92 protein-coding genes, 1 tRNA gene and 2 pseudogenes (1 of these 95 running past the window's edge) are annotated in these 115,343 nt (G+C 63.9%); 40 read left to right on the top strand and 55 right to left on the bottom strand.

Annotated elements, in window-relative coordinates; translation table 11 throughout:
• Positions 1-46: 46 nt before the first annotated feature.
• From fmdA to urtA, 6 genes are all read right to left on the bottom strand, one after another.
• Positions 47-1,285, bottom strand: coding sequence for a formamidase (gene fmdA, locus PTE31013_RS00955; protein WP_150610970.1), 1,239 nt, complete (start codon positions 1,283-1,285; stop codon positions 47-49).
• 68 nt (positions 1,286-1,353) lie between these two features.
• The gene (gene urtE, locus PTE31013_RS00950) at positions 1,354-2,043 is read right to left on the bottom strand and encodes an urea ABC transporter ATP-binding subunit UrtE (protein WP_150610969.1); all 690 of its coding nucleotides are present in this window, start codon (positions 2,041-2,043) and stop codon (positions 1,354-1,356) included.
• Between the two features lie 14 nt (positions 2,044-2,057).
• On the bottom strand, positions 2,058-2,801 hold the full coding sequence (gene urtD, locus PTE31013_RS00945; RefSeq protein ID WP_150610968.1) for an urea ABC transporter ATP-binding protein UrtD: 744 nt from the start codon (positions 2,799-2,801) through the stop codon (positions 2,058-2,060).
• A complete protein-coding gene (gene urtC / locus PTE31013_RS00940; RefSeq protein ID WP_150610967.1) occupies positions 2,798-3,982 on the bottom strand; it encodes an urea ABC transporter permease subunit UrtC in 1,185 nt (394 codons plus the stop codon). Before urtC ends, urtD begins: the two co-directional genes overlap by 4 nt.
• Before the next feature lie 58 nt (positions 3,983-4,040).
• The gene (urtB, locus tag PTE31013_RS00935; RefSeq protein WP_150610966.1) at positions 4,041-4,958 is read right to left on the bottom strand and encodes an urea ABC transporter permease subunit UrtB; all 918 of its coding nucleotides are present in this window, start codon (positions 4,956-4,958) and stop codon (positions 4,041-4,043) included.
• A 55-nt stretch (positions 4,959-5,013) separates the two neighbouring features.
• Positions 5,014-6,288, bottom strand: a complete 1,275-nt coding sequence (gene urtA / locus PTE31013_RS00930; protein ID WP_150610965.1) for an urea ABC transporter substrate-binding protein — start codon at positions 6,286-6,288, stop codon at positions 5,014-5,016.
• A 206-nt stretch (positions 6,289-6,494) separates the two neighbouring features.
• Between urtA and PTE31013_RS00925 the strand changes: the two genes are divergently transcribed.
• Positions 6,495-9,920, top strand: coding sequence for a hybrid sensor histidine kinase/response regulator (locus PTE31013_RS00925; protein ID WP_425495526.1), 3,426 nt, complete (start codon positions 6,495-6,497; stop codon positions 9,918-9,920).
• A gap of 49 nt (positions 9,921-9,969) precedes the next feature.
• The gene (locus PTE31013_RS00920) at positions 9,970-10,869 is read left to right on the top strand and encodes a response regulator (RefSeq protein WP_150611548.1); all 900 of its coding nucleotides are present in this window, start codon (positions 9,970-9,972) and stop codon (positions 10,867-10,869) included.
• Between the two features lie 64 nt (positions 10,870-10,933).
• Here the strand turns inward: PTE31013_RS00920 and PTE31013_RS00915 are convergent, their stop codons facing one another.
• On the bottom strand, positions 10,934-12,244 hold the full coding sequence (locus PTE31013_RS00915) for an MFS transporter (protein WP_246173849.1): 1,311 nt from the start codon (positions 12,242-12,244) through the stop codon (positions 10,934-10,936).
• The gene (locus tag PTE31013_RS00910; RefSeq protein WP_150610963.1) at positions 12,241-13,431 is read right to left on the bottom strand and encodes a M20 aminoacylase family protein; all 1,191 of its coding nucleotides are present in this window, start codon (positions 13,429-13,431) and stop codon (positions 12,241-12,243) included. The genes PTE31013_RS00915 and PTE31013_RS00910 overlap by 4 nt, the downstream gene beginning before the upstream one ends.
• Positions 13,432-13,696: 265 nt before the next feature.
• Between PTE31013_RS00910 and PTE31013_RS00905 the strand changes: the two genes are divergently transcribed.
• The 3 genes from PTE31013_RS00905 to PTE31013_RS00895 all read left to right on the top strand — a co-directional run bounded on the left by PTE31013_RS00905 (position 13,697) and on the right by PTE31013_RS00895 (position 16,865).
• On the top strand, positions 13,697-14,617 hold the full coding sequence (locus tag PTE31013_RS00905; RefSeq protein WP_150610962.1) for a LysR family transcriptional regulator: 921 nt from the start codon (positions 13,697-13,699) through the stop codon (positions 14,615-14,617).
• A gap of 84 nt (positions 14,618-14,701) precedes the next feature.
• On the top strand, positions 14,702-16,129 hold the full coding sequence (locus PTE31013_RS00900) for a TAXI family TRAP transporter solute-binding subunit (RefSeq protein ID WP_150610961.1): 1,428 nt from the start codon (positions 14,702-14,704) through the stop codon (positions 16,127-16,129).
• A gap of 133 nt (positions 16,130-16,262) precedes the next feature.
• On the top strand, positions 16,263-16,865 hold the full coding sequence (locus PTE31013_RS00895) for a GNAT family N-acetyltransferase (RefSeq protein WP_150610960.1): 603 nt from the start codon (positions 16,263-16,265) through the stop codon (positions 16,863-16,865).
• Positions 16,866-16,878: 13 nt separating this feature from the next.
• Here PTE31013_RS00895 and PTE31013_RS00890 read toward each other — a convergent pair whose 3' ends face one another.
• From PTE31013_RS00890 to PTE31013_RS00845, 10 genes are all read right to left on the bottom strand, one after another.
• A complete protein-coding gene (locus PTE31013_RS00890; protein ID WP_150610959.1) occupies positions 16,879-17,616 on the bottom strand; it encodes a glutathione S-transferase in 738 nt (245 codons plus the stop codon).
• A gap of 15 nt (positions 17,617-17,631) precedes the next feature.
• The gene (locus tag PTE31013_RS00885; RefSeq protein ID WP_174978419.1) at positions 17,632-18,597 is read right to left on the bottom strand and encodes a diguanylate cyclase; all 966 of its coding nucleotides are present in this window, start codon (positions 18,595-18,597) and stop codon (positions 17,632-17,634) included.
• A 91-nt stretch (positions 18,598-18,688) separates the two neighbouring features.
• A complete protein-coding gene (gene cheB / locus PTE31013_RS00880; protein WP_150610958.1) occupies positions 18,689-19,696 on the bottom strand; it encodes a chemotaxis-specific protein-glutamate methyltransferase CheB in 1,008 nt (335 codons plus the stop codon).
• Positions 19,693-22,092 carry a hybrid sensor histidine kinase/response regulator gene (locus tag PTE31013_RS00875; protein ID WP_150610957.1) on the bottom strand — a complete coding sequence of 800 codons (2,400 nt, stop codon included), beginning with the start codon at positions 22,090-22,092 and terminating at the stop codon, positions 19,693-19,695. The genes cheB and PTE31013_RS00875 overlap by 4 nt, the downstream gene beginning before the upstream one ends.
• Positions 22,089-22,742 carry a chemotaxis protein CheW gene (locus PTE31013_RS00870; protein WP_150610956.1) on the bottom strand — a complete coding sequence of 218 codons (654 nt, stop codon included), beginning with the start codon at positions 22,740-22,742 and terminating at the stop codon, positions 22,089-22,091. Before PTE31013_RS00870 ends, PTE31013_RS00875 begins: the two co-directional genes overlap by 4 nt.
• Positions 22,739-24,229: a CheR family methyltransferase gene (locus PTE31013_RS00865; RefSeq protein WP_150610955.1), complete on the bottom strand. Its 1,491-nt coding sequence runs from the start codon at positions 24,227-24,229 to the stop codon at positions 22,739-22,741. Before PTE31013_RS00865 ends, PTE31013_RS00870 begins: the two co-directional genes overlap by 4 nt.
• Positions 24,226-24,714, bottom strand: a complete 489-nt coding sequence (locus PTE31013_RS00860) for a chemotaxis protein CheW (protein WP_150610954.1) — start codon at positions 24,712-24,714, stop codon at positions 24,226-24,228. Before PTE31013_RS00860 ends, PTE31013_RS00865 begins: the two co-directional genes overlap by 4 nt.
• 38 nt (positions 24,715-24,752) lie before the next feature.
• Positions 24,753-26,402 carry a methyl-accepting chemotaxis protein gene (locus tag PTE31013_RS00855; RefSeq protein WP_150610953.1) on the bottom strand — a complete coding sequence of 550 codons (1,650 nt, stop codon included), beginning with the start codon at positions 26,400-26,402 and terminating at the stop codon, positions 24,753-24,755.
• Between the two features lie 179 nt (positions 26,403-26,581).
• On the bottom strand, positions 26,582-27,424 hold the full coding sequence (locus PTE31013_RS00850; protein ID WP_150610952.1) for a beta-keto acid cleavage family enzyme: 843 nt from the start codon (positions 27,422-27,424) through the stop codon (positions 26,582-26,584).
• An 8-nt stretch (positions 27,425-27,432) separates the two neighbouring features.
• Positions 27,433-28,773: an aspartate aminotransferase family protein gene (locus PTE31013_RS00845; RefSeq protein ID WP_150610951.1), complete on the bottom strand. Its 1,341-nt coding sequence runs from the start codon at positions 28,771-28,773 to the stop codon at positions 27,433-27,435.
• 265 nt (positions 28,774-29,038) lie between these two features.
• Here PTE31013_RS00845 and PTE31013_RS00840 point away from each other — a divergent pair, with 265 nt between their 5' ends.
• Both PTE31013_RS00840 and PTE31013_RS00835 read left to right on the top strand, forming a co-directional pair.
• The gene (locus PTE31013_RS00840; protein WP_150610950.1) at positions 29,039-29,944 is read left to right on the top strand and encodes a MurR/RpiR family transcriptional regulator; all 906 of its coding nucleotides are present in this window, start codon (positions 29,039-29,041) and stop codon (positions 29,942-29,944) included.
• 149 nt (positions 29,945-30,093) lie between these two features.
• Entirely contained in the window at positions 30,094-30,507 is a 414-nt protein-coding gene (locus tag PTE31013_RS00835; protein ID WP_150610949.1) for an RT0821/Lpp0805 family surface protein, read from the top strand.
• Positions 30,508-30,616: 109 nt separating this feature from the next.
• On the opposite strand, the gene PTE31013_RS00830 is transcribed toward PTE31013_RS00835, so the two are convergent.
• A complete protein-coding gene (locus tag PTE31013_RS00830) occupies positions 30,617-31,852 on the bottom strand; it encodes an MFS transporter (RefSeq protein WP_150610948.1) in 1,236 nt (411 codons plus the stop codon).
• Between the two features lie 414 nt (positions 31,853-32,266).
• On the opposite strand from PTE31013_RS00830, the gene PTE31013_RS00825 reads away from it, so the two are divergent.
• Positions 32,267-33,871: an EAL domain-containing protein gene (locus tag PTE31013_RS00825; RefSeq protein ID WP_150610947.1), complete on the top strand. Its 1,605-nt coding sequence runs from the start codon at positions 32,267-32,269 to the stop codon at positions 33,869-33,871.
• Positions 33,872-33,958: 87 nt separating this feature from the next.
• Here PTE31013_RS00825 and PTE31013_RS00820 read toward each other — a convergent pair whose 3' ends face one another.
• Positions 33,959-34,384 carry a hypothetical protein gene (locus PTE31013_RS00820; protein ID WP_150610946.1) on the bottom strand — a complete coding sequence of 142 codons (426 nt, stop codon included), beginning with the start codon at positions 34,382-34,384 and terminating at the stop codon, positions 33,959-33,961.
• Between the two features lie 103 nt (positions 34,385-34,487).
• On the opposite strand from PTE31013_RS00820, the gene PTE31013_RS00815 reads away from it, so the two are divergent.
• Positions 34,488-35,339, top strand: coding sequence for a TOBE domain-containing protein (locus PTE31013_RS00815; RefSeq protein ID WP_150610945.1), 852 nt, complete (start codon positions 34,488-34,490; stop codon positions 35,337-35,339).
• Positions 35,340-35,366: 27 nt separating this feature from the next.
• On the opposite strand, the gene PTE31013_RS00810 is transcribed toward PTE31013_RS00815, so the two are convergent.
• Positions 35,367-36,560, bottom strand: a complete 1,194-nt coding sequence (locus PTE31013_RS00810; protein WP_150610944.1) for an MFS transporter — start codon at positions 36,558-36,560, stop codon at positions 35,367-35,369.
• A 181-nt stretch (positions 36,561-36,741) separates the two neighbouring features.
• Between PTE31013_RS00810 and PTE31013_RS00805 the strand changes: the two genes are divergently transcribed.
• Positions 36,742-37,650, top strand: coding sequence for a LysR family transcriptional regulator (locus tag PTE31013_RS00805; protein WP_150610943.1), 909 nt, complete (start codon positions 36,742-36,744; stop codon positions 37,648-37,650).
• 105 nt (positions 37,651-37,755) lie between these two features.
• Here the strand turns inward: PTE31013_RS00805 and PTE31013_RS00800 are convergent, their stop codons facing one another.
• The gene (locus PTE31013_RS00800; RefSeq protein WP_174978418.1) at positions 37,756-39,060 is read right to left on the bottom strand and encodes an MFS transporter; all 1,305 of its coding nucleotides are present in this window, start codon (positions 39,058-39,060) and stop codon (positions 37,756-37,758) included.
• Between the two features lie 256 nt (positions 39,061-39,316).
• Between PTE31013_RS00800 and PTE31013_RS00795 the strand changes: the two genes are divergently transcribed.
• Together PTE31013_RS00795 and PTE31013_RS00790 are read left to right on the top strand one after the other, a co-directional pair.
• Complete coding sequence (locus PTE31013_RS00795) at positions 39,317-40,210, top strand: LysR family transcriptional regulator (RefSeq protein ID WP_150610942.1); 894 nt, start codon at positions 39,317-39,319, stop codon at positions 40,208-40,210.
• Positions 40,211-40,259: 49 nt separating this feature from the next.
• On the top strand, positions 40,260-40,634 hold the full coding sequence (locus tag PTE31013_RS00790; protein ID WP_150610941.1) for a hypothetical protein: 375 nt from the start codon (positions 40,260-40,262) through the stop codon (positions 40,632-40,634).
• 32 nt (positions 40,635-40,666) lie between these two features.
• On the opposite strand, the gene PTE31013_RS00785 is transcribed toward PTE31013_RS00790, so the two are convergent.
• On the bottom strand, positions 40,667-41,020 hold the full coding sequence (locus PTE31013_RS00785; RefSeq protein WP_150610940.1) for a DUF2288 domain-containing protein: 354 nt from the start codon (positions 41,018-41,020) through the stop codon (positions 40,667-40,669).
• A gap of 191 nt (positions 41,021-41,211) precedes the next feature.
• Between PTE31013_RS00785 and PTE31013_RS00780 the strand changes: the two genes are divergently transcribed.
• Positions 41,212-41,634, top strand: coding sequence for a hypothetical protein (locus tag PTE31013_RS00780; RefSeq protein ID WP_150610939.1), 423 nt, complete (start codon positions 41,212-41,214; stop codon positions 41,632-41,634).
• A gap of 691 nt (positions 41,635-42,325) precedes the next feature.
• Here PTE31013_RS00780 and PTE31013_RS00775 read toward each other — a convergent pair.
• The gene (locus PTE31013_RS00775) at positions 42,326-42,913 is read right to left on the bottom strand and encodes a fatty acid desaturase (protein WP_174978385.1); all 588 of its coding nucleotides are present in this window, start codon (positions 42,911-42,913) and stop codon (positions 42,326-42,328) included.
• A 148-nt stretch (positions 42,914-43,061) separates the two neighbouring features.
• Positions 43,062-43,775 carry a dipeptidase PepE gene (gene pepE, locus PTE31013_RS00770; RefSeq protein ID WP_150610937.1) on the bottom strand — a complete coding sequence of 238 codons (714 nt, stop codon included), beginning with the start codon at positions 43,773-43,775 and terminating at the stop codon, positions 43,062-43,064.
• A 461-nt stretch (positions 43,776-44,236) separates the two neighbouring features.
• Between pepE and PTE31013_RS00765 the strand changes: the two genes are divergently transcribed.
• The 4 genes from PTE31013_RS00765 (at position 44,237) to PTE31013_RS00750 (ending at position 48,776) form a co-directional block, all read left to right on the top strand.
• Positions 44,237-46,417: a malate synthase G gene (locus PTE31013_RS00765; protein ID WP_150610936.1), complete on the top strand. Its 2,181-nt coding sequence runs from the start codon at positions 44,237-44,239 to the stop codon at positions 46,415-46,417.
• 96 nt (positions 46,418-46,513) lie between these two features.
• Entirely contained in the window at positions 46,514-47,791 is a 1,278-nt protein-coding gene (locus tag PTE31013_RS00760; protein ID WP_150610935.1) for a DUF445 domain-containing protein, read from the top strand.
• A gap of 333 nt (positions 47,792-48,124) precedes the next feature.
• Positions 48,125-48,319 (top strand): hypothetical protein, encoded by a 195-nt coding sequence (locus tag PTE31013_RS00755; protein ID WP_150610934.1) that lies wholly within the window; start codon positions 48,125-48,127, stop codon positions 48,317-48,319.
• Between the two features lie 217 nt (positions 48,320-48,536).
• Positions 48,537-48,776 carry a hypothetical protein gene (locus PTE31013_RS00750; protein WP_150610933.1) on the top strand — a complete coding sequence of 80 codons (240 nt, stop codon included), beginning with the start codon at positions 48,537-48,539 and terminating at the stop codon, positions 48,774-48,776.
• Positions 48,777-48,976: 200 nt separating this feature from the next.
• On the opposite strand, the gene PTE31013_RS00745 is transcribed toward PTE31013_RS00750, so the two are convergent.
• From PTE31013_RS00745 to uvrA, 3 genes are all read right to left on the bottom strand, one after another.
• Complete coding sequence (locus PTE31013_RS00745; RefSeq protein ID WP_150610932.1) at positions 48,977-49,828, bottom strand: undecaprenyl-diphosphate phosphatase; 852 nt, start codon at positions 49,826-49,828, stop codon at positions 48,977-48,979.
• A gap of 435 nt (positions 49,829-50,263) precedes the next feature.
• Entirely contained in the window at positions 50,264-50,566 is a 303-nt protein-coding gene (locus PTE31013_RS00740) for a DUF4148 domain-containing protein (protein WP_150610931.1), read from the bottom strand.
• A 284-nt stretch (positions 50,567-50,850) separates the two neighbouring features.
• Positions 50,851-56,784: an excinuclease ABC subunit UvrA gene (gene uvrA / locus PTE31013_RS00735; RefSeq protein WP_150610930.1), complete on the bottom strand. Its 5,934-nt coding sequence runs from the start codon at positions 56,782-56,784 to the stop codon at positions 50,851-50,853.
• 395 nt (positions 56,785-57,179) lie between these two features.
• On the opposite strand from uvrA, the gene PTE31013_RS00730 reads away from it, so the two are divergent.
• A complete protein-coding gene (locus PTE31013_RS00730; protein ID WP_150610929.1) occupies positions 57,180-58,784 on the top strand; it encodes an SH3 domain-containing C40 family peptidase in 1,605 nt (534 codons plus the stop codon).
• Between the two features lie 24 nt (positions 58,785-58,808).
• Here the strand turns inward: PTE31013_RS00730 and PTE31013_RS00725 are convergent, their stop codons facing one another.
• Entirely contained in the window at positions 58,809-60,041 is a 1,233-nt protein-coding gene (locus tag PTE31013_RS00725) for an NAD(P)/FAD-dependent oxidoreductase (RefSeq protein ID WP_150610928.1), read from the bottom strand.
• A gap of 41 nt (positions 60,042-60,082) precedes the next feature.
• Entirely contained in the window at positions 60,083-60,742 is a 660-nt protein-coding gene (locus tag PTE31013_RS00720; protein WP_150610927.1) for a TetR/AcrR family transcriptional regulator, read from the bottom strand.
• Positions 60,743-60,909: 167 nt separating this feature from the next.
• Here PTE31013_RS00720 and PTE31013_RS00715 point away from each other — a divergent pair, with 167 nt between their 5' ends.
• The 6 genes and pseudogenes from PTE31013_RS00715 (at position 60,910) to blaPNC (ending at position 70,623) form a co-directional block, all read left to right on the top strand.
• On the top strand, positions 60,910-62,202 hold the full coding sequence (locus tag PTE31013_RS00715; RefSeq protein WP_150610926.1) for an NAD(P)/FAD-dependent oxidoreductase: 1,293 nt from the start codon (positions 60,910-60,912) through the stop codon (positions 62,200-62,202).
• A gap of 125 nt (positions 62,203-62,327) precedes the next feature.
• The gene (locus tag PTE31013_RS24690; RefSeq protein ID WP_174978384.1) at positions 62,328-62,681 is read left to right on the top strand and encodes a DUF3331 domain-containing protein; all 354 of its coding nucleotides are present in this window, start codon (positions 62,328-62,330) and stop codon (positions 62,679-62,681) included.
• Between the two features lie 607 nt (positions 62,682-63,288).
• A pseudogene (locus PTE31013_RS25415) lies at positions 63,289-64,245 on the top strand (ShlB/FhaC/HecB family hemolysin secretion/activation protein); the annotation flags it as partial.
• Positions 64,246-64,269: 24 nt separating this feature from the next.
• A complete protein-coding gene (locus PTE31013_RS00705; RefSeq protein ID WP_484555851.1) occupies positions 64,270-67,572 on the top strand; it encodes a hemagglutinin repeat-containing protein in 3,303 nt (1,100 codons plus the stop codon).
• A gap of 324 nt (positions 67,573-67,896) precedes the next feature.
• Positions 67,897-68,916 (top strand): IS30 family transposase, encoded by a 1,020-nt coding sequence (locus PTE31013_RS00700; protein WP_150610924.1) that lies wholly within the window; start codon positions 67,897-67,899, stop codon positions 68,914-68,916.
• A 480-nt stretch (positions 68,917-69,396) separates the two neighbouring features.
• Complete coding sequence (blaPNC, locus tag PTE31013_RS00695; RefSeq protein ID WP_150610923.1) at positions 69,397-70,623, top strand: PNC family class C beta-lactamase; 1,227 nt, start codon at positions 69,397-69,399, stop codon at positions 70,621-70,623.
• Positions 70,624-70,697: 74 nt separating this feature from the next.
• Here blaPNC and metC read toward each other — a convergent pair whose 3' ends face one another.
• The 7 genes from metC to PTE31013_RS00660 all read right to left on the bottom strand — a co-directional run bounded on the left by metC (position 70,698) and on the right by PTE31013_RS00660 (position 77,492).
• Positions 70,698-71,888 carry a cystathionine beta-lyase gene (gene metC, locus PTE31013_RS00690; protein ID WP_150610922.1) on the bottom strand — a complete coding sequence of 397 codons (1,191 nt, stop codon included), beginning with the start codon at positions 71,886-71,888 and terminating at the stop codon, positions 70,698-70,700.
• A gap of 99 nt (positions 71,889-71,987) precedes the next feature.
• Complete coding sequence (locus PTE31013_RS00685; protein ID WP_150610921.1) at positions 71,988-73,589, bottom strand: rhodanese-like domain-containing protein; 1,602 nt, start codon at positions 73,587-73,589, stop codon at positions 71,988-71,990.
• 168 nt (positions 73,590-73,757) lie between these two features.
• Entirely contained in the window at positions 73,758-74,354 is a 597-nt protein-coding gene (locus tag PTE31013_RS00680) for a cysteine dioxygenase family protein (RefSeq protein ID WP_150610920.1), read from the bottom strand.
• A 106-nt stretch (positions 74,355-74,460) separates the two neighbouring features.
• Positions 74,461-75,234: an amino acid ABC transporter ATP-binding protein gene (locus PTE31013_RS00675; protein WP_150610919.1), complete on the bottom strand. Its 774-nt coding sequence runs from the start codon at positions 75,232-75,234 to the stop codon at positions 74,461-74,463.
• Between the two features lie 29 nt (positions 75,235-75,263).
• Positions 75,264-75,956, bottom strand: coding sequence for an amino acid ABC transporter permease (locus PTE31013_RS00670; RefSeq protein WP_150610918.1), 693 nt, complete (start codon positions 75,954-75,956; stop codon positions 75,264-75,266).
• A gap of 3 nt (positions 75,957-75,959) precedes the next feature.
• Positions 75,960-76,652 carry an amino acid ABC transporter permease gene (locus tag PTE31013_RS00665; RefSeq protein WP_150610917.1) on the bottom strand — a complete coding sequence of 231 codons (693 nt, stop codon included), beginning with the start codon at positions 76,650-76,652 and terminating at the stop codon, positions 75,960-75,962.
• A 15-nt stretch (positions 76,653-76,667) separates the two neighbouring features.
• Positions 76,668-77,492: a transporter substrate-binding domain-containing protein gene (locus PTE31013_RS00660; protein WP_150610916.1), complete on the bottom strand. Its 825-nt coding sequence runs from the start codon at positions 77,490-77,492 to the stop codon at positions 76,668-76,670.
• A gap of 187 nt (positions 77,493-77,679) precedes the next feature.
• Between PTE31013_RS00660 and PTE31013_RS00655 the strand changes: the two genes are divergently transcribed.
• From PTE31013_RS00655 to PTE31013_RS00635, 5 genes are all read left to right on the top strand, one after another.
• The gene (locus tag PTE31013_RS00655) at positions 77,680-78,558 is read left to right on the top strand and encodes a LysR substrate-binding domain-containing protein (RefSeq protein WP_150591378.1); all 879 of its coding nucleotides are present in this window, start codon (positions 77,680-77,682) and stop codon (positions 78,556-78,558) included.
• Positions 78,559-78,750: 192 nt separating this feature from the next.
• Complete coding sequence (locus PTE31013_RS00650) at positions 78,751-79,020, top strand: metal/formaldehyde-sensitive transcriptional repressor (protein WP_150610915.1); 270 nt, start codon at positions 78,751-78,753, stop codon at positions 79,018-79,020.
• 13 nt (positions 79,021-79,033) lie between these two features.
• Positions 79,034-79,663, top strand: a complete 630-nt coding sequence (locus tag PTE31013_RS00645; protein ID WP_150610914.1) for an ABC transporter ATP-binding protein — start codon at positions 79,034-79,036, stop codon at positions 79,661-79,663.
• A gap of 291 nt (positions 79,664-79,954) precedes the next feature.
• A complete protein-coding gene (locus PTE31013_RS00640) occupies positions 79,955-81,841 on the top strand; it encodes a methyl-accepting chemotaxis protein (protein WP_150610913.1) in 1,887 nt (628 codons plus the stop codon).
• 73 nt (positions 81,842-81,914) lie between these two features.
• Positions 81,915-81,999, top strand: a tRNA-Leu gene (locus PTE31013_RS00635).
• A gap of 79 nt (positions 82,000-82,078) precedes the next feature.
• On the opposite strand, the gene PTE31013_RS00630 is transcribed toward PTE31013_RS00635, so the two are convergent.
• The 11 genes from PTE31013_RS00630 to PTE31013_RS00580 form a co-directional block, all read right to left on the bottom strand.
• Positions 82,079-82,597 (bottom strand): DUF2127 domain-containing protein, encoded by a 519-nt coding sequence (locus PTE31013_RS00630; protein ID WP_246173844.1) that lies wholly within the window; start codon positions 82,595-82,597, stop codon positions 82,079-82,081.
• Positions 82,594-83,991, bottom strand: coding sequence for an ATP-binding protein (locus PTE31013_RS00625; protein WP_150610911.1), 1,398 nt, complete (start codon positions 83,989-83,991; stop codon positions 82,594-82,596). The genes PTE31013_RS00630 and PTE31013_RS00625 overlap by 4 nt, the downstream gene beginning before the upstream one ends.
• Positions 83,967-84,632 carry a response regulator transcription factor gene (locus PTE31013_RS00620; protein ID WP_150610910.1) on the bottom strand — a complete coding sequence of 222 codons (666 nt, stop codon included), beginning with the start codon at positions 84,630-84,632 and terminating at the stop codon, positions 83,967-83,969. Before PTE31013_RS00620 ends, PTE31013_RS00625 begins: the two co-directional genes overlap by 25 nt.
• Before the next feature lie 23 nt (positions 84,633-84,655).
• On the bottom strand, positions 84,656-85,414 hold the full coding sequence (locus PTE31013_RS00615) for a COG4705 family protein (protein ID WP_150610909.1): 759 nt from the start codon (positions 85,412-85,414) through the stop codon (positions 84,656-84,658).
• Between the two features lie 23 nt (positions 85,415-85,437).
• A complete protein-coding gene (locus PTE31013_RS00610; RefSeq protein ID WP_150610908.1) occupies positions 85,438-86,034 on the bottom strand; it encodes an undecaprenyl-diphosphatase in 597 nt (198 codons plus the stop codon).
• 269 nt (positions 86,035-86,303) lie between these two features.
• A complete protein-coding gene (locus tag PTE31013_RS00605; RefSeq protein ID WP_150610907.1) occupies positions 86,304-86,864 on the bottom strand; it encodes a cytochrome b in 561 nt (186 codons plus the stop codon).
• 165 nt (positions 86,865-87,029) lie between these two features.
• The gene (locus PTE31013_RS00600; protein ID WP_150610906.1) at positions 87,030-87,440 is read right to left on the bottom strand and encodes a DUF4148 domain-containing protein; all 411 of its coding nucleotides are present in this window, start codon (positions 87,438-87,440) and stop codon (positions 87,030-87,032) included.
• A 177-nt stretch (positions 87,441-87,617) separates the two neighbouring features.
• Entirely contained in the window at positions 87,618-89,996 is a 2,379-nt protein-coding gene (locus PTE31013_RS00595) for a plasma-membrane proton-efflux P-type ATPase (RefSeq protein ID WP_150611543.1), read from the bottom strand.
• Positions 89,997-90,138: 142 nt separating this feature from the next.
• A complete protein-coding gene (locus PTE31013_RS00590; protein ID WP_150610905.1) occupies positions 90,139-91,578 on the bottom strand; it encodes an MFS transporter in 1,440 nt (479 codons plus the stop codon).
• A gap of 109 nt (positions 91,579-91,687) precedes the next feature.
• Positions 91,688-92,839, bottom strand: coding sequence for a CaiB/BaiF CoA transferase family protein (locus tag PTE31013_RS00585; protein WP_150610904.1), 1,152 nt, complete (start codon positions 92,837-92,839; stop codon positions 91,688-91,690).
• An 11-nt stretch (positions 92,840-92,850) separates the two neighbouring features.
• Complete coding sequence (locus PTE31013_RS00580) at positions 92,851-93,801, bottom strand: hydroxymethylglutaryl-CoA lyase (RefSeq protein ID WP_150610903.1); 951 nt, start codon at positions 93,799-93,801, stop codon at positions 92,851-92,853.
• A gap of 144 nt (positions 93,802-93,945) precedes the next feature.
• Here PTE31013_RS00580 and PTE31013_RS00575 point away from each other — a divergent pair, with 144 nt between their 5' ends.
• The 4 genes from PTE31013_RS00575 to PTE31013_RS00560 all read left to right on the top strand — a co-directional run bounded on the left by PTE31013_RS00575 (position 93,946) and on the right by PTE31013_RS00560 (position 97,678).
• On the top strand, positions 93,946-94,854 hold the full coding sequence (locus tag PTE31013_RS00575) for a LysR family transcriptional regulator (protein ID WP_150610902.1): 909 nt from the start codon (positions 93,946-93,948) through the stop codon (positions 94,852-94,854).
• Between the two features lie 380 nt (positions 94,855-95,234).
• Complete coding sequence (locus PTE31013_RS00570) at positions 95,235-96,233, top strand: methyltransferase (protein WP_150610901.1); 999 nt, start codon at positions 95,235-95,237, stop codon at positions 96,231-96,233.
• Between the two features lie 221 nt (positions 96,234-96,454).
• A complete protein-coding gene (locus tag PTE31013_RS00565; RefSeq protein WP_150610900.1) occupies positions 96,455-97,003 on the top strand; it encodes an aspartate carbamoyltransferase in 549 nt (182 codons plus the stop codon).
• Between the two features lie 24 nt (positions 97,004-97,027).
• Positions 97,028-97,678: a Crp/Fnr family transcriptional regulator gene (locus PTE31013_RS00560; RefSeq protein WP_150610899.1), complete on the top strand. Its 651-nt coding sequence runs from the start codon at positions 97,028-97,030 to the stop codon at positions 97,676-97,678.
• Between the two features lie 71 nt (positions 97,679-97,749).
• Here PTE31013_RS00560 and PTE31013_RS00555 read toward each other — a convergent pair whose 3' ends face one another.
• Positions 97,750-99,087 (bottom strand): DEAD/DEAH box helicase, encoded by a 1,338-nt coding sequence (locus tag PTE31013_RS00555; RefSeq protein ID WP_150610898.1) that lies wholly within the window; start codon positions 99,085-99,087, stop codon positions 97,750-97,752.
• Positions 99,088-99,389: 302 nt separating this feature from the next.
• On the opposite strand from PTE31013_RS00555, the gene acnB reads away from it, so the two are divergent.
• Complete coding sequence (gene acnB / locus PTE31013_RS00550; protein WP_150610897.1) at positions 99,390-101,975, top strand: bifunctional aconitate hydratase 2/2-methylisocitrate dehydratase; 2,586 nt, start codon at positions 99,390-99,392, stop codon at positions 101,973-101,975.
• A 305-nt stretch (positions 101,976-102,280) separates the two neighbouring features.
• Positions 102,281-102,409: pseudogene (locus PTE31013_RS00545) on the top strand (DUF2274 domain-containing protein); the annotation flags it as partial.
• A 6-nt stretch (positions 102,410-102,415) separates the two neighbouring features.
• Here PTE31013_RS00545 and PTE31013_RS00540 read toward each other — a convergent pair.
• The gene (locus tag PTE31013_RS00540) at positions 102,416-103,588 is read right to left on the bottom strand and encodes a multidrug effflux MFS transporter (RefSeq protein ID WP_150610896.1); all 1,173 of its coding nucleotides are present in this window, start codon (positions 103,586-103,588) and stop codon (positions 102,416-102,418) included.
• 139 nt (positions 103,589-103,727) lie between these two features.
• Here PTE31013_RS00540 and PTE31013_RS00535 point away from each other — a divergent pair, with 139 nt between their 5' ends.
• Entirely contained in the window at positions 103,728-104,597 is an 870-nt protein-coding gene (locus tag PTE31013_RS00535; protein ID WP_150610895.1) for a LysR family transcriptional regulator, read from the top strand.
• 384 nt (positions 104,598-104,981) lie between these two features.
• Here the strand turns inward: PTE31013_RS00535 and PTE31013_RS00530 are convergent, their stop codons facing one another.
• Complete coding sequence (locus tag PTE31013_RS00530) at positions 104,982-105,833, bottom strand: LysR substrate-binding domain-containing protein (RefSeq protein ID WP_174978383.1); 852 nt, start codon at positions 105,831-105,833, stop codon at positions 104,982-104,984.
• A 122-nt stretch (positions 105,834-105,955) separates the two neighbouring features.
• Between PTE31013_RS00530 and PTE31013_RS00525 the strand changes: the two genes are divergently transcribed.
• The 3 genes from PTE31013_RS00525 (at position 105,956) to PTE31013_RS00510 (ending at position 110,024) form a co-directional block, all read left to right on the top strand.
• Positions 105,956-106,819: an alpha/beta fold hydrolase gene (locus PTE31013_RS00525; RefSeq protein ID WP_150610893.1), complete on the top strand. Its 864-nt coding sequence runs from the start codon at positions 105,956-105,958 to the stop codon at positions 106,817-106,819.
• A gap of 681 nt (positions 106,820-107,500) precedes the next feature.
• Complete coding sequence (locus PTE31013_RS00515; protein WP_150610891.1) at positions 107,501-108,832, top strand: Rieske 2Fe-2S domain-containing protein; 1,332 nt, start codon at positions 107,501-107,503, stop codon at positions 108,830-108,832.
• Between the two features lie 16 nt (positions 108,833-108,848).
• The gene (locus PTE31013_RS00510) at positions 108,849-110,024 is read left to right on the top strand and encodes a Gfo/Idh/MocA family protein (protein WP_150610890.1); all 1,176 of its coding nucleotides are present in this window, start codon (positions 108,849-108,851) and stop codon (positions 110,022-110,024) included.
• Positions 110,025-110,200: 176 nt separating this feature from the next.
• On the opposite strand, the gene nadC is transcribed toward PTE31013_RS00510, so the two are convergent.
• The 4 genes from nadC to PTE31013_RS00490 form a co-directional block, all read right to left on the bottom strand.
• Complete coding sequence (gene nadC / locus PTE31013_RS00505; protein WP_150611542.1) at positions 110,201-111,046, bottom strand: carboxylating nicotinate-nucleotide diphosphorylase; 846 nt, start codon at positions 111,044-111,046, stop codon at positions 110,201-110,203.
• A 131-nt stretch (positions 111,047-111,177) separates the two neighbouring features.
• Positions 111,178-111,768 (bottom strand): MarR family winged helix-turn-helix transcriptional regulator, encoded by a 591-nt coding sequence (locus PTE31013_RS00500; RefSeq protein ID WP_150610889.1) that lies wholly within the window; start codon positions 111,766-111,768, stop codon positions 111,178-111,180.
• Between the two features lie 207 nt (positions 111,769-111,975).
• A complete protein-coding gene (locus PTE31013_RS00495) occupies positions 111,976-112,968 on the bottom strand; it encodes a PhnD/SsuA/transferrin family substrate-binding protein (protein WP_150610888.1) in 993 nt (330 codons plus the stop codon).
• Between the two features lie 53 nt (positions 112,969-113,021).
• Positions 113,022-114,356 (bottom strand): MFS transporter, encoded by a 1,335-nt coding sequence (locus tag PTE31013_RS00490; protein WP_150610887.1) that lies wholly within the window; start codon positions 114,354-114,356, stop codon positions 113,022-113,024.
• Between the two features lie 239 nt (positions 114,357-114,595).
• Between PTE31013_RS00490 and PTE31013_RS00485 the strand changes: the two genes are divergently transcribed.
• On the top strand, positions 114,596-115,343 hold the 5' portion of the coding sequence (locus PTE31013_RS00485) for a PDR/VanB family oxidoreductase (protein WP_150610886.1). The gene runs 218 nt beyond the window's last position; only the first 748 of its 966 coding nucleotides appear in the window; its start codon is at positions 114,596-114,598; the stop codon falls past the right edge of the window.

The following is a 115,343-nucleotide window of genomic DNA, read 5'->3' as shown; positions in this document are numbered from 1 at the left end:
CTCCTGTTGTCCTATCTCGTGAGTGATGCTCGTGACGCACGCCGCGTCAGCCCTTCACCAGATCTGGCGAACATGGCATGTCGACACTCCCCGTCACGTGACGAATCGGTCCGTCGGCATTCGGACGGATGTCGAAGTCGAAGATCTGCGTCGGCAACCACAGCGTCGCACACGCATTCGGAATGTCGACCACGCCGCTGATATGCCCCTGCACCGGCGCACAGCCGAGCAACGAGTACGCCTGCGACCCCGAGTACCCGAACTTCTTTAGATACTCGATGGCGTTCAAGCACGCCTGACGATAGGCGACCGCGACATCCAGATAGTGCTGCCCGCCCTGCTCGTCGACCGAGATACCCTCGAAGATCAGATAGTCGTTGTACGCCGGCGTGATGGGACTCGGCTGGAACACCGGATTGCGAATGCCGTACTTCGCCATGCCACCTTTGATCACGTTGACACGCATATGCACCCACCCCGCCATCTCGATGGCGCCGCAGAACGTGATCTCACCGTCCCCCTGACTGAAGTGAAGGTCGCCCACAGACAGCCCTGCGCCATCGACATACACCGGGAAGAAAACCTTCGAGCCACGCGAGAGATCCTTGATGTCGCAGTTCCCGCCATGCTCGCGCGGCGGCACCGTGCGTGCGCCTTCGGCGGCAGCCATGTTGCGCGCGTCGCCCGTCAGCTTGCCCATGTGCGCCGTCGCGGCGAACGGCGGGTTGGCCAGCGGCGGCACGCGGTCCGGCTCCGTCGCGATCAGGCCGACCTCGCGCTCGTTCCATGTCTGAAGCAATTTCGGATCCGGCAGACAGCCGATCAGTCCCGGGTGAATCAGTCCGGCGAAATTCACGCCCGGAATATGCCGCGAACTCGTGTAAAGCCCGTGGAAATCCCAGATCGACTTCTGCGCATGCGGAAAATGATCGGTCAGAAAGCCACCGCCGTTCGTCTTCGAGAAGAAGCCATTGAAGCCCCACTGACTGTCCTGCTTCGCGCCGATGTCGAGCAGATCGACGACCAGCAGATCGCCGGGCTGCGCGCCATGCACGCCCACCGGCCCCGAGAGAAAATGCACGATCGACAGGTCGATATCGCGAACATCGTCGGCGCTGTCGTTGTTCTTGATGAAGCCGCCGGTCCAGTCATACGTCTCAAGAATGAAGTCGTCGCCGGGATTCACCCAGCACGCCATCGGAATGTCCGGATGCCAACGGTTGTGCACCTGCTCGTTTTCGTACGCGGATTGGTTCAGGTCGACCTTGATGAGAGTTTCGGCCATTGCACTCGCTCCTGGTTTCAAATGCCGATGCCAGACACCGGCGATCAATGACGCCACGCGGCGTCGGATTACACGGAGAGGTATTCGCGTATGCGCCCGGCATCGCCGGCGCCCCGCGTGCTCTGATGAACGAAGCGCCCGCCCTCGATCACGAACAATCGGTCCGCCACGTCCATCGCGAAACTCAGCACCTGCTCGGAAACGACCACGGCGATGTTGCGCGTCGCGCGAATGTGATTGAGCGCCCGGGCAATGTCCTTGATGACGGACGGCTGAATCCCCTCGGTCGGCTCGTCGAGCAGCAGTACCTTGGGATTGGTCGCGAGCGCGCGCGCAATGGCGAGTTGTTGCTGCTGTCCGCCGGAGAGATTGCCGCCCTTGCGGCGGCGCATGTCGAACAGCACGGGAAACAACGCATAGAGATCGTCGGGAACGGACTGGCTCGCCGCATTCTCGAGCCCGGTCTGGATGTTCTCTTCGACGGTGAGCGATGCAAAGACCTGGCGACCCTGCGGAACGTAACCGATTCCCTTGGCCACGCGCCGGAAGCTCTCTTCCCTCGACACGTCGACACCGCCCACACGAACGGTGCCCCGATCCGCGGGCAACATGCCGATCAACGACTTGAACAACGTTGTTTTGCCCATCCCGTTGCGGCCCATCACCGCAACGCTTTCGCCACTGGCGACGGAAAAGCCGATGCCGTGCAGCACCTCGCTCTGGCCATAGCTGACGACAAGATCATCGACTTCCAACATGATGTGTCCTCCGATCAGTGTCCGAGATAAACATCGATCACGCGCGGGTCGGATTGCACCTTGGCCATCGGGCCCTCGGCGAGAATCTTTCCCTGATGCATCACGGTGACCTTGTGCGCGATCCGCTCGACGAAAGCCATGTCGTGCTCAATGACGATCATCGAGCGGTTGCGACAGATTCGATCGAGCAGCTCAGCCGTCAGTTCGCGCTCGCGCACGCTCATGCCGGCAATCGGCTCATCCAGCATCAACAGTTCGGGATCCTGCATAAGAAGCATACCAATTTCCAGCCACTGTTTCTGTCCGTGCGACAGCAAACCAGCTTCGAGATCGAGCGAGGCCGACAGACCGATGTCTTCGGCAACGGATCGGACACGGTCCGCAACCTCGCTATCGGTGCGGTAGAAAAGCGCGCCGAACACGCCGCGTCCACGCGGGAACGACACTTCGAGGTTCTGCGCGACGCTCAGGTTTTCGTAGATCGAAGGCGTCTGAAACTTGCGGCCTATCCCCTTGTGCACGCGTCTGAACTCGGCCAGTCGCGTGATTTCCTCGTTGCGAAACTTGATGCTGCCCGCCGTCTCCTTCGTCTTGCCGCAGATAAGATCGAGCAGCGTCGTTTTGCCAGCGCCGTTGGGACCGATCACGACACGCAACTCACCACGCTCCAGATACAGATTCAGGGAATCGATGGCCTTGAACCCGTCGAACGAAACGGTGAGGTCTTCTATCGCCAGAAGAAAGTCGGTGTTGCTCATGCTTTACGCTCCCTTTCTGTCGTGCTCCCGGCGCCGAGAAAACGGCGAATTCGCGGGCGCACATGCGCATCGAAAAGACCCGCCAGCCCGTTCGGGAAGGCCATCACCACGCCGATGAACATGGCCGCCATCAGATACAGCCAGAGGTTGGGGAAACTCTCGGAGAACCAGCTCTTGCCCAGATTGACGAGAATCGCGCCGTACACCGCGCCGACAAGCGACATACGTCCGCCCACCGCCGCATAAATCACCATCTCGATGGACGGCACGATGCCCACGAACGACGGCGACATGAAACCGACCTGAAGCGTGAACATCGCGCCGCCGATCGCAGCAAGCAACGCGGCGAAGCAGAACGAGAACACCTTGAACATCGAGACGTCGTAGCCCGAGAACCGCACGCGGTCTTCCTTGTCTCGCATGGCCAGCAGCAGCGTACCGAGCTTGCCGCGCTGCACCCACCGGCACAGCAGCAACGCGACGATCAGCAACGCCGCGTTGACGAAGTAAAGAACGAGCTTCGCGTGGTCCGTGCGAATGTCCCAGCCGAGAAGCGTGCGCAGATCGGTGATGCCGTTCACCCCGCCGGTATATCCCTGTTGGCCGACGATGAGTACCGACAGAATCAGTGCCACGGCCTGCGTGATGATGGCGAAATACACACCGCCGACCCGCCGTTTGAACATGGCGTAACCGATCACGAAGGCAAGCGCCGTCGGCACGACGAGCACCGCGATAATCGAGAACGGCAGATAGTGAAACGGCTTCCACATATCCGGCAGCGCGGTGATCTGATTCCAGTCCATGAAGTCCGGAATGCCCGGGGTGGTCTGCGTACTCGTGGCCGCGGCGCTCGACGCTTCGAGCTTGAGAAACATGGCCATCGCATAGCCGCCAAGCCCGAAGAAGACGCCCTGCCCCAGACTGAGCACGCCGCCGTAACCCCATGCGATCACCAGTCCGACGGCGACGAATGCATACGTCAGGTACTTGCCCATGAGGTTCAGGCGAAATGCGTCGAGCGCGAGCGGAAACACGACGACGATGAGCACGGCCAGTATCACGATGCCCGCGTATCCCGAAGCGTCGAAGCGCGCCAGCATTGCGCGCCAGCCGACGGGCGGGACGGGGGCCTCGGATCGGAGGGAGACGCCGCCCGCCGAGGTTTGGATGGGTTCCATGTACATCTCTCCATACAGAGGAATCGGTCGACGACCGGGACACCGGCGCACCTGCGAATCACACGCGCCGGACTTTCGAGGCGAACAGGCCCTGCGGGCGCAGCATCAGAATGACCACCACGGTGAGAAGCGTCACCACGCGGGCAATCGAACCGGAAAGGAAGAACTCGCTGATCGACTGCATCTGTGCGATGCCGAAGGCCGAGGCCACCGTGCCGAGCAGGCTCGCCGCGCCGCCGAACGTCACCACCAGGAACGAATCGACGATATAGAGCGAGCCGCTGGTCGGCCCTGTCGACCCGATGGCCGTGAACGCCGCACCGGCGACGCCAGCGATGCCGCAGCCGATTGCGAATGTCATCCGGTCGGTGCGGCGGGTATTGATGCCCGCCGCATTCGCCATCGGCCGGTTGGCGACGGTCGCGCGCACACGCAGCCCCCAGCGCGAGCGGTACAGCGCCAACAGCAGGCCGCCCGTCATGACGAGCGCGAGCGCCATCACGAACATGCCGCTCACCGGAATGTCGAGACCGGGTGTCGGCTCCCACGACCCCATGAGCCAGTCGGGCAGCACCGGGCTGACTTCTTTCGGTCCGAACGTCGAACGGAACACTTGCTGCATGCCCAGACTCAGGCCCCAGGTGGCGAGCAACGTGTCGAGCGGACGCCGGTACAGATGTCGGATCAGCGCCCATTCCGCCAGCCATCCCGCCCCGAAGGCGAGCACGAAGGCGGCGACGATGGCGAAGAAGAAATACACCGGCGCGAATACCGGCCAGACGTTCTGGGTGACCCACGAGAACATGTAGACGGTATAGGCGCCGATGGTCATGAATTCGCCGTGCGCCATGTTGATGACGCCCATCTGCCCGAAGATCACGGCCAGTCCGAGCCCCATGAGCAGCAGAACGCTGAACAGGCGCAGTCCTGCAAAGCCTTGCATCAGCGTGATATTGAGAATGTCGTTGGCGGACATCTGACGCTCCTCGCGCGACGACCATGCGGTCGTCGCGCCTGTGCGGGTTGAGGGATTACATGTAGCCCTTCGGGAACGGATCCGGGTGGATCGGCTCCGGCGAACTCGCCACGACCTTGAACTGTCCGTCCGCCTGCCCTTCGCCGATCAGCGATCGGCTCCACAGGTGATGGTTCGGATCGACCTTCGCGTAGCCCTGGGGTGCGTTGCGCAGGTCAATGCCCGCTGACGCGGCGACCACCTTGTTCACGTCGAAGCTGCCCGCGCGCTCGCACGCGGCCTTCCAGATCCAGGGGCCCAGGTAGGCCGCCTGTGTCACGTCGCCGATCACCGATTTCGCACCGTAGCGCGCCCTGAATGCGGCGACGAACTTTTTGTTGTTGTCGTTATCCAGCGACTGGAAGTACTTCATCGACGAGTAGAAGCCCGCGAAGTTTTCGCCGCCAATGCCCAGCACTTCGTCTTCCGTGACGGAAAGGGTCAGCAGGAATTGCTTCTGGGGCGTGATGCCCGCTGCCCTGAGTTGCTTGTAGAACGCCACGTTCGAGCCGCCTACCACCGTCGCGAAAATGCAGTCGGGACGTGCGAGCTTGATCTTGTTCATCAGCGAATTGAACTCGGTCGTGCCGAGCGGGTAATACTCTTCGCCGACCACCTTCGCGTGAAGATGCTGCTCGATATGACGGCGCGCGATCTTGTTCGACGTGCGCGGCCAGATGTAGTCGGAACCGATCAGGAAGAACGTCTTGGACTTCTTCGTGTTCGACGCCCAGTCGAGCGCCCAGAGAATCTGCTGCGTGGCTTCCTGGCCGGTGTAGAAGACGTTCTTCGACTGCTCCAGACCTTCATAGAACGTCGGGTAGTACAGCAAGCCGTTGTCCTTCTCGAACACCGGCAGCACCGCCTTGCGCGAGGCCGACGTCCAGCAACCGAAAACGGCCGCGACATGGTCGTTCTCGAGCAGCTTCTTGGATTTCTCGGCGAAGGTCGGCCAGTCGGACGCACCGTCTTCCTGAATGATGTTGATCTTGCGTCCGAGCACGCCGCCCATCGCATTGATCTGTTCGATGGCAAGACGCTCTGCCTGAATCGAGCCCGTCTCGGAGATCGCCATCGTGCCGGTTGCCGAGTGCAACTGGCCGACCGTGACCGAGGTGTCGGTCACGGCGAGACCGGTGGTGTTCACCTTGGCCGTCGGCGGCACCTGTGCGAACGACGTTCGCGGCAGGCCCAGCGCCATGAGCGGGGCCGCGGCAAGGCCGCCGAGCAGCCGCCTGCGCAACGGCGAAGTCATGCGCTCGTCATCTTCGAATCGATCGTCTGCGGACATCACGTTCTCCTGATCATAGGCCCTGTGCAAGAAGCGCGGCGGGCGGGTTTCACGGGTTTGAACGCAATGTAGGGAGCCAAATTGACGATCGGAATACGTCGATTGACGTATTCCCCGGGTAGGACGGTGGAATGTAATTTGCTTTGGGCTTTACACCCGACGCTTTTTGCACCAATCCGGATCGTCTTCACGTCTTCATGGCCAAGATGCACCAAAGTTCAGTCAGCGCGCCCAGCACTCAGCGCATCGTAAAGGTGCGGCGGGATTACAACGCCTGGGTCGGCGACGAGACGCTGGAAGACTATGCGCTGCGCTTCACCCCGCGCTCGTTTCGCCGCTGGTCGGAATTGCGCGTCGCGACCACGGCAGTCGGCGGCGTGTCGTTTCTGGTGCTGGAGGCCATTGGCGGCAGCCTTGTCATCAATTACGGCTTCACCAACGCGGTCTGGGCCATCGCCGCCGTCTCGATCCTGATTTTCCTGACGAGCGTGCCGATCGGCTACTACGCGGCGCGCTACGGCGTGGACATGGATCTGCTCACGCGCGGCGCCGGCTTCGGTTACATCGGCTCGACGGTAACGTCGTTCCTTTACGCCATCTTCACATTCCTGTTCTTCGCACTCGAAGCGGCCATCATGGCGCTGGCGTTACAGCTCTATTTCCACATCTCGCTGGCCGTCGCGTATGTCGTGAGTTCGCTCGTCGTGATTCCGCTGGTGATGTTCGGCATCACGCTCATCAACCGGCTGCAAAGCTGGACGCAGCCGCTGTGGATCGTGCTGTTCGTGTTGCCCTACGCCGCAGTGCTGTGGCACCACCCCGGGATGGTGCGCGAGTGGACCACGTTCGCGGGATTCGCGCCGCAAGGCCGGGCGTTCAGTCTCATTGCGTTCGGGCAGGCGTCGACGGTCGTGTTCGCGCTGATCGTGCAGATCGGCGAACAGGTGGACTATCTGCGCTTCCTGCCGCCGCTGACGGCGCGCAACCGCAAGCGCTGGTGGCTCGCGCTACTGTCCGCCGGTCCGGGCTGGATCGTACCCGGTGCGCTCAAGATGCTCGGCGGCGCCTTCCTCGCATATGTGGCGATCCAGAATGAAGTGGGTGCCGCCCAAGCCGCGCAGCCCACGCAGATGTATCTCGTCGCCTATCACATCCTGCTAGATCCGGCAGGGCTGGCCAGTTGGGCGCTGCCGGCCATGACGCTTTTCGTCATCGTCTCGCAACTCAAGATCAATGTGACGAACGCGTATGCGGGATCGCTGGCCTGGTCGAACTTCTTTGCACGTCTCACGCACAGTCATCCGGGGCGCGTGGTGTGGCTCGTCTTCAACGTAATGATCGCGCTGCTGCTCGTGGAGATCGGTGTCTTCGAGGTGATCGGCAAAGTGCTCTCGCTGTATGCGAATGTCGCCGTGGCCTGGATAGGCGCGCTGTGCGCCGATCTCGTCATCAACAAACCATTGGGATACAGCCCGCGTCACATCGAGTTCAAACGCGCGCATCTCTATGATGTGAATCCCGTCGGGCTGGGCGCGATGTTGCTGGGCGTCGTGGCGGCCCTCACGGCCCGGGCCGGCGTCTTCGGCGAGCTTGGCGAGGCGATGTCGCTGTTCCTCGCCTTCGGCGTGGCGTTCGTCTGCGCGCCGATCATTGCCATCGCGACACGCGGCAAGTACTACCTCGCGCGCAAGCCGCAATCGACCGGCGACGCCAGATCGCTGCGCTGCGCGATCTGTGAGCACGCATTCGAGCCGGAAGACACGGCCCACTGTCCGGCATATGGCGGCACGATCTGCTCGCTTTGCTGCTCGCTGGACTCCCGTTGCCATGATCGCTGCAAGCCGCATGCGCGCTTCTCCGCGCAGGCCGATCGCGCATTACACAGCGTGTTTCCGCGCCTGCGACTGGGGCCCGCGGCGTTGCGGCTCATTCGCTATGCGAGCCTCGTGCTGGCCATCCTTGCCGTGTTGGCCGGCGTTCTGCTTCTGATCTGGTCGCAGAGTGTGGCATCGATCAGCGTGGCGGAAGTCGGGGTCATAGGAAGCAGTTTCCTCAAGATCTTCTTCTCGCTCGCCCTCGTGGGCTGCATCGCGGCATGGTGGTTCGTGCTGGAGCGCGAGAGCCGCCGTGTCACGGAAGAGGAATCGCAACGACAGAACGAATTGCTGATGCAGGAAATCGAAGCGCACCAGAAGACGGACGAGGCGCTTAAGCGCGCGACCGCGGCTGCGGAGTCGGCAAATCAGGCCAAGAGCCGGTACGTATCGGGCCTCAGTCACGAACTACGGACACCGCTCAACAGCATCCTCGGCTATGCGCAGCTTCTGATGCAGGCGAAGGAGGAACTGTCCCCAACGCGCTACAACGCGGTTCGCACCATCCATCGCAGCGGCGAGCATCTGCTTGCGCTGGTCGATGGACTGCTGGACGTCGCGCGCATCGAGGCCGGCAAGCTGCAATTGAACATCACGAAAGTGTCGCTGACCGATTTCGTGTCTCACGTGTCGTCGATGATGAGTCCGTTGGCGATGGAAAAGGCGCTCGCCTTCGATGTCCAGGCCGTCGGTCGAATTCCGGGGACGGTGAAGTGCGATCAGAAGTACCTCGGGCAGATTCTCACCAACCTGATCGGCAACGCAATTCGCTTCACGTCGGCAGGGACGGTGACGCTGCGCGTGAGTCACGCGCTGGACACGCTGAAGTTCGAAGTGGTCGATACCGGACCCGGCATCGCGCCTGAGGAAATGGCGCGCCTCTTCCTGCCGTTCGAGCGCGGCGACGCCGCCCATGCGGACGATCACGGCGCGGGCCTCGGGCTGACGATCTGCCGATTGCTCACGCATGCGCTCGGCGGCAGTCTGGACGCGCACAGCGAGGTGGGACGCGGCACGCGCTTCGTCGTGAAACTCTTCGCACCGGCAGTGCAAAGCGCACCCGACGTCTACACCGAGTTGGCGGGCATTCGCGGGTACGCCGGTCCGCGCCGCACGATTCTGGTGGTGGACGATCTGGCCGATCAGCGCGGGATCGTCGTCCAACTGCTCACGCCGCTGGGCTTCGACGTGACCGAAGTCGCCAGCGGTCCCGACGCGTTGCGATGGCTCGGCACCCACACCGCCGACGCGATCATCATGGACATCTCCATGCCGTTGATGGATGGCTACGAAACCAGCCGCCTGATTCGTGAGAATCAGCTCTCGGAGGCACCCGTCGTATTGCTCTCGGCCAACGCTTTCGCCGACGATCGCGAGCGCGCCGGCGCGTCCGGCTGCGCAGGCTATCTGGCCAAGCCGTTGCAGGTGAATCTGTTGCTCGACAAGCTCGCACAACTGCTTTCGTTGGAATGGATTGCGTCGGAACCGACGACGACGCCCAGCCCGGCGCCGGCGGAGACATCGGCGGCGACGTCCGACGCCATCCGGCTCGCGCTGCCCGAGGGGGTCTTGCAGCGTATCCGCGAGCATCTCGACGTCGGCTATGTGCAGGGGGTCGTCGAGCAACTCGACGAGGCGCGTCGTGTCCACCCGGCGTTGTCCGCCCAGATCGACACGCTACGCGCACTTGCCGAACGCTTTCAGCTAAGGGAACTTGAACATGAGCTTGTCCACCTGCCCCGCGCCACCGGTGCATGATGTGCGCACGGAGGCGAGCGCCCCGCCGGAGTGGCTGGGAAACCGTCCCATCGTGCTGATCGTGGACGACACGCCCGACAATCTCGCCTTTCTCTCCGATACCCTGCAAGCGAACGGCTACGCGGTGCTCGTCGCGTTAAGCGGCGAGGCGGCATTGAAGTGTCTGTCGCGGGTCACGCCGGATGTCGTGCTGCTCGACGCGATGATGCCCGCGATGGACGGCTTCGAGACCTGCACGCGGATCAAACAGGACCCGCGTTACGAGCATCTCCCGGTCATCTTCATGACGTCGCTCACGGAAAGCGAGCATGTCGTGCGGGGCTTTCGCGTCGGGGGCATCGATTACGTAACGAAACCCGTGCGCCCGGAAGAAGTGTGCGCGCGCATTGGGGCGCATGTGGTGCGCTCGCGCGCGCAATCCTATGCACAGGCGGCGCTTTCGCTCGGCGCGCGCGCAGCGCTCATCGTCTCGGAGGACGGCACGATCTGCTGGCAGAGCCCTCAGGCGGCGCGGCAGATCGCGGCCTACGGGGCGACGCACGAGGACGTCGTCAAACCGCGTTTGCCTGCGCCATTGCTGGATTGGTTCGTGGCCTGGCTTGCGCACGGCGCGCAGGCGGACGTCGTCCATGAATGCGTCCTCGAGAACGTTCGCCGTTCCGCCACGGCCGCCCCGGCCCCGAAGACCGGCGAGTGGATCGTCACGCTCACGGAAGCCGACGACACCGCTTACTGCACGGCGCTTGCCCTGCGCTTCGGCCTGACCGCACGCGAAGCCGAAGTGCTCCTGTGGGTGTCGCGCGGCAAAGCCAATCGCGACATCGGGGACATCCTCGGCATGGCGGCCCGCACCGTCAACAAGCACCTCGAACACCTGTTCCGAAAGCTCCACGTGGAGACCCGCGCGACTGCCGCTGCGCTGGTGATGAAAGTCCTCGAACGGCGGTGAAGTCGGCGTCATGCAGCGAAACTGATTGGCACTGCGTTCGCACTGGACGACCGACCTCGGACGATTACTCGTCGAGCACCTTGTTGCCGGTCTCTTCAAACATCGACACGGCGATGAGCGAGATGATCACGCAGACGATCATGTACCAGGCCGGGGCCATCTTGTTGCCGGTCGCGCGAATCAGCCCGCCTGCGACAAGCTGCGCCGTACCGCCGAATGCCGACACCGCAATCGCATACGCACTCGACATATAGCCGGCACGCAGATGCTTCGGGAAGTTCTCCGGCATCAGCGCGTAAGCGGGCGCCGAACCCATCGTGTAGCAGAGCATGAGCACGACGAGCGCCGCCAGCACCACCGGCAGCGAAGGGAAGTGCGTCATGATCCAGAACGCCGGATACAGCAGCACGATGAGCGCCACGCGGCCGATGATCGTGAGCGGCTTGCGGCGGCCCATCTTGTCCGACCATGCGCCATAGATCGGGCACATCACCAGCGAGATCGTGCTGGCCGTCACCCCGGCGAACATCGACATCTTCGGTGGCAGGCCCAGGTACTGAATGCAGTACGTCGGCATGTAATACATCATCACGTACGTCGACACCGACATGCCCATGATCGAGAAGATCGTGAGGAACCAGTTGCGCACGTACACGCCGCGCTTGGGGTCGTCGCGCCCCGCGATCGCCGTCGCCTTCGGCGGCTCTTCCTGGATGTGACGACGCAGGTAGATCCCGACCGGGGCAATCAGCGTGCCCAGCAGGAACGGAATACGCCAGCCCCAGCTGTGCATGGTGTCGTCCGAGAGCAGGAAGCCGAGGCTCGCGGCCAGGCCCGAGCCGAGCAACGCTGCCGCGCCCTGGCTCGCCAACTGCCAGCTCGCGCGAAAGCCGCGGCGCTTCGCACCGCCCATCTCCAGCAACGTAGCGGTCGCCGCGCCGAATTCACCGCCTTGCGCGAAGCCTTGCAGCAAGCGCGCCGCGACGATCAGCAGCGGCGCTGCCAGGCCGATCTGCGCATACGTCGGCGCGAGGCCGATGGCCGCCGAACCGAGTGCCATCAAGCCGATGGTGAGCGTGAGCGCCGGCTTGCGGCCGGCACGGTCCGCGTAGCGGCCCAGCACGAAGCCGCCGAGCGGGCGCATCACGAAGCCCACCGCGAACACGGCAAACGCCAGCAGCGAGGACGTGACCGGATCGTGGGCCGGGAAGAACTGTTTGCCGATGGTCAGTGCGAAGTAGCTGTAGACCGTGAAGTCGAAGAACTCCAGCAGGTTGCCGATGACGGCGGCGAACACGATCTTGCGTTGTTGCGCCGCGCTCATCTGCGACGGCTGGACGCCGTCAAGCGGCAACGAGGACGTAGCGATGCTCATGCGCGCTCCTTGGCAAGAAAGCTTTCGACGAGACGGGTCCAGAAGGCCGCGCCGATGGTCAGGTTATCGTCGTTGAAGTCGTACTTGGCGTTGTGCAGCATCGGCTTGCCCTCGCCGTTCCCCAGGCGAATGAAGCAGCCCGGCACCTTCTGCAGGTAGTACGCGAAGTCCTCGCTGCCCGCGATCGGCGGGAACGGCGAGATGACGTGCTCGGCGCCCACCAGCGCTTCGGCCACGCCACGGGCGAATTCGGTCTCCGCCTCGCTGTTCACGAGCACCGGATAGCCGCGGATGTACTCGACGTCGGCGCTCGCGCCGTAGCCTTCGGTGTGCGACGCCACCAGCGCACGAATACGCGCCTCCAGCGTGGCGCGCACTGTCGCCGAGAACGAGCGCACGCTCATCTCCAGCACGGCCTCCTCGGGAATGACGTTCGGCGCAAAACCGGCATGGAATGTGCCGACCGTCACGACGGCGGCCTCGGTCGGGTCGACGTTGCGCGCGACCACGGTTTGCAGCGCCATCACCAGGCTGCTGCCGATCATCACCGGATCGATCGCCAGATGCGGACGCGCCGCATGACCGCCACGGCCGTGAATGCGAATCCTGACGGTGTCGCACGCTGCCATCAGCGGACCGGCACGGAAGCCGAACGTGCCCGTGGCCACGCCCGGGTGGTTGTGCAGACCGAAGATCGCCTCACACGGAAAGCGCTCGAACAGGCCGTCGGCAATCATCTGCTCGGCACCGCTGTTCGACCCGGCTTCTTCCGCCGGTTGGAAAATCAGATGAACGGTGCCGTCGAAATTGCGCGTCTTCGCGAGTTGCTGCGCAGCGCCGAGCAGCACGGCCGTGTGACCGTCGTGACCGCAGGCGTGCATCTTGCCGTCGTGCACGCTGGCATAGGCCAGTCCGGTCTGCTCGTGAATCGGCAGCGCGTCCATGTCGGCGCGCACACCTACCGTGCGCCCGCTCGTGCCCGCGGTGAGCGAGGCCACGACGCCGTGACCGCCGACGTGGCGCGTAACCTGGTACCCCCAGCCTTCGAGCTTTTGCGCCACGTAGCGCGACGTGTCGACTTCCTCGTAGGACAGTTCGGGATGTTGATGGATATGGTGACGCATCTCGGCCAGCGGCTCGCGCGCCTCCAGCAAATCGCTCACTTCGCAATAGCGAATCTCGCTCATCGGGGGCTCCTCTCTTGTTGAATATCGCGGAGTATTGCACCGACGAAAATTCCCACCCATGACGCAAACCACATCAAAATGTTGCTTTCAAGTCAACAATTGATCTCCCGGGCAGGCTAACGAGATGGCGACATCGTCGACACGCATCATCGTCGATTCCATGACTTGAGCAGAAGATTCGGCGCCCTCGCCGTGGCGCGACCGGCCATCAGGCCTGTGTCGGGCCAGGCTGGCGCATTCGCGCGAACACAACACTGGGACACCTATGACATACGAGGCGTGGATCGACGACATCGGTGAGCGTGCGCTCAAATATCTCTCGGAGATTGCCGCGACGGGGGGCGTACGCATGGCCGCCGAGTCGCTCGGCGTGAATCCGTCCGTGGTCAGCCGGCAGATCGCGGCGCTCGAGCGGCGCCTGCGTTTTCCGCTGATCGAGCGCCGCGGGCGCAACGTGAGTGTCACCGAGATCGGCCAGGTGCTTATCGACTATTACCGCGACGGCCAACGTCGTCAGCGCGATCTGTCGGCGCGGCTCGAGGAATACCGGCACCTGAAACGAGGGCGCGTGGCGATCGGTGTCGGGGAAGGGTTCATCGGCCGCCTGATCGCGCAGGCGTTACAGCGCTTTTCGATGAGCTATCCGGACATCCTCGTCGAAATTCGCTCCGGCCCGACGCCCGCCGTGCTCTCGCTCGTGCGCGACGACGTCGTGGACATCGGTCTGTGCGCCCGCTCGGCCGACGACCCGGCGATGCGCATTCATCCGTTTGCCGCGAAGGCCCTGTGCGCCGTGGTCGCCCCCACGCATCGCTTCGCGACCATGACGCGCGTGCCGCCCTCGGAACTGGCGCACGAACGGCTCATCTTCATGACCGAGGCGCACGGCGTGCAGCAGTTCGTGCACTCCGTGCTCGACACCGCGCGCCTGAACGCGACACCGGCCTACCGTGTCGATCTGTTCAACACGGCGCAGACGCTCGCGGCGGCGGGCCTGGGCGTGGCCTTCATGTCGGCGATCACCGCGCGGCGCGGCATCGAGCTTGGCGAACTGGTCGCCGTGCCCATCGACCATCCGATCGCGACCGGCTTTTCCAGCCAGATGATGACGCGCGTGGGCCGGCGCCTGTCGCCCGCCGCCGATCACCTCTGGAAACAACTCGCCCAGAGCCTGGCGCACCGCTGACGACCGCGCATGGCCCGATCGGTCACAGTAGATGGCGTATGATCGGCCGGGTGTTGGATATGTGGGACATGCCCGCCTGTTTTGATGACGACCGACTCGAACTCACCCGCTCACCGGCGACTCCGTGCCCGCTTCGTCGCCATTTCCTGGCGCGACCTCGCCGTGTCCTTCGGCCCGGTCGTCCTCTTGTCGATGGCGGCCATCTGGCTCGCCGTGTGGCTCGTGCAGCCGGCGCCGCCGCGCACCGTCACGATCAGTGCCGGCCCGGAGGGCAGTTCCTTCTGGAACGCCGCACAACGATATAAGACGATTCTCGCGCGCGACGGAATCACGCTCAACGTCCTCGCGTCCGAAGGCTCGCGCCAGAACGTGGAGCGGCTCGCCGACGCCTCGCAGAACGTCGACCTGGGACTGGTGCAGGGTGGCGTGTCGCAAGGCCTCGACGTCGATGGCCTGGTCTCGCTCGGCAGCATGTTCTACGCGCCGATCTCGGTGTTCTATCGCGGGGCACGTGTCACGAAGCTGTCGGATCTGACGGGCAAGCGCATCGCCATCGGCCGCGAAGGCAGCGGCGCACGCGCGCTGTCGCTCACCTTGCTCAAGGCAAACGGTATCGAGCCGGGCGGCGTGACCCGCCTCACGGCGTACGACGGACAGGAAGCCGCGCAGGCGTTGATCGACGGCCGCGTCGATGCCGTCATGCTCACTGGAGACTCCGCGACCGGCCCGACGATGCGCAAGCTGCTCCGCACCCCTGGCGTGCGACTGATGGACTTTGCACAGGCCGATGCGTACACACGCCGCTTCACCTATTTGAATCAACTCACGTTGCCCCGCGGCGTCTTCGACCTCGGGCGGAATCTGCCGCCGCAACCGGTGCACGTCATCAGCCCAACGGTCGAACTGGTCGCGCGCGACAGCCTGCATCCGGCGCTCTCCGACCTGTTGATCGAAGCCGCGCGCGAGGTGCACGGCAAGGCCAACCTGCTGCAGCGCGCCGGGGAATTCCCGTCAGCCCAGGTGCACGAATTCCCGATCTCCGACGACGCGGCGCGGTACTACACGTCCGGCAAGGGATTCCTGTATCGGCATCTGCCGTTCTGGGTCGCGAGTCTCGCCGATCGCATCGTCGTGTTGCTCGTGCCGATCCTCGTCGTGCTGATTCCGGCATTCCGGCTGGTGCCGTCGCTGTATAGCTGGCGCGTGAAATCGCGCCTGTACCGCTGGTACGGCGCGCTCATCGCACTCGAACGCGAAGCACTGGCCGACGACGCGCACACCGAATACCGGAACCTGCGCCATCGGCTCGACGCCGTGGAAGCCGCCGTCAATCGACTGAAGATTCCACTGGCATACGCCGATCAGTTCTATGTGCTGCGCGAACACATCGGGTTCGTGCGACATCGGCTCGATGCCATGAACGCGGCGCCAGGGACTGCGGGTAGCGATGCCGCCCGGCACACCGACGGTGCGCCACCCGCCGCCCGCGAGGACGGCGTGCGCGGCGCCTGAGCATCTCAAAGTGATGCTTATGCAATTCATAACCAACACCAGCTTTTCTTATGGATTGATGAAGCGCACACTGCTGACTGTCACGGACCGGGACACCGGTCCGTTGTGAAATCCAACGCACGGGTCTGTTCGTATGTCGTCGTCCTCCGCTCACGCCTCCCTTCCCACCGCGCCGCAAGGCGTCGGCACTGAACCCGCGCGTGGCGCGTTCACGGTGCGGCCCGTGCGCGACGACGACCTGCCGGCCATCGCAGCCATCTATGCGCATCACGTGCGCACCGGCACGGCGTCGTTCGAGGAGGTACCGCCCGACGAGACCGAGATGCGCGCGCGTTGCACGAAGGTGCTCGACGCCCGGCTGCCGTACCTCATTGCCGAGCGCGATGGCAAGGTACTCGGCTACGCGTACGCCACGCACTACCGGCCGCGCTCGGCCTATCGCTTCACGCTCGAAGATTCGGTGTATATCGCGCCCGACGCGACGGGTCAGGGCGCCGGGCGCGCACTGCTGATTGCGCTCATCGCACGCTGTGAAGGTGGCCCGTGGCGGCAACTGATCGCGAACGTCGGCGACAGCGGCAATGTGGCGTCGCTGGCGCTGCACAAGGCATGCGGCTTCACCCAGACAGGTGTGCTCACGTCCGTCGGGTTCAAGTTCGGCCGGTGGATCGACACCGTGCTCATGCAGCGGCCGTTGAATGCCGGCGACGCGACGCTACCGGAATCACCAGAGTAAGCCGGCGGCCACGTCAGAACGGCGAGGCGCGGTCCAGTGCCTTGTAGTGACGGAAGATGCCCGTGGTGTTGAACGGGATGCGGCGCGGCGACTTCAGGTAGGCCGCCACGCGCGGCACGCGCGCCACGGCATCGTGCACCGTCTGGCAGCGTGGGAATGCCCCGGCAAATCGTGACATCGCGCGCGGAAACGCGTAGTCCAGCCCGGCAATCACCTGGAACAACGAGAGATCGGCATAAGACATCGCTCCCTCGGAAAGCCAGCCGCTCGCCTGCGGATTGTTCGCCAGCACGTGCTCGAAGTACGCGAAAAACTTGGGCAGCCGGTACTCGACGAGATCAGCCGTGCGCTTTCGCGCTTCCGTCCGTTGCTGGCTGTAGTAAAGACGGCTCGCGATGGGATGATGCGCGTCGTGCACCTCGTCCACGAGATCGGCGAGCGTGAGCTGCAACTGGTTGACCCAACGACGCGCACGTGGCGACTCGCCGACCAGCCCGAGCCGCGGCCCGAGATACGCGAGAATGTTCGCCGTCTGCGCGATCAGTTCATCGCCCACACGCAGGAAAGGCGGCGCAAAGGGTGGGTCCGCGCAAGCAGGATCGTCCATGGTGTCCATCAGGCCGTCCATGCCCTGCCCCGGACCATCGCCCTGCGCGACCTCCACATAGGGCGTGCCGGTGGCCTCGAAGGCGAGGCGAACAAACTCACCACGCCCTTGCAGGCCCGGCCAATAGAACAGCTCGAAGGTCATGTGCCCTCCTCGGGCTCAGGAAGCGCCCGGCTGCATCTCCACGCGATTCTTGCCCAGTTGCTTGGCGCGGTAGAGCGCCAGATCCGCCGACTCGATCAATGACGTCGACGCCATGTGCGTGCGCGGCACCAGCGACGCGCCCCCGAGGCTGATCGTGACGTGGTGGCCGTTGGAAGCGCCGATATGCGCAATCGCCATCGCGTCGATCTGGGCGCGCACCTTCTCGGCGATCACCGCCGCGCCGCTGGCCGACGTGTTCGGCAACACGATCACGAACTCCTCGCCGCCGAAGCGCGCGGCGAGATCGGCCGGTCGCGACGCCGCATCGGCAATCGTGGTGGCGACACGGCGCAGGACGTCATCGCCCGCGATGTGTCCATACGTATCGTTATAGATCTTGAAGTTGTCGACGTCGATCATGACCAGCGCCAACTCGCGCTGCTCGCGCAAGGCGCGGCGCCATTCCGCGCTGAAGTACTCGTCGAAGTAGCGTCGGTTCGCCAGCCCGGTCAGGCCGTCGGAATGCGTGAGCCGCTGCAGCTCCAGGTTCGTCTCCAGCAACTGCTGCTGGCTTTCGCGCAGCGCGCGGTACGCCTCGTCGCGCTGCAGCAGGTTCATATACGAGCGCGAGTGATAGCGAATGCGGGCGATCAGCTCGATAGGATCGGGCAGCTTGACCAGATAGTCGTTCGCACCGGCCGCGAACGCTTCGCGCTTGATGGTCGACTCTTCCTTCGTCGAGAGCACGATGATCGGGATGTCGCGTGTGAGCGGACTGGCGCGATACTGCCGCACCAGCGAGAGGCCGTCGGTGCCCGGCATCACGAGATCCTGCAGGATCACGGTCGGGCGCGTTGTTTCGGCCACGCGCAGTGCGTCTTCCGGACTCGAGCAATAGTGGAAGTCGATATTCGCTTCCCCCGCCAGCGCGCGGCGAATCGCTTCACCGACCATCGCCTGATCGTCGACGAGCAACACCATCGCCGACGAGTCGTTCAGGCTGCTTTCGGCGCCGGCAACATGCGCGACCGGCACGGAGGGGCGTGGGGTTATCGTCATGATTTACGTCCTGTCATACCGTTCCAAATAGTGCCACCAACTGTGGCGCAATACTCGCCAGCGGCAGAATGTGCGACGCCGCACCGGCCTCGGCCGCCGCCTTGGGCATGCCGTACACCGCACTCGTCTCGCGATCCTGCGCGATGGTGATAAAACCCTGCCCGCGCATGGCACCGAGTCCGGCCGCGCCGTCCCGTCCCATGCCCGTGAGCAGCACACCCACCGCGCGTGCGCGCCAGTTCTCGGCCACGCTTTGCAGGAAGACGTCGATGGACGGGCGGTACACGGCATCCGTCGGCTCGTCGGCAAACATGCATCGGCCGCTGGCGTCCACGCGCAGATGACGATTGCCGCCCGCGAGCAGCACCACGCCCGCGGTCGGACGCTCGCCCGGTCGCGCCAAACGCACGGTGAGCGGTGTCTGCTGATCGAGCCAGTCCGCCATGCCCGGCGCGAACGCGTCGTCCACGTGCTGTACGACGACCACGCCAGCGCTGAAGTTCACGGGCAGACGCCCCAGCAACGCCGCAAGCGCCGCCGGCCCGCCCGCGGACGCTCCGATGGCGACCAGTGCATCGGCCACCGTGGCCGCGCGCGGTGCGAGCGCCGGACGCGGCAGTCGCGCATCGGCCTGCAGGGCTGCGATGGCGTCGATCTTCGCGAGCAGCGACGACGCCGGGCGTGCACGATCCATGCCACGCAGCACCGGCGTGTCGACCGCATCCAGCGCGCCAGCCCCCATCGCATCGAACACCAGGCTCGCGTGATGCCCCACGTCCGACGTCACGATGAGAATCGGGCAGGGCGTGCGTCGCATGATCTCGCGCGTGGCCGCCACGCCGTCCATGACCGGCATCACGAGATCCATCAGCACAAGGTCCGGCGGGGTGGGTGCGCACATCGTCACCGCCTGTGCGCCGTCGTGCGCCACCCAGGCCACTTCGAACCCCGGGCGTTGTGCGAGCGTGCGGCGCAGCGCTTCGACGGCGATGGTCGAATCATTGACGATCCCTATCCTCATGACCCCGGCTCCCCGATGAGGTCCACCACGGCGCGCAGCAACGCGTCGTCGTGAAAGCTGCCTTTCGCGAGGTAATAATCGGCGCCGGCGTCGAGTCCGCGCTGACGATCTTCCTCGCGATCCTTGTAAGACACGATCATGACCGGCAACGCGGCCGTGCGCGCGTCGCGCTTGATAAGCGTGACCAGTTCGACGCCGTCCATGCGCGGCATGTCGACGTCGGTAATCACCATGTCGAACGTCTCGCTGCGCACGGCATTCCAGCCATCCATGCCGTCGACCGCGACGCGTACCTCGTAGCCTCGCGCGGCCAGCAGTTTGCGTTCGAGTTCGCGCACGGTCAGGGAGTCATCGACGACGAGCACGCGCTTGCTGGTGCGACCGCTCGCCTGGGCGGCCCGCATCGGCAGCCGTTCGAGCGATCCCCGCTCGACGGCCTTGGCAATGGAGCGCACCAGGTCGGCGGTGTCGATGATAAGCAGCGGCGCGCCGTCTTCCGTGAGCGCCCCGGCGGCGATGTTGGGCACCTTGCCAAGCCGGGCGTCGAGCGGCTGCACGACGAGCATGCGCTCGCCCAGGAACTTGTCGACGGCCAGCCCATAACGCGCCTCGCCGTCGCCGAACACGACCACCGGCTGATCCCCAGGCGCCGCGACCGGCGCGCTGCCGCACAGCACCTGCTGCGCGCTCACGAGACCGATCTGCTTGCCGTCGAGCGTAAAGTGCGGGCGTCCCTCGAGCACGGCAATGCGTTCCTGCGGGAGCGCCAGCGTGCGCGACAGATTCGCGAGCGGCAGGGCATAGGGCTCGCCCGCAATCTCGACGAGCAGACTGCGCACCACGGACAGCGTGAGCGGCAATTGCAGGATGACTTTCGTGCCGCGTCCCGGGGCGTGCTCGATGCGCACGGTGCCGCGCACCGTCGCCACCATCGCCCGCACCGCGTCGAGTCCAACGCCGCGCCCAGAGACCTCCGTCACCGTGTCGCGCAGCGTGAAGCCTGGCAGCATCAGGAATTCGAGCAGTTCGTTGTCGTCGAGCCGCTGCGCCGTGTCGGGCGTGGCCAGCCCGCGTGCGACCACCGCCCGGCGCACGCGTTCGAGATCGATGCCCGCGCCGTCGTCGGCCACGCTCACGAGCAGCAGGCCCGCGCTGTGCCGTGCGCTCAGCGTGATGACGCCTTCGGCCGGCTTGCCCGCCGCCGCGCGCTCGGCCGGGCGCTCCAACCCATGGTCGACGGCGTTGCGCAACAGATGGTCGAGTGGCGCTTCAAGCTGATCGAGAATGTCGCGGTCAACTTGCGTATGTGCGCCGCGAATCTCCAACCGGGCGGGTTTGCCGAGCGAGCGGCCCAAGTCGCGCACCATGCGCGCGAATCCGCCCAGCCGGTCGTCGAGCGGACGCATGCGGCACGCGAGCGCTTCGTCGTACAGCCGCTGCGACAGTTGCGTCGAGCGCCGGTCGAACTGGTCCAGTTCGTGGATCTGCTCGGCCAGCAACTGCCCCCCGACGCTGAGCGCGCGCCGCAGATCGGCCAGCGCCGCCTGCAACCGCTGACGGTCCTCGCCGGAACGATCGGCCACTTGCGCAAGCGCCGAACTCGCCCGATCCAGCGCATCGCCCGCGTCGTGCTGATGGCGCTTGAGCCGTTGCAACGATTGCGCGAACGGCCGTGTCCATCGCGACGCCACCAGCCCCTCGCTCGAGAGTCGCAGCAACCGGTTCAGGCTGTCGGCCGACACGCGCAACGCCCGCGACGCGGGGTCCGCACTGTCGCCGCTTTCCGTCGTCTCGGGGCTGTCTCGCGCGTCGTCGTATGGCACGGGCGTGGCCGACGACGTCGGCGCGGCCAGCGTCATGGCCTGCGACACGGCGGGCGGTGGCGACGTCGGCACGCCATAACTGGCGTAGTCGAATGCCGTCGGCTCGGCTGGTGGCGTGGGGGTAGCGGTGGAGCCAGGGCCGGGCGCCTGCGCCGCGTCACTCGTCAACGCGGCGAGCTGCCCGGTGAGCGACGTAACGAAGGCATCGATTTCGGCTCTGCCCTCGCCCTGGGCCCAGCCCGAATCGCGGCCCGGCGGATGCGCGAGGCGCATCAACAGGTCGACCCCTTGCAGCAGACGGTCGATGATCGTTGCATCGAGCAAAAGGGCGCCACGTTGTGCCGCGACAAAGGCGTCTTCGAGCACATGAGCGAGCGCCACGCCAGCGTCGACGCCCACGATACGCGCCGCCCCCTTGAGCGAATGCGCGGCGCGCATGCAGGCTTCGAGGCGCGACGCGTCGGTCGGTGCGCGCTCGAGCGCCAGCAACCCGTCGCCGAGCACTTGCGCCTGCGTCTGCGTTTCCATGCGGAACAGGTCGAGCAGCGTGGCGTTATGCAGGTCGTCGCTCATGCGAGGCTCCTGTCGAACGCCGCGCCGACACGCAACGGATCCAGCACGCCGACAACATGCTCACGCCAGGGAAGCACGGCGACCGCCAGACCGTCGCTCGCCCCCAGTGCGGTCGAGGGCACCGCGCCCAGTGCCTGGCGGGCGGGCGTGACGGTGCCATGGACTTCGGCCACCGGAAAGGCACTCAGGTGGTGACCATGACGCAGCGCCAGCAGGCGTGACGTACCCGCACGCAGGGGATTCGATGGGGTCGCCTGCGCCTGCTGGGCCGGTTGTACACCGAGCAACGCGCTCAACGACACGCACGGTATGAGTGCGCCGCGCAGGTTGACCAATCCGAGGCATGCTGGCTGGCGGTGTCCCGGTACCGAATGCCAGCCGCACATCGGCGCCACGGATTCGATGGCAGACGCCGGTAGCGCGAGCCATTCGTCGGCCAGACGGAAGAGCAACAGCGGCGTGCCGCGCGCCGCCGCCTCGTTGCCGGCTACCGCACGCCACGGGGCCGGGTCGACGGGCACGACCGGCAGACGATCGAGCAGTTCGGCCGCCTGCCGGTGCAACGCGCTGGCAGGCGCGCTCGCCTGTGAATTTGGGGAGTGCGCGTCGGACGCCGAACCGGCCTCTCGCGCGATGTCGCGATGTGTCATCGATGTCGCGTCCCGTGACGGTGCACATGGTCAGACGATGCGCTCGACGTCGCCGCCCCGCGTTGGCCAGGATCAGTGCGCTCGGCACGCTCAAGCAGCCGTCGCGCGCCTGCGGCATCGCCGCGCGCGTCGAGTTGTGCCGCGCAATGCACGAGCGCTTCGTAATGCCCAGGATCGAGATACAGCGCGCGACGGTAATGGACGAGCGCGCCCTGGGCATCGCCCCGCGCATCGTCGACCAGCCCCAGCAGATATTCGGCCTGCGCGTTCGCGCGATCGGTCGCAAGCACGCTGCGGCACAATGCCACGGCGCGCACAAAATCGCCTGCGTCGGCCGCCACGCGCGCCTGTTCGAGTGGTGCCCCGATGTCGGTCGCAGCGACGGAGGGTGCGGAGGGTGCGGAGGGTGCGGAGGGTGCGGAGGGTGCGGTCGCCATAGTAGCCGCGCGAGGTGCTGCGGGCGGCTTCGTCACGACGTTTGGCGTCGCAAACAGCGCGGTGGGCGAACGCGTGAGGCCGGCATGCACCACGTGCTTCCCCTCGGCGCGCTGCAGCGCCACGGCGTCGATGGAGCGCATCGGTGACCCCACGTTGAACGACGCAAGCGTTCGCGCGATGCGCGACACGTCGGCGGGCGGCGGCACCACGTCACGCACCGGCCCGGCGACGCGAAACGAAAACGCCTGCACGTGCCCGGTCGACGTCAGGCCGTTACTGGTCAGCGCACCGCCTTCTGCCGGCCCGGCGAAAAGCGTCGCCCCCATGCGCATGAGGCGCTCGAGCGCGGCAATCGCCCGGCGTTGCCCGTCGCGGTCGAAGTAGATCAGCACATTGCGGAAGAACACGAAATCGAACGTGCCCAGCCGATCCGCGAGCGTCGCATCGAACAGATTGCCCGTATGCCAGCGCACCTGCGTGCTCAGTGCGCCGATGACGCGGTAGCCGTCGTCGTCCGCCGTGAAATAGCGCTCGCGAAACGCCATCGTGCCGGGCGGGCCGCGAAACGAATTGCGGCCATAGCGCCCCTCACGGGCGAGCGCAAGCGCCCGTTCGCTGATATCGAGCGCGTCGACGGTGAAATCGCTGGCACCGAATCCCGCGTCGAACATCGTCATGGCCATCGAGTACGGTTCCTCACCCGTGGCACACGGCAGGCTCAACAGCCGCAGCGGCTGGCCGTCGCGCACTGTACCGCGTCGCGCGGCCCGTTCGTCGCGTGCCATCTGCGCCAGCACCGTGAACGCCTCGCGATGCCGGAAGAACCAGGTCTCGGGCACGACGACGGCCTCGATCAGCGTCTGAAGCTCCTGTGGCGATTGCTGCAACCATTGCCAGTACTGCGAATAGACGGGCGCGTCCTGCATCTCGGGCGGAAGCGCGGCGAGCCGGGCCCGCACGGCACGTTCGATCGCGTGCGCCCCAAGCGTTTGCGCGTCGAGGCCCATCGTCTCGCGCAGCAGGCGTTCGATGTCGCGGACGTGGCTCATGACAACGCCCCCGGTGTCTCGGTCAACGCGTCGCGCGCGGCGTCGAAGAGCAGCGAGCGCGCCTCGTCGGTAAGCAGCTGATCGATACGCACCCACTGCACGAGTCCGTCGTCGGTGTCGAGCACCGGGCCAAGGTAGCGGCCTTCGGGCAGGTCGACACCGCTCGAGCGGAATGCCGAGGCGTCGGCCCGCAGCGTGTCGGTCGCCCGCTCGACGAGCACCCCGAGACGCCGCGCATTGGGGCCGGGCGCCGGGTAATGCACGAGCACAAGACGCGTCGAGCGGCGCTCGGGCGCACTTACCCCGGTGGCCAGCCGCGTCAGGTCGATGACGGGTACCGGCTCACCGCGATAGCTGAACGCCCCGGCCACCCACGCCGGGGCGGCGGGCAGGCGCTTGAGCGCGAGCCACGGCAGCACCTCGGCCACCTGGCTGGCTTCGATGACGTAGTGATCGGTCGCGATGGCGAAACGCAGGAACAACATGGCGATGTCCGCGAATGACAATGGATGCGTCTGTTACTTCACGCCAGCCCTGCGGGCGGCAGTGCCTGCACCTTGAAGCGTGAGACGCCGCTCTTGAGCCCGTTGGCGACGTGATTGAGTTCTTCGATGGCCTGACTCGATTGCTGCAACGATTCGGCGGTCTGCTGCGCCGCCTCTGAGAGCTGCACCAGCGCCTGATTGATCTGCTCGGCCCCGGTAGCCTGCGCCTGCATGCCTTCGTTGACGACCTGGAAGCGCGGCGAGAGCGTCTGCACCTGCGCGATGATCTGCGCGAGCTGGTCGCCGACTTGCCGCATCTCGTCCATGCCGCGCCGCACCTCCTCGGTGAACTTGTCCATGCCCATCACCCCGGCCGACACCGCCGATTGAATCTCCTTGATCATCTGTTCGATGTCGTAGGTGGCCACCGCCGTCTGATCAGCCAGTCGCCGGATCTCGGTCGCCACCACGGCAAACCCGCGCCCATACTCGCCTGCCTTCTCGGCTTCGATCGCCGCGTTGAGCGAGAGCAGGTTCGTCTGGTCCGCCACCTTCGTGATCGTGGTGACGACCTGGTTGATGTTGCCCGCCTTTTCGTTGAGGATACCGAGCTTGCCGTTGACCGATCCTGCGGCGTCCACGACGTGACGCATGGCGTCCTCCATGCGCGTGAGGCCGACATGCCCGGTCCCTGCCAGCGACGCCGCGTGCTCGGCCACACCCGCGACCTCGGTCATGGTGCGCGCCAGATCGCGCGACGTGGCGAAGATCTCACGCGAGGTCGCGCCAATTTCCGTCGTCGTCGCCGCCGTCTCCGAGGCCGTCGCTTGCTGCTGACGCGACGTGGCCGCAATCTCGGTCACCGACGTCGTCACCTGCAACGCCGACTTCTGCGCCTGTCCGACCAACCCGGTGAGTTCGTCCGTCATCCGGTTGAAGCCCGCCTCCAGCGCGCCGAATTCGTCACCCCGTTCCAGATCAAGACGCTGGGTCAGATCACCCGAGCGCATGACTTCCAGAATCCGCATGACACTTGCGAGCGGTACGCTGATGGCCCGGAACAGCAGCCAGCCGGCCAGCAGGGCGCACGCAAGCGCCACGGCCAGCGTGATGAGCAACGTCGCCTTGGCCGACGTCACGGATTGGCTGATGTTGTGAGTCGACTCGTCGGCAAACGTCTTGTTCGTATCGACCAGATGCTGGATCGCCGTGCGCCCGCGGCCCCATTCCGGGTAAAGCTGCTCCGACAGCACCGAACGCGCCGCGGCGACCTGGCCATCGGCGACCAGCTTGAGCACTTGACTGCTGACCTGGCCGTACTGCTGACGCACGTTGCGCACTTCGTCGTACTGGATGCGGTCGACGGCGCGGTTGACCGTCGTGCCATAGTCCTTGAGCCAGTCGTCGATCTTGGCATCGGCCGCGCGCAGCGCATCGAGATCGACCTTGCGATTCTTGTCGCTATCGTCGATGAGCACGACCTGCTGAAGCAACTGGAAGTTCTCGAACCATGCACCGCGCAGCATCGTGCTGTAGTACAGGCCCGGCGTGGAATCGGTCTCTACGCTCTGCGCCTCCCGATCAATGGTGATCAGCCGCGTATAGGCGATACCGGCCATGAGGGCCATCAAGGCGAAGATCAGGCCAAAACTGGCCAGAATGCGATGTCGGATCGACCAGTGTTTCACGCCGCGCTCCCGTTCGTGGTTCACGCCCGGTGCCGGGGATGGGCGACGCGAGCCTGTTTGAGGTTACGCCGATTCTATTACAGCGGCCCGGCCGAGCAACGTCGGTCAGACCGTGTATTTGGGTTTAATTCTGATCCGAGGCGCGCGAGCTGCCTCCGGGCGTCACCCCAACCGCCGGCTCAGCGGGTCAGTTCGCGCAGGGCGTCGGCCTTCATGGGTGCGAGCGCCAGCGGTTTCGCGGCCGCCGTGAGCGCACTGAGCGACGCCGCGTTATCCGGCGAGACGCGGCCATCGGGCAGGTAGAGATTGTTTTCGAAGCCGATCCGGGCGTGGCCGCCGTACAACACGGCCGCCAATGCACACTCGGCCTCGCGAGGGCCGAAAGCGCACATCGCCCACGGCGTGGCCCCGAGCGCCTCGCCCTGGGCTTGCGCCCCGGCCTGCCAAGCCGCGAGGAACGGCAGCAGGTCCGACGGCGACGACAACTGCCCCTTGCTGTACCGGCCCAGCACGAACAACACCCAGTGTCGCCCCGGACGGATCGCCCCGCTCGCCCGCAGACGCCAATAGTGCGCCACGTCCTCGGTGTCGTACAGAATGTATTGCGTCGTGATGTGCGCCTGCCAGAGCCAGCCGAAGAACGCTTCGGCCGCAGGGGCATGCGCGGCGTCGGGCAGCACTTCGCGCAACGCCACCGAAATCGCTTCGGGATGCAAGGCACGCACCGTCGCGATCTGCCGCTCGGGGGTGTAGACGCCAACGGCCTCGGTCGTCACTTGCAGCACGAGTTCGTTGCCGACGGCGCGCCGCACCGCATCGATCCCTGCCGTGTAATCGGGCACTTCCAGGCTGTGCGTGCCGTCGGCCTTGCGGACATGCAGGTGGATCATCGCCGCCCCCGCCTCCAGGCATGCCTTTGCGCACGCGCCGAGTTCGTCCGGCGTCATGGGCAGCGCGCGATGATCGACGTGCGTGCGTCGTGCACCGTTGGGGGCAACGGCCAGCGCGAAAGTGCGTGTCATGCCCGTCATCATGCGCCTCCGGTCTTCGCGCCAGTGACGTCTGCCACCGCCAGCGCCAGCCGCTCCACGATACGATCGATGTCCGCCGGCTGGCAAATGAACGGCGGCGCGATCAGCGCGTGATCGCCATGCACGCCGTCGACCGTGCCGCCCATCGGATAGACCAGCAGGCCGCGCGCCTTGGCCGCGGCCTTGAGCCGTGCATGCGTCTTGTCGGCCGTCGGGAGTGTCTGTCGGGTCGCGCGGTCGGCGACAAACTCGACGCCGACGAAGAGCCCCCGGCCGCGCACGTCGCCCACGTTCGGATGATCGGCGAAGACCTCGCGCAAACGCGCCCGCAGTTGCTCGCCGCGCGCTTTCACGTTCTCCAGCAGATGGTCTTCGGCAATCGCTCGCTGCACGGCCAGCGCCGCCGCGCAGGCCATCGCGTGCCCCACATACGTGTGACCGTGCTGGAAAAAACCAGAACCGCCGACCACGGCGTCGAAGATCCGGTCGGTGCAAAGCATCGCCCCGATCGGCTGATAGCCGGCGCCCAGCCCCTTGGCGATGACGAGGATGTCCGGCACCACATCGTCTTCTTCGCAAGCGAACAGGTAGCCCGTGCGACCCATGCCCGACATCACTTCGTCGAGCAGCAGCAGCACGCCATATTTGTCACACACGGCGCGGATGCGCTTGAAGTAGTCGCCCACCGGCGGCACCGCACCCGCCGTCGCACCCACCACGGTTTCCGCGACAAACGCGATCACCTGGTCGGCGCCAAGTTCGAGAATCTTGGCTTCGAGTTCGTCGGCCAGACGTTGGACGTACGTGGCGTCGGTCTCGCCCTCATGCCGTTCGCGATACGCGAAGCAGGGCGAAACATGATGCGCCGGCACCAGCAACGGCAGGAACGGCTCGCGCCGCCAGGCATTGCCGCCGATGGCCAGCGCGCCAAGGGTGTTGCCATGGTAGCTCTGGCGGCGCGCGATGAAGTACTGACGCTGCGGCTCGCCGATCTCGACGAAGTACTGCCGCGCCAGCTTGAGTGCGGCCTCCACGCCCTCCGATCCGCCGCTGACGAAATACACATGGTTCAGATCGCCGGGCGCCTTCGCGGCCAGCGTGTCGGCCAGTTCTTCAGCGACTTCCGTCGTGAAGAACGACGTATGCGCGTAGGCCAGTTGCGCCGCCTGTTGCTGCATCGCCTCGATCACGCGCGGATGACCGTGCCCCAGGCACGAGACGGCCGCGCCGCCGCAAGCGTCGAGATAGTGCTTGCCGGTGCTGTCGATCAGCTCGATGCCCTGGCCGCCGACCGCGACGGGCAAGGTCTGGCGCGGGTTGCGGTGAAACACGTGAGTCATGCCTGAACCCCTGTCGGAAAGATGGTGCGTCGCGCGATGACCACCCAGCCATCGATACGCGAACGATGCCACACAGTGTAGGCGCACCGCTCGCGATTTGCAACATATGTTGCATATATTTTGTCTTTGCAACACTTCGCACGAACGCCCGCCTCCGCTCAGCGCTTGCGTATCGGCCTCGCGTCCCCGGGGAAAGCGCGTGCGCGGCCGGGGCATTTCATGCAACAATCGTTACATTATTTCGTCGCCGTGTTGCCATTCCCCAATGTCAGAGACCCCCGCGCCGCCGCAGACACTCGATCAACTCAACCTCTTGCTGCGCGAGCGCTATCCCCAGCTCAGTCCGCAATTTCAAGCGGGCGCGCGCTTCCTGCTCGACCATCCGCAGCGCGTGCCGATCAGCTCCATGCGTGCCATCGCCGTCGAGGCTGGCGTGCAGCCCGCCACGTTCGTGCGGCTCGCGCAGCATCTCGGCTTCGACGGATGGCACGGCCTGCGTGAATTGTTCCTCGAATCGATCCGGCTCGGGCCGCAACCCTATGCGAGTCGCGCCCGCCAGGTCATTCGCGACGGCGACGCCGCCCGCATGGTGCCCGAGATGTTTCGAGTCCAGCACAACAACCTCGACCTGACCGAAGCAGGGGCGAATGCGTCGCTGGGCGCGGCCGTCGATTTGCTCGCCAATGCGGGCACCGTGCATGTCGCCGGCTTCCGGGCGTGCTTTCCCATCGCGTTCACGTTTCAGTACGTCTATCGGCTATTCCGGCCGACGGTGCATCTGATCCGTGGCGAGGCTGGCACGCTGGAGATGGAGTTGCGTGCGCTCTCGGCACGCGATGTGGTGGTCGTCATCAGTTTTGCCCCGTATTCGAACGAAGCGCTGATCGTCGCGAGCGCGGCGCGGGCGGCGGGGGCACGTGTGCTCGCGCTCACCGACTCCACCGTCTCGCCTCTCGCCCTCGACGCCGATGTGACGGTACTGTTCTCGCACGAGAGTCCGTCGTTCTTCCCATCGATCACGGCCGGAATTGCCGTCGTCGAGACGCTCGTGGAGATGCTGCTCGCCCGCAAGGGACGCGGGGCGGTGCGCGCGCTGGAACTGGCCGAAGACCAATTGCACGGCACCGGCGCCTACGTCAACCCGACAGGGGGCACAGCGCCGGCGTCGTAACGGCGGCTGGCCGACGCCGACTCGCCAGGATGACGGCGCCGCCGGTTTCTTTTATGATCGATGGGCTTCCTGCGACCGGCGCGTCGACGCAAGTCCCGACGCGGCGTTGCGCAGGATCCGTCCCCTGTCGACAATCTCAAGGACTCCGAATGTCGCCTATCCGTTTGTCGCTTGCCCGCTCGATCGGGCTTGGCGCAGCACTCGTCTTCGGCGCGACCGTGGCCGCGCCGGCGTTTGCCACATCCAATCTCCTCTTCATGAGCAACTCGCCGTTGGCCTATCTACACAAGGCCGACAACGTGTCGCTGGCCGCGGCAGCCAACGATGTCCTGTCGCATCAGCAGGATAACGAAACCGTCGACTGGAACAACAAGGGCACCGGCAACCCCGTGGCCATCACAGCCCAGCTCACGCCGACCAACACCCAGAAGGACGACACCCGGACCTGCCGCGACCTGATTGTGCTGCTCGGCGCGAAGGGGCAGGAAGTCACGCTCAAGCTGCCGACCTGCAAGAAGGGTGAGAACGGCCCCTGGGAACTGCAAAAGCGCGGCGCCCAGTAACCCCCCGGCCGCCCACCGGACAGAAAGCCGCCGATCCCAAGGTCATGGGCCGGCGGCTTGTCCTGGCGCCCCCCGCGCCGAGCACGGGCGAATCCTGCCGACAGCCGCCTCAGGCCACGGCAGGCGTCTTGTGACCTTCGACGTTGGGCAAGAGGATCGTCACGATCCCGAGCAGCGGCAGATAGGCGCACACACGGTAGACGAAGTCGATGCTCGTCGCGTCGGCCAGTTGCCCCAGCGCAGCGGCGCCCACGCCCCCCATTCCGAACGCGAAGCCGAAGAACAACCCCGACACGGTACCGACCTTGCCCGGGATCAGCTCCTGCGCATAGACAAGAATCGCCGAGAACGCCGAGGCGAGAATCAGGCCGATCACGACGGTCAGGATGCCGGTCCAGAACAGGTCGGCGTGCGGCAGCATCAGCGTGAAGGGCGCCGCCCCGAGAATCGAGCCCCAGATGACATACTTGCGGCCGATCTTGTCGCCCAGCGGACCGCCGATCATCGTCCCCGCCGCCACGGCGAACAGAAACACGAAGAGATGCACCTGTGCGCTTTGCACCGACACATGGAACTTGCTGATCAGGTAGAACGTGAAGTAGCTGCTGATACTTGCGAGATAGAAGTACTTCGAGAAGATCAGCACCAGCAGAATGCCAATGGCGAGCGTCACTTTCCCGCGCGACAAATGAGCGCGTCCGCCTCGGCGCGCGGCCGGCTTGCCCTTGCTTGCGGCACGCTGTCCGGCGTACCAGCGACTGACATGGAACAGCACGAAGATCGCGACGAGCGCCGCCACCGAAAACCACGCCACGCTGCCACGGCCGTGCGGCGCAATGATAAGCGCTGCAAGCAGCGGACCCAGCGACGAACCGACGTTCCCGCCGACCTGGAAGAATGATTGCGCCAGGCCGTGGCGCCCGCCCGAGGCCATGCGCGCCACGCGCGACGACTCGGGGTGGAACACCGACGAGCCCATGCCAACGAGCGCGGCCGCCACGAGCAGCATGCCGAAGTTCGGCGCGACAGCCAGCATCAGCAGGCCAGCCAGTGTAAAGCCCATGCCGACCGGTAGCGAATACGGCTTCGGGTGCTTGTCCGTGTATAGGCCCACGACCGGCTGCAACAACGACGCCGTGACCTGGTAAGTCAGCGTAATGAGACCGACCTGCGCGAAGTTCAGGTCGAAACTCGCCTTGAGCAGCGGATAGATGGCCAGGATCAACGACTGGATCATGTCGTTGAGCAAATGGGAGAAGCTGATCGCAGACAGCACGCGGAAAGCGGTGCCTTGGGCAGCCGGCGAGGGGGCGCCGGGAAGGGACGTTGCAGGTTGGCTCGACATGGGAGGGGGAATTGAGGTCAAAAGCTTCAGGAAATCATCGCGCTTCCGGCAGTTTTCGTGCAAATAGACCTCAAGTTTGGGACTTGGCCTATTTATTGCCAGAAATCTAATGTGTGAAGTGTAGAGCATGCGTAAATCGCGGTTACGCCAACTTTTGTCGCGATTCCGCCAACTGGCCTGACGCTATCTACGTCGTCGCGAACGTTGAAAAAGCACTTGGCGGGCGTCCCTGAACGGTCCTTCCCCAGGATGCCTCGCCGCTGACGCGGTTTGCCTCACGTCGCCGAGAAGGCGCGTGCGGGTTAATCGGGCGTTGGAGGCCGTCAGGGATTCGTGTAGAGTCGATTGACGAGTTGTGCCGTGCAACACGAAGCACACGCAAGGGCCCTCTCTTTCCTCGGTTGGCAGCAGATCATGATTCAACATTCGCGAGTCGTGCAGTGGCTGGTGACCGGGCTTGTCGTGACGGTCACGCTCTTCGTCGTCCTGTTCCTGGGCTGGCTGCGCGTTCATCACTTGTCGCAGGGATTCCTGGAGCAAGAAGCGCAACGGCAGCGCGCGGCGCTCGAGCGCATCGTCACCACGGCCGAGGAGACCCTCACGGGCGCCACGCCCTGGGTCGGCCGGACGTGCGGCGAGGTCAACAGCTCGCTCCAGGCCACCGGCTCGCTCAGCCCCTACTTCCGTTCCATCTGGCTGGTCTCCCACGGGAAGATGTATTGCTCATCGGTGATTCGCTCGAACGACGCCATCGATATGCCCTTGCCGGCCGAACTCGTGCCCCTGCTGACCGGCACGAGGGAAATGTTCGTGGCCGGTACCCCCTACGTGCGCAATGCTCCCGCGCTGGCCTTGTTCGTGCCGACCTCCGCCACGGACGGTGTCCTCGGTTTCATCGACGGCGTGTACCTCACCGAGTCGCTGCACAGCGTGAAGACCAACGACCTTGCCTGGACGGCCATGACCATCGGGAGGGTTTCGCTGACGTCCGAGGGGCCGAAGCTCGAATCCGTCGGCGTCGCGACGCGCGGGGCGCAAGTCACGCTCGACTCGGACCATTTCTCGACCTCGCTCGCGGGCAGTTCGGCGCTCACGCGATCACTGATCGCCGGTCAGGCGCCCGTCTTTCTGGCATTCGGCGGAATCATCGCGCTTTTGCTCGGCATCCTGACGTTCCGCCATCTTGGCCCGGCGCAGTCCATGCGGCGGAAGATCGCCCTGGGTATCAAACGCAATGAGTTCAAGGTCTACTACCAACCCGTGATGGAATTGGCCACGGGCCGCTGCGCGGGTGCCGAGGCTCTCATGCGCTGGCATCACCCCGACGCCGGCCTGGTGCGCCCCGACGCCTTCATCCCGCTCGCGGAAAGCAATGGCCTGATCATCGAACTCACCCGTGCGTTGTTGAAGCAGATTCGCAACGACGTCGCTCGGGGCGCCCTGCCGCAAGGCTTTCACATCGCCATCAACCTTGCGGAACGGCATTTGCGCGACACGACCATCGTGCACGACATCGAGCGCCTTTACGGCTCGCTCAACGCAACGTACCCGATGATCGCGGAGATCACCGAGCGTTATGTGATTCGCGACACGGCGGCAGCGCGCAACGTGATGGCGGAGCTTCAGCGCCACGGCATTGAAACGTCGCTGGACGACTTCGGCGCCGAAAACAACTCTATCGGCTACCTGAAGCGCTACGACTTCAATTATCTGAAGATCGACAAGGAATTCCTGCCCGTCACCGAAGCCGATACGGTCACGCGCAATATCTGCGATTCCATCATCCATCTGGCCGAGCGGCTGGACATGACGATCGTGGCGGAAGGTGTCGAGAACGAGATGCAGGCGAATTATCTGCGCGCGCGCAACGTCACCTACGCACAGGGATACCTGTTCGCGCGTCCGATCGCGTTCGACGACCTGGTGCAATTTGCGATTGCCCACCCGCTCAGAGGCCTGACGCCCGTGAACCCGATGCCCGCGACAGTCGCGCCGATGCCCCCTCGCATGGCGGGCTGAGCGCATCGCCCAATGGGCGCATGCCGAAAACGCCCGGCCGGTGAAAGCCATCGGCCCGGCGCTTCGTCCGGCGACGCCGCAACAAGGTCAGAAGACCAGTTGCGGCATGTTGCTGCGCGGTGCAGGCACGGCAGCCGCCCGCGTGCTGTCACGCATTTCGGCGCGCAGCAGCCACAATCGCTGCGCAACAAAATGCCTGAAGCGCATTTCACCTGCGGAGAAAGAGATTTGCATCTGATGTCGCTTGCCATTGGGCAGCATGCGAATCAGACGATAGTATCGAGCCCCGTCAACCGTTTCTTTGATATTCCTGACGCGCATCATTTCACCCCGTTTCTGTTGTGTCAGGTGAGTGGGCACTTCGGCAAACGTCGCATTCCCGGTGGCCCCCGCCCCAGCGCTGGACTTCAGCCTGACGCGGTAGCTGCCGGCATTGGGGGGGCATGCGGCGAAATTCAATGTAGAGGAGCAACGTCCCCCATTCGTCCCCCAAAGGAAAAGTCCGGTGTTCACGTCGTTGGTGCATCGCGACACTTTTCCGTCCGGCGTTGGTTTTCGCTGGCTCGCCGGCCCTCTACAATGAGGCTAAATGCTGAGTTCGACCGAAAAAATTCTTATGGTTTCCGAAACTTCTTCAACGCCGGATGGCGTTTCGCCCAGCGGATTGCACGATGCCTTGCAAGTGAGCGGATCGCTTTGGGTGCATCGTGGCAACGCCTCGCTTGGCGGCCACGCCAGGATTGCGCTGCTCGAGCAGATTGCCGCGCACGGTTCGATCACCGCAGCCGCCAAGGCCGCAGGCATGAGTTACAAGGCCGCGTGGGATGCCGTGGATGCCATGAACCAGCTCGCTGGCGAACCGCTGGTGGCGCGCAGCACAGGGGGCCGCGGCGGTGGCGGCACGCGGCTGACGGCACGCGGCGCGAAGCTCGTGGCGGCGTTCCGGGCGGTGGAGGTCGCGCAGCGGCAATTCCTTGCGCGCGTGGCCAACGACCTGGAACATTTCGACGAGCAATGGCCGATCATCGCGCGGCTCGGTCTGCAGACCAGTGCACGTAATCAGTTGCACGGCACGGTCACCGGCATTCGGCGCTGCGGCGTGAACGACGAAGTAACGCTCACGTTGCCCGGCGGTGAAGCGATCACGGCGTCGCTCACGCATCACAGCACGCAGGCGCTGGGGCTGGCGACCGGCAGCGATGCGTTCGCGCTCATCAAGGCACCATGGATCGATATCGCGCGCGGCGCCGATCTCGCGGGTCTTGCCACGGCGAACCGGCTTTCGGGCACGGTGGACGCCATCGCCAACGACGCGGGACAGGCCGAAGTCATTCTGGCGTTGCCCGGCGGTACCCGGCTCGCCGCTGTCATGCCGCATGACACGCTGACGGCTCGCGGGTTGACAGTCGGTATCGGTGCGACGGCCGCGTTCGCGGCCGCCAGCGTAATTCTGGGGGTGATGGCCTGACGCACTCGCGTCGCGCCGTCGCGCCAATCACATGGCGGGCGTGTCGCAGGCCGGCACGACGAGCGACTTCGCGTCACGACGATCCAGGCGCAGGCTCAGCAGCGCCACGCCCACCCCGGCCAGCGGCGCGAGGGCGGCCACCCACGGCACCGCCGTCAGCCCGGGGCCGTGCTCGATGACGAAGCCGCCAAGCCACGCGCCGATGGCGTTGCCGAGATTGAAGGCGGCGATGTTGAAGCTCGACGCCAGGCTTTCGCCCGCCCCCGAAGCCTTTTCCATGACCCACAATTGCAGCGGCGCCACCGTCGCGAAGGCGGCTGCGCCGAGCAAGGCCACGAACGCGATGGCCAGCCAGTGCGAGTGAAGCGCGAACGTCATCAGCCCCAGCACGACGGCAAGCATCAGCAGGCTGCCCAGCACGGTCGGCACCACGCGACGATCCGCAAGCTTGCCGCCCAGCAGGTTGCCGACCACCAGGCCGCCGCCGAAGATCAACAGAATCGGCGAGACGGCGCCTTCGGCAAAACCGGTCACTTCGGTCAGCAGCGGTGCGATGTACGTGAACACGCCGAACACCCCCACCCAACCGAGCACGGTCGTCAGCAAGCCGAGCAACACCGGACGACGCGCCAACGCCCGCAGATCCGCACGCCAGTCACCCGCGGATTCCGGCGCCGCGATCTTCGGCACCCACAAGGCGATCACGAGAAAGGCGAGTGCGCCGATGGCCGTTACCGCCCAGAAGCTGGCGCGCCAGCCATAGTGCTGCCCCAGCCACGTACCGAACGGCACACCGAGAATGTTGGCAACGGTCAGCCCCGTGAACATCACGGCAATGGCCGACGCACGGCGCTCGCGCGGCACGAGGCCGGTGGCGACCACCGAACCGACACCGAAGAACGTGCCGTGCGCGAACGACGTCAGCACGCGGGCGGCCATCAGCGCCGCGTAGCTTGGCGCGAGCGCGCAGGCGGCGTTACCGATGGTGAAGATGGCCATCAGCACCAGCAGGACGGTCTTGCGCGGCCAGCGGGCGGTGGCCGTGGTCATGAGCGGGGCGCCGACGACCACACCCAGCGCATAACCGGAGATGAGCAGGCCGGCGGCGGCGATCGAGACGCCGAAATCGGCGCCGACGTTGAGCAGCAGACCCATGATGACGAATTCCGTCACGCCGATGCCAAAGGCACCGGCGGTCAGGGCGTAGAGGGCGATGGGCACGAAAAACTCCTGTCTCGGAAAAAGGGAAGGTCACGCACCCCCTGGGGATGACGACGAACCAATGTGCGGAATATAGACGCCCTCGCATTAGTGAAATAGACTGCGCGAAGGAAAATGATTTGTGACGGGGCGTCACAATACCCAGCAACGCCCGTCGCAGGAACGCTCAAGGACATCGCTGATGGGTCGACAGGACGTCAATCGCTCGGGTGATATGGAAGTTTTCGCGCGCGTGGTCGAGCATGGCGGCTTCTCGGCGGCGGCGCGCGCGCTGCATATGACGCCGTCGGCGGTGAGCAAGCTGATTGCCCGGCTCGAGGCGCGTCTGGGCGCACGGTTGTTCAACCGCTCGACGCGCCGCCTGCAACTCACTCCCGAAGGAACGGCCTTTCACGAGCGTGCGGTGCGGGTGCTGGCCGACATCGAAGCGGCGGAGCGCGAGGCGGCGGCGGGCGCAGTACCGCGCGGCCTGTTGCGCGTGAACGCCAGCGTGCCGATCGGCTCGTGCTACCTGCTACCGGTCATCCCGGCGTTTCTCGCGCGGTACCCCGAGATCCGTCTCGATCTGACGCTCACCGACACGGTCGTCGACCTATTGGCGCAACGCGCGGACGTCGCCGTTCGGGCCGGCCCGCTGCGAGACTCCCGACTGGTTGCCCGCAAGCTCGGCGAAAGCCGTCTGCACGTGGTGGCGTCGCCCGACTATCTCGCCCGCAACGGCCCGCTGCGCACGCCAGCCGACCTGATCCACCACAATGTCATGGCGTTCAATTTCGACCGTCAGGTGCAGGGCTGGCCATTTCTCGACGGCGCCGGCGGCATCACGCACTATCCACAGATCGGCAACATGGTCGTGAGCGACGGCGAGATCATGCGCAAGCTCGCAGTCGAGGGGCTTGGACTCGCCCGTCATTCGCGCTACCACGTTGACGAGGATCTGCGCGCCGGCCGGCTCGTCACCGTGCTCGACGACTACAACCCGGGGGATCTGGAGCCCGTGCATGCCGTGTATGTGGGGCAGGGCGGTCACTTGCCCGCCCGCGTGCGGGCGTTCCTCGACTTTCTCGTGGCGAACGTGCATCTGCCTTGACAGGCCGAAGGTGCCCAATGCGCTGATCGCTGAGCGCTTTAATCGCCGTGCGCACTTCACCGACGTCGCGCGCTTGGGGCCTGGTGCCCCGGGCTGCGCCGGCGATCAAGCCCGCACCCGGTCGCGATGCGACCAGACGAAGAGCGGCCATGCCAGCACGGCACACACGAGCCCCCCGGCCCACACCAGCCCCCAGCCGCCAATCGACAACAGCAGCGGGATCGCGAGCGGCGTGAGGAACATCGTCAGGAACACCCCCGTGTTGCCGATACCGAGCGCCGTTCCCGCACGCGACGCCCCGGCAAGCGTGGCCAATTCGGTGAATGCCACCCCATGCCACGCCGACGCCACCACGCCCCCGACAATCAGCAGTGCGATCATCCACGGCGTGCCGTGCGCCAGCCAGGCCGGGTGATGCGCAAGTGCCGTCACCAGCAGCGCCAGCAAGGCAAATACCGTACCCACCGCCATCACACAGAGACGCAGATATTGCGGCCGGTTGCGGCGCTTGTCCGTGAAGCGTCCGCTCCACACGCGTGTGATCGCGGCCCCCGCCTGCACCGCGCCGAGCGTCAGCGAGATCGTCACCACGCTGGCGTGCGCAACGTCATGCAGAAACACCGTACCGAACGTCAGCACCGCGATCTGCGGCATAGCAAGCACCGCCATCCCCAGCGCCGTACTCAGCAAGCGAGCATCGCGTAAGGGCGAATACGCCAAGGCAGCATGCTCGTCGGCGGCGGCCGCCCCGCGCGCCGTCTTGCGCGCGCTCTCCTGCGGTTCCTCCGGCGGTTCGAGCAGCCACCGCCACGCCACGACGGCCGCGGCCAACGACGCCACGGCCAGCCCGCCATAGACGGCCTCGAATCCAAAGTGCTGTGCCGCGCCAGGCAACACCAGCGCGCCGATCCCGCCGCCGAGCGGCACGGCACATTGCCGCACGCTCATCGCCAGCCCCCGCTCGCGATCGTGGAACCAGCGCATGATGGCGCGCCCGCTGGATCCGTTGACGCTGCCACCGAGCATACCGATCGCGAGCATCCCCGCCGCAAGCATCGGCATCGACGGCACGGCATGTGCCGTCGGCACGCCCCACAGCGCCAGCCCCGCGAGTGCGAACGCCGTCACCATCAATCCGACGAGCAGTACGCGCCGGTCACCCCAGCGGTCAGTGAGCATGCCCCACGGCAGTTCGGAGACCGCGATGCCCAGCCCGATCATGCCGAGCACGATGCCGAGATCGCCGTTGGCCAGCGTGTAAGCACTGCGCATCTGCACGGCGGTGGCGGGAATGCCGCCCATTGCGGCGGCAAAGCTGGCATTGGCCGCCACGCCGACGCCCAGCACCTTCCAGCGGTGATTGCGGCCGAGGCGACGGGCGAGCGTCGGCGCGATGGGCCCTGGCGTCATCTGGCGGGCAGTGGCAGGAGCGGTACACAGACGTTCGTTCATGGGTGACAGTGCGCAACCTCAAAGGGGGAAAGGAATGGCGGCGCCTGTCTCACGCCAACACACGATTCAGGCCACCATGAAGCGCATCGTACGGGTAGACATCGCATCGGAAAAGCGGGAAAATTCGATGCCATATATCGTGTTTTCCGAATCAACGACAACCGTAACCGCACGCTATCCCCGCCACCAACGCGATGCCATTCCGAGAGCTGCCATGAACGCCCGCGCCTTCGACCTCACGCAGTTGCGTACCTTCATCGCCATTCACGACGCCGGCAGCATTTCGGCGGCGGCCGAGCAGATCTTTCTGTCGCAATCGACCGTCAGCGAACAACTCCAGAAGCTCGAGGCGCGCGCCGGCCAGTCGTTGCTGGTGCGATCGCGCAAAGGCATGCGGCCGACCCCGGCGGGCACTCGGTTGCTCTCGTACGCACGGCAGATTTCGGCGCTGTCCGAGGCGGCGTTCGAAGATCTGCAGGGCGTGCTGCTTGACGGCGAGTTGCGCATCGCCATCACGGACTATTACCGTCCGCACGACGTCGGCCGCGTACTCAAGCGATTCACGAGCCTGTACCCGCGCCTGCGACTGCATGTGAGCGCCATGCAAAGCGCGCAGATCGAGCGCACCGCCCTGACCGGTGAGCAATTCGATGTGGGGCTGGTGTTGCGTCTGATGAACGAGGATGTCGGCCGTGGCGCCAAGGCGCTGGGCTACCGAACGCCGGGCACGCTGGTGCGCCGCGAGCGTCTCGTGTGGGCGATGTCGTCGACGCTGGCCGAGCCGCTCGGTGAGCCGTTGCCACTCGTGACGCTGCCGCCGTCATGCGCGCTGCAAAGCCTCGTGCTCGGGGTACTGGAGCGGCACAACGTGCCCTATCGCATCTCCCATTCGGCGGCGGGCGTGGCCGGCATGCAACTGGCGCTTGGCGCGGGGCTGGGTATCTCGTGCCTGAACGAATCGGCGCTCACGCCCGATCTCGTCGTATGTCCGCCGTCGCTGGGCCTGCCCTCGTTACCGCGCGCGGAATTCCACCTGCTGCCCGGACGCGCCGACGAGACCGACCTGATCCGTCATGCGCGCAATGCGCTACTGCGACTCTTCGCGTGATACCTTTGCCCCCTGATCCCGATTCTGTCCGCTTACTGCGGTTGCCGTCATGCCGGAAGCCACTCCGATTCGTCTGAATTTCAACACCCGCCGCGCGCTGCTGTTCGCGCTGACGGCCGAGCGTCTGTCGGCCTTTTACGAACATGGGCAATGGATGACGGACAAGCAGGGCGCGACGCTCGCGCAAATGTGGCTATCGCGCTCGAAGCTTCAGCTACCGCTTGAAGAGCGGCGTCTGCTCTCGACATTGAGCGACGATTTCGCGCGCGAACTGGCCGGCACGCTCTCGCGCGAGGCCGGCCTGTATACGGCCCATGAAATGACGGAATCGCTCGACGCGGACTATGCGTTTGCGTCGACCGTGGCGCAGGATCTGCTGGAGGACTGCACGCGCCGCCTCATCGAGGCAGGCATCACGGAGTAGCGAAGCCAGCGAGGGGCACGTCAGAACGCGCCTCAGGCGACGATGCCGCGTTCCTGGACGAGCACCCAGGGCGCAACGACGACCGCCCACAGTTCCGGCTCGCGCTCGGCGAAATCGGCCGCTTGCTCGGCTTGCATACGCTGCACCAAAGCCGACGATAGCCATTGCGACACGGTGGCCTTATCGTCGTTGGCGATCGCCTCGGCGGCCGACACGAGATCCACACCGGGCGCTACGTACAGCAGCACACCGCGCGCAAAGAACGATTCCAGGTCCTTCCAGTCGATCTTGGCGGTTTCACCGAGCAGACGCAGATAGACGTCGCTGGCACCGGACGCGGCGGCTTGGGAAACGCGAAGTGATTGGGCGGGCTTGGGCGAATCCATGACAACGGGCTCCAGATTGCGCGGGTCGACGAAAACGACGGCGCCGGGGACGCGGAAATAACGAAAACCCGCATTGTAATGCGCCCCGGGCATGCGCGAGGGTGGTAGCATCGGAACCCCACGTAGCGCATGTTGCCGCAGCGACACGGCACGACTGCCGCGTGGTGGCTAACGCTTTACCGAGGAACCGCATGTCCAAACAAAAAACCGATCCCAAGCTGGAACAAGCGCTGACGCGCGGCGATCTCGCCATGCGCCAGATCAACTCCGCCCGTGCGACCGCGCTGCTGCGCGCCCTTGGCGAGATGATCGTGGCAGCGTCGGCAACGATCGGCGTCGAAGCGGTGGTCGACGTGCCCAACGGCGACAAGGTCTACGACCCGGAAGACGGCGTGTGGCCGCAGGCGCTCGTGCTGTCGTTCGACGGTCCCATCGAAGAGGCCGACGAAGAAGAGCTGCGCACGGTGCAATTGATTGCCGACAAGTATCCGGAAACCTTCCAGGTGGTATGGCATCGTGCCGATGGCAAGATCGGCCGCCATGAAGCGCGTCCGCTCGCGATGGTCGCTTTCCTGACCGACGTCGAAGTGCCGTGGCTCGACGACGAAGCCTGATCCCGCATCGATCCCGGCACTGCCGCTGACGGCACGAGGGCCGGGGGCGGTGTCGCCCCTGGCCCTTGTGATGCGCGCCTGCGAGAACGCCGTCGTCTCGAAATAATAAAGGCTGAAAATGCCGAGAAACGCGAGACAGGCGAAGTGGGGCCAGCGACACGCCAGCCGAACAGTTTGCGCGCCGAGTTCGTGACGACAAGCGCAGAGCAGCGACACCACGACGAACGCACCGAAGCATTTCCAGAAGGCGATCAACGCGGGCGTGGCCCCTTGATCGAAACCGGTCCGCGTCAACACGCCGATCGTGCCGTTCAGGACAGCGGCGACCAGCGCGCAGATCTCCGGTCCGTAGGCAGTGCGATCGGACAAGCGCATTCTCCGAGGCGAATTTGATAGATAGGCCTTAATCGACGCACTTATGGCGTTTGAGGTGTTCTAACGAAGTCGACAAAGGTCACGCGATCGCCCCGATCCGACGAGAAGATGCCTTCCCACCTGTCATCCCATTCGGAAAACGCGTCGTCTGCTTGGACAATTCGCTGAACCAGCCGATTATTGGAAAAACCAAGATCAGCGGGACCCACCAAAAGAACATAAGGTTCGCGAACCATCCTTGCGAATAGGCAGTCACGGCCATCGACGCATGAAAGGCAAGAATCGACCAAGACTCGACTCGGGATTCGTTTGGGCGCTAGGAAAAAGACAGGCGACTCAGAATCAGGGACTTGATGTAGCGGCGTGTCAACCGGCCATATATCGCGCTCAATATGAATCGCCGGAAGAAGTCTGGGCCTCGTTGGGTCTCATATATCCCTGCGCGCATCAGCTCCCGATAATCAGGATCGTGACTGACGTCCCCCAATCGTGAGTGATGCAAGATTACGTGGGATTGCCGATAAGCAAGCATGGATTGCGTGATTGGCCAATCGCAAAATACTCGGCTCACAACCCTGTTCAACGCCTTCGATCTGAACAGCGTTCCATGCGATCCATCATGGAAAAGACTTGCCAATGCGCGCTGTCTGGCAGCGATGATCAGAACTGACAACGGATACAGCAGCGGATGCACCTCCAATGACAACAGGCATCCCGCAAGAATCCAAACGTAATCGGAAGCAATAGAAACAAGCCCTCGATAGTTGTTTCGCTCACACAATGTCTTGATGCGGTTCTTTTGATCTCCGTTAAGCGCGAGATCCGTGTATTTCAGTGCTATTTCCCCCTCCACCAAACGTTCCGATGACAGAAGGGAGCATCCCCATTTTCCGTCATCGCTCATCACGCTCCGAGCGGGAAGCGCGCACCAATTTTGACCTCGCATTCTGCCTGTGGAAATACACCGGCAGAATGCGATAGGGTGCGAAAAGTCATATTTCAGAATTTTCGGACGACTCAATCCTCTGCAAGCTAGCCGCTATCCGCGCGAATCAGATCGACGTCAGCGCAAACGTGCCGCCCGTCGCGAGCTTGTCGACGACACCGCCCTGCTTGAAATGCACCGCGTCGAATTCACCGAGCACGGTGGCGTTCTCGCCCTGCACATGCAGCGCCGTGCCCTCCGGAATGGCAACGACGCGCTCGTCCGGATTGATCGCCAGGTACTCGGCCAAACGCTCCTCGCGCGATTCGCCGTTGTGCCCCGCCGGCTTGCCGCTGATGAAGTGCGGATTCACCTGGAACGGAATCAGGTTGAGCGCCTTGAGCGTCGGCGGCTCGACGATCGGCATGTCGTTGGTCGTGCGAATGGTCGGGCACACCACGTTCGCCCCGGCGCTCCACCCCACGTACGGCATCCCCGCGTTCACACGCTCGCGCAGCAGGCCCACGATGCCCGCGTTGTACATGCGATCGAGCAACACGAACGTATTGCCCCCGCCCACCACGACGGCTTGCGCCTGCTCGACGGCGGCACGCGCGTCCTTGTGGTGATGAATCGACTCAAGGGCATAGCCCAGCCGGTCGAACGTCGGCTTCACGCGCGCTTCGTACTCGTCATAGCTGAAGGTGATGCCCCCGGCGTAGGGTATGAACAGGACACTTTTCACGCGATCGCTGAGCACCGCATGCACTTGATCGTCGGCGTGCGCCAGAAAGCCCTGGGTGCCCTTGCGGGAACTGCTCATCATCAAGATCTGTTTCACGACGCATGCCTCCACGGCAGATGTTTTCGGGGGTACGGTCCGGCGCGGGCGCACCGCGCACATTCGGTGCAAACGGTGAGTGTACCCGTCGCCTCGACCGATGCTTGGCCCCCTCGCCCCGCGTAACAGCCATCGCGTCGTCCTGCGCCCCAATTTCTCATGAAGTGAAATGCCATACCGAATGCTGCAACCACCCCTTGCGCCTTGCGCATCGGACGGAACCCCCCGTGGCACCGATGTCATGCGCAAATCCTTATGCCGCCTATAAGCTACGGCGGTATCACGAGGCGAAATCCCGGGTTTCCGAGTGGCCAGAGAAGGATTACACTCAAGGTCTTATATAAGACTGCCCCTTATCGTCGACAACCCGGCCGTCAAACGCGCGCCAACCGCGTGCGCGTCTCGGCCAGGTCGTCAGACGAAATCGCGTCAACCTGGTTTTCAAACTCGAGTACAGCATCATGACTTCCACTTCCCAGCGTGGCGGCCTGACGGTCGCAGACAACCTGATCGCGTTCATCGAAAAGGAAGCCCTGCCGGGCACCGGCGTCGATGTCGATGCATTCTGGAAAGGCCTCGACGCCATCGTCCATGACCTCGCCCCGAAGAACCGCGCCCTGCTTGCCGAGCGTGAGCGCCTGCAAGGCGAGCTCGACACCTGGCATCGCGCCAACCCGGGCCCCATTGCCGACGCCGCGGCCTACCGCGCGTTCCTCGAAAAGATCGGTTACCTGCTGCCCGCGCCGGCCAGCGTGAAGGCCACCACGGCCGACGTCGACCATGAGATCGCCGAGCAAGCCGGCCCGCAATTGGTGGTGCCGCTCTCCAACGCCCGCTACGCCCTGAACGCCGCCAACGCGCGCTGGGGCAGCCTGTACGACGCGCTCTACGGCACCGACGCCATCCCCGAAACGGACGGCGCGGAGAAGGGCGCCGGCTACAACCCGAAGCGTGGCGAACGCGTGATTGCCTTCGCGCGCGGCTTCCTCGATCAGGCCGCACCGCTGGCCAACGGCTCGCACAAGGACGCCACCGGCTACCGCGTCGAGAGCGGCAAGCTCGTCGTCACGACGAAGACGGGTGAGACGGGCCTGGCGACGCCCGCCCTGTTCGTCGGCCACCAAGGCGACGCGGCTGCGCCGACGGCCGTGCTGCTCAAGCACCACGGCCTGCACTTCGAGATCCAGTTCGATGCCAGCCACCCGATCGGCAAGACCGACGCGGCGCACATCAAGGACGTGCTCGTCGAAGCCGCCATCACGACCATCATCGACTGCGAAGACTCGGTCGCGGCCGTGGACGCCGACGACAAGGTCGACCTGTATCGCAACTGGCTCGGCCTGATGCAAGGCACGCTGACGGAAGCCGTGGAGAAGGGCGGCAAGACATTCACGCGCCGCCTGAACGCCGACCGTGAATACACCGGCGCCAACGGCCAGCCCGTGACGCTGCACGGCCGCTCGCTGCTGTTCATCCGCAACGTCGGTCACCTGATGACCAACCCGGCGATCACCGATCGCGATGGCCGCGAGATTCCGGAAGGCATTCTCGACGGCGTAGTCACCGTGCTCGCCTCGCTGCATGACCGCAAGCATCGACTGAACTCGCGCACCGGCTCGATCTACATCGTCAAGCCCAAGATGCACGGTCCGGCCGAAGTGGCCTTCGCCGATGAACTGTTCGGGCGCATCGAAGCGCTGTATGACCTGCCGCGCAACACGCTCAAGATGGGCATCATGGACGAAGAGCGCCGCACGAGCGTGAACCTCTCGGCCTGTATCGCCGCCGCCGCGTCGCGCGTCGCATTCATCAACACGGGCTTCCTCGATCGTACGGGCGACGAGATGCACACCGCGATGGAAGCCGGTCCGATGATGCGCAAGGGCGACATGAAGTCGTCGGCCTGGATCACGGCCTACGAGAAGAGCAACGTGCTCGTGGGTCTGGCCGCCGGCCTGCGTGGCCGCGCGCAGATCGGCAAGGGCATGTGGGCCATGCCGGACCTGATGCAAGCCATGCTCGAGCAGAAGATCGCGCATCCGAAGGCCGGTGCGAACACCGCGTGGGTGCCGTCGCCGACCGCCGCCACGCTGCACGCCTTGCACTATCACATGGTCGACGTACAGGCCGTCCAGCAGGAACTCGAGAAGATCGACTACGCGAAGGAGCGCGACACGCTGCTCACGGGCCTGCTGACGGTGCCGGTCGTGGCCAAGGCCGAATGGTCTGCCGACGAGATCCGCAAGGAGATCGAGAACAACGCGCAGGGCATTCTGGGGTACGTCGTTCGCTGGATCGATCAGGGCGTGGGTTGCTCGAAGGTGCCGGACATCAACGACGTCGGCCTGATGGAAGACCGCGCCACGCTGCGCATTTCGAGCCAGCACCTGGCGAACTGGCTACGTCATGGCGTCGTCACGCGCGAGCAGGTCGAAGAGACCTTCAAGCGCATGGCCGCCGTGGTCGACAAACAGAACGCGGGCGACGCGCACTATCGTCCGATGGCGCCGAACTTCGACGACTCGCTGGCGTTCCAGGCAGCCAGCGCCCTGGTGTTCGAAGGTCTGACGCAGCCCAGCGGCTACACCGAGCCGCTGCTGCACAAGTACCGTCTCGAACTGAAGGCGAAGCAACGCGGGTAACCGCTCGCCGATAAGTCGACCGGTCCGAGGCTTATCATTGGACGCCCGACGGGGTAACCTGTCGGGCGTCCTTGTATTTTCAGGAGTCGGCTGCGCATGGACCCCGCCCTTGCCCTGCAACGCGCCGAGCGTCGCGCCCTGTCGTTTCTTCTGGCCGCGTTGGCGATCTTTGTCGCCACGCTCTTCCTGCCGGAGCACTTCGTCACGGGCTGGATCCGGGCGGCGGCCGAAGCCGCGATGGTCGGCGGACTGGCGGACTGGTTCGCGGTCGAAGCGCTGTTCCGGCGCATTCCGATTCCGGGGCTCGCGAGGCATACGAACATCCTGATTCGCAAGAAAGACGCCCTTGGCGACGGCCTCGCGCGTTTCGTGCGCGAGAAATTTCTCGACACCCCCTCGGTCGTTCGGCTCATCCGTCAGCAGAATCCGGCCGATGCCGTCACGCACTGGCTCGGCTCGTACGAGAACACGCGCCAGTTGAGCGCGGTGCTGGTCAAAGTCGCCAGCGGCGTCCTCGATGTGATGGACGAGCGCAACGTGCAAGTCTTCATCCGGCGCGCGCTCGACACGATGATCGATCGGCTCGACCTGTCGCAATCGGCGGCCGCCATTCTCGACACGCTCACGCGCGACGGCCGGCATCAAGCACTGCTCGACGAGACGCTCGACTACCTCGTCGAACTCCTGAACGAACCACAGACACGCGAATTCATCTCGGCGCGCATCGTCGACTGGCTCAAGAGCGATCATCCGAAGAAAGAGAAGGTGCTGCCATCGGAGTGGATCGGCAACAAGGGCTCGGACATGATTTCGGCGGCCGTCACACGCCTGCTGGCGCAGATGGAAGCTGACGAATCGCACCAACTGCGGCAGGCGTTCGATCGCGCAGTGGCCGGGTTGATCGAGCGCCTCAAGCATGATGCCGACTTTCAGGCAAAGCTCGACGCCTTCAAAACCCAACTCAAGGGCGACACCGCGTTGAACGCGTATGTCAGCGGACTGTGGAACGAGTGGCGAAGCTGGGTGAAACGCGATCTCGCGCGCGACGACTCGGTGATCGGCGCCAGGATTATCGGTGCGGCGGCGTGGATGGGGCAGGAGCTTGCGCGAAGCGAGTCGCTGCGAAAGGCGCTCGACGCGCAGTTACTGGATGCGGCCGAGCGCATGGCGCCCGGTTTTTCCGACTTCGTGACGGAGCACATCCGCGCAACGGTGCATGGCTGGAATGCCGAACATCTGTCACAGCAGATCCGCCTGAGCGTCGGGCAGGACCTGCAATACATCCGCATCAACGGCACACTCGTTGGCGGACTGATTGGCGCTGTGCTTTATCTGATTGCCCAGGCGCCTGTGCTGCTCGCGCGCGGCCACTGACGCACATCGCCATCGGCTTGGGTAGAACGCCTGATCGCTCGACCGGGCTTGACCGGCCGCCGCCTTTGCTGCGTCGCGCTGTCCGCCACGTTGACGCGGGCGAATCCTAGGGAAAACCCGTGGTTTTTTCGCAACGCGGCGGGCACGAAGCACAACCGGCCGCTCGACTCCGAAAAACCGTTGAAAATCAATGGTGTAATTCCGTTGGAACGAAGAGCGGACGCGCCGCCGACGCATATTGCGCCCTGATTTAGCGGGAAATGTCGCGGCGCGTAACAGTTTGTTTGATCTGACGGGGTTTATTGCGAAGTGCGCCAGCAGTAAAGTGACAACATGATGAAGTCAGCCGGCTTCGTGGCTCGCAAGGTGCACCGCACCGCGGACGACGTCGGCGCGTACAGGAGCAATGCCATGGCTGCCCTCGGTTCTTTCCTTCTGCTGGCGAGTGCCTCGCTGCTCACCGCCTCGTATTTGCGCAGTCGTGCCGCGCGTACGCGCCGTCAGCAAGTTCACGTGACGCGTCGCTGAGTCCATCGACGCCGATCGGCACTGACGGCAAGACCTCGGCGCGTATCGTCCAGGCGCGCTGCCCTGCGTGATGAATCGCGCTTGTCGACGTTTGATTATTTCAATTCCAGCAATACTCCCTTCTCAGGGAGCAGATTTTTCTCCTCGCTGCGTGCGCGTAGATTGGCGGCAATGACGACGCCCACGGTGGACGTCTCGCCAGACAGGAGAAATGATAATGAAGCCACGTCTTATCGCTTCGGCCTTCGCTGCCGCGCTGTTGAGCGCAGGTGTCGCAAGCGCCGCCGAGAATACCCAACCGGCCGCCCAACCGCAGCAAATCCAGACGAAAGCGCAGGTGCAAACGCAAGCCCAGCCGCGTGCGGTGGCTGCCGCCGCGCAAACGACGACGGTTGCCCCGGTTTATGAAGTCCCGGGCCGCGTGAATCGCGCCGGTTCGATCTACTTCGGTCAGTAAGCCGCGCAAAAAAACGGCGGGCCGGGCGTCATCCGCCGGCCTGCCGGGTTCCCGACGATCAGGCCGTGGCACTAATGAAGTTGCGTCCACGCGGACCGTCGAGTCCGGCGGCGATCATCGCGCTGGCGATATCGCCATCGAATACCTTTGCAAGCGCTGCGAGGGCTGCGCCTGACAGGCCGCCCTCGCGCGGCATCACCTTACAGATATTGGCTCGCTGCCAGCACGATGCCGGACGCCACGAGGCAGTAGATCCCGAACAGGTACCAGCGGCCGTGTTCGAGCCAGCGCGACAGCCAGCGCAGCGCCACCAGACCCGCGAGAAAGCTGAATACCATGCCGACGAGGCTCGGCGCGAGCACCGTCATGTAATGGCCGGAAAACGTTTGCGCGCCGCCCGACTTGTACAGGCGGTAAGCCTCCTTGGCGATCACCGGCGGCGTGAGCACCACCGCAAGCGCGAAGCTGAATTCCTCGACACGGATCTTGTCGAGCCCGCGCAGCATCCCTGTCGAGATGGTCGACCCCGAGCGCGAGAAACCCCGGAACGGCAGGCACAAACCCTGCACCGCGCCGATCCAGGCGGAATCGGCGCCGCGCAACGGACGATCGCCCATCGGCGGGCGCTTGCTGCCCGACATCAGGATCAGGATGCCCGCCATCGCGAGGCCGCCGGAGATGATGTACAGATTGCCGAACAGGTGCTCGATCTCGGCGTGTTCCGAGCCACGCATCAAGACCTTCTCGATGAACAGCATCAAGGCCAGCCCGATCACGCCCGTGAAACCCGTCGCGATGACGACTTGCTTCGCGTTATGCATGAAATCGTGCTTCGACGAGAAATATCGCTCGCGCCACGACGCCCAGAAATAGACGATGACGGCGAGCATCGTGCCGGTGTGCAGCATGACGAGCAACAACGTCATGGCGGGCGCCGAAGGGTCGAGGCCCATCAGCTTCTCGGCCATGATGACGTGTGCCGAACTCGACACGGGAAGCAGCTCCGCCACGCCCTGCACAATCGCGAGCACGAGCACTTGCAGATAATCCATGCGAAATCCCTGTGAAATGGGCAAGGAGCCTACGCCGGGCGCATGACGTTTTCATGACAATCACATGACGGCGGCGCCGATTGCCTGCCCGCAACCGGCTGCCGCGCATGATACTCCAACAAAAGTGCCGCGAAGTGCGCATGCGGCCCCCATCTAACGGGCGCCTTGGATCCGTGGGGTTCGACTTGCCCACCGGAAATCCACAGCTTGGTCACAGGCATACCACAGCTTACCCACAGGGTTATCGACAGATTTGCCCACAGGCCGTGGCGCATCGCAAAGCGGAAATCGGAAAGGGAAACGAGGGCGCACAAAACAAAATCGGCCACGTGAAGTGGCCGATTTGTGATCGGAGGCGCCGACCCGGAGTCGCAACGCGCCGCGCAGGCGCTGGCTCACGGGAGGTGCCGCCAGTACCGCGATGGGTGAAGCGAATCAACTACCGAAGTACGTGCTGCCGGCAAGCGCGAAGTTTCCGATCGAAGCCGGGATCACGGCAGCTGCCGCACCGCCCGCCTTGGCGATCGACTTCGGATACACCGAATCATGTTGTTGCAACAGGCCGGCTTGCTGGGCTTGCGCCAGTTCTTGTCCGACCTGGGCGCGGGTCAGCATGCTGGTTTGCGGCACCCACGAGAATTCCGACGGGCCGTCGAAAGCATCGCTGGCAAAGGCCGAACCGGCCGACACGGCCAAGATTGCGGAAACCAGGGCAGAGGTAATAAGTGTGCGCTTCATGGTGTTTTCTCCTGTCTGTTTGAAACGCGGCGATGTTCAATTCATCGTCGACAACTGCAGTCTATTAGTATCGACGTAAGCAATAAACACCGTAATTTATTATTATAAATTGCTGAATGTGAAATAATAGGGCCGAAATTGAGCGATCCCACCCACTGAAGTCCAGCGCACACCTATGCGGAAAATGAAAACGGGACGCCATCAGGCGTCCCGCATTTCATATCTTCGCGCGCGAATCGCGAACCCGTGACCGACTCGCGACTATCCGCCCGCCGATCGGCCTGCTACCTCGACGTAGCGGCGGCCTCCGACAGCGCTGTCAAGGCACCCGCCGGCGCCACCGTTTGCGCAAGCACCGGCTTGAGCGCAATGCCCGTGTGGCTCGCCGCGACCCGTGCCAGCGCATCGGGCGATGTCGCGGCCACGACCGTTCCGCCGTCCTTGCCGCCCTCCGGCCCCATGTCGACGATCCAGTCCGCCTCGGCAATCACATCGAGGTTGTGCTCGATGACGACGACGGTATGCCCGCCGTTCACCAGCCGGTGCAGCACATGGATCAGGCGCGCCACATCCGCCATATGAAGGCCGACCGTGGGCTCGTCGAGTACATACAGCGTGTGCGGCGGCTTCTGCCCGCGACGCGTGATGTCGTCGCGCACCTTGGTCAACTCCGTCACGAGCTTGATGCGCTGCGCCTCGCCCCCCGACAACGTCGGCGACGGCTGCCCCAGCGTGAGATAGCCAAGACCGACGTCCTGCATCAGTTGCAGCGGATGCGCGATGCTCGGCATCGACGCGAAGAACTCGACGGCTTCGTCGACCTCCATCGTCAGCACGTCGCCAATGCTCTTGCCCCGCCACGTGACGGCCAGCGTCTCGGCATTGAAACGCTGACCGTGACAGACGTCACACAGGACCTTCACGTCGGCGAGGAAGCTCATGCCGATGGTGCGCACCCCCTGCCCCTCGCACGCCGGGCAACGGCCGTGACCGGTATTGAACGAGAAGCGCGACGCCGCATAACCGCGGGCGCGAGCTTCGAGCGTGTCGGCAAACAAGCGTCGAATCGTGTCCCAGAAGCCGATGTACGTGGCCGGGCACGAGCGCGGTGTCTTGCCGATGGGCGTCTGATCGACTTCGAGCACGCGGTCGATCGCTTCCCACCCGGTCACCGACGCACAACCGTGCCACGCGTGCACCACAGGACTGCGTGGCGCAGCGGGTGCCGCCGACGTCGCACGCGGCTTGCCGTCAACCTTCACGGCGTGACGCACCGTACCCTTGCGGGCGCGTCGCTCGGCGGGTGACGACAGCACCGAACGTCCCACCGCGTCGAGCAGGTTCGTCATCAGCACGTCGCGCGCAAGCGTCGATTTGCCCGACCCCGAAACGCCGGTAATCGCCGTGAGCCTCGCCAAGGGCAACGACGCCGTCACATGCTTCAGATTGTGGAGCGTCGCCCCGTGCACCGTCAGCCAATTCGGCGGCACTGCCTCGACACCCTTCGCGGGCACAACCACCTCGCGGCGCGGATGAATCGGGTGCTGCAACGGATGTGCCAGGAACTTGCCGGTCAACGACTCGGGGTGCGACGCCAGATCGGCCACGCTGCCCTGCGCGACCAGCGTGCCGCCCCGTTTGCCGGCGCCGGGACCGATATCGATGATGTGATCCGCGCGGCGAATCGTATCTTCGTCGTGCTCGACCACCACCAGTGTGTTGCCCTGGTCCCCCAGCTTGCGCAACGCGCCGAGCAGAATGCCGTTGTCGCGCGGGTGCAGGCCGATGGTCGGCTCATCGAGCACGTAGCAAACGCCTTGCAGATTGCTGCCGAGCTGCGCCGCCAGGCGAATGCGCTGCGACTCGCCGCCCGACAACGTCGGTGCCGCGCGATCGAGCGTGAGATAGCCGAGCCCGACCTCCTCCAGAAACGCCAGTCGCCCCTGGATCTCACTGATCAGGTCGCGCGCGATGCTCGCCTCGCGACCGCGCAATTCGAGCGCTTCGATCCACACGCGGACGTCCGTCACGGTCCACTGCGCGACGTCGGAGATCGCGTGATCGTCGAACGTTACCGCGCGCGCGACGCCATTGAGCCGCGCCCCGTGACACGTCGGGCACGGTTGATCCCCCACGCCTTCGGGCTCCTGCGCTTCCGACGGCAACGCGTGCTCGCGTCCCCGGTTGTCCTGGCTGAGCACGGTGTCGTCGAACGCTTCGCGCTGCTCGCGCGTGAGTGCCACGCCTGTGCCCACGCACGTCTGGCACCAGCCATGCTTGCTGTTGAACGAGAACATGCGCGGATCGAGATCCGGATAGCTCGTGCCGCACACCGGGCATGCGCGCTTGACCGAGAACACCTCGATCTGGCCCACGCCTTCACCCGGGTGTTCGTCGTCCATGGTCTCGCCAAGACCGTCGAGCGGCGCGAGCAGATGCATCACGCCCTTGCCTTGCTCGAGCGACATCGCCAGCAGCGTGCGCAGCACGCCTTCGTTCTCCGGCGTGACGATCACGTCGCCCACCGGCAGTTCGATGGTGTGCTCGCGGAAGCGGTCGAGCTTCGGCCACGGGTCGACGGACAGGAAGACGCCGTCGACACGCAGATGCGAATGCCCGCGCGCCTTGGCCCACTTCGCCAGATCGGTATAAATGCCCTTGCGGCCCACGACCAGCGGCGCGAGCAGCCCCACATGCTGGCCGCGCCGATCGCGCATCAATTGCGCGACGATGGAATCCGGGCTTTGCGCCGTGACGGGCGCGCCGTCGTGAATGCAGTGCTGAATGCCGAGCTTGACGTACAGCAGACGCAGGAAGTGCCAGACTTCGGTCGTCGTCGCCACGGTGCTCTTGCGCCCCCCGCGCGAGAGGCGCTGCTCGATGGCGACCGTCGGCGGAATGCCATAGACGGCGTCCACCTCCGGACGCCCGGCCGGTTGCACGATGGATCGCGCATAGGCATTGAGCGATTCGAGATAGCGGCGCTGCCCTTCGTTGAAAAGGATGTCGAACGCCAGCGTCGACTTGCCCGATCCCGAGACGCCGGTAATCACACTGAACTTGCCGCGCGGAATCGCGACATCGAGCGCCTTCAGGTTGTGCTCGCGCGCGTTGACGATACGAATCTCGTCGCCACCGGCCGGCTTGCGCGGTACGCGTGCCGCACGCAAGGCGGTTTGCAGCGGCATGCCCGGATCGCCGACGGCACTGGCCACCGCCGCGGATCGGCCGGGCGCCACGATGTTGCGTTCGTAGTCGGCCAGGGCGCGTCCGGTGTGCGATCCGTCGCAGGCGACCACCTGCGCGAGCGTGCCCGCGCACAGCACCTCACCGCCGCCCTCGCCGCCTTCCGGCCCGAGGTCGATGATCCAGTCGGCCGCGCGCACCACATCGAGATTGTGTTCGATGACGAGCAACGAGTTGCCGCGGTCGAGCAGCTTGGCGAACGCGCGCATGAGCTTGGCGATGTCGTCGAAATGCAGCCCTGTCGTCGGCTCGTCGAAGATGAAGAGCCGGCCGCGATGCGCCACCTTCTGCCCGCTCGCCGTCTTCTTCTGCGCCGCCTCCGCCAGGAACCCCGCGAGCTTCAAGCGCTGGGCTTCGCCGCCCGAGAGCGTGGGCACGGGCTGACCGAGCTTGACGTATTCGAGACCCACGTCGACGATCGGCTGCAAGACGCGCAGCACGTCGCGATCCGACGAGAACAGCTTCACCGCCTCGTTGACGGTCAACTCGAGCACATCGGACACACTCAACTCGCGCATCGCCTCACCGGGCACGGCGCGCTGAATCTTCACGTCGAGGACCTCGGCACGATAGCGCTTGCCGTCGCAGTCGGGGCAACGCAGGTACACGTCGCTCAGGAACTGCATTTCCACGTGCTCGAAGCCCGAGCCGCCGCACGTCGGGCAGCGCCCGTTGCCGGAGTTGAAACTGAACGTACTGGCGTTGTAGCCGCGCTGCAGCGCCGACGGTACGGCCGCGAACAGCTTGCGAATCTCGTCGAACGCGCCGACGTAGCTCGCCGGGTTCGAACGCGCGGTCTTGCCGATAGGCGACTGGTCGACGAACACCACGCCCGACAGTTGTTCGGCGCCGACGAGTTCGTTGTAGGCGCCCGGGGCTTCGGTCGGGTCGCCGAAGTGACGCGCAAGCGCCGGGTTGAGGATGTCCTGCACCAGCGTCGATTTGCCGGAACCGGACACGCCCGTCACGCACACGAGCCGTCCGAGCGGAATCTCGACGCTGACGCTCTTGAGGTTGTGTTCGCGGGCGCCGGTCAACGTGAGACGCGGCGTCGTGGTGTCGACCGGACGCGCGCGCCAGTTCGACGCGTTCGCCACGTGCTTGCGCCCACCGAGGTAGCTGCCGGTCAGCGTATCGGCATGACGCACTTCGTCGGGCGTGCCGTCGAAGACGATCTGGCCGCCGCGCTCGCCCGGCCCCGGCCCCATGTCGATCACGCGGTCAGCGGCCAGCATCACCGCCGGATCGTGTTCGACCACCACCAGCGTATTGCCCGCGTCACGCAGGCGGTGCATCGCGGCGACGATACGGTCCATGTCGCGCGGATGCAGGCCAATGCTCGGCTCGTCGAGCACGAAGAGTGTGTTGACGAGCGACGTGCCGAGCGCCGTCGTCAGATTGATACGCTGCACTTCACCGCCCGAGAGCGTGCGGCTTTGACGGTCGAGTGTGAGGTAGCCGATGCCGACGTCACACAGATACTTCAGCCGCGTGCCCACCTCTTCCTGCAATAGCTTGAGGGCGTCGTCGAGCAGGCTCGACGGCAACGTGAGCGAATCGAAGAACTGACGCACGCGCGAGATCGGCATGAGCATCAGGTCGTGCATGGTGAGGCCCGGCAACGCTTCGAGCGACTCGCGCGACCACGCCACGCCACGTGGCATGAAGCGCTGCGCGGGCGGCAAAACGGCGTCGGCGTTCTCCTTCGAGCCAAGCCGCCACAGCAGGCCCTCCGTCTTCAGGCGAGCGCCGCCGCAGGTCTCGCATGTCGTGTAGCTGCGGTACTTCGAAAGCAGCACGCGAATGTGCATCTTGTACGCCTTCGACTCCAGGTAGCCGAAGAAGCGGCGGATGCCGTACCACTGCTTGTTCCACTCGCCCTTCCAGTCGGGATCGCCTTCGATAACCCATTCGCGATGCTCGGGCGAGAGCTTCGACCAGGGCGTGTCGCGCGGGATGCCCGCCTTGCCCGCGTACTCAAGCAGGTCGGCCTGGATCTCTTTCCACGCGGGGGTCTGGATGGTCTTGACCGCGCCACCGCGCAGCGTCTTGCGCTCGTCCGGGATCACCAGACCGAGGTCGACGCCGATCACGCGTCCGAACCCGCGACAGGCTTCGCACGCGCCATAGGCGGAGTTGAACGAGAAGAGCGCCGGCTGCGGATCGGCGTAATGCAGGTCGCTGTCCGGGCAGTGCAGATCCTGCGAATAACGCCAGATGTCGGGCTCGCCCTCGTCGGCCAGCACGTAGACGTTCACACGACCGCGACCGCGCTTGAGCGACGCCTCGATGGCTTCCATCGCGCGCACCTTCTCGGTGTTCTGCAAGCGGAACCGGTCGGCGACGACATCGAGCATCTTGCGCATGCCGTCGGCCGACGCGACCTCGCGCTCGGCCTGCACGCGCGTGTAGCCCGATGCCGAGAGCCATTGCTCGACCTCGTCGGCCGTGACACTGCCCGGCAATTCGACCGGGAACGTGACGACCAGGCGCGGATCGCCCTGCGCGGTGCGCGCCATCAGGTCAGCGTAGATCGTTTCAGGGGTGTCGTGGCGCACCGGCTGCGCGGTCTCGCGATCGAACAGCGCCGCCGCGCGGGCGAACAGCAGCTTGAGGTGATCGTTGAGTTCGGTCATCGTGCCGACCGTCGAGCGCGAGCTGCGCACAGGGTTGGTCTGATCGATGGCGATGGCCGGCGGCACGCCTTCCACGTGATCGACCTGCGGACGATCCATGCGGTCGAGAAACTGGCGGGCGTAAGCACTGAAGGTCTCGACATAGCGGCGCTGGCCTTCGGCGAACAGCGTATCGAAGACCAGGCTCGACTTGCCGGAACCGGACGGGCCGGTCACGACGGTCATCTCACCGGTCTGGAGATCGACGTCGAGATTCTTGAGGTTGTGCTGACGGGCACCACGAATACGAATGGCGTGGCTGGACGACGGGTCGGGTTTCGGGGATGAGGTATCCACTGGATCAGGGCCGCAAGGTTGACGATGAACAGCGTGACGTCTGACAGCGCGCGTGCGCGCCTCGGGGGGACTACTGTATCAGGCCGATACGACAGTCGCTGACAGCATCGACGCATCGCTCGGCTTGACGCGATTGTACTGTATATTTGTACAGCATTCACGCCACACCCGAACGCACCGCCGTGCCTCGCCGGGCGTATTGCCACACGTATTGCCGCACGTCTGGCCGCATGTCTTGATTTCGCCCCCATGACGATGGAGTAGCATGACGGCATCCGGACGCTCTGTCGCACAACATGGGTGCCCTCCTTGCGGCGCGGGGGGTCATCCTGCATGCCACTTCGTCCACTACTTCGTCAGCGACTTCGTTCACCACTTCGTCCGCCACGCACGTCATGCATACCACGCGAAGCAATGCCTCGGGCGCCCCTCGGCGCCCCATTACCCGCCTTGCCCGCCTGACGTCGCTGCTACCGCTCGTCGTGCTCGCCGCATGTGCTGGCGCGCCGCAACCGCCCACGGCGTCCGCGCCGGCGGCGACCGCCACCGCGACGCGCTACAACATCAGCCGCTTCCCCATCGAGCATTACGACCAGGACGTCGATCACTGGATCCGGCCCGACGCGCCCGGCTACGATCGGCCGCTGCTCTCCACACAGGAGCAGACGCGCCGTTTCGAGGCCTTCCGCGCACGCTACTTTGGCACCGCGCCGCGCGATCCATCGCCATGGAACGGCACATGGCTGGCGACATCGCTGCTGAACGCCGCCGGTGTGCAGCAGATTGCCGATTCGCAGGGGCGGCACGTCAGAAGCTTCGATAACGGCGTGCCCGGTGTCCGCAAGACCTATGGCGAGAACTTCCACGCGCACACGTCGTCGTGGATCCGGGCCATCGAAGCCAACATGGCGCTGGCGCAACTCGACGCCGATCCGGCCGGCGGGCAATACGATCCGCGCCGTCGAGGCATCACCGTCGATAACGCGCTGGTCCGCCAGCTCCCCACCCAGGATCCGGCCTTCTACGATTTCCATCGGGCCGGCGAAGGCTATCCGTTCGATGCCTTGCAGGACTCCGCGCTGCGTCCCGGCACGCCGGTCTACACGCTTGCCCGCAGTGTTGACGGCGCGTGGTTGCTTGTCTATTCGCCCGATCTGATCGGTTGGGTCGACGCCCGCACGGTGGCGGCGGTCGACGCGCATTTCGTCGCGACGTGGCGTGACGCGGCACAGCGCAGCCTCGGCGCCATCGTGCGTGCAGACGTGCCATTGGCCGACACACCGCCCGGCACGGCCGCGCCCATTTACCGAACATTTGCACCGATCGGCACGGTGCTGCCGATGATGCTGCGCGATGGGCACCCGGCAGCGATGTTCCCCGTGGCCGACCTTCGGCGTCAGGCGCACATTCGCACGACCGCGCTCGACACCTCGACCCTGGTGCCGATGCCATGGACGCTCACGCCGCGTCACATGGCGCAGGTGATAAAGGAACTGATCGGGCGTCCGTACGGCTGGGGCAACACGCTGTTCTACAACGACTGCTCGGCCGAGACGCGCAGTCTCTTCGCCCCCTTCGGCGTGTGGCTGCCGCGCCATTCGTCGGATCAGTTGCGCGCCGGCGTGCGCACCGACCTGCGCGCCGCGGATATCGACACCCGGCTGCGCACGCTGGCGGAGCGCGGCCGTCCGCTGATGACGCTGATCCATATCAACGGACACATCATGCTGTACCTGGGCAATGCGCAGCACGACGGCGAAAGCGTGCCCATGACGTATCAGAACGTGTGGGGGCTGTCGCCGGCGGATAACAGCCGTCGCAATGTCATTGGCGGCTCGGTGATCCTGCCGTTGCTCAAGACCTATCCTGAAGATCCCGAAGCGCGCTCGCTCGCGGGCAAGTCGCTGTTCGAGATCAGCGTGATCGGCGGCGAGACGTCGGCAAACGGAGACGCCGCGCGCTTACCGAGCACGGATACCCCGGACGAGATGCCGCAATAAAGCGCTGGCCGGCCCGGATGTCGATCAGAACCGCTGGGCGCCAAAGGGCGTGGGATCGACGACCGGCGTCTCGCCCGTCATCATTTCGGCGATCAGGCGGCCCGTGACCGGCCCAAGCGTGAGACCGTGGTGCGCGTGACCGAACGCGAACCACAGATCCCGATGACGGGGCGCGGGGCCGATGATCGGCATCATGTCCGGCGTGCAGGGACGACGGCCGAGCCACGGCTCGGCATCCACCCGCTCGCCAAGCGGGAATGTCGCACGCGCGAGCGGCTCCACGGCGGCCAGTTGCACCGGCGTAGGCGGTGTGTCGCGCAGGCCGAGTTCCACGCCCGTGGTCAGTCGGATGCCGCGTGTCATCGGTGTGATGAGATAGCCGTATTCGGCGTCGAGCACCGGCTGGTTCAGCCGGGCGCCCGGCTGCGCGCGGTAATGCATGTGATAGCCGCGCTTGACCGCGAGCGGCAGACGGTAGCCGAGCGCCCGCGTCAACGTGTCCGCCCACGGTCCGAGCGCGACCACCGCGCGTCGCGCCTCGATGCGGCCCGTCTGGGTCTGCACCGACCATTGCGGCTGCAACGTCGTGGCATCGCCGATGAACAGGCGTCCGCCCAGCGATTCGAAGTAGCGCGCGTAAGCCTCCACCAGCGCCCCCGGATCGCTCACGGAATCCGATGCCGTGTAGCGCAATCCGCCCACGAGCGCGTGCGTGAGCGCAGGCTCGTCGTCGCGCAGGCGCGGCGCGTCGAGCCGCTCGAACGGCACGCCGTACTCGCGCTGCCAACGCTCGGCGTCGCGTTGCGCCGCATCCATCGCCGACGCCGAGCGGAACACCTTGACCCAACCGCCGTCGCGCAACAACGCCTGGGCACCGGACGCCGCAATCAGGTCGCGGTGCTCCGTCACGCAATGCGCGATGAGCGTGCTGTAGCGACGCGCGATCTCCGCGTGCCGCTTGGGCGCCGAGTGATACCAGTAGCGTGCGAGGAAGGGTGCCAATGTCGCCATGGCCGACGGGTGATAGCGCACATCGGTCGAGCGGTTGCCGGCGTAGCGCAGCAGCGTGCCGAGGTCTCGGGGAAACGCGTACGGATACACGCCTTCGCGTTGGATCAGCCCGGCGTTGCCGAATGAGGTTTCGTTGCCGGGCGGCTTGCGGTCCACCAGGGCGACCGACATGCCGCGCCGCTGCAAATGCACGGCGACCGACACGCCGACGATACCGGCACCCAGCACTAATGTGTCGAAGGTCATGGTGTCTTATACAACGCTCGCGTGCCGCCTGCGTCGGTGGATCACTGCCGGATCAGCGCCATCGCGCAGTCGAGCACGGTGCGCTTGAGATCAGCCATGCCTTCGGGGGGCAGGAACGGTCCCATCATGTGGCGATAAGACACCGTCTTGCTGATGGCCGACGTGAGCATGAAGAACATGACGTCGGCGTCCTCAACGGGGCGATTGTGCGACGCGAGCCAGTCGCCCACGAGGGGCACCATCGCGTCGCGATACGGACGCACCAGGCGCTGCATAATGATATCGAGCCGTTCGCCTTCTTCGGTTGCGGCCGTCGAGAAGAACATGCCGACGTCCGGGTTTTCAAACACCATCTCCACGAACACCCGGACTGCCTGCTCGACACGCTCGGCAGGTTCCAACGGCGCGTGTCGCAGCGCCAATGTCTGCTCGATCAACGAGCTCGTGAGCGTTGCGATCTGATCGACCACGGCAACCCACAATGCCTCCTTCGAGCCGAAGTGGTGCGAAATCAGGGCGGCGTCGACCCCGGACGCCTCTGCGATCTGCCGCACGCTGCTCGCATAGAAACCGCGCTGCGCGAAGATGCGTCGGGCGTTGAGCAGCAACGCATCGGCACCATGCGTGCAGTTGCACGTGGGACGCCCCCGGGTGCGTTTGCGGGGCGGATCGACTGGCGAGACGGCTTTGGTGAGTGTCATTGAACGATGGGTGGAGCGAATGCACGACAGCAATGCGCCAAGTCTACCCGACCCGAACGCCCTTGCCTGCCCAGGCAATTGCTATTTGACACGCATTTGACACGCCGGGGCCATGCTCGCTATTATGCGCTTATTCATCACTTGTTGAATTTGGCATTTCCTCCAAAATGTCTCGCGCAAACCGAATCGTGATTGTCGGTGGCGGTATCGCCGGCCTCAAGCTGGCGACGCGTCTGGGCCATACGCTCGGCCTCGCGGGCGTTGCGCGCGTGACGCTGGTCGACAGTCATCCCACCCATCTGTGGAAGCCGATGCTGCACACCGTGGCGGCAGGCACGCGTGATGTCACACACACACAGGTGACGTATCTCGCCCATGCGTGCAGCCATGGCTTTACGTATCAGGCGGGGCGCATGTGCGGGCTGGATCGAACGCGTCGGGAGATTGTGCTGGGCGAAATGGACGCGCCCGACGGCTCGCGTCTGTTGGGCGAGCGTCGCGTGCCTTACGACGCGCTGGTACTGGCGCTCGGCTCGCAGGCCGACGATGCCTGCCTGCCCGGCGTGCGCGACGTTTGCCATTTCATCGACAGTCAGCCGCAGGCCGAAGCGTTTCATGCGGCTTTGCGAGGTGAATCGCTGCGCAGTGTCGTGAACGACGACGCGCTGCGTGTTGTGATCGCCGGTGGCGGCGCCACGGGCGTGGAGTTGGCTGCCGAGCTCAGTCACACGTTCGCGCTGGCGGCCGGATATGGTGATCCGCGCATTGGCGAGCGGCTGAAGCTCACGCTCGTCGAGCGCGGCCCGCGTGTGCTCGGCGCATTTCCGCCGGAGGTGTCTGCATCGACGCAGGCGCGACTTGAGCACCTGGGCTTTCGCGTACTGACGGACACCCGCATCGTGTGCGCTGACCGCGACGGTTTCTATCGCGACGACGGTCAATTGATTCCTGGCGATCTGCTGGTGTGGGCGGCCGGCGTGAAAGCGCCGGACGTCTTGCGGGGCATCGGTGGACTCGTGACCAACGATGCCAACCAGATCGTGGTGCGCGCGACGTTGCAGACGGCGCAGGACGAGCGCATCTTTGCGCTCGGCGACTGTGCGTCGCTTACGCCGGCGAAGCGCGAATGTCCGCTGCCGCCGACGGCCCAGGTGGCCACGCAGCAGGCCGCGCATCTCGGCCGCCATCTTGGCGCGTGGCTTGAGGGTCGCGCGATTCCGCCGTTCGTCTACCGGGATCCGGGCGCGTTGGTATCGCTCGCCGAATACAACGCGACTGGCGCCCTTGGCCGATTCGGATTTTTCAAAGGTGGCATCGTGCGCGGACGTTTTGCGCAATGGAGCCACGCCATGTTGTACCGGCGCCATCAGCATGCGCTGCACGGGTTCGCCCGCGCGACCGTGCTGTTGGGCGCGGAAAAACTCGGCGGCCTTCGCGGGCCGCGCACCTGGCTGGCCTGACCATGCGAAGCGACCGAACCCCTTGCCCCAACCGAAGCGGCACTCACCGCGATTCCTGCACGTCCTCGGCGTCATCGACGTCACGGACTTCGCGCACGTCACGCGCCGCGCTGCGCGACCAGCGCGTGTGGCAGCACACCGTGGCGATGCTCGATGCCAAGCCGGTCGTATGCCGGCCGGTCATTCCGTACACACGACGCGCGCCCATCGTCCGCGTCCTGGAGGTCTCCAGCGAACTGACGATCACCGTGTCGTGGAACGACGCCACGGGCGGCAACTACGGGGCGCAGATCTGGCGCATTCGCCGGGCCAATCACCCGGGCGTTTGCGCGTTGACGGGCGAGACAATCGACGTGGGCGACTTCGTCTACCGGCCGCTGTTCGGCGATGTGCCGCCGCTCAATGCCGACGCCATGATCTCGGCCGAGTCCATTCGTGCCATGCGTGAAGCCAGTCGCCACGAACTGGAACCGGCATAACACCGCGACCGACACCCCGTGCGGATCTGCCGCCGGGGTGTTTGGCGAGGCGTCCGTGGTCCCACCAAGCGTGTTCGCACGCACGCCACGGGGTTGACACCCAATCCTTGATTCGTCCCAGCCGGCGAACACCCGTTCCCTTCGTATAACGCTCCGCGCGCAGCGGAGTTTCGCTTCCCGGCGAACCGCGCGACACCCACCTTTCATTCCCCCGCGCTCCCTGCATTCTCCCTCTCATTCCTGCCTTGCTCGGTCGAGCGCAGGTGCCGCCTGACCCCGTCAAGGGTCGTTGACGACCGACGGACCCCGGGGGCGTTCTCTGCATCCAGACTCGAAAAGATCCGGCCAGGAACAAGAAGTCTGTCCGCGACTTAAACCTTAGGCTTGCTAACGTTTCTTCGCTGATCCACCGCCGTCCAGGCGCGATGACAGCGACGTTTCAACGCCCCCCTCGTCACGCTCAGTGACATTCCACTCTGGCGTCGCCGCTATCGCCCCACGCTGCGTAGGTCGATTGCGCGTTGTCCGGGTGGCAGCCGTTGATGGCTATCGACTCGTTCGACCGTATTCCGCTCAATGCGCACCCTGGATTCACCGCAAAGCCCTGATGCCGATCACCCAAACGAAAGTCGTGTTGCTCGCCTGTACGCTGTTCGCAATGACGGCGCAGGCGCAGCAAACGTCCACAGCAACGCCCGCCGACAAGGCCGCCGCCGCCCGCGCGGGCGCCGAACAAGACCAGCAGATTCAACAACAGCGCGAAGTGCAACAACGCGAGGCGGCCGTCAACGCGCCATCCGTCCGATCGACGCGTGAAGATGCACCGGACTGGCCTGACCTGCCGAACGAGACCCCTTGCTTTCGGATCGACACATTCGTCTTTGACATCCCCACAGCCTCGCCACAGACCGTGGGGGCTACGGCAGCCGGCACGCCGCCGCTGGACCGATTCACATTCGCCCGGGAATGGGTGGGGCGCTATGCGGGCGCCTGCGTGGGCAAGCAGGGACTGGACGCGCTCGTCAAAGGCTTGCAACGCGTCGTCTTGAGTCGTGGCTACATCACAACCCGCGTGCTGCTGCCTGAACAGGATCTCGCGAGCGGTACGCTCCGATTCGCGTTGATCCCCGGCGTTATTCATCAAGTGCGCTTTGCCGATCCGGCGCTGCGGGGCACTTGGAAGAGCGCCTTTCCGACGCGCGACGGCGAGTTGCTGGACCTGCGCGATCTCGAGCAGGGTCTCGAGCAGATGAAGCGGGTGTCAAACCAGGACGTCTCGATGCAGATCGTGCCGGCCAACCTGCCGGGCCAGAGCGACGTCGTGCTCGACGTAAAGCGCACCAAGCCCTGGACCATCGTGGCGTCTGTGGACAACGCCGGGGCCCGTGCGACGGGCCAACTGCAAGGCAGCCTCTCGGCCGGTTTGTACAATCCGCTCGGCTTGAACGACATCTTCAATGTCGGGGGGACGCAGGACCTGCTGTTCAAGGACCACGATCTGGGCTCGCGCGGCTGGCATGGCAGCTACGCGATTCCGTGGGGCTACTGGAGCGCAACGCTCACCATTGTCTCGGGCAAGGACATCAACGTGCTCGGCAGCGGTATCGCGCTGGAGAAGGGAGTCGCGACGCTGGTGGCGGCGGGTGACGTGACTATCGGTGAGGTGACCGAGACGCACGAGTTTCACAGCCGACAGGAAGACAGCAGCGGTGGATTTCTGAGCAGCACGACGACGGTGAGCACGACCGACACGAAGAACGCCGTCGCCAACGGTAGCGTGATCTCAGCGGATAGCGTGGCGGTGGCGGCCGGCAAGGACATGAGCGTACGCGGGAGCACGATTGTCGGTACCAAAGACGTTGCCCTCCAGGCTGGTCACGACTTGCGTATTGAATCAACGGAGAACGTGAGCGAGAGTCGCACGTTCCGAGAAGAGAAGCGATCGGGGTTCGGTTCGTCCGGAGGGGTGGGTATCTCATACGGGAATAACGAGCAGCGTGACCGGACCAATGACAGCAGCGTGACGCAGACGGGAAGCCTTATCGGCAGCGTGAACGGTAACGTCAGCATGGTGGCGGGCAACGATCTTCTCGTGCGAGGCAGCGACGTCGTCGCCGGAGGGAATGTGACGGGTATCGGGCGAAACGTCACGGTCGAGTCGGCAGTCAATCGACAGCATCACGACGAGACGCACGAGATGACGAGTTCTGGCTTCACCTTGGCGGTCAAGGCACCGGTGATCGATGCGATACAGAACGTCGCGAATCAGACGCGTGCTGCAGCCGATTCCGGCGGCGATGCGCGCGTTTCGGCCTTGCGAGGTTATGCGGCGGCCAGCGGAGCCGTTGGTGCGTTGGGCCAAGGCAAAGGTGCGCTCGACGCGCTCTCCGGCGGCGGAAAACCTGAAGCGAAAGTCGAGTTGAGTTGGGGGTCGTCGAGCAGCAAGTCGACGTCTTCGTCCGACAGCACGCAGAACGTGTCGAGCAACATCAAGGCCGGTGGCACGGCGGCGTTCATCGCGACCGGTGACGAGGCTTCGGGAAATGGCAACGTCAACATCATCGGTTCGAACGTGGATGCGAAAGACGTTCTCCTGCAAGCCAATAATCAGGTCAACCTGAGCCATAGCACCGACACCGAATCGTCGCGTAGCGAGAGCGAGTCGACGAGCGGAAGCGTTGGGGTGTCGTATGGCACGAGCGGATGGGGCGTGTCGGCATCGTTCTCGAAGTCCAGCGGCGACGCGAACTCGGATTCGACATTCCAGAACAACTCCCACGTTAATGCGAGCAACACCGTCGTGATTGTGAGCGGTGGCGATACCAACATCGTTGGCGGGAATGTGAACGCCGACAAGGTCATTGCGCGCGTGGGCGGCGATCTGAACATCGCCAGCGTGCAGGATACGAGCGAGAGTTCCGCACATCAGCAGAGCATGGGCGGTGGCGTGAATCTCAGCATGGGAGGCGCGTCGGGAAGCGCGAGCTATGCGCGCGGCAATGCGAGCGGCAACTATGCGGGCGTGGAGGAGCAGTCAGGTATTCAGGCTGGCGACGGTGGGTTTGACGTGGGCGTTATGGGTAACACCGATCTGAAAGGTGCCTACATTGCGAGCACCGCCGATCCGTCGAAGAATCAACTGACAACAGGCACGTTGACGTTCTCCGACATTGAGAACCATTCGGAATACAGCGCGAACAGTTTTGGTGTCGGTGGCGGGGCCACCGTTGGCAATGGCGGCGCGAACGAGCGTACGACGGGGAACACCTCGGGCAAGAACACGGGTGGGATTTCTCCGATGTTGCCGCAAATGGAGAGCGGTAGCGAGCGGGCCACGACGCGCACCGGCGTAAGCGAAGGCACGATCACGCTGACCAACGAGGCGAATCAGACGCAGGATCTGGCGAGTTTGAATCGCGATACTGCTGACTTGAATGGGACGGTAACTCGCACGCCTGATTTACAGGATTTGCTCAACGACCAGTCGCGTTTGATGGCGGCCGCGACGGCAGCGGGCGAGGCCGTGGCACGCGACATCGGGACGTATGCGGACAGGAAAGCGCAGGAAGCGGAAAAGCTCGCGGACGGCACGAATGATCCGGCGTTAAAGGCGCAGTACTTGCAGGAGGCGAAAGACTGGTCCGAAGGCGGTGACTATCGCGCAACGATGCACGCGGCAGGCGGCGCGATTGTGGCAGGACTCGGGGGAGGCAACGCGCTGGGGGGTGCGTTGGGCGCAGGGCTGACGTCGAAGCTTGGCAGGGTGCTGAATGGCCTGAGCGACGAGATCAGAGATGCTCACCCGACGGGCAACGCCGATATCGATCGGGCATTGGGCCAGATTGTGGCGACGGGCGTAGGTACTGCGGTAGGCGCTGTGGCGGGAGGGACTTCCGGGGCGTTTACTGGGTTCAATACTGATCGGTTTAATCGGCAGTTGCATTCGGATGAGAAGCAATGGATTAACGACCGGGAATCGGCGTATGCGAAGAAATATGGATTGACGCCCGAACAGGCGCGAGACGAGCTGACAATGCAGGCCAATTTGCAGGTGCAGAGCGGTACGCCGGGCACCTGGAACCAACGCGCGAGTGACTTTCTGAGGCAAGCACACGGCATGTTGCCGGCTGACGGTGACAGCGGGCCGGGCTATATGTTTTTTGCGACGCCGGAGCAGAGGGCGAACGTCGAAATGTATGCGAAGCACTATGCGAACGGCACTGGAATGAATAGGCCAGGAGGGCAAGCGATCAAGGATTCAATGAGCCGCGAACAAGCGTATCGAGACGCCTATGCGAAGGGGACGATTGGAGCGGCAGCCGGCGCGGCGACGATAGCAACAGGCGGCCCTATGGTGGCATTGCCCGGAACGCCGATTTTTAGTACGGGCGGGATACTTGGCTCCAGTGCAGCGGCATCGGCAAATGGCACGGGTGTCATTAGCGCGACCATCAATGCGGGTTCGCAGTATGTTCAAAACGGAGACATCAATCCCGTGGACGTGGCTGGGGCGTATGTAACTGGCGTAGCTGGGGCGTCTGGAGGATTGGTTCGGAACATAACGGTCAACGCATTAGGGGGAGCGATAACTACAACTATCAACAATTATTTGCACGGCGAAAGCAACAGTGTGTCGGCATCTGCTTTGAGTAGCGGGATTCTTGCGAGCTTCGGCTACGGAATTGGCAAAGCCGCCGAAAACGGAGCGAATAGCGTCCTGAAGCCTGGGCTCAATAGTTCGCCATGGGTCGCAACGGACACGTGGTCAGGTAGCGGATGGAATCTGTTCCGGCCCAATAACACCGGGGTAGTCAGCGGTACCACGCTGGGCGGGATGGGGCAAGATACATTGGAATCTGTCGTTTTCCCTAGAAATTCCGGAAAAAAATAAATGGTTAGATTGATTATTGGTTTTCTACTGGCTTGGAGCATTTGCCTAATCGGCGTAGCTACCGCATGGTTAATCAACGCATACATTCAGTGCGCTTTCATTTCCGACTGCCTCTCCAAAATTGATTTATTCACCCTTGCCTATAATTTTAATATCAGAGGAATTATTGCAAGGGGAACTCTTTTAGCAATTGCTATCACATTAATAGTTTTGTCAAAAAATAAATATCGGTGAAATTTATTTTTATTAATTTTAATCTGACAATCGAAAAATACTTAGTCTCCAGTTTCAAGTGCAACACCCCGAATGAGGTAGGGTGTCGCGATGAAGAAGTACGAGCATCTGAGCGCGGAAGAACGGGCGGTAATCATGATCGAGCATCGCAAGGGCAGCAGCATAAGAGCTATTGCCCGATTGCTTGGACGCAACGCGTCGAGCGTTTCGCGTGAACTGTCGCGCAACATTGACGCGAGCACGCCGTGCTACGACGCGACGCGCGCTGCAACGGCATACCGCGTCCGTCGCCAAGGCAGCGTGCGTCGGCGCAAACTGGTGGCGGGGCATGCGCTGTATCAACACGTGCATAACCGGCTTGTGTACTGGCGCCGGTCGCCGCAGCAGAGTGCTGCCAGACTTCGTCGGATATACCCCGACGACCTCGACCAACGCATCAGCCACGAAACGATTTACGCCGCGATCTATGCTCATCCGCGTGGCGGGCTCAAGCAGGCAATGATCGAGGCCCTGCGTCAGGAAAAGCCTGCGCGCGGGCGCCGACGCACGAGCAATGCTCAACGTAGTTTTGTGCCAGAGGAACTGCGTATCGTGCATCGGCCCGAGCAGATCGAACTGCGGCAGCGGCCTGGGCATTGGGAGGGCGATCTCATCAAAGGCGCTTTCAATCGTTCTTGCGTGGGCACGCTGGTGGAGCGCAAGACGCGCTTCGTGGTGCTGTGCCGTATGGACGGCTGCACGGCCCTGGACGCATTGGGGGGCTTCACGCGCCAGATGAAGAAGCTACCGGCGTTTCTGCGCGAGAGCCTCACGTACGATCGGGGCACAGAAATGACTTGTCATGTCGAACTGTCCAAGCGATTGAATCTCGATATCTGGTTTGCCGATCCGCACGCGCCCTGGCAGCGTGGCAGCAACGAGAACAGCAACGGCTTGCTGCGCCAGTTCTTGCCAAAGGGCATAGATCTCTCGAGCGTCAGCCAGACACAACTCAACGACATCGCCAAATTGCTCAATGGACGGCCGCGTCAGACGCTCGACTGGGACACGCCCGAGGAAGCGATGGCCAAGGAATTGGAAAAGGTTGGACTAGCTCAACGTTGCACTTGACTCTTGAGACCGCCAAGTTACCTGACTACGTCAGCGCTAAAGGCAGCGCTTTCGGTGTGGAGGGCTCATTAACTGTGAACTTACACAACGGCCGAGTCTACGTCGTGAATCGCCCCGGTTTTCGAGGAGATCAGTTGGCTTAAGTGGGGATTGATCGAGACACACGAGACGAAGAGTTCAGGCCTCATCTTGGCGGTCAAGGCACCGGTGATAGATGCCGTGTAATGACGCAGCTATCGAGCTGAGTCGACAGTTCGTGACACTGTTCGTGCGACCGGAATGAGGAGCCTATCGCGTTTAACGTCACTCGCGTGCTGCGTTACATCCATTACACCGGTTACGTCTGTTACGACGTCGTGCCGTGGGCGGGCACCCATTTACGATTACGCTTCGGTCATGGCTCGCCGCGCCTCACAGTGACGCTGAACTGCTCCCGTACATTGTGCGTCCCATGAGCCCCCCACACGGAGACGACCCTCGATGACAAAGACCTCTCTCACCGTTTTCGCCGCGCTAGCGGCAACTGCCGCCATCACCTGGATGACGTTCAGTGCGCGCAGTTACGCCGCCGAGCCGCAAGCACAGGTGCAGACCAATCCCCAACAAGACGCCATAAAATCGCTCGTCGACAAAACAATCACCCCGTTGATGGCCCGGCAGGGCATTCCCGGCATGGCTGTCGGCGTCGTCTTCGACGGGCATGCCTACGTCTTCGACTACGGCGTCGCCGACAAGAGAGCCGACACCCCCGTCACTGCCGACACCCTCTTCGAAATCGGCTCGGTCAGCAAAACATTCACAGCGACGCTCACCGCCTACGCGCAAAACGTCGGCGCCCTCTCGCTCTCCGACAAGACGAGTCGCTTCGTCCCCGAACTCGCAGGCACGCCTTTCGGTGACGTGAAGCTCGTCAATCTCGGCACGCACACAACCGGCGGCATGCCGCTTCAAGTGCCCGACAACGTTCACAACACCCACGACATCCTGCAATACCTCAAGTCGTGGAAACCGGCGAAGCCGACCGGCACGGTGCGAACCTATTCGAACGTGAGCATCGGTGCCCTCGGCTGGATCGCCGCACGCGCAATGCACGGTGATTTCTCAACACTCATGACCGAGCACGTCCTCAAGCCACTCGACATGCAGCACACCTACCTCCAGGTGCCGGACAGTCAGCGAGCAAACTACGCGTGGGGATATGGGAAGGATGGCAAGCCGATTCGCGTCTCACCAGGCGTGTTCGATCAAGAGGCCTATGGCGTGAAGACGACGGCTAGCGACCTGCTGCGGTTCGTCCGCGCCAACCTGGGACAGCCGGTGCAGGACGACCGGCTGGGTCAAGCGATCAACGCGACCCATACCGGCTATTTCTTCGACCAGCCGATGACGCAGGATCTGATTTGGGAACAGTATCCGTATCCGGTCAGCGTCGATGCGCTGCTCGCCGGCAACTCCGCCCGGATGGCGTACGAGCCGACACCCGCTCGCGAACTCGCGCCGCCGGTGGCGCCCACGCCCGTCGCCTGGGTCAACAAGACAGGCTCGACGAATGGGTTCGGCGCTTATGTCGCGTTCGTCCCGTCGAAGCGGATGGGCATCGTGTTGCTCGCGAACAAGAACTACCCGATGGACGAGCGCATTCGCGCGGCGCACCAGATCCTGACCACCCTCGACGGTGATGCCAACGCCGCCCCCGTGAGGAAGTAGCGAAATGCACGGCCGCGGGCGTCCTCGCCCGCGCCTTCGTCATGATTCAGGCGCGGCGCTGAAGCCCCCAGGCCTTACCGCCCGAACACTCGCTCAAGCGCCGCCGCCATATCCTCGATCAAATCCTGCGGATCTTCCAGACCAATATGCAGACGCACGATCGGGCCGGCGGATGTCCAGTCCTCGCACGTGCGCGTGCCCGCCACGTTCGACACCGTCGCCAGACTCTCGAAACCGCCCCACGACGCGCCGATGCCGAACAGCTCGAGCGCGTCGACGAAGCGGTCCGCTTGTGCCGTCGTGGCATTGGCGAATTCGAAGGAAATCAGCCCGTTCGTGCCGACACAATCGCGTTGCCACAACGCGTGCCCCGGATGCGTCGGCAACGCCGGGCAGAACACGCGCGCCACGTCGGGCAGACTGCCGAGCCAGTGTGCAACTTCCAGCGCATGACGCTCGTGCATCTGCAAACGCGCCGCCAGCGTGCGCGTGCCGCGCAGCACAAGATACGCGTCGTCAGGGCTCACCGCCACGCCCTGTGCATCGGCCATCGTGGAGAGCGTCTGCCAGACTTCCTGCGTCGTGGTGACCGTCCCCATCATCACGTCGGAGTGACCACTCAGGTACTTCGTCGCAGCCATCACCGAAATATCGGCACCCAACATGAGCGGACGGCACTGCACGCCCGACCCCCACGTGTTGTCCGCCACGAGCAGCGCCCCATGACGATGCGCCAGATCGGCCAGCGCCGGAATGTCGCACAACTCGTAGACAAGTGAGCCCGGCGTCTCAACGTAGATCATTCTTGTACGCGCCGTCATGTGCTCGGCCGCGTCGCTGCCATCGGCGCGGAAGTAAGTGACCTCCACACCCCACGGCTTGAGAAACGTCTCCACGAAGTGACGCAGCGGCTGGTACACGCAGTCCGAAATCAGCACGTGGTCGCCCGGACGCGCGTAAGCGAGAAACACCATCGAGATCGCCGCGAGCCCCGTCGGGAAGAGGCGCGTGCGATAGCCACCCTCCAGATCGGCGACAACATCCTCCAGCGCGAAGCCCGTCGGATTGCCGCGCGCACCGTAGGTGAACATGCGCTCGGTGCCGCGACGGCGGCGCGCATCGTTCATGTCGTCCATCGTTTCGAACAGCACGGTGGACGCGCGCACCACCGGCGGATTGACGGCGCGACCGCCAACGACGACGGTGTGCGTGCCGCCCTTGACCAGGCGGGTGGCGAGACGTTTGGGGGGCGATTGTCGGGACATGATCGGGCGTGGGGGATAAGGATAAGGTTTTGAACGATTCGAACGAGTCAGAAGATTACGCCTGGCGTGCCCATAAGACGCGCACGCCAGCGTCCGCACTTACTTCGTGTCGGCAGGCGCACCGATACGGAAAGCACCACGCTCCCGGTCGTCGAGCTGCGCGAGCAAACCCGTCTCCCACGCGAGATACTGCCGCGCCGCCGCCTTGTTCCCGTCATGACGGTCGTGTACGAAGAACAGGTAGTCGATGCACTCGGCATCGACCGGCAAATCGGGCGTGCTCTCCACCGGCTGCCCCGCGACCACCCAAGCCTTGAACCCGCCTGCGAGCAGCGAGAACGCGCGGGCGTCGTCCGCGTTCGCACGCCGCCAGTCGGCAACGAACAGTTCCGCAACGCCGCGCTCGTCCGCGATGAGCACGATGTCACGCGACGCAGGCAGGTTGGGCAGTCGAGGACGAATCGCCCACTGCGCGCCCGGCACATGCTCGCGACGGTAGCTCATGCTCGGCCGCAGGTCGACGACCGTGACACTGCCATCGGCCAGCGCGGCAGCGAGCTTGGCGGCGTCGATCTCCGGCAGCGTCTCGTCGAACGCTGAGGCGCGCAAGGGCAGCGACGCCCCGCTGGCGAGTCCATCGCGCAACACGTACGCGTCGTGACCCAACTGGCGCAGCCAGCTCGCCACGATCGGTGCGCGCACACCGTCATTGTCGAACAGCACCAACCGGGCATGACGCACGCCCACGTATTGGTCCGTCGCCTGAATCAACTGTCCGCCCGGCGTGTGCTGCGCACCGGGCAGCGACCCGGCGGCGAATTCTTCCGGTGTGCGCACGTCGCACAGGAACAGCGTGCGCGACGTGTCCGTTGTCCATTGCGCAAACGTCGCGGCATCCACTTCGGGCACCGCGAAGCGTTCGGCCAACGCACCGCTCGCTTCGCGCATCTGCGCGAGACTCGACGGCGCGACCGCGTCCGGATAACGGCGCGTGCTGCCATGCTCCAGCGGCAAATCCTCCAGATACCAACCCTGCGTGCCATTCTCCAGGGCCATCACCGGATTGGGAATGCCGAGGTTGATGAGCGTCTGCGCACCGATGATGCTGCGTGTGCGGCCGGCGCAGTTCACGACGATGGGCGTCGTAGCGTTCGGCACCAGCTCGCGAATACGATAGCCGAGTTCGCCATTGGGGCAGCAAATCGACGACGGAATCGTCATCTTCAGGTATTCGCTGACGGGGCGCCCGTCGAGAATCACCACGTCGTCGCCGCGCTCGCGCATGGCGGCCAGCTCGCGCGCCGTCACGCGAGGCGTGTGATACGCCATCTCCACCAGCTCGCCGAAGGTCTTCGACGGCACGTTCACCCCGGCGAACAGGGGGAAACCGGCTTGTTGCCAAGCGTCGGTACCGCCTTCGAGCACGTACACACCGGTATAGCCGAGCGCGGCCAGACGCTGCGCCGCCTGCACGGCGACACGCCCGTTGGTGTCGTAGAGCACCACCCGGGCGTCGCGGCGCGGCGCGAGCCGCACGATGTCGAGTTCGAGACGGCTGTAGGGCAGCGTCACACCATAGAAGAGGTGGGCTTCGCCGTACTCGCCATGCTCGCGCACGTCGAACACGGCGATCTCGGCGCCGTCGTGCAGCCAATCCTTGAGACGGGCGGGCGGCACAAAGTGAGGAGTAAACAAGGTCATAGCGTTGCGTCGGTTGTCAGGTTCCACCCGGCCAGTCCCAAAGCGTAGGGATGAGCCGGCCCGCACCGCCCTGTGGGGCGATGTGAAAATGGGGGCGCGGGAAACACTCGCGCCGTCAGGGGGTTCGCCGCCGGTCTGCCCCGGCGGTCACGGCAGCGTTAGCGGGTTCTAGCGGCGGGTCTTCACGCCGATGTCCATGACTTGATACGTGCCCTTGGCGAGATCGAACGTGATGCGCTCGGTCAGCGTCTCGAGCGCACGGCCGTACATGTGCAGGTGACGAATCGGTGCGTCGCCCTTGATCTCGACGGCGTGAATGTCTTCCGATGCCAGCGCAATGCCATGACCCGGATCAACTACGACCGTGTCGCTCACTTCCAATGTGCCGACGCCCGGCGTCTTGCCATCGTCCGTTCGACGGTAGACGTAGTTGTACTCAACGCCGTCGACCGCCGCGATGCACGCCCAGGTCGTATGGTTGTGCGGCGTGATCTTCTTGCCCGGTCGCATGACGTTCAGGTACAGCGCGTAGGTCTTGTCCGCGTCTTCATGAATCAAATAACGCGCTTGCAGTTCGCCGTCGGCCGGCGGCGGGAAGTCGGCCTCACTCCACAGCGCGGTTCGCGCGGCAAGCGATTTGACCTGATCGAGCACGGCGGCCAGCGCGGGGCGCGTCTCGCCCTCGGGGGCTAGCGTAGCCTTCATGGCCGCGATCGCGTCGCTGACGACGGCCTGACGTTGTTCGGCAAGGGTGGGCGTGGACATGATGAAGTCTTCTCCGTAGAACTTTGTTTTGCGATGGCTCCGGTGGGAGCCCGGTAGCGTGTTCGGGTAGGTAGCTGTCGTTTGCGTCGTATTTGTCGGCGGCGCGTCACGCGGGCACGACGTCTCGCGGCATGCCGATCGTCGGCGACGGACGCCGCACGTCCTGCAGGAAACGCTGCGCTCGCGCGTGTTTCGGCTGGCTGAAGAATTCCGCGGGCGGTGCGTCTTCGAGCAGCTGCCCCTGGTCCATGAACCAGACGCGGCTCGACACGTCGCGCGCAAATCCCATCTCGTGCGTGACAATCATCATCGTCAGGCCCTCGTCCGCCAGCGAACGCATGACTTGCAGAACCTCCTGCACCATTTCCGGATCGAGCGCGCTCGTCGGCTCGTCGAACAGCATGAGCGGCGGTTTCATGGCGAGCGCGCGCGCAATGGCCACGCGTTGCTGCTGACCGCCCGAGAGGTTCGCGGGCATGGCATCGATCTTGTGGGCGAGGCCAACCTTGGCGAGCAGCGTCTCGGCCTGGGCGAGCGCTTCGTCGCGCGACATGCCAAGCACTTTCGTCGGCCCGAGCATCAGGTTCTGGCGCACCGAGAGGTTCTGAAACAGATTGAAGCTCTGGAACACGAAGCCGATGCGTGCCCGCAACTGGTTGAGCTTGACGTCGCGCGCGGTGACATCCCTGCCTTCGAAGAGGATGCGGCCTTTCTGAATGGCTTCGAGGCGCGTAACGGTGCGAATCAGCGTCGACTTGCCAGAGCCCGACGGGCCGCACACGACAACGACTTCGCCGCGTCCGATGGTGGCGTCGATGCCCTTGAGCACGTGGTGATCGCCGTAATACTTATCGACATTCTCGAATGCGAGCATGGTCATGGTCGCGTTCTCCTTCTTGAATCCTGCACTTACGCCAAACCCGCGCGCTGACGAGCGATACGACGCTCGAGCCAGCCAGCGAAACGGGAAATGGCGAAACACAACACGAAATAGAAAGCTGCGAGCACAAGGAACGTCTGCAGCGGCTTGGTCAGCACAATCGTATTGACCTGCGCGGCCGAGTACGTGAGCTCGGGCACCCCGATCACATAGGCGAGCGACGTCGCCTTGATGATCGACACGAACTGGTTGACGATCGACGGCAGCATGTTCGCCAGCGCCTGCGGCAATTGCACATAACGCATGCTTTGCAACCACGAAAGGCCGTTCGAGCGCGCCGCTTCCATCTGGCCGCGCGGCAGGCCTTCGAGACCGGCGCGCACAATCTGCGACAGGAAGGCACTCTCGTAGACGATGATCGCGCACACGGCCGTGGTGAATGCCGACACCTCGGCCCCCACGAGCATCGGCACGGCGAAGTACGCCCAGAAGATGATCATCAACAGCGGGATACCGCGCACAAGCCGCGTCCACACACCGGCCGCACGTCGCAGCCAGCGCAACGGCGAGACTTGCGCCAAGCCGATCACGACCGCGATGGGGAACGACATCACCAGCCCGAGCGCCGAGAGTACGAGCGTGATCGCTACGCCGCCGAGCGGACCGTTGGGCCAGCTCCCGACGAGGAACAACGCGAGATAGTCATGCAGGATCTCGTACATCGCTCAGACTCCCGAGGGCGCCATACGGCGTTTGGTGAAGTGCTCGGAGAGCGCCATCAGGGCCAGCGTGCCGATCAGATACAGGATCGTCGCCACCAGGAACACGTCGAACGTGCGAAAGGTCAGGTTATCAATCTGACGCGTGCGATACAGCAGCTCGTGCACGCCGATGGCCATCGCCAGCGAACTGTTCTTGAAGAGCAGCAGCGCCTGGTTGAGCAACGCGGGCATGGCCACGCGAATGCCCTGCGGCAGCACGACGTAACGGAACGATTGCAAATACGTGAGACCAATGGACCATGCGGCTTCCTGCTGAGTGTTCGGGATGGCCCGCAATCCCGAGCGCAGGTCTTCGGAGATAAACGCGCCCGCGTTGAGCGCCAGGGCGATCGTTGCGAAGAAGAACTCGGTGTTGCCCGCGTTGATCCAGTTGCGCAAGCCTTCGGGCAGCAATTGGGGCACGCCGAAATACCACACGAGAATCTGCACCAGCACGGGCACGTTGCGGTGATACTCCACCACCGCGATCACGAAGCCCTTGAAAAGCTTGACCGGCAGCGCGCGCAACGTGGTGAGCACTACGCCCACCACGATGGCCAGCAGGCCCGAGGCGACGAACAGTTGGAGCGTTGTCAGCACCCCGTCGCGAAACAGCTTCAGGTAGCCGTCTTCGAGCAGAAACGAAAGATCGAACATGACGCCGCGTCTCGCTTACTGCACCTTGATCGGCTCGACCTTGTAGTCGCGCGTGAACTTGTAGACCGACTTGTTGCCGAGCCACTTGTCGAAACTCTGCTGCAGACCGTTCGACTTGTCATAGTCGACCAGGATCTTGTTCACGGCCGCGAGCAGCGCCGGCTCGTTCTTGTTCGTCACCACGCCCCAACGCTCTTCGAAGACCGGCTTGGTCAGCAGTCGATACTGCTGGCCGCCTTTGGCGGCCGCCTCGTTGGCGAAGCGCGCCAGGATCAGTTGCCCCGCCACCAGCCCTTCGACCTTGCCTTGCTGCAGCGCGAGGAACGCCGACGAAATGTCGTGAAACGTGAGCAGGTTCGAATCGGGCAAACGCGTGACCGAAACGGCGGCCGAGCTGGAACCCTCGGACGCGGCGATCTTCTTGCCGGCAAGCTGGTCGAGCGTCTGCACCGGCGAGTCGGCGCGCACCAGCACGCGGAGCGGGGCGACGAAATACTGGTCGCTGAAGTCGACCTGCGCGGCACGCGCCGGCATCCAGGCGACGGCGGCGGCCAGCACATCGACGCGGTGCGTCTTGAGTTCGGGGATCCGGGCATCGGTCGACAGCGCACGGTGTTCGAGCTTCACGCCCAGCCCCTTCGCGATCGCATTGCACACGTCAACGTCAAAGCCGACGATCCTGCGCGTGGCCGCGTCGGGGAACGCGTACGGCTCGCTGGCATTCTGGGTGCCGCAAACGAGCGTGCCGCGCGCCTTGATGTCAGCCAGTTGGTCGGCGTGCGCAACGCCCGTCATGGCGAGTGTTGCGAGCAGCGCGGCTGCAAAGTGTCGTTGCCACATGATCCTGAGTCTCCTTGAGTTCGACCGAAGGGCGAATCGATGATCGGGGGACCAGCCAACGTCGGCCTTTGCCCGATTACATAAATATTGCTTGAGTGTTACGCAGGTTATCGACCAAAATTCTTGAGATCAATTTAATTTTTATCTCATAAACATTAGCGCCTCTGAAGTATCGGCCAAAACTATCATGCGGAATCTGGATATCGATCTGTTGCGCACGTTCGTGGCGATTGCGCAGCACGAGACCTTTGCGGCAGCGGCCACGCGCGTGGGTCGCACGCAGTCTGCAATCACCCAGCAGATGCAGCGCCTCGAACAGGAGATGGGGTGCGCGCTGTTCGAAAAGCAGGGGCGGCAGAAGACGATGACCGCCGATGGCGTGCGGCTCGTCGCCTACGCGAACAAGATTCTTGCGCTCAACGACCAGGCCGTGCAGGTCATGCAAACGCGCGGACCGGTTGAAAAGCTGCGCATCGGTTCGCCGCACGACGTGGCCGACTCGATTCTGCCGAGCATGTTGCGGCGGCTATCGAAGCTCTCGGCGGAATTGCAGTTGGAGATCATCGTCGGACGCAGCCCGCATTTGATGGATGCCCTGCGCGACAAGGAGCTGGATCTGGCGATCTCGACTCGCTACGACGAGGCCTTCCCTGGCATCAAGCTGCGCACATCGCCGATGGTGTGGATCTGCGCTGACGACTTCATCTTCAATTCGTCCGCCCCCGTGCCGCTGGTGATGGCCGACGACCTGAGCCTGTTTCGCCGCCTGTCCATTGAACGACTCAATGCGGCGGGCATCGCCTGGCGCACGAGCTTCATCTCGCCAACCCTCACCGGCATCCGGGCAGCGATCAGCGCAGGCCTCGGCGTCACGGCCCGTACCACCGAGCTTCTCGATGCGAACATGCGTGTCCTCTCCGAAGCCGACGGCCTGCCGCGCCTGCCCGACGTTGCGTTCTATTTATACGTCCAGCCGACATGCACGAGTCAGGTTCTGCGCGAATTGTTCGAGTCGACCGAGCACATCGCCACGCGCTTCGGCCCGCCGTTCCTGATCGGCGAGTAATCGGCGCCCCCCCCCCCACAAAACGGCGGCCTTATGACGCGAGAACGTCGGGACAGGCGCGCGCCGCGTGCCCTCATGCCGTAACGCAGCCCTCGGCGAATGGGCGATCGAATTGAGGATATACTGCCCCCGAGTATGTGCGTGCTAACATTTTTGGCCATTTGATCGACACAGACAGGAGCGCAACCGACCGTGCACACGATTCGGGACAAGCACAAGTTGTTGGCACGCGTGCGTCGCATCCAAGGGCAGGCGCAGGCGCTGGAGCGTCAGTTGAGCGAGGAGAGCGACTGCGTCGAGATCCTCCAGCAGATCGCGGCCATTCGCGGGGCGGTCAATGGCTTGATGGGCGCGGTCATCGAAGGACATCTCGTCGATCATCTCGTCAACGAATCCGAACAGGCGCACCGCGAGGCCGAGCTGGCACCGGTGCTCCACGTCATCAAGGCCTATCTGAAGTAACCGTCACACACCCATGCTTCGTTTCGAGAATCTCGCCAGACGCTTCGGCACTTTCACGCTTTTCGAGCACCTGAGCTTCCGCGCCGAGCGCGGCTGCTTCGCCCTGCGCGACGAAGGGGGCGGCGGCAAGACCACGCTGCTCGGCATGCTCGCGGGCACGGTCGTGCCGGACGACGGTCAGGTCTGGGTCGACGGACACGCCATGCGCGACGCGCCCGCCGAGGCCAAGGCATCACTTGCCGTGGTGCCGTTCGACTGCCTTGCCGAGCCGTCGCAAACCGGACGCGGCTTTCTGGCGCAGCGCGCCGCCGAGGCGCAAACGCCCGTGAGCGCCAGTGTCCTCGATCTGGCCGAGCGATTCGGCCTGATGCCGCATATGGAAAAGCGGTTCGACCAGATGTCGCTCGGCACGCGTCGCAAATACTATTTGACCGCCACCCGTTTCGGCACACCCCGCGTGATTCTCGCGGACGAGCCCAGCGGCGGTCTCGATGCGACCTCCCGCGCCGTGCTGATCGACTTGTTCACTACGCTTGGTCAGGACTGCTGCGTGTTCTTCTCTACCCACGATGACGCGCTGGCTGACGGTTGTCACGCGACAACGCTCGGCTTCCCGGACCTCGCGCGCCCCAGCGCCGTCTGATCTTCCGCTCGCCGTTCCAAGCCCCACGGGGCGCACCCACGCGCTCATCCGTTCGTCCATTCGTCCGCCCGAGGCGTCGATGACGGCAGACGGCCGTGCCGTCCGTCGAGCGGGGTGATCGTTGGGCGACGAGACGTGCCCATTGATCTGCACTAATTAAAGTTTCTGCCCCCTCCGGCCGTAAGGGCAGAGAGTCGAGCAGCAATGTATCGATGCGACGGCGCAGGCGATACCGCCCGGCCCGTTGCCCCCCCTTCAATGGCCCACGTGCGGGTCTACCGATGAAAGCTCATGAAAGTTACTTCGTTGCGAACCCGGATTCTGCTCATTGCCTGCCTGACGGTGGTGGGCGCGCTGATTCTCTCTGGCATCACGACTTATGTCATCGTGCGCGACAGCATGATGTCAAGCATTGCCCACACGCTGTCGGCCGTGGCCAACGGGAATGCGGGCACCATCGAGCGCTGGTCGGCCGATAAGGCGCAGGCGGTCGTCGCGACGTCGCAGGCCGTCGAGAAAGGGGATCCGGCCGGGCTCGTGAAGCTCATGGGCAAGACCAACGACTTCCCGATCACGAGCATTGGCTGGTCGGACAAGACGTTTTTTTCCACCGCACCGACGCCGCCGGACTACGATCCGACCGCGCGCCCCTGGTACAAGAGCGCCATGGCGGCGGGCAAGCTGACCGTCACCAAGCCGTACGGCGACTCGTCGACGGGCATTCCGTACGTGGCCTTCACCGCCCCGATCATGCGTGACGGCCAGTCGACCGGCGTGGTCAGCGGCGCCGTGGCACTCACCGGCGTGCAGGACATCATCAAGGCGGTGCATCCCACGCCATCGAGTCTCGCGCTCGTGGTGGCGAGCGACGGTCAGGTGATTGCTCACCCGGACAGCAAGTTCTCGCTCAAGCCGTCGACGGACGTGTCACCCGCGCTCACCGCCGACTCGCTGCCGGGCCTGGCCGCCGACGGCGCCGAACCGGTCTCGATGGAACTCTCCGGCGCGCCCAAGCTGCTCAAGGCCGAGCGCATTCGCGGCACGGACTGGTACCTGGTGGTGGCGCTCGACCGCGCCGAAGCCACGGCCGGCCTGACGCACGTGCTGGGCGCAACCGCTATCACGCTGGTCGTGCTGACGTTGATCGCGCTGGTCATTGCCTCCATCTTCACGTCGCGCGCGTTCAAGCGGTTGTCGATCGTGCGCGACGCCATGGACACCATCGGCTCGGGCGATGGTGATATGACGCAGCGTCTCGACGTCATCGGTCAGGACGAGGTGGCGCAGATTTCGACGTCGTTCAACGCGTTCGTCGACAAGATCAGCTCGGTCATGCTCGACGTGCGCTCGGGCGTGTCGTCGATGACGTCGGCCACCAGCGAGATCGAAATGGGCAACCGCGATCTCTCGCAGCGCACCGAAGCCTCGGCGGGGTCGTTGCAGGAAACGTCGTCGGCGCTCACCGAGATGACGTCCAGCGTCAAGCAGACGGCCGAGACCGCCGAGCATGCCACGCGTCTGGCCAACGAGGCCAGCGCCGCCGCCGCGCGGGGCGGTCAGGTCGTCACCGACGCCGTCGGCACCATGGCGGCCATCACGCAGTCCTCCGAGCGCATTACGGAAATCATCAGCGTGATCGACGGCATCGCCTTCCAGACCAATATCCTGGCGCTCAACGCCGCCGTGGAAGCGGCGCGCGCCGGCGAGCAGGGCCGTGGCTTCGCCGTGGTGGCGGGTGAGGTGCGCACGCTCGCCCAGCGCAGTGCGGCGGCCGCGCAGGAAATCAAGGCGCTGATCGAGACGTCGGTGCAGAACGTGAAGAGCGGCACGGAGCGCGTGCAGGCGGCGGGCACGACGATGAACGAAATCGTCGACGGGATTGCGCGTGTGCAGCGACTGGTGAGTGAGATCAACGGCGCCATGACCGAGCAGAGCACGGGCATCAGCCAGATCGACCGTTCGGTCTCGGAGATGGATCAGGCCACGCAGCAGAACGCCGCGCTAGTGGAAGAATCGGCGGCCGCGTCGGCCATGCTGAGCGAACAGGCCCGCATGCTGGCCGAGACCGTGGCGCGTTTCCGCCTGCGCGACGAGCAGCACTCGGCGCTGCATGGTCTTCATGCGCCGCACGCGCCCTCGCTATCGGTCGTGGGGTCGTCGATGCGTCGGGCGGCGTGACGAGGGCGCCGGGGCGGCGTCGCGCGCGAAGCGTTCACAAAAACGGATTTTTTCGTTACAATCGCGCTCCCCTGCCCAGGTGGCGGAATTGGTAGACGCACTATCTTGAGGGGGTAGCGCCGAGAGGCGTGCGGGTTCGAGTCCCGCCCTGGGCACCAGACAGTCGAAAGGCAGGCGAGCGCACGTTCGTCTGCCTTTTTCGTTTTTCCTGGCGATTTCAACGACGGCGCGAGGCCGTCAAATGCGCGTTGCCGCGCCGGCGTTCCGACGCGCGTGGCGCTTCTTCGAGACGCGATATTCATGCCAGGTGAGTCCGATGATGACGACGTCGAGCGCCGACAGGAACAACAGCCATGGCGAATGGGTGTGGGTGAATCGGTATAGCTGATAGACGACGAACAGCGAGAACGCGGCCATCGACACGGGGAAGTACCAGAGCTTGTCGCGCAGCAAGCCGATGATCAGCCATAGCTTGATCGCCCCGTGCGCGAGCAGGTAGATCGCCGCAAACTTCTGCGAGCTCACGGAGAGATGCTGCACCGTATGCAGCAAAAAGCTGGCGACGACATCGCGCGGATCTTCCGCAATTTCGTTTCCCGTCACCCAAAGCACGATCGACAGAAGGAAATGCTGGGGAATGAAGTACGCGACGACACCGCCGACAATCTCGGCAAGTGCGAAGAGCGCCTTCATCCACAGGCTCGCCTCGAATATGAAATGGAGCCGCTTCTCGTAGACGTCGGCGAGGTCTTTCACGCCACGCCCCCGTCCCGCGCGGAAGTCGATGCCTCCGGCACGACGACCGTCACGCTCAATCCGGATCGTGCGCGCTCATCCGCATAAGCGAGTCGCACATCGGCGCCGGCCTTCTCCGCAATGGCTTTCACGATCGACAGCCCAAGGCCTGAGCCCACTTCGCTCGTTCCCAGCCCACGGTAGAACGCGTCGAACACACGGTCGCGCTCCTTCGGTGCGATGCCCGGACCAGTGTCCTTGACGCACAGAAGGGTCTGCCCCCTGCCCGACTCGAGCATCAGGTCTACACGCCCCCCCGCCGGCGTATAGCGGATGGCGTTGTCGACCAGGTTCTTGATCAGCACGCTCAAGTCCGCTTCGCTGATCGGTAGCGATGCATCGTCACGTGCCTCGATGCCGAGGTCGATTCCCTTGGCTTCGGCGAGCGGGTACAGCGTCTCCAGCGTTTGACGGAATACCCGCAGGACGGAGTCGGTACGCGCACCTCCCTCGCTCGGCGTCGCCTGCACGCTGGACAACGTCAGCAGATGTTCGAGCATATGCCGACCTCGCTCAATCCCCTGACGCAACTCCGCCAGGCGCTCTCTGGCCGTCACGGACATGTCAGCCTCGGCAAGCCGCTCTGCCTGCAGGGAAAGCGCCGTCAACGGCGTGCGCAGTTCATGCGCGGCGTCGGCCACAAAGCGGTGCTCCGCATCGACCGACGTGGCCACGCGCGACAACAGGTTATTGATGGCACGCAGAAACGGTCGGATCTCATTCGGAAGATGCTCGGTCGATACCGGATGCAGTTCGCTGTACTGGCGCCCGTCGATCTCGCGCGACAGGCTCGCCACCGGTCGGAATATCCTGCGGACCAGCCAACCGACCACCAGCAGCAACACCGGCACAAATGCCACGAGCGGCATGATGGTCCGGATCGCGCTGGTCCGGGCAATCTGGTCGCGCACGTCTGTCTCTTGCGCTACCGCGATACGGGTACCCGATTGCAGCGTCCTGACCAGTACCCGATACGGCTCCTTGCCCACCGTGACGGTCGACAGGCCGTCGGCCATCGTCTCCGGCAGGGGAAGCGGTAGCTTGTCGTCGCCATCTCCAGCCCCGGGCCGCGTTGCCACGCCGAGCCGCTGAACGACCACGCGCGCTTCCTCACCACTCGCCTGTGGCGCCTGAGGTGCCTGAATATTGCGAAATTCGCTGGTCTGCAGATGATTGTTGTCGACGAGGGCGGCGACCTGGCGCAACACATCATCCTGTAACTCATGCGCCTCGTCGAACGCCGCGGCGAACGAAATGACGCCGGCAATCACGGCAAAGACGAGGATTGCCACGGAAAGCCACAAGCTCAGGCGCAGGCGAATGGAGTCGTTCAATCGCCTTTTAAGACCATCCATCCCGCTCCCCTCACGTTTTTGATGACGCTCGTGCCGAGCTTCTTGCGAAGCGAGTGAATGAGGAATTCGATGGCATTGCTCTCGACTTCCTCTCCCCACCCGTAAATCCGATCCTCCAGGTCGCTTCTGGACAGGATGGCACCGGGTCGCGTCAGCAATGCCTGCAGCAAGGCGAACTCCCGATTCGACAATTGCACCGACGCAACGTCCGGCGTATGGGCTTCCCGGGTACCCGGATCGAGCGTGACAATGCCGTTCGACATCACCGGCTGCGCTTGCCCCGCCTGACGCCGCATGACGGCGCGGATGCGAGCGAGCAATTCCGCCATCTCGAACGGTTTCAGCACGTAGTCGTCGGCGCCCCCATCCAGGCCCTTCAATCGTTCCGGCAGCGCGTCGCGTGCGGTAACGATGATAAGGGGGACCTGATGTCCTTGTGATCGCAGGCTTTGCAGCACCGCATGACCGTCCTTGCCCGGCAACCCCAAGTCCAGCAGCACCAGGTCGTAATGCTGGCAGTCGGCTGCCGCCAGCGCCGCTTGTCCGTCCGTGACCCAATCCACGGCGAATGTCGCGTCCTTGAGGGAATCGCGAACGACACTGCCGATCATCGGATCGTCTTCGACGAGCAAGATGCGCATGTCATTTCCTCTCGAGCAACGGGTCAATGCGCTTTCGCCGCGGCACGCTGCCGGAACAAGAGCAGACTCGTCAGGATAAAGGCCAGCAAGGCAAACGATGCCGAATACCGGCTCAGGGCAAGCCCGCCCGCGCTGATCGGCTTGTCCAGGAAATCGCCGACAACGGCACCCAGCGGACGCGTCAGGATGAACGCCGCCCAGAACAGGAACGTGCGCGACGTCCGGGTCCACAAATACGCCCCGACGAGAATCAGCAGGAGCGCCCCGAACACCACGGCCGCGCCCGTATAGCCGAGCCCCGCCGTATCGGCCGTCCAGTCACCCAAGGCGGTGCCCAGCGTCTGGGAAAACATGATCGTAACCCAATAAAACGCTTCGGCCCTGGGCGAGTGGATCGAATGCACGGACACGGAGCCCATCGTCCGGTACCAGAGCCAGAGCGAGCCGAGCAACAAGGCGAGCAAGATCGAGGAGCCCCCGGCATAGCCAATGCCAAGCGACCGATCGGCGAAGTCCGCGAGCGTGGTGCCGACGGTCGTCGTGGCAATGATCGTTACCCAATACAACGCGGGCGAAAATGCCTTGGCGCGAATCTGTGCCGAGACGGCAATGGCAAACACCACCGCAAAGATCGCGGTGCCGACAAGGTAGCCAAGGTTCATCGACATCGAGACGGCATCGCCCCCGGTCTCGCCCAACGTCGTGGCGGCGATCTTGATCACCCAGAAGAGGAGCGTGACTTCGGGAACCTTGCTTAGCGTTTTCTGCACGTTTTCGTTCATGGTGCGTGTTGTCCTTTGAAGTATCACGCCTTGACCCATCCCAGGTCGATCCAGTGCGCGAACAGCTTTCGGTGAATCAGCAGGGCCACGTGACAGACGGGCGTGAGCAGCCATCGCATATGGCGCGTCACCAGCCACACGGAGATGCCCGCGACGATGACCGAACCTGCCATATCCATCGGATAGTGCACGCCGAGGAAAATACGCGCCCACGCCACGGGGAGGCCGAGCAGTGCGGCGGCAACGCCCGCCGTTCGGGTTCGGTTGTCCAGCATGAGGGCGCACGCGACCGACCAGATCAGCGTGAGGTGATCACTCGGAAACGAACTGTCGGCGGCGTGTGCGAGATAGGTATGTCCGATGCCAACGACGAACGGGCGCGGATGTTGCCACACCCAGCCGATCGCCTGATTGACCGCGAGCCCGATGGCGCCGGCCATGGCGGCGGCAATCAGCGACCGGCGCTGCGCCTCGTCGGCGCGCAGCCACAACAGCCCCATCGCCACGGGCACCGTCAGAATCAAATACTGCGCAAAGAAAACCGCCATACCGAATACCGGGGGCGTGGGTAATGCCGACGCATTGAGCATAAGAAACAACGTGTCGTTCAGGCGCTCCATGCGGCGTCCTCCTTGAAATGAGCCTGCTACGAAAATGACGCGGGAATTTGCGTAGAACGAAGCCTATGCCTGCACACTTAGCCACGCATTAGAATCCGTCGTTACCTGAGCGGTCTTGGGGGCGGTGATGGCTGCGGCGCTTGAAGGCCAGCGCGTGCCGGAAAAAGCATTCGCCCGCAGCCACCGGGAAAGGCGGGCGGGCGATCGTATTTGCCGGGTGCACTCGTGCCGCGCGACGGCGTGGACGCTGTCGCGCGACAGACAAGCCATTAGCGGCTCGTGCTGGGTTCCGGCTGGTTCTGCACGGGGAGCATCTTGTGCAAGGTGCCGTCGCGCAGTACCCAGTGATGGTAGAGCGCGGCACAGATGTGCAGCCCGATCGCGCCAAGCAGCACATAGGCGAGCAACGAGTGCACATCGCCCATTGCGTGACCGAACGACGATCCCTGTGTCGACAGCGCGGGCAGCGGCACCAACCCGAGCAATTTCAATCCATAGCCCCGTGCCGATGCGTTGATCCAGCCCAGGACGGGAACCAGCACCAACAGCGCATACAGGCCTTTGTGCGCAATGGCGGCGAACGTGTGGAAGATGGACTTCATGCCTTTCGCCGGGGTGCTGCGATAACGTGCCCACACCAGCCGGATGGCGGTGAGTCCAAGAATCGTGACGCCAAGCGAGAGATGCCACGCGACAAGTCCGATGGCGGGCGTGTTGCGCGTGATATCGGGCATTGTCAACGCGACAACGAATTGCGCAGCCAAAAGGGCCGCAGTAAGCCAGTGCAGATAGCGGGATGCCGCATCGTAACGGGTAATGGTTGGTTTCATCGGAGCCTCTTCGCCACTGATTCAAAACGTAATCCGGCTGACACGGTCGCCAAGCGCCGTGCCCCATGGATCGGAATTCTGGGGCGCGACACTTAGCGAAGACTTAGCAAACGCACATTTCGTGACCGAATCGTCGGTATCGAACGACCTGCGGGCGCTTGACGATTACGGATGCGCATACTGACGCTCGATCGACGACTCGCTCGCGACCTGCATCGCCGGCGCCACCGCCGCGTGCGTGCGGGCCGTCAGATGAACCACGGGATAGGCATTCCGGGACTGGGTGAACAAGCCGTGTTGCTCGGCGCGTTGCAGGCTATGCTCGACGGCGAGCCGCGTGACATGCATCTGTGGACGATGGTTCATCGCGGTCTCGGGATAGACCGTGTCGCCCTGTTGCATCAGGCCGCGCGTTTCCGCGCTCACGAGTTGCCGATATACCTGCGCACGTGTGAGCGAAAGCGACGGAGCGCCGCCGGACATCACGGATTGGCTTTCAGCCGCTTGAGCATTGATCTGTACTGCACCGAGCAGTCCCGCCACGGCAACGAGTGCGGCAACATATGAGGTCTTCATGATCGAACTCCTAAGGGTAACGATGGGTGTGAAGGGGCGATGCCTCTGCCATCGCGCAACCTTCACATTGATCGTAGGCGCGCAGCCTTAGCGAACCCTTAGCGCGATCGCGCGTAGGCCATAAGTCGATCGTCGAGTGGAAATGAGCGCTGTGCCGCAGATGCGGGAGCGATACCGCTACCGCTCGATGAGTCGGCTATGCCTGAACACAATGCCTTTGATCCCATCCAGAACGAATGCGAACGCGGCCACGGCGCCCAGGACCATGCCGATGAGCGTCACCGGGACAGCCGCCATCAATGTTCCGGTCGCGGCCATGCCACTGACGATCGCCACGGCGCTCACGCTCGCCGTGACGAGGATCCGGCTGGGCGCCAGCGATCCAATCCGCCCGTCGGTGCGCAGCACATAGACGTTGGCCTGCGTTGTAAAGACCAGCAGCAGGAATACGAGGGTCTGCATCTGTGCGGGGGCCAGACCCAGCCGGCTGCGCAGCGTCGCATACAGCGACAGCGAAAACACGAGCGACACGGCCGCCAGAACGCCTGCCGCACCGATGAGTTGTCCTACCTGCCAGCGCTGCGGCCGGCTCGCGGGCAGCGTCCTGTCGGCGGCAATACTCATCGTGACGAAGTCGTTCGCAAACAGCAGCAACACGATCAGCGGCGACGAGATCACGAAGCCGTGCGTGAACCACAGCCCAAGCGTCAGGAACACGACAATCTCCAGCGTCTTGACGACCTTGTTGAGAATGTAGGTCAGCATGCGGCGATGCACCTCCCGTCCCGCCGCGACCACCGACAATACGCCCCCGAGACCCGGATCGGTGAGCACGACGCCCGCCGCCGCCTTGGCCACGTCGGTCGCACTGGCGACGGCGATGCCGAGTTCCGCCTGACGCAATGCGGGCGCATCGTTCACGCCATCCCCCGTCATGCCCGTCACATGCCCCGCCGTTTGCAGCGCGGCAACGATGGCGTGCTTCTCTTCAGGCAAGACGCGCGCAAAGATGTCGCACTGCTCGGGGTGACGCAGATCGTCGGCGTGTGCGGTGCATACGCGCGTCCCAAGGCCGAGCCGTTGTCCGATGGCCTTCGCCGTTTCCAGCGCGTCGCCCGTGGCCATGCACACCCGCACCCCAAGGTTGCCCAGCTTGACGATGAGATCCTGGGCATCCTCCCTGGGTGGGTCGGACAGCGCAACGAGGCCAACCAGCCGGACAGCGCCCGCGCCCCCTTGCGCGACCGCCAGCACGCGCGCGCCGGCGCCCTCCAGCAACCGTTCTGCATCGGCAATCGCATCGGATTGCACCGAAGGCGCAGTGCACTGCGCAAGCACGGCACGGGTCGCGCCTTTCAGCGCATACCATTCGATGCCGTCGACGATATAGATCCCCTCGCTGAAGCGCGTCGCGGGATCGAAGGGGCGGAACGCTTTGCGCACGGGGAGCGCTTGCGCACCGGCATGACCTCGATGGGCCGAGAGAATGGCAAGGTCCAGGGGGTCCTGCGACGCATCATCGCTCGCGAGCGAGGCGGCGCGCAACACCGCGATGTCATCCAGGCCGTCGAAGGCCGTGACCTTCGTCACGGACAACGCGTTCTTCGTCAACGTGCCGGTCTTGTCGGAGAGCAGTGTGTCCATCGCCGCCGCTTCTTCGACCGCCGGCAATCTCGTGACCAGCACGCCCTGCCTGGCCAGCGCTGCGCTCGCCATCGCGGTGGCCAGCGTATAGGTGGCCGGCAACGCGACCGGCACCGACGCCACAAGCAGCAGCAGCGCAAAGATCGCCGTCTCTGTCAGAGGAAGTCCATGCGTCACCGCGTAGACAATCGCCAGGGCGATCAGCACGGCGTCGAACGCGACGAGGCGTGTGACGATTGCGAAAATGGTGCGCTGCATGTGGCTCGGCGCATTCGAGGTGCGTACCAGTTCGGCTGTCCGGCCAAAGTAAGTGCCCGCACCAGTGGCGGTGACCTCCCCGCTGCCTTCCCCCTGTCGCACGACCGACCCGGTGTAGGCCGCCTGCCCTGGACCGGCGCCGACGGGCAGCGACTCGCCCGTGAGCGCCGATTGATCGAGCGACACGGCGCCGTCGAACAGCATGAGGTCGGCGGGCACGATGTCACCGGCGCGTACGTGCACGACATCCCCGGGCACGAGTTGCGTGGCCGATAGCCGCATCCAGTGCGCGTCGCGCATCACGCGCGCGCTCACTTGCAACTGGCGACGCAGCAACGTCAGCGCGTCCTTGGCGCGACGCTCCTGGACAAACGCGACCGCGGCATTGAAGGTCAGCAGAAACAGGATGACGACGGCCTCCTGAGGTCTGCCGAGCCCTGTCTGAAGCACGATGACCGCTTCCAGCATCCACGGCACCGGCCCCCAGAACTTGCCGGCCAACTGACGCCAAGCGGGGAGCTGCACATCTTCGATGACGTTGGCGCCGAATCGTTGCAGGCGATCCTGCGCCTCGTGGGCTGTCAGCCCGGTGGCATGATCGGTGGGCGGGGGCGCCAGGGCGCCCCCGACTTCGGAATGAACGGCAGATGACATGACCTGGGAAGGCGTACGCATAGACGTTGTCCCTTCGGTAGCCCATCGCGAACGCGATGGGCCCGCCCGGCCCTCATCGTGCAATTGGGGCGTATGCGAATCGTACGCCTTATTGCCAGGCCATCGATGGTGGGAGTGGACGTCAGTGCGACAGCGCTTCCAGACGTACGCCGTTGGTCTTCGGTCCGAACGCCCCGATGGAGATCATGACGACCAGCATGCAGACTGTAATGCCGGCGAAGACGCCGGGCACACCGAAGTCGCGCAGCAATGCCGCGATGAGGAAGCCGGAAAGCATGGCGCCCGCCCGACTGGCCGAATACACGATCCCGTTGGCACGACACCGGATCGCGGTCGGGAAAAGCTCGGCCTGGTAGGCGTGGTAGCAAACAGAGATGACCTGGCCGAACAGGCTGATCACGATGCCGCACGTGATGAGCCCAGGCACGCTGGTCAAGTGGGCGAACGTGAGGCCGAACACCACGACGGCGGCCGCAGCGCCGACGATGAGCCACTTGCGTTCGATTTTGTCGGCGAAAAGGATCGTCAGCGCCGGTCCGAGCGGCAACGCAAACGCGATGATGAAGGAATACAGCAGGCTCTTCGTGACGGTAATGCCCTGGCCGATCAGCAGCGTCGGCACCCAGTTGGCGAATCCGTAGTACCCGATGGCCTGACAGAAGTTGAAAGCGATCAGCATGAACAGTCGCGAGCGATAGGGCGATTGAAGCAGCTCCGCGAATGTCGCCCGGCGCTGCGGCGGCAGTTGAACGACGTCTGCCGGCGCCGGCAACGGCGAACCGGTCTCCTGCGTCACGGCATGCTCCATGCGCGAGACGATCGCGTCGGCTTTGTCGGCGCGGTCATTCATGGCAAGCCAGCGCGGGCTTTCCGGCACGGCGCGCCGCACAAACCAGACCAGCACGGCGCCCACCGAACCCACGAGCACCACCCAACGCCATCCGTCGAGTCCGAACAGGGTGGTCGGCACCAACCAATAGGACAGCAGTGCGGCGACCGGTGCCGCGGCGAACATGACCATCTGGTTGAACGCCATCGCCCGTCCGCGCATGTGTTGCGGCATCAATTCGGTCACGTAACTATCGATCGTGACGATTTCCACACCCACGCCAATCCCGGCGATGAAGCGCCAGATGATCAGCGACTCCGGAGAATTCGACAGCGCCATGATGGCCGAGCACGCCGAGTACCACAGCAGTGAATAGGTGAACACGGCACGGCGGCCGAAGCGGTCCGGCAACCCGCCGAAGCAAAACGTGCCGACGAACAAGCCGGCGAACGTTGCGGCAATGAAGCCCGCAATTCCGTGAAATCCGAACAGTGAATGGGTGGTGGCGCTCAGCAGGCCGCTCTTCGCCATGCCGGGCGCAATGTACCCGGTGAAGATCAGGTCGTAGATTTCAAAGAAGCCGCCCAACGAAATCAGCAGGACGAGCTTCCAGAGATACCCCGTGACGGGCAGCCGGTCCATTCGGGCCGCGACTTCGGCGGCCGGGTGAATGTCAGCGGGTACGTGATTCGCAGCAACGGGCGGTGCGCCCGCGGTCAGTCCAGTTGTCATGCTTGTCTCCAGAGGGTCCGTCACGGCCTGGGTTTTGTTATGGCGCCGCGACATCGTATAAGCGCGTATCGCTGGCCGGCTTGGCCGGAGGTGCGACGGTGCGCTTGCGTCAGGCGGCGACCTTGCGAGTCAGACGCCCAAGGATTTGCTGCGTGTGTTCACCGACTTTTGCCAGCGCCTGCCTGACGCCGGGACGGCGCCCGCCCAACATGATCGGCAGAAGCACGACATCGGTGACCGTGCCGTCGTCGGTCTCCATCGGCGCAATGCCGCCGCTGGCGCGAAGATGGGGATCGTCGAGCAACTGTTCCGGACGCACGATCGGGGCGAACGGGATGCCCGCCGCTTCGAGTTGAGGCATCAGCACTTGCATGTCGTGATGTCGAAGCACGGCGCCGAACCGTTCCAGCAGCAGCGGTCTCACGGCGACGCGCTCGGCGTTCGTGGCAAATTGCGGTTCGGCGGCAAACTCAGGGCAGCCCAGCACGTCGCAGAGCTTGATGAACTGCTTGTCGCTGACCGCGCCGATGAAAAGTTGCTCGTCGTTGGCCAGCGTGAACACGTCGTAGACGCTCCAGGCGGACACGCGGGCAGGCATCGGCGGAGGCGCTTCGCCGGTCATCGAGTACTGCTGCATGTGTTGCGAACTGAGGAAAACGCAGTTCTCGAAGAGTGCGCTTTGGACCTCCTGGCCGCGGCCCGTCGCGTCGCGCTCTCGAAGGGCAGCCAGCACGCCGATCGCGCCGAACATGCCACCCATGATGTCGTTGACCGATGTGCCGGCCCGGAGCGGGCGGCCCACGGGACCCGTCATGTATGAGAGTCCGCCCATCATCTGCACCACTTCATCCAGCGCCAGACGCTTCTCATACGGCCCGGGCAAGAAGCCCTTGTGCGACACGTAGATGAGGCCCGGGTGTTGGCGAGACAGTGTTGTGTAATCGAGACCGCACGCCGCCATCAATCCGGGGCGGAAGTTCTCGATCACGATGTCGCACTCGCCAATGAGGTCGGCCGCCGTCTCCCGGCCTTCGTCCGTATTGATATCGATGACGACGCTTTTCTTGTTGCGATTGAAGGCGCGGAAGAATCCGATGCCCAACCCGGGCAACTTGCGTGTCTTGTCGCCACCGGGCGGCTCGACCTTGATGACCTCGGCCCCGAGGTCCGCGAGAATCATCCCGCAGGTCGGGCCCATCACCATGTGGGTGAACTCGACGACGCGCACGCCTTCGAGCGGCAAGCGATTTTCTTGGGACATCGTGTCAATCCTCAGGCAGCGCTCGGCGGCGTCTTGCACGCCGCGCCGGTCAATTCAGGGAGTCCCGCACGAGCGAGCGCACCGTGAAACGTTTCGTCAGGCAGCCACATGGTCAGGCGTGCCCGGAGGGCGAGGAGCGCGTCGATATCGAGTCCCGTCGCAATTTGCATGTCGTCCAGCATGAAGGCGAGGTCTTCGGTAGCCGCGTTGCCGCTTGCGCCGGGCGCGTGCGGACACCCGCCGATGCCGCCAAGGGACGTATCGAAGCGATCGACGCCGGTACCGAGTGCCGCGATCACGTTGGCCAGGGCCAAGCCTCGCGTGTCATGGAAGTGGCCGCACCACAGACGCTCACCGGCCAGTTCGCGGGCTTGCGTGAACAGACGGCTCACCGCGCCCGGGCCGGCGTAACCCACCGTATCCGCCAGGCTGACGTCGTCCGCGCCGACGTCGAGCAACGCAGCGAGGCAGCGCATCACCTCGGCTTCCGGCACGCCGCCCTGCAGCGTGCAGCCGAAGGCCGTGCCGACGCCCCCTTCAATCTTCGTTTTGACGCCGGCGGCGTCGCGTGCGGCACGAATGCGTCCGACCTCCGCGATGACGTCATCGGGCGTTTTGCGCAGGTTGGCGAGACTGTGCGCGTGGCTCGCCGAAAGGGGGACGAGCAGGCGGTCGACGCCGCACGCCAGGGCACGTTCGGCGCCTTTCAGGTTCGGCACCAGCGCGCTCACTGACAAGCCGGGAAGGGTGCGCGCGTGGGCCACGAGGGCAGGCGTGTCGGCGAGTTGGGGCAGACGCTCGGGGGGCACGAACGAGCCGACCTCGATTTCGCGCAGACCGGCGGCGTAGGCGGCGTCGATCCACTCGATCTTGCGTTCAGTGGGCAGTACGCTGGACAGGCTTTGCAGCCCGTCGCGCATGCCAACCTCTCGCAACATGACTCGCGACGGATACAGGGACATGGCATCTCCAAAGTTATCGGTGCCGGTCTGACCAACCGGCTTTTGTGCTAACTTTAGTCATTCCCTAATGGAAATAAAGAGAAGAAAAGGCAGCCTGGAGATTCCATTCAGGAATGTCAGAATGAGGCGAGCCCAGGAGGCGTTATGCGCGACATTGATTTGAAGACCCTGCGCTTGTTCGTGGCCGTATGCGACCACAACAACATTGGGCGGGCGGCAAGCGAGGCGCATATCGAGCCGTCGGCGATCAGCAAGCGAATTGCGCAGATGGAGTCGGACCTCGGCGTGACACTGTTGACCCGCACGCGGCGCGGGGTACACCCCACGGCCGCCGGGCTGGCCGTGCTGGAAAATGCACGCAGCGTGTTGTTCACGATGGAGCGAATCGCGTCCGACGCGGCGTCGTTCGGGGGCGGATTGAAGGGGCGGGTGAGTTTGTGTGCGTCCGCGTCGGCGATTGCGGAGTCGCTGTTGGACGACATCTCCGACTTCATGTCGATCCCGGCCTACGCGGACATCCGCGTGGATGTCGAGGAGCGGCTATCGGTCGATCTGGTCCGTCGCATTCGCGAAGGGGCGGCTTCCGTGGGCGTGTGTTGGGACAACGTCGCGCTGGACGGATTGCAGGCAGTGTCGTATCGAGAGGATTCCTTGGCCTTGGCGGTTCATCCCGCGCACCCGTTGGCTGGGCGCCGCTCGCTGTCGTTTCACCAATCGCTGGACTACGAGCACGTCGGCATGCCCCCGGCGACGGCGGTGCATACGCTTTTGCAGCGAGCCGCCGCGAACGTCGGGCGAACCGTGAGCTATCGCGCGGTGGTGTCCAGCTTCGATGCGGCATTGCGTGTCGTTGCCGCAAATCTGGGTATCAGCGTGATTCCCGCCGAAGTCGGCGAGATTTACCAATCGAGCAGGAAAATCAAGACGATTCCGCTGACCGACAGTTGGGCCCGCCGACGCTTCATCATCTGCTATCGCGATTTTGAAGCGTTACCGCCTGCGGCACAGCGAATGGTAGAGCACCTGGTGGCGCGTGCCCGCGCACCATCGTGACGACGGGACGATGGCGCGCGACGGGGTCGGGATTCGGGACGTTTCGCGTCGGAGCGGGTTATCCACTCACTCGACCAGCGCAGGCATTGACGAGGCAATGCACGTGAAATTTAGGCGTTAGTACATGGTAGCGAATTACCTATACTCGAACGGGATCTCGGAGCAGGCAGCCCGTCATCCTGCGGGGTGTTACCGCCCTGCCTCATCGCCAACGCCGCTTGCAGCGGTGATATGACGCCAAGAAACATTCAAATGGGCTTCATCGGGCGCTCTCGGGGGCAACGCCGACCTCCGTATGTCCGCACACGTGTGCCGCCAAACGGCAGGGATCGGCCTGTCTGCGGTCAGCTCGCGCGATATTTCACGAAAGGACTTTGGTCATGGATGACATTTCTCCCCAAGCCTTCGTCGATGCCCTACTCGGATATCAGAAAACCGCTGCGGTAAAAGCCGCCGTCGCGCTCGATCTGTTCACCGCGATCGAGAGTGAAAAGGGTGAACTCGAGCCTATCGCGAAGCGCGTGCAGGCCTCCGAACGGGGTGTGCGCATTCTGTGCGATTACCTGACCGTACTGGGGCTTCTACAGAAGCAGACGGGGCGCTATCGATTGACACCCTCGACTTCTGCGTTCCTTACGACTTCCTCTCCGACTTGGATGGGACGTGTCTCCGATTTTCTTGCGGCACCCGAGATGACGGCGCTGTGGCTCGAGGATCCGGTTGCGTTCGTTCGAAACGGAGGCTCCGTCGGGCTTGGCAACATGTCCCCCGACAACCCCGTCTGGGTGAAATTCGCGCGCGCCATGGTGCCGTTTGTGGCGCCAACCGCGCAGGCCGTGAGTCAGCAGGTTGGCACATGGCCGGAAGCACCGAAGCGCGTGCTCGACATTGCCGCCGGGCACGGGATATTTGGCATTGCGATCGCTCGCGCCTTTCCTGCGGCGGAAGTCGTGGCAACCGACTGGCAAGCGGTATTGGCGGTGGCGACGGAGAACGCTGCGATGGCCGGCGTAAGCGCGCGCTATCAGACGATTGCGGGCAGTGCGTTTGACGTCGAATGGGGAACGGACTTCGATCTCGTCCTGATCTCGAATTTCCTGCACCACTTCGATCCGCCCACCTGCGTCGGACTGCTCTCGAAAGTACGCAAGAGCCTCCGCGCCGGAGGGCGAGCGCTCGCGGTGGAATTCGTTCCCGACGACGATCGCGTGTCGCCGCCCTTCGCCGCAGCCTTCTCCTTCATGATGCTCGGCTCGACGCCGCAAGGCGATGCATACACCGCGCGTGAATTCGAGGAGATGGGCCGCGAAGCGGGCTTTTCAAAGATCGGTGTCGCCCCCCTCCCACCATCGCCCGAGAGCCTCGTCGTCTTCGAGTAATCGGCCGATTTCCTGTCCATACTGGCGCCAAGAGAAGCGCAGAGAATGGTGGAGCCTCTGGTGGCGCGAGCCCGCGCGCCATCGTGACGGCGAGCCGACCTTTCACGGGCCCTGTACTGCAATTGCCGGGTCGAGCCGCAAGATGCGGCGTATGATTTCAGTCATATCCAGAGTGGCATGTCGACGGTAGACTTCGAGTGCTCTTTCGATTGGAGTTATCCATGAAACGCCCTTCAGTATCGTTCGCCCGGGCCACGACCGCCGTTATGCTCGGGGCGGTCGTTTTCTCATCGGCCGCCTTCGCAGACGTGACCGCGCGCCAGACGGCGGTGGCGCAACACGGGGCCGAGGTGATGCCGTTCTCCCTGGCCGCCACGACCCACATCTTCACGAAGACGGCCACGGGTGGCGTTCAGCAGGTCGTCACGAAGCGCCACGACCCGAAGCAGGTCGCGCTGATCCGCGAGCACATGACCGTCATTGCCCGAAACTTCGCAGCGGGGGATTTCGGCGCGCCGGAGACCATTCACGGCAGCGACATGCCAGGCCTGTCGGCGTTGCGAGCGGCGCAGCCGGGCGAACTCAAGGTCAGCTATCGCGACCTGCGTAATGGCGGTGAGATCGTCTATCGGGCGAACGGGCCACGTCTTGTCGACGCGCTGCACAAATGGTTCGACGCGCAGTTGTCCGATCATGGACACGATGCCATGGCGGGACACGATCCCGGCATGATTCACCATCATGCGATGGATGCTTCAACGGCGAAGTAAGTCACGCATACGGCCGGGGGACTCATGACCGATCTCTCCGATGCCCTCGCTACCGGACCGGAATGGTGCCCGCCGACGTGGCCGGACGCGCTGCGCGAATCGGCCCGGTTGTGTCGGTACGAGGCGAACACTTACGTGTTCAAGCGAGGACAGCGCGTCGAGTCGGTGTATCAGATTCAGACGGGGCAGGTGCTGTTACGACGCGACGAAGCGAACGGCGAATCCATCACGTTGCAGACTGCTGGGCCTGGAGACTTCCTGGCCGAAGCGAGCCTTTTCAACGCCCACTATCACTGCGATGCATTTAGCGGGAGCACGAGCGCATTGCTGGCGTTTCCTGCGAAGACTTTGCTGGCGTGTTTACAACGCGACTCGCGGTTTGCGATCGACTGGATACGGCTGCTATCGCGGCAACTCGTGCGCAGCCGTGCCCGGGCGGAACGCCTGACACTTCGCTCGCCGCGCGAGCGTGTGTTGCATTGTCTGCGGCTGGAGTGCGACGATCACGGACGGTTCAAGCCGCCCGGAACGCTCATGCAATGGGCCGCCACGCTCGGGATCGCCCATGAAACCCTGTATCGCACGCTGGCGCAACTGGAACACGACGGAACGATTGTCCGCGACGGGGTCGAGATTCGGGAGGTCTTGCGTCCGAACGTGGTCTCGACGAAATAAGCGACCGCTGCCTGCCAGCGTGCTACAAACCTCCCGCCTGTTCCAGGGCTCCCGTTACGCATCCTCACCGATCAGGACTGGCGTTTGCCACGGCCACCCGTGCGTTTGGCAGATGGCTTGCGCGAGCCCCCAACTGACATGCCGGCGGGCTTGCCACGCGGCTTTTTGCTGGGCACCGGCATGGCGCTCGACGCCGCCCGCGGCACCTTGGGCTTCTTTGGTTTTTTGGGCTTCTTGATGATCTGGCCCGTCGCGCTGGTTTGCGGCACGCGATGTTCGGCCTCAAAACCCGGCGCTTCTTCACGGGGCAGCGTTTGCCCGATCAGCGCTTCAATCGCCGCCAATTGGGGCGCTTCGTCAGCACACACGAGGGACACCGCCACGCCGCTGGCGCCCGCGCGGCCGGTACGGCCAATACGGTGCACATAGTCTTGCGCGACGATCGGTAGATCAACGTTGATCACCAGCGGCAGGTCCTCGATATCCAGCCCGCGCGCTGCCACATCGGTGGCAACCAGCATATGGACTTCGCCCGTCTTGAATCGCTCCAGCGCGCGCAGGCGCGCGGGTTGCGGTTTGTCGCCGTGGATGGTGTCGACCGCATAACCCGCTTCATCCAGCACGGCCGCCAGGTAATCCACGCCTTTGCGCGTTTTGACGAATACCAGCGCGTGCTCCCAGTGGTTCTCAGCCAAAAGGTGCATGAAGAGGTCGGGCTTGTTCTTTTTATCCACCGGCACCACCCACTGCTTGATCCTGCTTGCCGTGGTATTGGGCGGGCTGACGCTGATATCGACCGGACCGCGCAGAAGGCTCGCCGCCATGGCGCGGATGTCATCGGTAAACGTGGCGGAGAACAGCAGGGTCTGGCGCTGGGCGGGCAAGGCAGCAAAGACGGCGTTGAGTTCGCGCGCAAAGCCCAGATCCAGCATGCGGTCGGCTTCATCCAGGACCAGCGTTTCGACTTGGTCAAACTGCACTGCGTTCTGGCGATTGAGATCCAGCAAACGGCCCGGCGTGGCGACGAGCACATCCACGCCTTTGCGCAGCTTCATCATCTGCGGGTTGAGGCTCACGCCGCCGTAGGCGGCCAGAAATCGCAAGTCCAGGCCTTTACCGTAAGCAATAAAGCTTTGCAGCACTTGTTCAGCCAGTTCACGCGTAGGCACCAGCACCAGAACACGCGCCCGGTTGCTCGACACCGCCGGGCCGTGCTGCACCAGCCGTTGCAACAGCGGTAGCGCAAAACCCGCCGTTTTGCCCGTGCCGGTCTGTGCCGCGGCCATGACGTCCTTGCCACTGAGCACCGCCGGAATCGCCTTGGCCTGCACCGGCGTAGGTGTCTGGTAATTGAGGTCCTGCACATTACGCAGCAACGGATCGATCAGGCCAAGCGAGGCAAAAGACATGGACGTATCCGGGCTAAAACCGTAATTCTAGCGGTTACCGCACTGATTGCATCGCGCAGATCAAAGCGCCAAGGAATCAACGTTGATCGCCGCTGAAAAAAGATAGCGAAGCCGGACGCCGCGCCAAGGCCGCAATTGAATCGCTCAATCACGCAACACCGCCAAGTCTTATATAAGACATAAGACATAAGACGTTTGATCTTATTGGACATAAGGACTAAAATCACGGCAAACGCAGTCTTGGAAAAAGCCTCGGAGGGCTGAACCCCTCCCCCCGAAACGCAGAATCAGCAGGTCTTCTCATGCTCGAAAACTATCGTGTTCACGTGGCCGCCCGCGCCGCGCTTGGTATTCCGCCCCTGCCGCTGACGGCACAGCAGACCGCTGAACTGGTCGAGCTGCTGACCAATCCGCCGGCGGGTGAAGCGCAAACCCTGCTCGACCTCATCACGAACCGTGTTCCGGCCGGGGTGGACGAAGCCGCGCGCGTGAAGGCCGGTTTCCTCGCCGCCGTTGCCAAGGGTGAGACGGCGTGCACGCTCATCTCGCGTGCCCGTGCCACCGAACTGCTCGGCACCATGCTGGGCGGCTACAACATCCAGCCGCTCATCGAGCTGCTGTCCGACGCCGAGGTTGGCACCGTCGCCGCCGACGCCCTCAAGAAAACCCTCCTGATGTTCGATCAGTTCCATGACGTCAAGGAACTGGCCGACAAGGGCAATGCCAACGCCCGCGCCGTGCTGCAAAGCTGGGCCGACGCCGAATGGTTCACCAGCCGTCCGGAAGTGCCGCAGAGCCTGACCATTACGGTCTTCAAGGTAACGGGCGAAACCAACACCGACGACCTGTCGCCGGCACCGGACGCCACCACCCGCCCGGATATTCCGATGCACGCGCTGGCGATGCTCAAGAACGCACGCCCCGGCATTACCCCGGAAGAAGACGGCAAGCGCGGCCCTATCAAGTTCATCGAATCGCTCAAGGAAAAGGGCCATCTCGTCGCGTATGTGGGTGACGTGGTCGGCACCGGCTCTTCGCGCAAGTCGGCCACCAACTCGGTGCTGTGGTTCACGGGCGAAGACATCCCCTTCATCCCGAACAAGCGCTTCGGCGGCGTGTGCCTGGGCAGCAAGATCGCCCCGATCTTCTACAACACGATGGAAGACGCCGGCGCACTGCCGATCGAGCTGGACGTGTCGAAGATGGAAATGGGCGATGTGGTCGAACTGCGCCCGTACGAGGGCAAGGCCCTCAAGAACGGCGAAGTGATCGCCGAATTCCAGGTCAAGTCCGACGTGCTCTTCGACGAAGTGCGCGCTGGTGGCCGTATTCCGCTGATCATCGGCCGCGGCCTCACGGCCAAGGCGCGTGAAGCGCTGGGCCTGCCCGCGTCGACCCTGTTCCGTCTGCCGCAGCAACCGGTCGACAACGGTCGCGGCTTCTCGCTGGCGCAAAAGATGGTCGGACGCGCCTGCGGCCTGCCTGAAGGTCAGGGTATCCGTCCGGGCACGTATTGCGAACCGAAGATGACTTCGGTCGGCTCGCAGGACACCACCGGCCCGATGACCCGTGACGAACTCAAGGATCTGGCATGCCTCGGCTTCTCGGCCGATCTCGTCATGCAGTCGTTCTGCCACACCGCGGCGTATCCGAAGCCGGTGGACGTGAAGACGCACCAGACCCTGCCGAACTTCATCAGCACGCGCGGCGGCATTGCGCTGCGTCCGGGCGACGGCGTGATTCACTCGTGGCTCAACCGCATGCTGCTGCCCGACACCGTCGGTACGGGCGGCGATTCGCACACGCGCTTCCCGATCGGCATCAGCTTCCCGGCAGGTTCGGGACTGGTGGCGTTCGCCGCCGCCACCGGCACGATGCCGCTGGACATGCCGGAATCGGTGCTGGTGCGCTTCAAGGGCAAGATGCAGCCGGGCGTCACGCTGCGCGATCTCGTCAACGCGATTCCGCTGTACGCCATCAAGCAAGGCATGCTGACGGTGGCCAAGCAGGGCAAGAAGAACATCTTCTCCGGGCGCGTCCTTGAAATCGAAGGCCTGCCCGATCTGAAGGTCGAGCAAGCGTTCGAACTCTCGGATGCCTCTGCCGAGCGTTCGGCCGCCGGTTGCACGGTGCACCTGAACAAGGAACCGATCATCGAGTACCTCAACAGCAACGTCACGCTGCTGAAGTGGATGATTGCGCAGGGCTACCAGGACCCGCGCAGCCTGCAACGCCGCATCGAAGCCATGGAACAGTGGCTGGCCGATCCGCAACTGCTCTCGCCGGATGCCGACGCCGAGTACGCCGCGGTCATCGAGATCGATCTGGCCGACATCCACGAGCCGATCGTGGCCTGCCCGAACGATCCGGACGATGTGAAGACGCTGTCGGACGTGGCCGGTGCGAAGATCGACGAAGTGTTCATCGGTTCGTGCATGACCAACATTGGTCACTTCCGTGCGGCGTCCAAGCTGCTCGAAGGCAAGCGCGACATTCCGGTCAAGCTGTGGGTCGCGCCGCCGACGAAGATGGACCAGAAGCAGTTGACCGAAGAAGGTCACTACGGCGTGTTCGGTACGGCGGGTGCGCGTACGGAAATGCCGGGTTGTTCGCTGTGCATGGGTAACCAGGCACAAGTGCGCGAAGGCGCAACGGTCATGTCGACGTCGACCCGCAACTTCCCGAACCGTCTGGGCAAGAACACGAACGTGTATCTCGGCTCGGCGGAACTGGCGGCGATCTGCTCGCGTCTGGGCAAGATCCCGAGCAAGGAAGAGTACATGGCCGACATGGGCGTGCTCGCCACCGACGGCGACAAGATCTACAAGTACATGAACTTCGATCAGATCGAAGACTTCAAGGAAGTTGCCGACACGGTGCAGATGTAACGGTGCTGATGCATTACGGCACGTTGCTTGTGCCGTAATGCGGGAACCACTGCGCAATGGCGCCGCGAACCGAAAGGTCGCGGCGCCATTTTTTATTTCACGATGACTCCAGCACCGAAATTCGCTGGACTACGCCACGGCCCGATACAGCAGGTTTATCAATAGCTTGGGCGAGTTCAACATATGCCAGTGCTTTCCGAAACCCGACCTGACTTCCGACCGCCTGACGCCTATCCGGCCCTTGGAATCCGGGTCTTTCCGAGGAGTCATCATGGCTAAGCGCAAACCCACTAAGTCCGCCGACGGCCGACCTCGACCGCTATGCGGCGCTGCATGCGCAGACTTACGGCGAGGTGGTCGATGCCGCGACGCTGATTCCACACATGCTGGAAGCGTTCATGACGGGGGATCCAGGATTCACGAGGCGTGCCTGATGGTACTCAAACCTCGCTCGTCCGGCGTTCGGGGCGCGGCAGACAAGTAGACAGCGCGATCAGGCCGAGCACCAGCACCGCGCCGCTCAGCACGCCAAAGCTGGTGCCGAAGGCCGCGCTCACACCCATCGCCACCAGCGCTGCGCTGCCGATCTGGCAGAACCCGACCAGCCCCGACGCAGTGGCCGCATATCCGTGCTCGCTGCCGACGGCGCCCGAGACTGCCAGCGACAGCGACGAACCATTCGCAAAACTGACCAGGCACATCGGCAATACCACGGCCGCGGCGCCCTGCAGTCCCAGTGACACCACAGCCAGGAAGGCTAAGCCGCCGAAAACGAAGCAGGCAATACCGGCAGCGACGATGCGGTCGTAGGGCCAGCGGTCGAGCAGTCGCTTGGTCAGCAGGTTGGCGCCGATGATCCCGGCCGTCAGCGGCAGGTACAGCCAGCCGCTCTGTTCTTCACTCAGGCCCTGCCGCGCGAACAGGAACGGCGATTGGGTCAAGTAGACGAACCAAGCGCAATAAATCGTGCAGACAACCAATGTGTAGCGAAGAAAAGTCCAGTCGCGCAGAACATGATTGAAACCAGCAAAGGGAGAGGTCCGAGTGCGGGCCGCAACGGGTAGCGTTTCCGGTAGCAGCGCCATCACCATCATCAATGCAGTCACGCCGAACGCGGCGACGAACAAGAAATCAGACCGCCAGCCGAAGGCCGCTGCCAAGTGTCCGCCTATGGCCGGTGCCAGAGCTGGAGACAGCGAAACCAGCGGGTAGATCACTGCGTAGGCTTTCGCTGAGGTGCGCTTGTCGCAGGTGTCCGCAATCAAGGCGCGGCCAACAACAAGACCTGCAGCCGCGCCGACGGCTTCCAGCATGCGCCACGCCAGGAACCCGTCGTAGGTGGCAGAGGTCGCACAGCCCACCGAGCCGACGATGTAAAGGGCGACGCCGGCCAGCACTACGGGCTTGCGGCCATAGCGGTCCGACAGTGGCCCGTAGCCCAACTGGGCAATTGCTAGTGCCAGTAGGTAAAACGAGATTGTCTGCGGCATCTGCCAGTCGGCGACGCCGAACTCCGTGGCCATGCTTGGCATGGCGGGCAGATAAACGTCCGAAGCAATTAGCCCGAAGGCACTCAGCATGGCGACGGTCAGGATGAAGGGTAATTGAGGCATGACATATCCAGGGCAACCGGGCGGGCTGCTCGTCAAAGGTCCGAAAGCGATAGACGCCATGCTACGGAGGTATCTTTCATGTGAAAATGCATGAAATTGCAGCGCTTGACTGCATATTTGCAGTATTGGCGAGGTGGCGATGAATTGGAACGACGTGCGGATATTCCTGGCCATTCAGCGTGCGGGCACCCTGCGCGGCGCGGCGCAACAACTGGTCATCGACCAGACCACGGTAGGACGGCGTCTGGCAGCGTTGGAGCAGGCGCTGGGCAGTCGGCTGTTCCTGCGCACCACAGGCGGCCTGGTGCTGACCGACACCGGCCAGCAGGTGTTGCGCATGGCCGAGGACATGGAACGCATGGCCGTCTCCTTCGAGCGCCGCGGCGAAGGTGCCGATGCGCGCGTGGCCGGTGAGGTGCGCGTGACCACCACCGACGCGTTGGCGGTGGATTTCGTGGTTCCTGCCATTGAACGCCTGCGCGCCAGCTATCCTGAGGTGCGAGTCATCCTGAGCACCACGACGCGGCTGCTCGACCTGGCGCGGCGGGAGGCCGACATTGCTGTACGAACCCTTCGGCCGGCGCAACCGGACTTGATCGTTCGCCAACTCGGCTGCTGGGACGTTGGCCTGTATGCAACCCGAGGCTACCTGGCCAAACATGGTGAACCACAACCCGGAACGGGCTTTGCGGGCCACGACATTGCGCTCTACCAGGAGGGTGTGACCGGCCGGCAGGACGACACGCTGGCGGGTGAATCCAGGGCGCACGGTCGCGTGGTTGCCGAACTGGATTCGAGCCTGATGCTCACGACCTTCGTACGCGCCGGGTTGGCCATCGGCGAGTTACCCGAGTACTTGGCCTTGCGCGATCCCGCGCTGGTGCGGCTATGGCCGGAGTGCCGGCGGGCCAAGCCCTACGAGGCGTGGCTGGTGTTGCACCAAGACTTGGCGCGCACGGCCAGAGTGCGTGTCGTCGTCGAGGTGCTCACATCGGTTTTCGGCGATTGAACGTCAGGCATGGGCAAGCCACGTAGTTGCTTTGAGGCGCGACGACCAAGAGGCCACCATTCCAAGACAAGCGTGCCATCTGCAGGCAGTCGTCCCCGATGCAGTGCGCCCCGGCTGTCTTCGGCAATGCGCCTGTGTAGCTCCTAGCCCATCAGGCCGCAGCTCCGTGACGCGGCGCAAAGTTGAGCTAACCCCGCGCCCTACATAAGTTTCTGGCCTTCGAAAAATTCTCGCGACTGACTAGACGCAGGACATTTCTTATGTCGGTCGCTCGCGATCTTCCAAAGAATGCGCTTGAGAACGGCAGTGGCGCCGAGATGTGCACGGAACAAAGCGGCCTCGTCCGCGTGCCTGGGCAGTCAGGCGAGGCTCATCCCCGCGCACTCATGCATTTAGTTCAGCGATGATGCGCTCCGCGAGAAAATCGCAGGGCTGGCGGTTGGACGTCACACTTCGCGCAAGGACGATCTCAAGCGTGCCGATCTCCGGCAGACCATGGGCCGCCCCGAGCAACGTAAAGTCAGACGGCACGGCACATCGCGCCAGCGGGGTAATGGCGAGGCCGGCTCGGGCCATCGTCAGCAGACCCAGCAGGCTCGGACTCTCATACGACGTTCGATACGCGATTTTTGCGCGCTCCAGGCTCCGAATAGCCTTCTCGCGTGCGACGCTTCCCGGCAAGAACACCGCGATGGGCAGTGGCCGTTCTCGCCAAATGTCCGTCGCGCCCGGGGCGGCTGCCCACACCATCGGCTCGTGCCGCAAGAACTCGCCGGTCAGGCCTTTAACCCGCGTCGCGCAGACGAGGTCCACCGTGCCGTCGCGCAGCATCGGCGCGAGCGCAACGCTTGGCAAACCGATCACCTGGATTTCGACCTTGGGATAGCTGGCCGAGAATTTCTTGAGAATCGGCGGGAAGAGCGACGACGCGTAATCGTCCGGTACGCCGATCACCACGCGGCCTGTCACGTCCGGCCGCACGACCGCAGCCCAGGCCTCGTCGCGCAGCGCAATGATCCGCCGCGCGTACGCCAGAAGCACCTCTCCGTCTTGCGTCGGCACCACGCTGCGCGGTTTACGTAAGAAGAGGACCTTGCCAAGCGCCGATTCCAGCGCTTTGATCTGCATGCTCACCGCCGATTGCGAGCGGTGCACCAGGTCGGCAGCTCGGCTGATCGTGCCCGTATCCGCAACGGCGACGATCATGGTGAGAACGCCGATATCCAGGGCTTTCATCTCGGTACTCATGTGTACTGGCTCGCGTATATGCATCAGAAAAACTGAAAGATTGCATCAATATTATGCGATTTTCTTTTCGATTGCATTGGCGCAAAGTTTGGGAAACTGGAGTCTTGACAATGAATGCCCACACGCCCCTGACGACCCTGGCTCTTGCCGGTGTGCAGCCGCAACCCAACTTTGCTTCCACCGCGTCAGGTGCCTCTGTGCCCTACGTGGAAGCCGGAAGTGGCGAGCCGATGGTCTTTGTGCATGGGTCGTTGTGCGATTACCGCTATTGGGATCCGCAGCTCGCCGCGTTGTCGGAGCACTTCCGCTGTTTCGCGCCGAGTCTGGGCCACTATTGGCCTGAGACTCATGCGTTCGGGCACGGTGACTTCAGCTGGGAAGCGCACGTGGTGCAGGTGGCGGAGTTTATCGAGGCGTTGGGCCTTGGCGCGGTGCATCTGGTCGGCCACTCACGTGGCGGCTGCGTGGCGTTTCATCTGGCACGCCAATACCCCCACCTAGTGAAGACGCTCACGCTGGCCGACCCCGGCGGCCCGTTGCAGGTAACGCCGCAAGCGGAGACCGGCAAATTGCCGCCTGCCACGCAATTGTTGAGAGCGAAGGCCGCGGAGCTGATCGAGCAAGGCAAATTCGACGCCGGCCTGAACCTGTTTGTGGACTCGGTCACCATGCCGGGCTTCTGGGGCAAGAGCACGCAGGGCTTCCGCAGGATGGCGCTGGACAATGCCGTAACGCTGCCGAAGCAGTTGCGCGATCCGCTGCCCGCCTATACCCGTGAAGCGGCCCGTGAAATCCAGTGCCGGACGCTGTTGATCGACGGGCAGAAGAGCCCGCGCATGTTCCGGAACACCGTCGAGAAACTTCAGGAGTGGATCGGACACGCTGAGCGTCAAACCATCGCTGGCGCCTCGCATGGCATGAACATCGCTAACCCTGGCGCATTCAATCGGGCGCTTGTGCAATTGGCTGGGTAGGTGTGCTGTACGGGTTGATGTCAGTCACACGGTGAACAGGCTGGCTCGCCCGAAGGCGGATGTGCATCGTTGCAGAAGTAGGGCGCGCCCGACGGTCGCATGTTGCATTGGAGGGGTATTGGATGCCCGCGCGATGGCATGGGCGTTGCAGCCGCTTGATCTCGGATTCCGGCTCTCCCATCCGGTTGGCATCGGACAATCGCCCCCTCCCATGCCAGCCTGAAACTCGAAACACTATCGAGCAGTTTTCTCGCCTGATCTCGCACCGTTTCAATCGCAGCAGCGGATTCCTCCGCGAGGGCTGCATTGTGTTGTGTGACGACATTGATCTCCGACAACGCGCGTGACAGCGCTTCGACGCCGTTGCGTTGCTCCTCAGACGCGGACGCGATCTCTCGTAGCACGCCGTCAACTTGTCGAACGGTAGTAAGTGTCTCTTCGACGCATTCGGCGAGTTATCGGTGATAGCCGGTTTGAACTGCGCGAGACTCGCTGCGTTCTGCTGGTGCGCCGCCTGTTCTTCCGTTCGTTGCGACAGGTCCACGTTTCCGGTCGAGCGGCACTTTCAATCATGCGTATTTTCCCGGATGCTCCAGAAAGCTTCTTGCCATTTTAACTAGATATCTAATATAGTTATGCGACACCTGCTGATGATGGCGACCAGTCGCCGGGAGACATGACATGCTGACCCACCAAGAGAACGAATTGCTGTGCCGCGTCGAAGGCGATGCCCCGATGGGCCAACTGATGCGCCGACACTGGACACCGGTTTGCCTGATCGAAGAAGTCGCCGAGCCGGATGGCGCGCCGGTAAAGGCGCGCGTATTTGGCGAGGATCTCGTCGTGTTCCGTGACTCGGAAGGCCGCGTTGGGGTGCTGGACGAGTACTGCCCGCACCGTCGCGCATCGCTCGTCTATGGCCGCAATGAAGACGCCGGCCTGCGCTGCCTGTATCACGGCTGGAAGTTCGATGTCGGGGGCAACGTGCTCGAAATGGTGTCCGAGCCGGCGACGAGCTGCATGGCCAACAAGGTCAAGCACAAGGCCTACCCGGTGCGGGAATGGGGCGGCATGGTGTGGGCGTATATGGGCCCGCAAGACGCCATTCCCGACTTCCTGCCGCCGACCTGGGCACCGACCGCCGACACCCGCGTAAGCATCGCGAAAGCACTGCTGCCGTGCAACTGGGCGCAGATCCTCGAAGGCGCGATCGACTCCGCACACAGCTCCAGCCTGCATTCGTCCGACTTCGTGCCGGCACGCGTCGGTGGCGCCGAAGCGACCGACAAGAACTGGCTGCGCCCCTCCACCGACAAGGCCCCCCGCCTGCAGGTCGAGCGTACCGACTACGGCTTCCGTTATGCCGCGCTGCGCCGCCCGATCTTCAACGCCGGCACGCACGACTACGTACGCTCGACGGTGTTCGTGGCGCCGGGCACCGTGCTGATTCCGCCGAACAATCTCTACAACGTTGCGAACATCAACGTGCCGATGGACGACACGAACACGGCGTTCTACTTCATCGCCTGGGGCGATCCGGAGACGACACCGGAAACTGAGACCTGGCGCAAGTTCCTGCGTCAGCAGATCGGCATCGATCTCGACCAGCACTATCGCCCGCTGCGCAATCACGACAACCGCTTCTGGCAGGACCGCCAGGCGATGAAGGCCGGCAATTTCACGGGCATTTCGGGCTTCCCCAACCAGGACATCGCCATGTGGGTCACGATGGGTCCGATCGCTGACCGCTCTGACGAGCGTCTCGGGGCAAGCGATCTCGCGATCGTCGAATTCCGGCGCCGCATGCTCGACGCACTCGCGGAATTCGACAAGGACGGCAACGCCATTGGCACCGGTGCGAAGGCGATTCCCCAGGACACATGCTCGTACCAGGCCGTCGTGCCGAAGGAAATCGACTGGCGCACGTATGCCGTGCGTTACGTCAGCAAGCGGAACCCGGAACTCGCCGACCAGCCGGCCGCGCTCGCAACGGACTATCAGGTCAAGCAATAACGGGAGGCACACGGTTATGGAGCAGCGCCGTTTGCGCATCGGGGTCGCAGGACTGGGACGGGCATTCTCGCTGATGCTGCCGACCTTCCTGCGCGACCCCAGAGTCCAGCTCGTCGCTGCGTGCGATCCGCGTGCGGATGCGCGGCGGCAGTTCGCCGCCGACTTCGCGGCGCCCACCTATGCGGACGTGGCGGAGTTGGCAGATGACGATAACGTCGAGATCATCTACGTTGCGAGCCCGCACCAGTTCCACGCGCAGCACACGGAAATTGCCGCGGCAAAAGGCAAACACGTACTGGTCGAGAAACCCATGGCGCTCGGCGCCGCCGATTGCGACCGCATGATCGCCGCATGCCGTGCCGCGGGCGTGCATCTGATCGTCGGCCATTGCCACAGCTTCGATACGCCGTACCTGCGTACGCGCGAATTGATCCGTCTCGGCGATTTCGGCGCGGTGAAGATGATCCAGGCCGTCAACTACACCGACTACCTGTATCGCCCGCGTCGGCCCGAGGAGCTGGCGACCGCTGAAGGCGGCGGTGCCGTCTTCAGCCAGGCGGCGCACCAGGTTGATATCGTGCGCATGCTGGCCGGCTCACGCGCAATCCGGCTGCGTGCGAGTGTCGGCCGGTGGGATCCGTCGCGCCCCACCGAGGGGGCCTATTCGGCGCTGATCTGGTTCGAAAACGGCGCCTATGCCTCGCTCTCATACAACGGCTACGGCCACTTCAACACCGAAGAGTGGAGCGGCTGGATCGGTGAAATGGGCGATCGCACGAGCCCCGATACGTACGGCAGCGCCCGCCGCCGGCTGAAGACGCTCGCGTCCTCGGATGACGAGGCCGACCTCAAGGCCGCTGGCACCTACGGCGGATCGGCATACAAACCGCCCACCGCCGCCGCGGACGAGCCACAACGATTCCATCAGCATTTCGGCCCGATCATCGTGTCCTGCGAGCATGCGGACCTGCGCCCGCTGCCCGATTCGATCGTCATCTACGGCGACGAGCAGCGCCAAACGCTGCCGCTGCCTGTGCCCGTCGTGCCGCGCGCTGAAGTCATCGACGAGTTGTATGGCGCGGTCGTCGACGGACGCAGACCGCTGCACGATGGCGAATGGGCGAAAGGCACGCTGGAAATCTGCATCGCGATTCTGAAGTCGAGCGAAACGGGCGCAGATGTAACCCTTTGATCGCTTCAGGAAAGCGCAAGATCCCTTGTTACCCTCGTTTTGAACTGAGCCAAGTACAGTTAAAACGAGGGATTTTTTATCGGCGCTTCCGGCATGCCGGACAGTTGGAAAACTGGAAAGCTGACAACAGGCCACCGCCCCAGCTTCTGCGGGACGCAAACGTGCGCCCGACTGCGCTACCCGGCGAACGCCGCAAAGCGCAGCGAAAAATCGGTCGCCGTGACGTGCTTCGTCAGCTTGCCTAACGAAATACGATCCACGCCGGTCTCCGCAATGGCGCGCAGGGCGTCCTCCGTAACGCCACCTGACACCTCCAGCTCAGCGCGCCCTGCGGTGACATCCACGGCCTCACGCATCGCGTCGAGCGAGAAATTGTCGAGCAGAATCGCCGTGGCGCCCGCGGCCAACGCTTCGTTTAACTCAGCGAGCGTTTCCACCTCGACCTGCACTGGTACGCCCGCCCCCAGAGCCTGCGCCGCCCGAATAGTGGAGGCAATGCCGCCCCCGGCCGCGATATGGTTTTCCTTGATCAGGATGCCGTCGTACAGGCCACGACGATGGTTTTCGCCACCGCCGATACGCACCGCGTATTTTTGCGCGAGGCGCAAGCCCGGAAGCGTCTTTCTCGTGTCGAGAATGCGCGCCGCCGTGCCTTCGACGATGCACACCATCGCGCTTGTCTCGGTGGCGACGCCCGAAAGCAACTGGAGGAAGTTGAGCGCCGTGCGCTCGGCAACGAGCATGCCGCGGGCTGGACCGGTGATCCGGCAAACGATCTGCCCTTCGTGCATCCCTTCGCCTTCGCCGACAAACCACTCAATCGCAATACGCGGATCAACCTGCCGGAGTGTTTCGTCAAACCACGGCCTGCCACATAGCCGTGCGGGCTCCCGCACGGTCAGGACAGCCTCGGCTGAGGCGTCGGGATTGATCAGCAGCGACGTCCAGTCGGCGTTGCCGACATCTTCCGCAAGCGCATCGCGGACGTTGCGCAACATCGCCGCGCGGGTCATTTCATCCATTCCAGTATCCGTATTTTGAGCGGGAAAGCAGCATGCAGTGGCCTTCCATCGTGCGTGGGCACGGCCACCAATATTATTAGATCTATAATAATATAGCCAGATGGGAATGGTCTGAAGTGTCGCGCTGCGCGTCAATCGTGTTCGGACGCTTCGGCGCGTGCCGCGATGAGATTACCTACCTCGCGCGTCGACGGAATGCGACGCGCCGGGTCGTTCGACTCGGATTCGTCGCGTGCCATGTTCTCGATGATCGTCAGCAGAACCTTGCGCGCGACGTTAATCTCGGTCGCCTTTAAGCCGTCAACACTGATCTCATTGACTTCTTCTGCAAGCGGGACGAGCTTTTTTTTGAGGTTCCGGCCGCGTGGGGTGAGATAGACGTGCGTGTTCTTGCGGTTGTCGGGTGCATAACGGCGCTCGACATAACCGAGCTTTTCCATCGCCTGCACCGCGCTGAAGGTGGTGGGCGTCGTGGTTCCGGTCTCGTCGCTGAGCTCCTTTTGCGTGAGCCCGTCGTTGACCCAGAGCACGCGCAGGAAAGCCCAGTGGCCAAATGACACCTCATGTTGCGCGAGGCGCATTTGCAGTCCGCGCACCATCGCGCGGGCTGCATCCTTGACCAGGTGGGCGAGACGATCGTCCGGCACCGCGTCGCGCCAGTGCCGGAGAATGGGATCTGTGCTTTGTGCCCTGGATTTGCCAAGGGAGCGTGCTGTTGCCATGCCTTCCTCATCCCAAAATAACTAAACATACGGCAATCATATCGCCGAATCCGGCGCATGAGCCACGGCAGAGGGGTGCGGCGGGACTTCGCGCGCTGCCGCTTCCGCGCATACATCAGTACGCTTGTTCAGTGCGGGTCGCGAAACACAACGCCCCGTGGTATCTGGCCAGTCACACGGCGGCGACCGAACCAGCGGGGCGGGACGTCAGATCTTGAAGCGCTCCAGACTTGCCGGGTGAAATAGTTCAGCGGGCTGCACGCGGCGGCTCGACAACCCTTCCGCATGATGCTGGGCGAGGAAGCGGTCGATCACTTTCTCGTTCTCCGCGAAGCCGTACGACCAGAAATCGTGGCCCATCAGCCGTCGCGCGTTGCGCAACTGGTCCTCGATGAACGGCAGCGTCACCTTCGTCGCCGAAGTATCGCTCAGGCGTGCGAGCGCGATCTCCTTCGACTTCTCGAACGCCTTGACGATTGCGCCGGGCAGCCACGGATGCTGCTCCGTGAGCGACTTGCGAATGCCGAGCGTGTGCATGATCGGGAAGAGATTGCGACGCTCGTACCATTCGGCGGCGGCCTTCTGCGGATCGACGAACAGATATTTCACCTGCGGATGTCCGCGGTCGAAGCACGACGGTGCGCGCGGTCCGATCACGCCATCAATCTCGCCCTCGGCCAGCAAGTTCGAAATCGTCCGACCCTCCGGCGCGTTTTCCAGCACCACGCCCTCGGGAAGCTTGAGTGCAATTTTCTCCACGCGCGTGGGATCTTCGTAGCCTCCGCGCACCCAGCGGATGTCCGAGGCTTTCACGCCGTACTCTTCCTCCAGGAACATTCGGACCCACACATTGGCCGTGAGCTGATACTCCGGCACACCGATGCGCTTGCCCTTGAGATCCTCAGGCCGGTTGATACCGCGATCGGCGCGCACGTAGATCGAGCTGTGGCGGAACGCGCGCGACGGGAAGACCGGCACGGCAATGTACGGCGACGTTCCCGCCGCCGTCTTCACCGAATAGCTGCTGAGCGAAAGCTCGCAAATGTCATAGTCAGCGTGGCGGAACGCACGAAAGAAAATCTCCTCCGGGTCCTGCAACATAAACACGGGATCCACGCCGTCGATCTGGACGTCGCCGTCGATCAGCGGCCGCATCCGGTCGTAGTTGCCCACGGCGATGGAAAGTTGAAGCTTGCTCATTCCTGTTCCCTTCTTACAATGAAAATTCCTGGTGCCTCACCCAGCGTCGCGCGTTACTGTGCTCGCCGCTCGCGCGGAACCCCCAGAAGCACGGCGATGCCGCCTACGAATGTAAACAATGCGACCAGCAGGATGCCCGCTGAAAAGCTGCCGCTCACGCTCTTCACCCAGCCGAGCACGATAGGCGCGAAGAAGGCGCCGACTTGCCCGAGGCTACTGATCACACCAATGCCGCCGGCGGCGGCCGTGCCTTTGAGGTACGTCGGCGGGATAGTCCAAATAATCGCTGCGGCCGCGAAATAACTGATCGAGACGAGACTCAGGCATCCGATCGCAGCGAGCCAGTTATGCGTGACCAGGGTGAGGAGCACAGCGCCTGCCGCGCCTGCCGTCGTCACACTGACGAAGTGCCAGCGGCGCTCGAGGCGCAGGTCCGAGCTGCGCGCGATGAACAACATGGCAATGGCGCCGACGATGTAAGGCAGGGCCGACATGAAGCCGATCTGCAACAGGTTGGAAACGCCTGCCTGTTTGATGATCGTCGGCGTCCAGTAGTTAAGGATGGTCCCGCAAATGGGCACCGTGGCCCAGCCCGCGGCAATCACGTACACGCGCGGGTCGCGCAGCGCGGCGAGCAGATTGCTCGGTGCGTCATGCGGCTTGCTGCGGCTTTCTTCCTCCAGTGCGCCAATGACGAGACGCTTTTGCTCATCGGTCAGCCACGCAGCTTCCTGCGGCCTGTCGATCAGGTAGAAATACGCAACGACTCCCGCAATCACAGCGGGTAATCCTTCGAGGAAGAACAGCCACTGCCAGTTGCGAAAGCCCCAAACATCCATGAAGTTTTGCAGGATGTAGCCGGAAAGCGGTCCGCCGACGATGCCTGCAACTGCAATCGCCAGCAAGAATCGCGACGTGATGCGAGCACGGCGTTTGGCCGGATACCAGTACGAGAGATAGAGGATGATCCCGGGCCAGAAGCCCGCCTCCGCCGCGCCGAGGAGCGTTCGGGCGAGGTAGAACTGCCACGGAGCGGTCATGAACGCCATCGCGGTGGAGATACCCCCCCACAGCAGCATGATCCGCGTGACGGTCTTGCGGGCGCCGATGCGGCGGAGCAAGAGCGTGCTCGGCACTTCAAGCAGGATGTAGCCAATGAAAAACAGACTCACTCCAAGCCCGTAAGCGGCGTCGCTCAAACCGAGATCGTGCTTCAGTTGCAGTTGTGCGAAGCTGACGTTGACGCGATCGAGGTAGTTAAGGACCCAACAAAAGAAAAGGAAGGTCATCAACCTCAGCGTGATCTTGCGGTAAGTCGCCTCCTCGACCGCCGAGTCGGCTACGGCAGGCAGGGATGCGCCCCCCGAGTGCAACGTTGAATGTGCCATGTCTCAATCTCTCCGAATTTCACTTGTGATGCCGGCTGGAACAGGCGTTCCACTCATCACATAATTAGATTTCTAATTTAAAGGTTACGGCGGCTTTCTGTCGCTGGCAAGCGCGGGTTTATACCGAGAGCAAGGTCGCAAAGTGTCGCGCGTCTCGACTTGCAATATTAGAGATCTAGTAATAATATGCGATTCATATTGAGGCAACGCAGCGCCGAATCGGCCAGAAGGAGACAGACATGACGACACCCCAGGAAGACGGTTTTCTTCGTCTGAAGATTGCGGGCAAGGAGAAGATCGCCCGTGACATCTGGCGCTTTGATCTGACCGACCCGCAAGGCGCGCCGTTGCCACCGTTCGAGGCGGGCGCGAACTTGACCGTTGTGGTGCCCAACGGTTTGCGACGCAGTTATTCGCTGTGCAATGACTCGCAGGAGCGCAATCGTTACGTCATCGCGGTGAAGCGCGACGGCAACGGACGCGGCGGCTCGATGAGCTTCGTCGACGACACGACAGCGTGCGACGCCGTGGATGTATCCCTGCCCCGCAATGAATTTCCGCTCGATGAGCGGGCGAAATCATTCATTCTCGTCGCGGGCGGCATCGGGATCACGCCGATGCTGTCGATGGCGCGACAGCTGCGAGCGGAAGGTCTGCGCTCGTTCAAACTGTACTACCTGGCCCGCGATCCAGAAGGCGCGGCGTTCATTGATGAACTCAGCAGCGACGCGTGGCGGTCGGACGTGACGATTCACCACGATCACGGCGACCCGTCGAAAGCGTTCGACTTCTGGCCCGTATTCGAGCGGCCGAAGTCAGCGCATGTGTACTGCTGCGGCCCGCAGGCGCTGATGGACACGGTGCGGGACATGACGGGTCACTGGCCGTCGGGCACCGTCCACTTCGAGAGCTTCGGTGCGAGCAACGCGAATGCGCGCGAAAACACGCCGTTTGCCGTGCGGCTTGCCCGCACCGGTAGGTCGTTCG

Origin of the sequence: Pandoraea terrigena, from assembly GCF_902459705.1 — a bacterium.
Classification (GTDB): domain Bacteria; phylum Pseudomonadota; class Gammaproteobacteria; order Burkholderiales; family Burkholderiaceae; genus Pandoraea; species Pandoraea terrigena.
Note: the sequence above shows the minus strand (reverse complement) of the source record. Positions and strands in the feature narration are given on the sequence as shown.

Excerpts from the sequence above, each read along its gene's own strand:
- PTE31013_RS00790 (WP_150610941.1), top strand. The coding sequence starts at position 40,260 with ATGCCGGAAGCCACTCCGATTCGTCTGAATTTCAACACCCGCCGCGCG.
- PTE31013_RS00795 (WP_150610942.1), top strand. The coding sequence starts at position 39,317 with ATGAACGCCCGCGCCTTCGACCTCACGCAGTTGCGTACCTTCATCGCC.
- PTE31013_RS00660 (WP_150610916.1), bottom strand. The coding sequence starts at position 77,492 with ATGTGGCAACGACACTTTGCAGCCGCGCTGCTCGCAACACTCGCCATG.
- PTE31013_RS00555 (WP_150610898.1), bottom strand. The coding sequence starts at position 99,087 with ATGTCTTTTGCCTCGCTTGGCCTGATCGATCCGTTGCTGCGTAATGTG.
- PTE31013_RS00620 (WP_150610910.1), bottom strand. The coding sequence starts at position 84,632 with ATGCGCATCTTGCTCGTCGAAGACGATCCGATGATCGGCAGTGTCGTT.
- PTE31013_RS00515 (WP_150610891.1), top strand. The coding sequence starts at position 107,501 with ATGCTGACCCACCAAGAGAACGAATTGCTGTGCCGCGTCGAAGGCGAT.
- PTE31013_RS00530 (WP_174978383.1), bottom strand. The coding sequence starts at position 105,833 with ATGAAAGCCCTGGATATCGGCGTTCTCACCATGATCGTCGCCGTTGCG.
- urtB (WP_150610966.1), bottom strand. The coding sequence starts at position 4,958 with ATGTCCGCCAACGACATTCTCAATATCACGCTGATGCAAGGCTTTGCA.
- urtD (WP_150610968.1), bottom strand. The coding sequence starts at position 2,801 with ATGAGCAACACCGACTTTCTTCTGGCGATAGAAGACCTCACCGTTTCG.
- PTE31013_RS00500 (WP_150610889.1), bottom strand. The coding sequence starts at position 111,768 with ATGGCAACAGCACGCTCCCTTGGCAAATCCAGGGCACAAAGCACAGAT.
- PTE31013_RS00680 (WP_150610920.1), bottom strand. The coding sequence starts at position 74,354 with ATGTCCACGCCCACCCTTGCCGAACAACGTCAGGCCGTCGTCAGCGAC.
- PTE31013_RS00805 (WP_150610943.1), top strand. The coding sequence starts at position 36,742 with ATGGGTCGACAGGACGTCAATCGCTCGGGTGATATGGAAGTTTTCGCG.
- PTE31013_RS00715 (WP_150610926.1), top strand. The coding sequence starts at position 60,910 with ATGTCTCGCGCAAACCGAATCGTGATTGTCGGTGGCGGTATCGCCGGC.
- PTE31013_RS00675 (WP_150610919.1), bottom strand. The coding sequence starts at position 75,234 with ATGACCATGCTCGCATTCGAGAATGTCGATAAGTATTACGGCGATCAC.
- PTE31013_RS00510 (WP_150610890.1), top strand. The coding sequence starts at position 108,849 with ATGGAGCAGCGCCGTTTGCGCATCGGGGTCGCAGGACTGGGACGGGCA.
- PTE31013_RS00860 (WP_150610954.1), bottom strand. The coding sequence starts at position 24,714 with ATGTTGTTCCTGCGTTTCGCCATCGCGACCGATCACTACGTCATCGAA.
- PTE31013_RS00910 (WP_150610963.1), bottom strand. The coding sequence starts at position 13,431 with ATGAGCGAGATTCGCTATTGCGAAGTGAGCGATTTGCTGGAGGCGCGC.
- PTE31013_RS00835 (WP_150610949.1), top strand. The coding sequence starts at position 30,094 with ATGTCGCCTATCCGTTTGTCGCTTGCCCGCTCGATCGGGCTTGGCGCA.
- PTE31013_RS00610 (WP_150610908.1), bottom strand. The coding sequence starts at position 86,034 with ATGGAGCGCCTGAACGACACGTTGTTTCTTATGCTCAATGCGTCGGCA.
- PTE31013_RS00765 (WP_150610936.1), top strand. The coding sequence starts at position 44,237 with ATGACTTCCACTTCCCAGCGTGGCGGCCTGACGGTCGCAGACAACCTG.
- PTE31013_RS00730 (WP_150610929.1), top strand. The coding sequence starts at position 57,180 with ATGCATACCACGCGAAGCAATGCCTCGGGCGCCCCTCGGCGCCCCATT.
- PTE31013_RS00590 (WP_150610905.1), bottom strand. The coding sequence starts at position 91,578 with ATGACAACTGGACTGACCGCGGGCGCACCGCCCGTTGCTGCGAATCAC.
- PTE31013_RS00780 (WP_150610939.1), top strand. The coding sequence starts at position 41,212 with ATGTCCAAACAAAAAACCGATCCCAAGCTGGAACAAGCGCTGACGCGC.
- PTE31013_RS00890 (WP_150610959.1), bottom strand. The coding sequence starts at position 17,616 with ATGACCTTCGAGCTGTTCTATTGGCCGGGCCTGCAAGGGCGTGGTGAG.
- PTE31013_RS00830 (WP_150610948.1), bottom strand. The coding sequence starts at position 31,852 with ATGTCGAGCCAACCTGCAACGTCCCTTCCCGGCGCCCCCTCGCCGGCT.
- PTE31013_RS00800 (WP_174978418.1), bottom strand. The coding sequence starts at position 39,060 with ATGACGCCAGGGCCCATCGCGCCGACGCTCGCCCGTCGCCTCGGCCGC.
- PTE31013_RS00870 (WP_150610956.1), bottom strand. The coding sequence starts at position 22,742 with ATGACACATCGCGACATCGCGCGAGAGGCCGGTTCGGCGTCCGACGCG.
- PTE31013_RS00740 (WP_150610931.1), bottom strand. The coding sequence starts at position 50,566 with ATGAAGCGCACACTTATTACCTCTGCCCTGGTTTCCGCAATCTTGGCC.
- PTE31013_RS00605 (WP_150610907.1), bottom strand. The coding sequence starts at position 86,864 with ATGAAACCAACCATTACCCGTTACGATGCGGCATCCCGCTATCTGCAC.
- urtA (WP_150610965.1), bottom strand. The coding sequence starts at position 6,288 with ATGTCCGCAGACGATCGATTCGAAGATGACGAGCGCATGACTTCGCCG.
- PTE31013_RS00875 (WP_150610957.1), bottom strand. The coding sequence starts at position 22,092 with ATGAGCGACGACCTGCATAACGCCACGCTGCTCGACCTGTTCCGCATG.
- PTE31013_RS00915 (WP_246173849.1), bottom strand. The coding sequence starts at position 12,244 with ATGAGCATCGCTACGTCCTCGTTGCCGCTTGACGGCGTCCAGCCGTCG.
- PTE31013_RS00625 (WP_150610911.1), bottom strand. The coding sequence starts at position 83,991 with ATGGATGGTCTTAAAAGGCGATTGAACGACTCCATTCGCCTGCGCCTG.
- PTE31013_RS00560 (WP_150610899.1), top strand. The coding sequence starts at position 97,028 with ATGACCGATCTCTCCGATGCCCTCGCTACCGGACCGGAATGGTGCCCG.
- PTE31013_RS00900 (WP_150610961.1), top strand. The coding sequence starts at position 14,702 with ATGACGACCGACTCGAACTCACCCGCTCACCGGCGACTCCGTGCCCGC.
- PTE31013_RS00720 (WP_150610927.1), bottom strand. The coding sequence starts at position 60,742 with ATGACACTCACCAAAGCCGTCTCGCCAGTCGATCCGCCCCGCAAACGC.
- PTE31013_RS00700 (WP_150610924.1), top strand. The coding sequence starts at position 67,897 with ATGAAGAAGTACGAGCATCTGAGCGCGGAAGAACGGGCGGTAATCATG.
- PTE31013_RS00540 (WP_150610896.1), bottom strand. The coding sequence starts at position 103,588 with ATGCCTCAATTACCCTTCATCCTGACCGTCGCCATGCTGAGTGCCTTC.
- PTE31013_RS00925 (WP_425495526.1), top strand. The coding sequence starts at position 6,495 with ATGCACCAAAGTTCAGTCAGCGCGCCCAGCACTCAGCGCATCGTAAAG.
- PTE31013_RS00840 (WP_150610950.1), top strand. The coding sequence starts at position 29,039 with ATGTCAGAGACCCCCGCGCCGCCGCAGACACTCGATCAACTCAACCTC.
- PTE31013_RS00570 (WP_150610901.1), top strand. The coding sequence starts at position 95,235 with ATGGATGACATTTCTCCCCAAGCCTTCGTCGATGCCCTACTCGGATAT.
- PTE31013_RS00775 (WP_174978385.1), bottom strand. The coding sequence starts at position 42,913 with ATGAGCGATGACGGAAAATGGGGATGCTCCCTTCTGTCATCGGAACGT.
- PTE31013_RS00850 (WP_150610952.1), bottom strand. The coding sequence starts at position 27,424 with ATGACACGCACTTTCGCGCTGGCCGTTGCCCCCAACGGTGCACGACGC.
- PTE31013_RS00585 (WP_150610904.1), bottom strand. The coding sequence starts at position 92,839 with ATGTCCCAAGAAAATCGCTTGCCGCTCGAAGGCGTGCGCGTCGTCGAG.
- PTE31013_RS00645 (WP_150610914.1), top strand. The coding sequence starts at position 79,034 with ATGCTTCGTTTCGAGAATCTCGCCAGACGCTTCGGCACTTTCACGCTT.
- PTE31013_RS00725 (WP_150610928.1), bottom strand. The coding sequence starts at position 60,041 with ATGACCTTCGACACATTAGTGCTGGGTGCCGGTATCGTCGGCGTGTCG.
- fmdA (WP_150610970.1), bottom strand. The coding sequence starts at position 1,285 with ATGGCCGAAACTCTCATCAAGGTCGACCTGAACCAATCCGCGTACGAA.
- metC (WP_150610922.1), bottom strand. The coding sequence starts at position 71,888 with ATGTCCCGACAATCGCCCCCCAAACGTCTCGCCACCCGCCTGGTCAAG.
- PTE31013_RS00865 (WP_150610955.1), bottom strand. The coding sequence starts at position 24,229 with ATGAGCCACGTCCGCGACATCGAACGCCTGCTGCGCGAGACGATGGGC.
- PTE31013_RS00525 (WP_150610893.1), top strand. The coding sequence starts at position 105,956 with ATGAATGCCCACACGCCCCTGACGACCCTGGCTCTTGCCGGTGTGCAG.
- PTE31013_RS00825 (WP_150610947.1), top strand. The coding sequence starts at position 32,267 with ATGATTCAACATTCGCGAGTCGTGCAGTGGCTGGTGACCGGGCTTGTC.
- PTE31013_RS00640 (WP_150610913.1), top strand. The coding sequence starts at position 79,955 with ATGAAAGTTACTTCGTTGCGAACCCGGATTCTGCTCATTGCCTGCCTG.
- PTE31013_RS00595 (WP_150611543.1), bottom strand. The coding sequence starts at position 89,996 with ATGTCATCTGCCGTTCATTCCGAAGTCGGGGGCGCCCTGGCGCCCCCG.
- PTE31013_RS00845 (WP_150610951.1), bottom strand. The coding sequence starts at position 28,773 with ATGACTCACGTGTTTCACCGCAACCCGCGCCAGACCTTGCCCGTCGCG.
- PTE31013_RS00600 (WP_150610906.1), bottom strand. The coding sequence starts at position 87,440 with ATGAAGACCTCATATGTTGCCGCACTCGTTGCCGTGGCGGGACTGCTC.
- PTE31013_RS00815 (WP_150610945.1), top strand. The coding sequence starts at position 34,488 with ATGGTTTCCGAAACTTCTTCAACGCCGGATGGCGTTTCGCCCAGCGGA.
- PTE31013_RS00905 (WP_150610962.1), top strand. The coding sequence starts at position 13,697 with ATGACATACGAGGCGTGGATCGACGACATCGGTGAGCGTGCGCTCAAA.
- PTE31013_RS00760 (WP_150610935.1), top strand. The coding sequence starts at position 46,514 with ATGGACCCCGCCCTTGCCCTGCAACGCGCCGAGCGTCGCGCCCTGTCG.
- blaPNC (WP_150610923.1), top strand. The coding sequence starts at position 69,397 with ATGACAAAGACCTCTCTCACCGTTTTCGCCGCGCTAGCGGCAACTGCC.
- PTE31013_RS00885 (WP_174978419.1), bottom strand. The coding sequence starts at position 18,597 with ATGGTGTTGCTCGTCGACGATCAGGCGATGGTCGGTGAAGCGATTCGC.
- PTE31013_RS00685 (WP_150610921.1), bottom strand. The coding sequence starts at position 73,589 with ATGACCTTGTTTACTCCTCACTTTGTGCCGCCCGCCCGTCTCAAGGAT.
- PTE31013_RS00535 (WP_150610895.1), top strand. The coding sequence starts at position 103,728 with ATGAATTGGAACGACGTGCGGATATTCCTGGCCATTCAGCGTGCGGGC.
- PTE31013_RS00565 (WP_150610900.1), top strand. The coding sequence starts at position 96,455 with ATGAAACGCCCTTCAGTATCGTTCGCCCGGGCCACGACCGCCGTTATG.
- PTE31013_RS00580 (WP_150610903.1), bottom strand. The coding sequence starts at position 93,801 with ATGTCCCTGTATCCGTCGCGAGTCATGTTGCGAGAGGTTGGCATGCGC.
- urtE (WP_150610969.1), bottom strand. The coding sequence starts at position 2,043 with ATGTTGGAAGTCGATGATCTTGTCGTCAGCTATGGCCAGAGCGAGGTG.
- PTE31013_RS00615 (WP_150610909.1), bottom strand. The coding sequence starts at position 85,414 with ATGAACGAAAACGTGCAGAAAACGCTAAGCAAGGTTCCCGAAGTCACG.
- PTE31013_RS00745 (WP_150610932.1), bottom strand. The coding sequence starts at position 49,828 with ATGGATTATCTGCAAGTGCTCGTGCTCGCGATTGTGCAGGGCGTGGCG.
- PTE31013_RS00670 (WP_150610918.1), bottom strand. The coding sequence starts at position 75,956 with ATGTACGAGATCCTGCATGACTATCTCGCGTTGTTCCTCGTCGGGAGC.
- acnB (WP_150610897.1), top strand. The coding sequence starts at position 99,390 with ATGCTCGAAAACTATCGTGTTCACGTGGCCGCCCGCGCCGCGCTTGGT.
- PTE31013_RS00750 (WP_150610933.1), top strand. The coding sequence starts at position 48,537 with ATGAAGCCACGTCTTATCGCTTCGGCCTTCGCTGCCGCGCTGTTGAGC.
- PTE31013_RS00655 (WP_150591378.1), top strand. The coding sequence starts at position 77,680 with ATGCGGAATCTGGATATCGATCTGTTGCGCACGTTCGTGGCGATTGCG.
- PTE31013_RS00895 (WP_150610960.1), top strand. The coding sequence starts at position 16,263 with ATGTCGTCGTCCTCCGCTCACGCCTCCCTTCCCACCGCGCCGCAAGGC.
- nadC (WP_150611542.1), bottom strand. The coding sequence starts at position 111,046 with ATGGATGAAATGACCCGCGCGGCGATGTTGCGCAACGTCCGCGATGCG.
- PTE31013_RS00755 (WP_150610934.1), top strand. The coding sequence starts at position 48,125 with ATGATGAAGTCAGCCGGCTTCGTGGCTCGCAAGGTGCACCGCACCGCG.
- PTE31013_RS00495 (WP_150610888.1), bottom strand. The coding sequence starts at position 112,968 with ATGAGCAAGCTTCAACTTTCCATCGCCGTGGGCAACTACGACCGGATG.
- urtC (WP_150610967.1), bottom strand. The coding sequence starts at position 3,982 with ATGGAACCCATCCAAACCTCGGCGGGCGGCGTCTCCCTCCGATCCGAG.
- PTE31013_RS00785 (WP_150610940.1), bottom strand. The coding sequence starts at position 41,020 with ATGGATTCGCCCAAGCCCGCCCAATCACTTCGCGTTTCCCAAGCCGCC.
- PTE31013_RS00665 (WP_150610917.1), bottom strand. The coding sequence starts at position 76,652 with ATGTTCGATCTTTCGTTTCTGCTCGAAGACGGCTACCTGAAGCTGTTT.
- cheB (WP_150610958.1), bottom strand. The coding sequence starts at position 19,696 with ATGAGGATAGGGATCGTCAATGATTCGACCATCGCCGTCGAAGCGCTG.
- PTE31013_RS00490 (WP_150610887.1), bottom strand. The coding sequence starts at position 114,356 with ATGGCACATTCAACGTTGCACTCGGGGGGCGCATCCCTGCCTGCCGTA.
- PTE31013_RS00575 (WP_150610902.1), top strand. The coding sequence starts at position 93,946 with ATGCGCGACATTGATTTGAAGACCCTGCGCTTGTTCGTGGCCGTATGC.